This window comes from Idiomarina sp. HB, assembly GCF_048059115.1.
GTDB lineage: Bacteria > Pseudomonadota > Gammaproteobacteria > Enterobacterales > Alteromonadaceae > Idiomarina > Idiomarina abyssalis.
The window spans coordinates 1-114613 of sequence record NZ_JAYLVU010000003.1 but is presented as its reverse complement, the minus strand read 5'-3'; the positions used below and the strand labels follow the sequence as shown (position 1 = coordinate 114613).

The 114613-nt window shown below is 47.0% G+C and carries 117 protein-coding genes, 1 tRNA gene and 1 rRNA gene (1 of these 119 cut by a window edge); 75 read left to right on the top strand and 44 right to left on the bottom strand.

The features are described from left to right. The 5 genes in view from VBY75_RS09875 to VBY75_RS09855 are tightly spaced (at most 37 nt apart) and all read left to right on the top strand, a layout consistent with a single transcriptional unit that may run on beyond the window. Positions 1 to 1970, top strand: the 3' portion of a protein-coding gene (locus tag VBY75_RS09875; protein ID WP_278355858.1) for a PAS domain-containing hybrid sensor histidine kinase/response regulator. 1504 nt of this gene lie to the left of the window's left edge; only the last 1970 of its 3474 coding nucleotides appear in the window; its start codon lies beyond the left edge, outside the window; the stop codon is at positions 1968 to 1970. Beyond that, positions 1967 to 2968 carry a UDP-N-acetylmuramate dehydrogenase gene (gene murB / locus VBY75_RS09870; RefSeq protein WP_278355859.1) on the top strand — a complete coding sequence of 334 codons (1002 nt, stop codon included), beginning with the start codon at positions 1967 to 1969 and terminating at the stop codon, positions 2966 to 2968. The genes VBY75_RS09875 and murB overlap by 4 nt, the downstream gene beginning before the upstream one ends. After that, positions 2965 to 3960, top strand: a complete 996-nt coding sequence (gene birA / locus VBY75_RS09865; protein WP_278355860.1) for a bifunctional biotin--[acetyl-CoA-carboxylase] ligase/biotin operon repressor BirA — start codon at positions 2965 to 2967, stop codon at positions 3958 to 3960. Before murB ends, birA begins: the two co-directional genes overlap by 4 nt. Next, positions 3947 to 4735, top strand: coding sequence for a type III pantothenate kinase (locus VBY75_RS09860; protein WP_278355861.1), 789 nt, complete (start codon positions 3947 to 3949; stop codon positions 4733 to 4735). The genes birA and VBY75_RS09860 overlap by 14 nt, the downstream gene beginning before the upstream one ends. A 37-nt stretch (positions 4736 to 4772) precedes the next feature. Continuing rightward, positions 4773 to 5399 (top strand): tetratricopeptide repeat protein, encoded by a 627-nt coding sequence (locus VBY75_RS09855; protein WP_054489265.1) that lies wholly within the window; start codon positions 4773 to 4775, stop codon positions 5397 to 5399. A gap of 35 nt (positions 5400 to 5434) precedes the next feature. Here the strand turns inward: VBY75_RS09855 and nspC are convergent, their stop codons facing one another. The 9 genes from nspC to VBY75_RS09810 all read right to left on the bottom strand — a co-directional run bounded on the left by nspC (position 5435) and on the right by VBY75_RS09810 (position 18531). Then, the gene (gene nspC, locus VBY75_RS09850; protein WP_278355862.1) at positions 5435 to 6568 is read right to left on the bottom strand and encodes a carboxynorspermidine decarboxylase; all 1134 of its coding nucleotides are present in this window, start codon (positions 6566 to 6568) and stop codon (positions 5435 to 5437) included. Between the two features lie 15 nt (positions 6569 to 6583). Next, positions 6584 to 7783, bottom strand: coding sequence for a saccharopine dehydrogenase family protein (locus VBY75_RS09845; protein WP_054489261.1), 1200 nt, complete (start codon positions 7781 to 7783; stop codon positions 6584 to 6586). Between the two features lie 72 nt (positions 7784 to 7855). Continuing rightward, positions 7856 to 10012, bottom strand: coding sequence for a prolyl oligopeptidase family serine peptidase (locus VBY75_RS09840; RefSeq protein WP_278357937.1), 2157 nt, complete (start codon positions 10010 to 10012; stop codon positions 7856 to 7858). Between the two features lie 65 nt (positions 10013 to 10077). Then, on the bottom strand, positions 10078 to 11916 hold the full coding sequence (locus tag VBY75_RS09835; protein ID WP_278355864.1) for a GNAT family N-acetyltransferase: 1839 nt from the start codon (positions 11914 to 11916) through the stop codon (positions 10078 to 10080). A 1-nt stretch (position 11917) separates the two neighbouring features. Continuing rightward, a complete protein-coding gene (locus VBY75_RS09830; protein ID WP_222235677.1) occupies positions 11918 to 13336 on the bottom strand; it encodes a sodium-dependent transporter in 1419 nt (472 codons plus the stop codon). A 250-nt stretch (positions 13337 to 13586) separates the two neighbouring features. After that, positions 13587 to 14708: a cell division protein ZapE gene (gene zapE, locus VBY75_RS09825; protein WP_054489400.1), complete on the bottom strand. Its 1122-nt coding sequence runs from the start codon at positions 14706 to 14708 to the stop codon at positions 13587 to 13589. Positions 14709 to 14784: 76 nt separating this feature from the next. Beyond that, on the bottom strand, positions 14785 to 15636 hold the full coding sequence (gene trxA / locus VBY75_RS09820; RefSeq protein WP_278355865.1) for a thioredoxin: 852 nt from the start codon (positions 15634 to 15636) through the stop codon (positions 14785 to 14787). 82 nt (positions 15637 to 15718) lie between these two features. Then, positions 15719 to 17092, bottom strand: coding sequence for an aldehyde dehydrogenase family protein (locus VBY75_RS09815; protein ID WP_278355866.1), 1374 nt, complete (start codon positions 17090 to 17092; stop codon positions 15719 to 15721). Further along, positions 17089 to 18531 (bottom strand): NAD-dependent succinate-semialdehyde dehydrogenase, encoded by a 1443-nt coding sequence (locus tag VBY75_RS09810; protein ID WP_224798281.1) that lies wholly within the window; start codon positions 18529 to 18531, stop codon positions 17089 to 17091. The genes VBY75_RS09815 and VBY75_RS09810 overlap by 4 nt, the downstream gene beginning before the upstream one ends. A 344-nt stretch (positions 18532 to 18875) precedes the next feature. On the opposite strand from VBY75_RS09810, the gene VBY75_RS09805 reads away from it, so the two are divergent. Next, positions 18876 to 20654, top strand: a complete 1779-nt coding sequence (locus VBY75_RS09805; RefSeq protein ID WP_224798228.1) for a DEAD/DEAH box helicase — start codon at positions 18876 to 18878, stop codon at positions 20652 to 20654. Here the strand turns inward: VBY75_RS09805 and VBY75_RS09800 are convergent. Both VBY75_RS09800 and VBY75_RS09795 read right to left on the bottom strand, forming a co-directional pair. After that, positions 20651 to 21187, bottom strand: coding sequence for a lipocalin family protein (locus tag VBY75_RS09800; RefSeq protein ID WP_222235673.1), 537 nt, complete (start codon positions 21185 to 21187; stop codon positions 20651 to 20653). The two genes, VBY75_RS09805 and VBY75_RS09800, sit on opposite strands and share 4 nt — an antisense overlap. An 11-nt stretch (positions 21188 to 21198) precedes the next feature. Next, positions 21199 to 22755 (bottom strand): cryptochrome/photolyase family protein, encoded by a 1557-nt coding sequence (locus VBY75_RS09795; protein WP_416512261.1) that lies wholly within the window; start codon positions 22753 to 22755, stop codon positions 21199 to 21201. A 119-nt stretch (positions 22756 to 22874) separates the two neighbouring features. On the opposite strand from VBY75_RS09795, the gene VBY75_RS09790 reads away from it, so the two are divergent. After that, on the top strand, positions 22875 to 23651 hold the full coding sequence (locus VBY75_RS09790) for a glycosyltransferase (RefSeq protein WP_199495122.1): 777 nt from the start codon (positions 22875 to 22877) through the stop codon (positions 23649 to 23651). Between the two features lie 5 nt (positions 23652 to 23656). Continuing rightward, positions 23657 to 25642, top strand: a complete 1986-nt coding sequence (locus tag VBY75_RS09785; protein WP_416512259.1) for a 3-deoxy-D-manno-octulosonic acid kinase — start codon at positions 23657 to 23659, stop codon at positions 25640 to 25642. A gap of 71 nt (positions 25643 to 25713) precedes the next feature. On the opposite strand, the gene VBY75_RS09780 is transcribed toward VBY75_RS09785, so the two are convergent. The 4 genes from VBY75_RS09780 to mutY all read right to left on the bottom strand — a co-directional run bounded on the left by VBY75_RS09780 (position 25714) and on the right by mutY (position 29557). Continuing rightward, entirely contained in the window at positions 25714 to 26967 is a 1254-nt protein-coding gene (locus tag VBY75_RS09780) for a glutamate-5-semialdehyde dehydrogenase (RefSeq protein WP_222235669.1), read from the bottom strand. Then, a complete protein-coding gene (gene proB, locus VBY75_RS09775; protein ID WP_054489237.1) occupies positions 26964 to 28079 on the bottom strand; it encodes a glutamate 5-kinase in 1116 nt (371 codons plus the stop codon). Before proB ends, VBY75_RS09780 begins: the two co-directional genes overlap by 4 nt. 154 nt (positions 28080 to 28233) lie before the next feature. Further along, positions 28234 to 28506: an oxidative damage protection protein gene (locus VBY75_RS09770; protein WP_054489235.1), complete on the bottom strand. Its 273-nt coding sequence runs from the start codon at positions 28504 to 28506 to the stop codon at positions 28234 to 28236. Positions 28507 to 28513: 7 nt separating this feature from the next. Beyond that, complete coding sequence (gene mutY / locus VBY75_RS09765; RefSeq protein ID WP_199495120.1) at positions 28514 to 29557, bottom strand: A/G-specific adenine glycosylase; 1044 nt, start codon at positions 29555 to 29557, stop codon at positions 28514 to 28516. Between the two features lie 115 nt (positions 29558 to 29672). On the opposite strand from mutY, the gene VBY75_RS09760 reads away from it, so the two are divergent. Then, the gene (locus tag VBY75_RS09760; protein ID WP_416512255.1) at positions 29673 to 30764 is read left to right on the top strand and encodes an OmpA family protein; all 1092 of its coding nucleotides are present in this window, start codon (positions 29673 to 29675) and stop codon (positions 30762 to 30764) included. Positions 30765 to 30876: 112 nt separating this feature from the next. Next, the gene (gene trmB / locus VBY75_RS09755; protein ID WP_199495118.1) at positions 30877 to 31593 is read left to right on the top strand and encodes a tRNA (guanosine(46)-N7)-methyltransferase TrmB; all 717 of its coding nucleotides are present in this window, start codon (positions 30877 to 30879) and stop codon (positions 31591 to 31593) included. A 17-nt stretch (positions 31594 to 31610) separates the two neighbouring features. Here trmB and hemW read toward each other — a convergent pair whose 3' ends face one another. Together hemW and rdgB are read right to left on the bottom strand one after the other, a co-directional pair. Next, the gene (hemW, locus tag VBY75_RS09750) at positions 31611 to 32762 is read right to left on the bottom strand and encodes a radical SAM family heme chaperone HemW (protein WP_199495117.1); all 1152 of its coding nucleotides are present in this window, start codon (positions 32760 to 32762) and stop codon (positions 31611 to 31613) included. Continuing rightward, entirely contained in the window at positions 32759 to 33370 is a 612-nt protein-coding gene (gene rdgB, locus VBY75_RS09745) for an RdgB/HAM1 family non-canonical purine NTP pyrophosphatase (protein ID WP_199495116.1), read from the bottom strand. Before rdgB ends, hemW begins: the two co-directional genes overlap by 4 nt. Positions 33371 to 33501: 131 nt before the next feature. On the opposite strand from rdgB, the gene VBY75_RS09740 reads away from it, so the two are divergent. Further along, complete coding sequence (locus VBY75_RS09740) at positions 33502 to 35232, top strand: potassium/proton antiporter (RefSeq protein WP_416512251.1); 1731 nt, start codon at positions 33502 to 33504, stop codon at positions 35230 to 35232. On the opposite strand, the gene VBY75_RS09735 is transcribed toward VBY75_RS09740, so the two are convergent. The 4 genes from VBY75_RS09735 to VBY75_RS09720 are packed head-to-tail and all read right to left on the bottom strand — an operon-like array spanning position 35229 to position 37748. Further along, positions 35229 to 35654, bottom strand: coding sequence for a DUF4426 domain-containing protein (locus VBY75_RS09735; RefSeq protein ID WP_054489224.1), 426 nt, complete (start codon positions 35652 to 35654; stop codon positions 35229 to 35231). The two genes, VBY75_RS09740 and VBY75_RS09735, sit on opposite strands and share 4 nt — an antisense overlap. A gap of 23 nt (positions 35655 to 35677) precedes the next feature. Beyond that, positions 35678 to 36205: a YggT family protein gene (locus tag VBY75_RS09730; protein ID WP_278357939.1), complete on the bottom strand. Its 528-nt coding sequence runs from the start codon at positions 36203 to 36205 to the stop codon at positions 35678 to 35680. A gap of 8 nt (positions 36206 to 36213) precedes the next feature. Then, positions 36214 to 37038, bottom strand: a complete 825-nt coding sequence (gene proC, locus VBY75_RS09725) for a pyrroline-5-carboxylate reductase (protein WP_199495112.1) — start codon at positions 37036 to 37038, stop codon at positions 36214 to 36216. Continuing rightward, positions 37038 to 37748: a YggS family pyridoxal phosphate-dependent enzyme gene (locus tag VBY75_RS09720; protein ID WP_416512248.1), complete on the bottom strand. Its 711-nt coding sequence runs from the start codon at positions 37746 to 37748 to the stop codon at positions 37038 to 37040. Before VBY75_RS09720 ends, proC begins: the two co-directional genes overlap by 1 nt. A 36-nt stretch (positions 37749 to 37784) precedes the next feature. On the opposite strand from VBY75_RS09720, the gene VBY75_RS09715 reads away from it, so the two are divergent. Together VBY75_RS09715 and VBY75_RS09710 are read left to right on the top strand one after the other, a co-directional pair. Next, positions 37785 to 38819, top strand: a complete 1035-nt coding sequence (locus VBY75_RS09715) for a type IV pilus twitching motility protein PilT (protein ID WP_054489217.1) — start codon at positions 37785 to 37787, stop codon at positions 38817 to 38819. Then, positions 38819 to 39859 carry a phosphodiesterase gene (locus VBY75_RS09710; RefSeq protein WP_271331797.1) on the top strand — a complete coding sequence of 347 codons (1041 nt, stop codon included), beginning with the start codon at positions 38819 to 38821 and terminating at the stop codon, positions 39857 to 39859. The genes VBY75_RS09715 and VBY75_RS09710 overlap by 1 nt, the downstream gene beginning before the upstream one ends. Here the strand turns inward: VBY75_RS09710 and VBY75_RS09705 are convergent. Then, the gene (locus VBY75_RS09705; RefSeq protein ID WP_222235661.1) at positions 39837 to 41393 is read right to left on the bottom strand and encodes an amidase; all 1557 of its coding nucleotides are present in this window, start codon (positions 41391 to 41393) and stop codon (positions 39837 to 39839) included. The two genes, VBY75_RS09710 and VBY75_RS09705, sit on opposite strands and share 23 nt — an antisense overlap. 126 nt (positions 41394 to 41519) lie before the next feature. Between VBY75_RS09705 and tsaD the strand changes: the two genes are divergently transcribed. Continuing rightward, complete coding sequence (gene tsaD / locus VBY75_RS09700; RefSeq protein WP_278356598.1) at positions 41520 to 42554, top strand: tRNA (adenosine(37)-N6)-threonylcarbamoyltransferase complex transferase subunit TsaD; 1035 nt, start codon at positions 41520 to 41522, stop codon at positions 42552 to 42554. On the opposite strand, the gene plsY is transcribed toward tsaD, so the two are convergent. Further along, positions 42538 to 43128 (bottom strand): glycerol-3-phosphate 1-O-acyltransferase PlsY, encoded by a 591-nt coding sequence (plsY, locus tag VBY75_RS09695; RefSeq protein ID WP_222235660.1) that lies wholly within the window; start codon positions 43126 to 43128, stop codon positions 42538 to 42540. The two genes, tsaD and plsY, sit on opposite strands and share 17 nt — an antisense overlap. 97 nt (positions 43129 to 43225) lie before the next feature. Here plsY and folB point away from each other — a divergent pair, with 97 nt between their 5' ends. Both folB and folK read left to right on the top strand, forming a co-directional pair. After that, a complete protein-coding gene (gene folB / locus VBY75_RS09690; protein ID WP_126783000.1) occupies positions 43226 to 43609 on the top strand; it encodes a dihydroneopterin aldolase in 384 nt (127 codons plus the stop codon). A gap of 11 nt (positions 43610 to 43620) precedes the next feature. Then, the gene (gene folK, locus VBY75_RS09685; protein WP_222235659.1) at positions 43621 to 44130 is read left to right on the top strand and encodes a 2-amino-4-hydroxy-6-hydroxymethyldihydropteridine diphosphokinase; all 510 of its coding nucleotides are present in this window, start codon (positions 43621 to 43623) and stop codon (positions 44128 to 44130) included. Here the strand turns inward: folK and VBY75_RS09680 are convergent. Further along, entirely contained in the window at positions 44127 to 45239 is a 1113-nt protein-coding gene (locus VBY75_RS09680; RefSeq protein WP_222235658.1) for a multifunctional CCA tRNA nucleotidyl transferase/2'3'-cyclic phosphodiesterase/2'nucleotidase/phosphatase, read from the bottom strand. The two genes, folK and VBY75_RS09680, sit on opposite strands and share 4 nt — an antisense overlap. Before the next feature lie 109 nt (positions 45240 to 45348). Here VBY75_RS09680 and VBY75_RS09675 point away from each other — a divergent pair, with 109 nt between their 5' ends. The 4 genes from VBY75_RS09675 to VBY75_RS09660 all read left to right on the top strand — a co-directional run bounded on the left by VBY75_RS09675 (position 45349) and on the right by VBY75_RS09660 (position 49810). Next, entirely contained in the window at positions 45349 to 46779 is a 1431-nt protein-coding gene (locus VBY75_RS09675) for an ExeA family protein (RefSeq protein WP_416512243.1), read from the top strand. Between the two features lie 2 nt (positions 46780 to 46781). Further along, positions 46782 to 47489, top strand: coding sequence for a general secretion pathway protein GspB (locus VBY75_RS09670; protein WP_416512241.1), 708 nt, complete (start codon positions 46782 to 46784; stop codon positions 47487 to 47489). Between the two features lie 109 nt (positions 47490 to 47598). After that, positions 47599 to 49383 carry an acyl-CoA dehydrogenase C-terminal domain-containing protein gene (locus VBY75_RS09665; protein ID WP_416512239.1) on the top strand — a complete coding sequence of 595 codons (1785 nt, stop codon included), beginning with the start codon at positions 47599 to 47601 and terminating at the stop codon, positions 49381 to 49383. After that, entirely contained in the window at positions 49373 to 49810 is a 438-nt protein-coding gene (locus VBY75_RS09660) for a hypothetical protein (RefSeq protein WP_416512237.1), read from the top strand. The genes VBY75_RS09665 and VBY75_RS09660 overlap by 11 nt, the downstream gene beginning before the upstream one ends. Positions 49811 to 49860: 50 nt before the next feature. Here VBY75_RS09660 and putA read toward each other — a convergent pair whose 3' ends face one another. After that, entirely contained in the window at positions 49861 to 53028 is a 3168-nt protein-coding gene (putA, locus tag VBY75_RS09655) for a bifunctional proline dehydrogenase/L-glutamate gamma-semialdehyde dehydrogenase PutA (RefSeq protein WP_416512235.1), read from the bottom strand. Positions 53029 to 53253: 225 nt separating this feature from the next. Between putA and VBY75_RS09650 the strand changes: the two genes are divergently transcribed. Then, positions 53254 to 54753 carry an inorganic triphosphatase gene (locus tag VBY75_RS09650; protein ID WP_222235652.1) on the top strand — a complete coding sequence of 500 codons (1500 nt, stop codon included), beginning with the start codon at positions 53254 to 53256 and terminating at the stop codon, positions 54751 to 54753. A gap of 7 nt (positions 54754 to 54760) precedes the next feature. Then, positions 54761 to 57610 carry a bifunctional [glutamate--ammonia ligase]-adenylyl-L-tyrosine phosphorylase/[glutamate--ammonia-ligase] adenylyltransferase gene (gene glnE, locus VBY75_RS09645; protein ID WP_416512233.1) on the top strand — a complete coding sequence of 950 codons (2850 nt, stop codon included), beginning with the start codon at positions 54761 to 54763 and terminating at the stop codon, positions 57608 to 57610. On the opposite strand, the gene lpxL is transcribed toward glnE, so the two are convergent. Together lpxL and tolC are read right to left on the bottom strand one after the other, a co-directional pair. After that, the gene (gene lpxL / locus VBY75_RS09640) at positions 57601 to 58527 is read right to left on the bottom strand and encodes an LpxL/LpxP family Kdo(2)-lipid IV(A) lauroyl/palmitoleoyl acyltransferase (protein ID WP_416512231.1); all 927 of its coding nucleotides are present in this window, start codon (positions 58525 to 58527) and stop codon (positions 57601 to 57603) included. The two genes, glnE and lpxL, sit on opposite strands and share 10 nt — an antisense overlap. 99 nt (positions 58528 to 58626) lie before the next feature. Continuing rightward, a complete protein-coding gene (gene tolC, locus VBY75_RS09635) occupies positions 58627 to 60009 on the bottom strand; it encodes an outer membrane channel protein TolC (protein ID WP_199495030.1) in 1383 nt (460 codons plus the stop codon). A gap of 185 nt (positions 60010 to 60194) precedes the next feature. Between tolC and VBY75_RS09630 the strand changes: the two genes are divergently transcribed. The 6 genes from VBY75_RS09630 (at position 60195) to rraB (ending at position 66647) form a co-directional block, all read left to right on the top strand. Next, positions 60195 to 60806 carry an NUDIX domain-containing protein gene (locus tag VBY75_RS09630; protein ID WP_199495029.1) on the top strand — a complete coding sequence of 204 codons (612 nt, stop codon included), beginning with the start codon at positions 60195 to 60197 and terminating at the stop codon, positions 60804 to 60806. Between the two features lie 14 nt (positions 60807 to 60820). After that, a complete protein-coding gene (locus tag VBY75_RS09625; RefSeq protein ID WP_054489177.1) occupies positions 60821 to 61282 on the top strand; it encodes a DUF1249 domain-containing protein in 462 nt (153 codons plus the stop codon). Positions 61283 to 61348: 66 nt separating this feature from the next. Beyond that, entirely contained in the window at positions 61349 to 63241 is a 1893-nt protein-coding gene (parE, locus tag VBY75_RS09620; RefSeq protein WP_416512228.1) for a DNA topoisomerase IV subunit B, read from the top strand. A gap of 26 nt (positions 63242 to 63267) precedes the next feature. Further along, positions 63268 to 65514: a DNA topoisomerase IV subunit A gene (gene parC, locus VBY75_RS09615; protein ID WP_054489173.1), complete on the top strand. Its 2247-nt coding sequence runs from the start codon at positions 63268 to 63270 to the stop codon at positions 65512 to 65514. Positions 65515 to 65523: 9 nt separating this feature from the next. Beyond that, positions 65524 to 66264 carry a 1-acylglycerol-3-phosphate O-acyltransferase gene (locus VBY75_RS09610; protein WP_054489171.1) on the top strand — a complete coding sequence of 247 codons (741 nt, stop codon included), beginning with the start codon at positions 65524 to 65526 and terminating at the stop codon, positions 66262 to 66264. Next, entirely contained in the window at positions 66261 to 66647 is a 387-nt protein-coding gene (rraB, locus tag VBY75_RS09605) for a ribonuclease E inhibitor RraB (protein ID WP_054489169.1), read from the top strand. Before VBY75_RS09610 ends, rraB begins: the two co-directional genes overlap by 4 nt. 12 nt (positions 66648 to 66659) lie before the next feature. Here rraB and VBY75_RS09600 read toward each other — a convergent pair whose 3' ends face one another. The 4 genes from VBY75_RS09600 to pepA form a co-directional block, all read right to left on the bottom strand. Next, positions 66660 to 67097 carry a hemerythrin domain-containing protein gene (locus tag VBY75_RS09600; protein WP_416512225.1) on the bottom strand — a complete coding sequence of 146 codons (438 nt, stop codon included), beginning with the start codon at positions 67095 to 67097 and terminating at the stop codon, positions 66660 to 66662. Positions 67098 to 67215: 118 nt separating this feature from the next. Continuing rightward, positions 67216 to 70065: a valine--tRNA ligase gene (locus VBY75_RS09595; protein WP_416512223.1), complete on the bottom strand. Its 2850-nt coding sequence runs from the start codon at positions 70063 to 70065 to the stop codon at positions 67216 to 67218. Positions 70066 to 70072: 7 nt separating this feature from the next. Next, entirely contained in the window at positions 70073 to 70522 is a 450-nt protein-coding gene (locus VBY75_RS09590; protein ID WP_416512221.1) for a DNA polymerase III subunit chi, read from the bottom strand. 1 nt (position 70523) lies between these two features. Then, positions 70524 to 72029: a leucyl aminopeptidase gene (gene pepA, locus VBY75_RS09585; protein WP_199495024.1), complete on the bottom strand. Its 1506-nt coding sequence runs from the start codon at positions 72027 to 72029 to the stop codon at positions 70524 to 70526. A gap of 133 nt (positions 72030 to 72162) precedes the next feature. On the opposite strand from pepA, the gene lptF reads away from it, so the two are divergent. Both lptF and lptG read left to right on the top strand, forming a co-directional pair. After that, the gene (lptF, locus tag VBY75_RS09580; RefSeq protein ID WP_416512218.1) at positions 72163 to 73272 is read left to right on the top strand and encodes an LPS export ABC transporter permease LptF; all 1110 of its coding nucleotides are present in this window, start codon (positions 72163 to 72165) and stop codon (positions 73270 to 73272) included. Further along, complete coding sequence (gene lptG / locus VBY75_RS09575; protein ID WP_199496430.1) at positions 73272 to 74342, top strand: LPS export ABC transporter permease LptG; 1071 nt, start codon at positions 73272 to 73274, stop codon at positions 74340 to 74342. The genes lptF and lptG overlap by 1 nt, the downstream gene beginning before the upstream one ends. A gap of 17 nt (positions 74343 to 74359) precedes the next feature. On the opposite strand, the gene VBY75_RS09570 is transcribed toward lptG, so the two are convergent. Further along, complete coding sequence (locus tag VBY75_RS09570) at positions 74360 to 74869, bottom strand: RDD family protein (RefSeq protein ID WP_054489157.1); 510 nt, start codon at positions 74867 to 74869, stop codon at positions 74360 to 74362. 197 nt (positions 74870 to 75066) lie between these two features. Here VBY75_RS09570 and VBY75_RS09565 point away from each other — a divergent pair. Further along, positions 75067 to 75152: transfer RNA gene (locus VBY75_RS09565), tRNA-Leu, on the top strand. Positions 75153 to 75222: 70 nt separating this feature from the next. On the opposite strand, the gene VBY75_RS09560 is transcribed toward VBY75_RS09565, so the two are convergent. Continuing rightward, positions 75223 to 75810: a hypothetical protein gene (locus VBY75_RS09560; RefSeq protein WP_416512215.1), complete on the bottom strand. Its 588-nt coding sequence runs from the start codon at positions 75808 to 75810 to the stop codon at positions 75223 to 75225. A gap of 587 nt (positions 75811 to 76397) precedes the next feature. Here VBY75_RS09560 and rnr point away from each other — a divergent pair. From rnr to dnaB, 11 genes are all read left to right on the top strand, one after another. Further along, entirely contained in the window at positions 76398 to 78707 is a 2310-nt protein-coding gene (gene rnr / locus VBY75_RS09555) for a ribonuclease R (protein WP_199494390.1), read from the top strand. Further along, positions 78704 to 79450: a 23S rRNA (guanosine(2251)-2'-O)-methyltransferase RlmB gene (rlmB, locus tag VBY75_RS09550; protein WP_199494391.1), complete on the top strand. Its 747-nt coding sequence runs from the start codon at positions 78704 to 78706 to the stop codon at positions 79448 to 79450. The genes rnr and rlmB overlap by 4 nt, the downstream gene beginning before the upstream one ends. Beyond that, positions 79440 to 79871: a signaling protein gene (locus tag VBY75_RS09545; protein ID WP_199494392.1), complete on the top strand. Its 432-nt coding sequence runs from the start codon at positions 79440 to 79442 to the stop codon at positions 79869 to 79871. The genes rlmB and VBY75_RS09545 overlap by 11 nt, the downstream gene beginning before the upstream one ends. Positions 79872 to 80008: 137 nt before the next feature. Further along, a complete protein-coding gene (gene rpsF, locus VBY75_RS09540) occupies positions 80009 to 80359 on the top strand; it encodes a 30S ribosomal protein S6 (RefSeq protein WP_054489148.1) in 351 nt (116 codons plus the stop codon). Positions 80360 to 80383: 24 nt separating this feature from the next. After that, positions 80384 to 80683 (top strand): primosomal replication protein N, encoded by a 300-nt coding sequence (gene priB / locus VBY75_RS09535; RefSeq protein ID WP_011235167.1) that lies wholly within the window; start codon positions 80384 to 80386, stop codon positions 80681 to 80683. 10 nt (positions 80684 to 80693) lie between these two features. Continuing rightward, positions 80694 to 80921 (top strand): 30S ribosomal protein S18, encoded by a 228-nt coding sequence (gene rpsR / locus VBY75_RS09530; RefSeq protein WP_011235166.1) that lies wholly within the window; start codon positions 80694 to 80696, stop codon positions 80919 to 80921. 41 nt (positions 80922 to 80962) lie between these two features. Next, entirely contained in the window at positions 80963 to 81415 is a 453-nt protein-coding gene (gene rplI, locus VBY75_RS09525) for a 50S ribosomal protein L9 (protein WP_054489146.1), read from the top strand. A 134-nt stretch (positions 81416 to 81549) separates the two neighbouring features. After that, positions 81550 to 82074 (top strand): RNA polymerase sigma factor, encoded by a 525-nt coding sequence (locus VBY75_RS09520; RefSeq protein ID WP_222235647.1) that lies wholly within the window; start codon positions 81550 to 81552, stop codon positions 82072 to 82074. After that, positions 82067 to 82582: a hypothetical protein gene (locus VBY75_RS09515; RefSeq protein WP_287818112.1), complete on the top strand. Its 516-nt coding sequence runs from the start codon at positions 82067 to 82069 to the stop codon at positions 82580 to 82582. Before VBY75_RS09520 ends, VBY75_RS09515 begins: the two co-directional genes overlap by 8 nt. 13 nt (positions 82583 to 82595) lie before the next feature. Beyond that, positions 82596 to 83558 carry a DUF4097 family beta strand repeat-containing protein gene (locus VBY75_RS09510; protein WP_271331808.1) on the top strand — a complete coding sequence of 321 codons (963 nt, stop codon included), beginning with the start codon at positions 82596 to 82598 and terminating at the stop codon, positions 83556 to 83558. 95 nt (positions 83559 to 83653) lie between these two features. After that, on the top strand, positions 83654 to 85048 hold the full coding sequence (gene dnaB, locus VBY75_RS09505) for a replicative DNA helicase (RefSeq protein ID WP_199494396.1): 1395 nt from the start codon (positions 83654 to 83656) through the stop codon (positions 85046 to 85048). A 6-nt stretch (positions 85049 to 85054) separates the two neighbouring features. Here dnaB and VBY75_RS09500 read toward each other — a convergent pair whose 3' ends face one another. Genes VBY75_RS09500 through zur form a run of 4 tightly spaced genes read right to left on the bottom strand, consistent with a single transcriptional unit; the run spans position 85055 to position 88840 of the window. Continuing rightward, positions 85055 to 85525, bottom strand: coding sequence for a chemotaxis protein CheX (locus VBY75_RS09500; protein ID WP_199494397.1), 471 nt, complete (start codon positions 85523 to 85525; stop codon positions 85055 to 85057). Between the two features lie 3 nt (positions 85526 to 85528). Further along, the gene (locus VBY75_RS09495; protein ID WP_199494398.1) at positions 85529 to 86035 is read right to left on the bottom strand and encodes a DUF6702 family protein; all 507 of its coding nucleotides are present in this window, start codon (positions 86033 to 86035) and stop codon (positions 85529 to 85531) included. After that, entirely contained in the window at positions 86028 to 88358 is a 2331-nt protein-coding gene (locus VBY75_RS09490) for a M1 family metallopeptidase (RefSeq protein ID WP_199494399.1), read from the bottom strand. The genes VBY75_RS09495 and VBY75_RS09490 overlap by 8 nt, the downstream gene beginning before the upstream one ends. Positions 88359 to 88399: 41 nt before the next feature. Beyond that, positions 88400 to 88840: a zinc uptake transcriptional repressor Zur gene (gene zur, locus VBY75_RS09485; protein WP_054489128.1), complete on the bottom strand. Its 441-nt coding sequence runs from the start codon at positions 88838 to 88840 to the stop codon at positions 88400 to 88402. A gap of 157 nt (positions 88841 to 88997) precedes the next feature. Here zur and dusA point away from each other — a divergent pair, with 157 nt between their 5' ends. The 15 genes from dusA (at position 88998) to VBY75_RS09410 (ending at position 98571) form a co-directional block, all read left to right on the top strand. Beyond that, on the top strand, positions 88998 to 89996 hold the full coding sequence (gene dusA / locus VBY75_RS09480; protein WP_416512208.1) for a tRNA dihydrouridine(20/20a) synthase DusA: 999 nt from the start codon (positions 88998 to 89000) through the stop codon (positions 89994 to 89996). 173 nt (positions 89997 to 90169) lie between these two features. Then, the gene (locus VBY75_RS09475; RefSeq protein WP_054489123.1) at positions 90170 to 90427 is read left to right on the top strand and encodes a hypothetical protein; all 258 of its coding nucleotides are present in this window, start codon (positions 90170 to 90172) and stop codon (positions 90425 to 90427) included. Between the two features lie 183 nt (positions 90428 to 90610). Further along, on the top strand, positions 90611 to 91822 hold the full coding sequence (locus tag VBY75_RS09470; protein WP_404813281.1) for a dipeptidase: 1212 nt from the start codon (positions 90611 to 90613) through the stop codon (positions 91820 to 91822). 208 nt (positions 91823 to 92030) lie between these two features. Beyond that, positions 92031 to 92342, top strand: coding sequence for a 30S ribosomal protein S10 (gene rpsJ, locus VBY75_RS09465; protein WP_053954198.1), 312 nt, complete (start codon positions 92031 to 92033; stop codon positions 92340 to 92342). 38 nt (positions 92343 to 92380) lie between these two features. Next, positions 92381 to 93019, top strand: coding sequence for a 50S ribosomal protein L3 (gene rplC, locus VBY75_RS09460; protein ID WP_054489121.1), 639 nt, complete (start codon positions 92381 to 92383; stop codon positions 93017 to 93019). Between the two features lie 18 nt (positions 93020 to 93037). Next, positions 93038 to 93643, top strand: coding sequence for a 50S ribosomal protein L4 (gene rplD / locus VBY75_RS09455; RefSeq protein ID WP_054489119.1), 606 nt, complete (start codon positions 93038 to 93040; stop codon positions 93641 to 93643). Next, positions 93640 to 93942 (top strand): 50S ribosomal protein L23, encoded by a 303-nt coding sequence (rplW, locus tag VBY75_RS09450; RefSeq protein ID WP_054489117.1) that lies wholly within the window; start codon positions 93640 to 93642, stop codon positions 93940 to 93942. The genes rplD and rplW overlap by 4 nt, the downstream gene beginning before the upstream one ends. A 14-nt stretch (positions 93943 to 93956) precedes the next feature. Further along, positions 93957 to 94781 carry a 50S ribosomal protein L2 gene (gene rplB / locus VBY75_RS09445; protein WP_011235150.1) on the top strand — a complete coding sequence of 275 codons (825 nt, stop codon included), beginning with the start codon at positions 93957 to 93959 and terminating at the stop codon, positions 94779 to 94781. A 16-nt stretch (positions 94782 to 94797) separates the two neighbouring features. Continuing rightward, a complete protein-coding gene (rpsS, locus tag VBY75_RS09440; RefSeq protein WP_034822534.1) occupies positions 94798 to 95076 on the top strand; it encodes a 30S ribosomal protein S19 in 279 nt (92 codons plus the stop codon). 13 nt (positions 95077 to 95089) lie between these two features. Further along, entirely contained in the window at positions 95090 to 95422 is a 333-nt protein-coding gene (rplV, locus tag VBY75_RS09435) for a 50S ribosomal protein L22 (protein ID WP_054489115.1), read from the top strand. A 10-nt stretch (positions 95423 to 95432) separates the two neighbouring features. Then, complete coding sequence (rpsC, locus tag VBY75_RS09430; RefSeq protein ID WP_054489113.1) at positions 95433 to 96113, top strand: 30S ribosomal protein S3; 681 nt, start codon at positions 95433 to 95435, stop codon at positions 96111 to 96113. An 11-nt stretch (positions 96114 to 96124) separates the two neighbouring features. After that, positions 96125 to 96538, top strand: coding sequence for a 50S ribosomal protein L16 (gene rplP / locus VBY75_RS09425; protein ID WP_011235146.1), 414 nt, complete (start codon positions 96125 to 96127; stop codon positions 96536 to 96538). Beyond that, positions 96538 to 96729, top strand: coding sequence for a 50S ribosomal protein L29 (gene rpmC / locus VBY75_RS09420; protein WP_011235145.1), 192 nt, complete (start codon positions 96538 to 96540; stop codon positions 96727 to 96729). The genes rplP and rpmC overlap by 1 nt, the downstream gene beginning before the upstream one ends. After that, entirely contained in the window at positions 96729 to 96992 is a 264-nt protein-coding gene (gene rpsQ / locus VBY75_RS09415; protein WP_054489112.1) for a 30S ribosomal protein S17, read from the top strand. Before rpmC ends, rpsQ begins: the two co-directional genes overlap by 1 nt. Positions 96993 to 97161: 169 nt before the next feature. Then, positions 97162 to 98571 (top strand): carbohydrate porin, encoded by a 1410-nt coding sequence (locus VBY75_RS09410; protein ID WP_278356594.1) that lies wholly within the window; start codon positions 97162 to 97164, stop codon positions 98569 to 98571. A gap of 45 nt (positions 98572 to 98616) precedes the next feature. Here VBY75_RS09410 and VBY75_RS09405 read toward each other — a convergent pair whose 3' ends face one another. Genes VBY75_RS09405 through VBY75_RS09380 form a run of 6 tightly spaced genes read right to left on the bottom strand, consistent with a single transcriptional unit; the run spans position 98617 to position 104423 of the window. Then, entirely contained in the window at positions 98617 to 99009 is a 393-nt protein-coding gene (locus tag VBY75_RS09405) for a Na+/H+ antiporter subunit G (protein ID WP_054489109.1), read from the bottom strand. A gap of 12 nt (positions 99010 to 99021) precedes the next feature. Continuing rightward, on the bottom strand, positions 99022 to 99291 hold the full coding sequence (locus tag VBY75_RS09400) for a K+/H+ antiporter subunit F (RefSeq protein WP_054489107.1): 270 nt from the start codon (positions 99289 to 99291) through the stop codon (positions 99022 to 99024). Then, entirely contained in the window at positions 99285 to 99773 is a 489-nt protein-coding gene (locus tag VBY75_RS09395) for a Na+/H+ antiporter subunit E (RefSeq protein WP_224798154.1), read from the bottom strand. Before VBY75_RS09395 ends, VBY75_RS09400 begins: the two co-directional genes overlap by 7 nt. Before the next feature lie 5 nt (positions 99774 to 99778). Then, positions 99779 to 101293, bottom strand: a complete 1515-nt coding sequence (locus VBY75_RS09390) for a monovalent cation/H+ antiporter subunit D (protein ID WP_278356595.1) — start codon at positions 101291 to 101293, stop codon at positions 99779 to 99781. Continuing rightward, positions 101293 to 101634 carry a Na+/H+ antiporter subunit C gene (locus VBY75_RS09385; protein WP_054489101.1) on the bottom strand — a complete coding sequence of 114 codons (342 nt, stop codon included), beginning with the start codon at positions 101632 to 101634 and terminating at the stop codon, positions 101293 to 101295. Before VBY75_RS09385 ends, VBY75_RS09390 begins: the two co-directional genes overlap by 1 nt. Beyond that, on the bottom strand, positions 101634 to 104423 hold the full coding sequence (locus VBY75_RS09380) for a monovalent cation/H+ antiporter subunit A (protein WP_416512200.1): 2790 nt from the start codon (positions 104421 to 104423) through the stop codon (positions 101634 to 101636). The genes VBY75_RS09385 and VBY75_RS09380 overlap by 1 nt, the downstream gene beginning before the upstream one ends. 271 nt (positions 104424 to 104694) lie before the next feature. Between VBY75_RS09380 and rplN the strand changes: the two genes are divergently transcribed. The 17 genes from rplN (at position 104695) to rplQ (ending at position 113188) form a co-directional block, all read left to right on the top strand. Then, the gene (gene rplN / locus VBY75_RS09375; protein ID WP_006956444.1) at positions 104695 to 105063 is read left to right on the top strand and encodes a 50S ribosomal protein L14; all 369 of its coding nucleotides are present in this window, start codon (positions 104695 to 104697) and stop codon (positions 105061 to 105063) included. Positions 105064 to 105073: 10 nt separating this feature from the next. Continuing rightward, positions 105074 to 105388, top strand: coding sequence for a 50S ribosomal protein L24 (gene rplX / locus VBY75_RS09370; RefSeq protein WP_034822544.1), 315 nt, complete (start codon positions 105074 to 105076; stop codon positions 105386 to 105388). Between the two features lie 20 nt (positions 105389 to 105408). After that, positions 105409 to 105948, top strand: coding sequence for a 50S ribosomal protein L5 (gene rplE, locus VBY75_RS09365; RefSeq protein ID WP_054489097.1), 540 nt, complete (start codon positions 105409 to 105411; stop codon positions 105946 to 105948). An 11-nt stretch (positions 105949 to 105959) separates the two neighbouring features. Further along, the gene (gene rpsN / locus VBY75_RS09360) at positions 105960 to 106265 is read left to right on the top strand and encodes a 30S ribosomal protein S14 (protein ID WP_011235134.1); all 306 of its coding nucleotides are present in this window, start codon (positions 105960 to 105962) and stop codon (positions 106263 to 106265) included. Between the two features lie 26 nt (positions 106266 to 106291). Beyond that, positions 106292 to 106684, top strand: a complete 393-nt coding sequence (gene rpsH, locus VBY75_RS09355; protein ID WP_011235133.1) for a 30S ribosomal protein S8 — start codon at positions 106292 to 106294, stop codon at positions 106682 to 106684. Between the two features lie 14 nt (positions 106685 to 106698). Then, on the top strand, positions 106699 to 107232 hold the full coding sequence (gene rplF / locus VBY75_RS09350; RefSeq protein ID WP_054489095.1) for a 50S ribosomal protein L6: 534 nt from the start codon (positions 106699 to 106701) through the stop codon (positions 107230 to 107232). 9 nt (positions 107233 to 107241) lie between these two features. Continuing rightward, complete coding sequence (gene rplR, locus VBY75_RS09345; RefSeq protein ID WP_054489093.1) at positions 107242 to 107595, top strand: 50S ribosomal protein L18; 354 nt, start codon at positions 107242 to 107244, stop codon at positions 107593 to 107595. A 9-nt stretch (positions 107596 to 107604) separates the two neighbouring features. After that, positions 107605 to 108105 carry a 30S ribosomal protein S5 gene (rpsE, locus tag VBY75_RS09340; RefSeq protein WP_011235130.1) on the top strand — a complete coding sequence of 167 codons (501 nt, stop codon included), beginning with the start codon at positions 107605 to 107607 and terminating at the stop codon, positions 108103 to 108105. 6 nt (positions 108106 to 108111) lie between these two features. Further along, entirely contained in the window at positions 108112 to 108294 is a 183-nt protein-coding gene (gene rpmD, locus VBY75_RS09335; RefSeq protein WP_054489091.1) for a 50S ribosomal protein L30, read from the top strand. Positions 108295 to 108297: 3 nt separating this feature from the next. Then, a complete protein-coding gene (gene rplO / locus VBY75_RS09330) occupies positions 108298 to 108732 on the top strand; it encodes a 50S ribosomal protein L15 (protein ID WP_054489089.1) in 435 nt (144 codons plus the stop codon). Positions 108733 to 108737: 5 nt separating this feature from the next. After that, positions 108738 to 110066, top strand: a complete 1329-nt coding sequence (gene secY / locus VBY75_RS09325) for a preprotein translocase subunit SecY (protein WP_054489087.1) — start codon at positions 108738 to 108740, stop codon at positions 110064 to 110066. Positions 110067 to 110090: 24 nt separating this feature from the next. Then, positions 110091 to 110204, top strand: a complete 114-nt coding sequence (rpmJ, locus tag VBY75_RS09320; protein ID WP_006956433.1) for a 50S ribosomal protein L36 — start codon at positions 110091 to 110093, stop codon at positions 110202 to 110204. 120 nt (positions 110205 to 110324) lie between these two features. Continuing rightward, entirely contained in the window at positions 110325 to 110681 is a 357-nt protein-coding gene (gene rpsM / locus VBY75_RS09315) for a 30S ribosomal protein S13 (protein ID WP_011235126.1), read from the top strand. 12 nt (positions 110682 to 110693) lie between these two features. Further along, complete coding sequence (gene rpsK / locus VBY75_RS09310) at positions 110694 to 111083, top strand: 30S ribosomal protein S11 (protein WP_011235125.1); 390 nt, start codon at positions 110694 to 110696, stop codon at positions 111081 to 111083. Between the two features lie 28 nt (positions 111084 to 111111). After that, entirely contained in the window at positions 111112 to 111732 is a 621-nt protein-coding gene (gene rpsD / locus VBY75_RS09305) for a 30S ribosomal protein S4 (RefSeq protein ID WP_054489085.1), read from the top strand. Between the two features lie 25 nt (positions 111733 to 111757). Further along, positions 111758 to 112747, top strand: coding sequence for a DNA-directed RNA polymerase subunit alpha (locus VBY75_RS09300; RefSeq protein ID WP_054489083.1), 990 nt, complete (start codon positions 111758 to 111760; stop codon positions 112745 to 112747). A 39-nt stretch (positions 112748 to 112786) separates the two neighbouring features. Next, positions 112787 to 113188, top strand: coding sequence for a 50S ribosomal protein L17 (gene rplQ / locus VBY75_RS09295; RefSeq protein WP_034822551.1), 402 nt, complete (start codon positions 112787 to 112789; stop codon positions 113186 to 113188). 67 nt (positions 113189 to 113255) lie between these two features. On the opposite strand, the gene VBY75_RS09290 is transcribed toward rplQ, so the two are convergent. Continuing rightward, complete coding sequence (locus VBY75_RS09290; RefSeq protein ID WP_233399473.1) at positions 113256 to 113867, bottom strand: hypothetical protein; 612 nt, start codon at positions 113865 to 113867, stop codon at positions 113256 to 113258. Positions 113868 to 114543: 676 nt separating this feature from the next. Here VBY75_RS09290 and VBY75_RS09285 point away from each other — a divergent pair. Beyond that, positions 114544 to 114613: ribosomal RNA gene (locus tag VBY75_RS09285) — 16S ribosomal RNA — on the top strand; the annotation flags it as partial.

The window sequence follows — 114613 nt, the reverse complement described above, 5'->3', positions numbered from 1 at the left end:
AGTCAACGGCTTTTGTAAAGCCAAGAGCAGCTCTACCTGACTTACACTTAAACAAGAATGACAACGCGACCAACGCAGACATGTTGTTGCTGCTCAAAACTTTCCTTGGCGCAGAGCGTGCCCAGCAACTGATGCAGTACTATCAGCGTCCCGAAAATACGGAACTTAAGCTGGAAGAAATTGCAGAAAAGCCGTTTATTAGCTTTGTTGAAAGAGCCATTGCCGGTGTATTGGGTTCTGCAACAGCCCGTTCGTTAATTGATGCCGCCTTGAGGGATAAGCAGCTTAACCTGGAAGAGGTTGTTCACTTTTTTGATGACACGACTCAGGCACTACAAACGCAGCAGTCAATACTGTTCAGTTCACTTGAGAACCTGGCTCAGGGTATTAGTGTTGTCGATGCCGAGTTACGCTTGGTAGCCTGGAATAAGCGGTATCTGGATTTATTCGAATACCCTGAGGGCATGGTTAAGCCGGGCCAGCCGATTGCTACGCTCATTCGTTATAATGCAGAGCGCGGTGAATGTGGCCCGGGTGAGGTGGACGAGCTGGTTGATAAGCGTCTGCGTTATATGCAAATGGGCTCGGCGCACCGCTTTATTCGTCGCAGAGCGGACGGACGGGTTATAGAAATGGTAGGGAACCCGCTACCAACCGGCGGTTTTGTTACTAGCTTTACCGATATTACGTCACACGTTGAGACTCAGCAGGCGCTGGAAGATGCAAATATTGACCTTGAGCAGCGGGTTGATGTTCGTACGCAGGAAATTCGGGAAATTAACCAGGAGCTGACGGCTGAAATCGATCGGCGCCGTCAGGTAGAAGAAGAATTAAAAAAGGCGAAAGCAGAGGCTGAAGCTGCAAATGCTTCGAAAACACGCTTTCTGGCCCTGGCCAGTCATGATATTTTACAGCCGCTAAATGCAGCACGGTTATACCTCTCGGCAATTCAGGAAAAAGAACTCTCAGAGCGTAACTTGTCGTTAGTGGGTAAACTCGATACGGCGCTTGGCTCAACCGAGCATCTTTTGTCGACTTTACTGTCGATAGCGAAGATGGATCAGGGCGCGTTAAAGCCGCAGTTCCGGCATGTTCAGCTCAGCTCCGTTCTGGAGCCTCTGGTGGAAGAATACGCTGTACTTGCTGAACAGAGAAAGCTGGACTTTCGCGCTTTTTATAAAGACAGGCCTGTGTATACCGATCCGACGTATTTACGGCGTATCGTGCAGAACTTCTTATCTAATGCCATTAAATACACTCAGAAAGGCAGTGTATTATTAGGGGTTCGTAAGCGCGGAGACGAACTCCAAATTGCGGTGTGGGATACCGGTCCGGGTATTGCTGCGCAGCAACAGAACAAAGTATTTGATGCATTTTATCGAGTGCAAAACCAGACGGTAGACGGAGTCGGGTTAGGGTTAAGTGTTGCTCAACGTATGGGTGAGCAACTCAATTGCGATATTCAGGTTGAATCGGTTGAAGGCAAAGGTTCCTGTTTTTCGGTGCGAGTACCGTTAGGTAATGCCGCTCAAGTCATCAGCCGCCCTAAAAAACAACAGGAAGATGCGCTGTCTGACCGCCTGCAACTGATGGTTGTGGATGACGATAATGAAAATTTGAGTGCCTTAAGTGCTCTTTTGAGTAAGTGGGAGTGTGAAGCTCTGACTTTTAACAGTTATAGCAAAGCTTTGGCTTATGCCAAGGCACACCGTGGTGATAAAGCTCCTCAGGGGCTGCTGCTGGATTACCAACTCGGTGACGGCGACGGTTTAGCCTTAGCAGAAGAGTTACGTGACATTTGGCAGCAAAAGATACCGGCGGCGTTAGTCACTGCAATGCGCGATGACGCTGTGAAACAGGCCGCCAGAAAAAGCGGTCTGCAATTTTTACCAAAACCGGCTAAACCCGCCGCATTAAAAGCATTTTTGAAGTACATCAGCACCCGAAAGGCAGGAGGAGCCAGAAGTTGATAGAGCTTGCTGAGCGACATACTTTTAAGTTACCGGCCAAATGCCGGACTTTAATTGAACTGAACAGCAGCGACGAGGTTGAGCAGCTAGCTTTTGAAGAGCCTTATTACTTGCTGGGTGAAGGCAGCAACACCTTGTTTCTGGAAGACTTTCAGGGAACCGTTGTCTGTAACCGTTTGCTTGGTGTATGTATTGAAGAGCTGGAGACAAGCTTTTTAGTTACCGCGGCAGCCGGTGAAAACTGGCACAATTTTGTGACCGACTTACGCGGCCGAAACATTGATGGTATGGAAAATTTGGCATTGATACCCGGCTCAGTGGGAGCGGCTCCTGTTCAAAATATTGGGGCCTATGGTGTGGAAGTGGCGACATTTATTGAACAGGTAACAGCCTGGGATATTAGCGAAAAATGCTGGGTGAGTATGAGCACAGAGGACTGCCAGTTTGCTTACCGGGACAGTTTGTTTAAACAGCACCCCGGGCGCTGGCTGATAACATCCGTAACTTTTCGGTTACCTAAAGACTGGCGGCCTGTGACTCATTACTCTCCACTTAACCAGTTGAGTGATAATGCGAGTGCGCAAAGCATTTTCGACAAGGTTATAGAAGTACGCCAGAAAAAATTACCTGACCCCAAAGTCATTCCGAACGCAGGAAGTTTTTTTAAGAATCCTGTTGTTTCTAATGCGCTACTGGAAAGCTTATTGCAGAAATGGCCAGATATGGCCTACTTTCCCGCTGACGAGAGTCGTTCAAAAGTAGCCGCCGGCTGGCTGATTGAACACCTGGGTTTGAAGAGCTTAAACGAGGGCGATGCAGCGGTTAATCCGAATCAGGCACTGGTGTTAATTAACCGGGCAAGAGCGACTGGAGCAGATGTCAGCCAGTTGGCACAGAAAATTATGAAGCACGTAAAAGAAGCCAGTGGAATTGAACTGGAGCCGGAAGTTCGTCTGGTTGGCCAGCACGGGCTTGTGCAGTTGGCGGCAGAAAAATGAAACAATCAGAGCGCCTTGATCAACTGATTACCTTGTTAGCTAATGGTGAGTTTCACTCCGGGCAAGCTATTGGTGAGTCTCTGGGGATATCCCGGGCAGCGGTTAATCAGCATATTCATAAGCTGGAAGAGCTTGGTCTTGAGTTGTTTTCTGTCACAGGGCGTGGCTACAAACTGGCAAGGCCTATTGAGTTGCTGCGCTCACAAGCGATTGAAAAAGAAACACCGGCGCAATGGAAGAATAAACCAGAGTTTGAAGTACGCTCCGTGGTTGATTCCAGCAATGACCAGGTAAAAGAACTTGCTAAGTCAGGGACTTTGGACGCCGGCTTCTCCTTATTTGCAGAAGCTCAGACAGCCGGTCGTGGGCGGCGAGGCAAACAGTGGTACTCGCCTTTTGGCAGTAACCTCTACCTAAGTATTTACTGGCCTCTGGATGACGGTATTCATGGCGCTATGGGGTTAAGTTTAGCCGTTGGTGTTGCTTTGGCGGAATGCTTTACCAATTTGGGTATTGATGAGGTCAGTGTAAAATGGCCTAACGATGTTTATATTGCGGGTAAGAAAGTGACCGGAATTCTGGTTGATTTAGAAACCTCCCCAGAAGGTGCTGCGCACAGCATTATTGGTATTGGTATTAATTTAAGAATGCCGGACCATGTCGGAGAAAAAATTGATCAGGCGTGGACAGATTTAAACTCTGAGTTACCACAACCTGTTTCACGTAATAAGGTTGCGGCCGAGGTGCGGGCATCGGTGTTGTCTGCTTTGCAGCAGTATGGACAGAGCGGGCTTTCCGCGTTCCAGCAACGCTGGCAGCAGTACGACCGCTTTATCGATCAACCGGTAAAACTGATTATGGGGCAGAGGGTTTGCTTAGGAACCTGCCGTGGGATTGATGAGAACGGTGCTTTACTTGTAGAAGATGAGCAGGGCGTACGTCGCTATTTTGGTGGTGAAGTTTCATTGAGGGCGCAAGATGCTATTAATTGATGCCGGTAATACCCGCAGTAAATTTGCCTGGTGGGATACTGACACCGACGAGATTGAAATACTGGGTGCGATACCTCACCAAAGTTGGCTTAATGACTTGAGTCATTCGCTAAAAGAGCTATTGCTGGAAGTGATCAGCAACCAACAAATTCAGCACGAGCAAAAAGCCATAGGTTGCAGCGTTGCTGCGGTACAGGTGATGGACACCCTGAATAGCTCACTGGCGGAGCTTGGTATCAGTGTCGTCTGGCAAAAAACGAAAGCGGAACAGGCGGGAGTCATTAACGGCTATGGTGAACAAGCTGAGCGTCTGGGTTCTGATCGCTGGATGGCATTACTTGGCTGTCACGAGCAAATTCAAAAGAATGCCTTGATAGTAGATGCCGGTACTGCATTAACGATTGACTGGCTGAGAGCTGACGGCCGACATCTGGGAGGCTGGATAGTTCCCGGACGGCAGCTCATGCTAAATGCCCTTGGCCAGGGAACAGCGAATTTAAAAGGTATTACGGTAGATGACATTGAGCGTGACGGGCTTGCGGCCGGGAAAAATACCTTTGACGGTATTGCTCAGGGAACGGAAGCCGCGCTCACAGGCGCTATTGCACAGGCTATTCAGTTATCTCGGGAGCATTTCTCGCAAGAGTCTTTTGATGTCGTTGTTACCGGTGGTGATGGTGAGCATTTAATGCGAACCTTGTCTGGTAAATTTCGTCGTTATGACGATTTGTTGTTTAAGGGTTTGCGACTCTGTGCCGATAACCTAAACAGTTAAACCTTTAGGTAAATTCAGAGAGAGCACAGGCAACTTTATGAAAATAGTCATTCCAATGCTGATTGCTGTAGCCGGACTGACCGCAGTGCACAAAGCGCAGGCGCAGGACGTTGAGGCTGTGCAACTGTACTCAGACGCCGAACTTGTTGAGATGTTTGCAACCAACGCGCATCTTAAACGAGTACGCGATACCGACCGCTGCCAGCTGGCGCAGGATATTGAAGCTCAGGCAGAGCTCGAGCGTCGTCCAACGTATCAGTTCTTATATGGCGACATGATGGCCTGGGGCGTCTGTTATGACCGTGACCCTGAACTTGGCCTGCTTTATATGGAAAAAGCGGCTCAGCATGGCTTACTGGAAGCTCTGGAGCAGTTGGGGCGCTATTATCATGAAGGAGTTCTGGTTCAAAAGGATATTGACCGCGCCATTTTGTATCTTCGTGAAGCTGCTTCGTTAGGGAATTTGCCGGCGCAACGACGCTTTGCTGAGATCTTGCTAGCGGATAAAGGCAGCCCGTATGACTACGAAAAGGCCTATCATTGGTTACATAATGCGATAACAGCAAACCAGGGCACCTATCAGGATATTGAGCAAAAACTGGCAAAGCTGGCTGAGAGAATGCCACCTTCGGTCGTTGAAAAAGCAAAAAGGCCACTGGATTAGTGGCCTTTGTTTGAGTTGCGCAAGGTTACTTGTGCTTAAGACAAGCGGTTGCGGAAATCTTCGTAACTAAATTGCCGTACACAGTCAAACTGACCACTTTCCCGTAAAATACCAATAGCCGGATGCTGAACGCCGTTAAAGAAGGATGTCTTCACCATTGTGTAGTGCATCATGTCTTCAAAAACTAAACGGTCACCCACAGCCAGAGGCTGATCAAAACTGTACTCACCGATAACATCCCCGGCTAAGCAACTGTTGCCACCTAAGCGGTAATTGAAGGCTTTCTCGGCGGGTAAGCCTGCGCCGGTAATGACCGGGCGATAAGGCATTTCCAGCACGTCAGGCATGTGAGCCGTTGCTGAAATATCCAGTAAAGCGATTTGTCCCTGGTTCTCAACAATATCCACCACTTCGCAGACCAGCGGACCGGTTTGCCAGGCAACGGCAGAGCCGGGTTCCAGTATCACTTGCAGATCATAAGTTTCGCGCAGGCGCTTCAGCTGTTTTATCAGGTGATCAACATCGTAGCCCTGACGGGTCATGAGATGCCCACCGCCTAAGTTCAGCCACTTCATTTGTTTCAGCTGTTCGCCAAAACGACTTTCAACAGCATCAAGTGTGCGCTCAAGAGCAAACGAGTCGCACTCGCAGAGATTGTGCACATGCAAACCTTCCACTCCGGTTAAGTCCTGCTGCTGAAGCTCGCTGGCGCGAATCCCCAGACGTGAACCGGGAGCACTGGGATCATAAAGCTCGGTTTCTGCTTCCTGATGCTCCGGGTTAATACGAAGACCAATAGAAACACCGGCAGCTGCAGTTTGTTCACGGTATTTATGCCACTGAGAGACACTGTTGAATGACAAGTGATTGACCAACGGCAATAGCTCGTCGATGTCTTCTTGTTTATAAGCTGGCGCATAAGCGTGAACTTCGCGTGAAAACTCTTCCGCTGCCAGCTTTGCCTCCCAGACAGAGCTGGCTGTGCAGCCTTTTAGATACTGACGGATAAGCGGAAAGGCCGACCACATGGCATAGCCTTTCAGTGCCAGAATAATGTCAGCACCACTTTGCTCTTGCACCTTTTGCATCAGCTCCAGGTTCTTGCGAAGCAGTTTTTCATCCAGCACATAGCAGGGAGACGGAATTTCCGGCGATGTATATTGGCTCATGCGTTGTCTTCTCTGTTACTTCTCGAATGGCTTGTCGCATTCCTGAACCTGCCATGGCAGGCCATATTTATTAAGGCGCTCCATGAATTCATCCGGGTCAAACTGTTCCATATTCCAGACACCGGGTTCCATCCAATGACCCTGCAACATCATCGATGCGCCAATCATCGCCGGTACGCCAGTAGTGTAGGATACCGCCTGAGCGCCCACTTCTTTGTTAGTTTCGGCATGGTCACAGTTGTTGTAGATGAAAATGGTCTTTTCCTGACCGTCTTTCATTCCTGTCACATAAGTACCAATACAAGTTTTGCCGGTGTAACCTTCTGCCAGAGAGCCCGGGTTAGGTAGCACGGCTTTTAAAAACTCCAGAGGTACAATCTTTTTGCCTTCAAACTCTACCGGTTGGATAGAGGTCATGCCGACGTTTTCAAGTACGCGTAGGTGAGTCAGGTATTGATCGCCAAAGGTCATCCAGAAGCGTGCGCGTTTAATGGTCGGGAAATGCTTAACCAGCGACTCTAACTCTTCGTGGAACAGCAGGTAAGACGGGCGCACGCCAACATTGGGGTAGTCCAGATCTTTACGAACACTGATAGGATCCGTTTCGTGCCACTCGCCGTTTTCCCAGTACTTCCCTTTTTGGGTAATTTCGCGAATATTAATTTCCGGATTAAAGTTGGTGGCAAAGGCCTGACCGTGGTCACCACCGTTACAGTCAACAATGTCCAGGTAATGGACTTCATCAAAGTAATGTTTAGCGGCGTAGGCGGTAAAGACGTTGGTTACGCCCGGATCAAAACCGGCGCCCAACAACGCCATTAAGCCTTTTTCTTTAAAACGCTCCTGATAAGCCCACTGCCATGAGTATTCAAATTTGGCTTCGTCTTTTGGTTCGTAGTTTGCGGTATCAAGGTAGTGCACGCCGGTTTCCAGACAAGCGTCCATGATAGGTAAGTCCTGATACGGAAGTGCGACGTTGATAACCAGTGACGGGTTAATGCCACGGATGAGCTCAGCCACTTCTGCTGAATCATCGGCATCTACCTGATACACACCAACAACGCGGTCTTTACCCGCTTTTTCCTGCAACGCCTGACATTTTGACAGGGTACGGCTGGCCAGGTGAATCTCAGAGAATACTTCCGGCAGGCCCGCACATTTTTGTACGACTACGCCAGCAACACCGCCGGCACCAATAATTAGAACTTTAGACATGAATGCTATCCTTCACAGAAATCTTTTAACTAATAAAGTTGCTGCGAAAGATAGCATATTTTTATGGAATCATCATTCAGAAGCGTTGCTTTGTGCTGCCTCGGAATCCATACCTAAATGCTTATGTAAAAATGCCCAGTTTTCGGCATGTTCTTCAATGCGCATCCAGGTTGGTGTGCCGGCACCGTGTCCGGCCCGGGTTTCTACGTTTAATAATATTGGGTTGTCGCAGCTTTGGTCTCGCTGCAGTGCTGCTGCAAATTTATAACTGTGCCAGGGGACAACTCGGTTGTCGTGATCACCCGTAGTAATAAGGGTTGGCGGATAACAGGTACCACTCTCTGTATTGTGAACAGGGGAGTACTCGTACAATGTTTTAAAGTCTTCCTCGTTTTCGCTTAGACCAAACTCACTACTCCAGCCTCTGGCATTCGCGCTGGGAAGCTGATACCTCAGCATATCCAGCACGCCAACAGCCGGAAGAGCCGCAGCAAAGAGTTCAGGTCGCTGAACCATTGTTGCTCCTACCAGTAAGCCACCGTTACTGCGCCCCTGAATAGCCAGTTTGTCTTTATTCGTGTAGTTATTATTTATTAGCCATTCGGCCGCGGCAATAAAGTCATCAAATACATTTTGCTTGTTTTCTTTAGTGCCCTGCTGATGCCATTTTTCGCCGAACTCACCGCCACCTCGTAAGTTGGGAATGGCCAGTACGCCGCCCATTTCCAGCCAGACAACTCGAGTTGTATCGTAGCCGGGAGTGAGGGAAATATTGAAACCGCCGTAACCATATAACAGCGTCGGATTGTTACCATTCAGTTCCAGGTCTTTATGATGAACGAGGAACATAGGCACTTCGGTGCCATCAGCACTGTTATACACCACTTGCTCGGTTGTATATTGGTCTAAACTCGCTGGCACCTCGGTTTCATACCAAAGGGTTGTGCGCTGTTGTTCTGGTTGGTAACGATACACTTTGCCGGGCTCGGTAAAACCTTTAAACGTGAAGAATGTATCCGGCGCTTTGTGGCTGCCCTTAAAACCGTCAATTGAGCCAATACCCGGTAAAGCAAGCTCCTGCAGCATCGTTCCCTCGATATCAAAGATAGCCACCCGCGAGCGAGCCGACTGCAGGTAGTGAGCAAACAGCTGTCCACCTACGGCGCTGACCTCTTTTAAGGTATGAGTTTTAGGTGAGATAATTTCTGTCCAGTTTTCGGGAGCCGGTTGCGAAGGGTCAACTGCAATAACCTGGCCAGTTGGTGCGCCATTTGTGGTTTTAAAATAAAGCTTTCCGTTGTGACTGGTAACATATTGGTATTGCCCGTCCCACGCTGTGAACAAGCTCTTAAAGGGCGCTTCTTCCTGTGCTAAAGGTCGCACGTACACCGCGTTGGCATCATAGCCTTTGAATACATCAACGAGTAAGTACTGGCCGTCGTCAGATATTTTTGGATAAGGGTTCCAGCTTGGTTTTTTATCAAAAGCAAAAATGAGCTCATCTTCACTTTGTTTGGTTCCCAGTTTGTGGAAATAGACACTGACCGGCTTTGAGTCATCAAAGCTTCCGTCTTCTTGTTGCGGATAACGGCTGTAATAAAAACCACGCTCGTTAGGCAGCCATGCCACCTCACTAAATTTCACCCCTTTGATCAGGTCGCTGGTATCTTTTCCTGATTGAATATTACGGACTTTTATCTGTGTCCAGTCACTGCCCCCGTCAGATAGTGCGTATGCCACGTATTTTGCCTGTGGTGAAACACTAATGCGAGCCAGTGAAACGGTACCGTCGTCGCTAAATGTATTAGGGTTAATCAGTACATCCGGTGCGCTGCTTAGGTCGGTCATAGTATAGAGAACGGCTTGGTTTTGCAGCCCGTCGTTGGAGAAATAGAAGTAACGATCAGCATAGCGAAAGGGCGTACTCACTTTTTCGTAGTTCCAAAGCTCCGTCATTCTGTCTTTAATGTTCTGAAATTGAGAGTAGTCCTGAAGCGCCGGTGTTGATAGCTGGTTTTGCTCGTTAACCCAGTTCTCAACTTCTTGGTTGTTTTGTTCTAACCAACGATAAGGGTCTTCCACCAGAGTCCCGTGATAGTTATCTTGTTGTTCAACGGTTTTTGTTTCCGGGTAAGGGCCCTCAGGCTGTTCTTTCTCTTTTTCAAAAGAACTACAGGCGTTCAGTATCAGCACAGTAGAACAAGCAATAAAAACCGAATAACGAGTCATGGTAGAGATTCCTGATGAAGTTCTGTGTTGATGATAGAAAGTTGTAACGAAAACAACAAGTCACATTAGCGCAGTGCTCGTACGTCTTTACACAGTTTTTCGTTAGCTTGCCGCTGCGAAAGCCCGCCCCAGACTTGGCCGAGTTGTTTCAGTGTTATATCTGGCTTGCAGATCAACGATGTTAATGTGTGGTCGGGATGTTGCCAGTAAAGCCACTGTGCTAAGGCAAAATGCGCGGCATCGAAGGGAATTATATGGCGAGTATAGGCATCGATAATCAGGGCTCTTATTTCGCTAAGATTTTCGGTGGAAGCTAACGCAGCTATATCTTTAGACAGCCACTGTAACTGCTGCTGCCCCCACGCACTGAGGCGTTGAAACTGTTGCGAATTGTTGGTGCTAAGCGGGTATGCATAAATAGCAGCAGGGCGGGCGGAAACGGAATCAATACGGCTGCTTATACGCCATGGCGCGTAATTGTTATTTTGCCAAAACCTATCTAACTCTGATGACCAGGCAAAACTGGTTCCTAATACTTGAAAGTGATTATCTCCGGCCCATTTGGATATTTCAGAGAGTAATGCTGAAGCGTATTTGCGGCGACGCTTGTCGGCTGGCACTGCTATTCGGGCTACTCGTAACCAGGATAAATCGAAAGCCCATTCTTGTTGCAGGAAATAGCCGATAGCCTGAGGAAGTAAGTTACCTTTTGGACGGCGTCGCCCCTGTTTAATATCGTGTTTTAATGGTGCGTCAATAGGGCCTTCAGCCATTAACCAGGCAACGGCAGTAACTTTACCTTGCTCAAGGCTATACGCAACTTTATGCAGCGGCTCGGTTAGTAACAGGTTTAAGTCGTTAGGGCTGCTTTGGTAGTGAGCATTGAGCAAGAGCTGAAAGCACTGGTGTAAGAGGCTTTCTTCGAGTTCAGACGCGTGTTTTATAAAGGTGCCTGTCATGACTTCAGTTGAGAGAACCAAGGGGCGTTTTTCGTCTAACAAAAAAGTTTCTGTTAGCCATTGTTCTAGTGGGTCATTGACGGGCCAGCGCATGGGCTGAGTCAGTTGGTGAATAGCAACCCCGGCCAGGTTTTTCTTTGCCCAGTCTGTAAAGTGCACCGCAAAGCCACGGCCACAGCCTTCATATCCGGCTACTGTGGTGGCAAGCAGCCACGGTGTAAACTTTTGACAAAGCCTTTCAGTTGCCCAAAGCGGCAGACCGGCGGCTTCATCGATAACTAACTGCTTGCCGGGGGCGTCTGGTTGTTCAAGAAGCTTATCCCAGGCGACAAACCTAGCCTGAGGAGCTTGTTGCAGTAAAACTTTGGCGTTGGCTTTTCGTGGGGCGGTGACAATAACAGAGCTTTTATTCTTTGCATGGGCGAGAGCCTGCCCCAGTAAAGTGCTTTTACCCCGTCCACGCTCAGCCGTTATGATGTGAGTTGTCGGCTCACTCTTGGTGCCTGAACCGGTCTCGTTAACGAGTTTCGAAATGTCACTTTGTTCCGACGTGAGTTTAAGCTTGTTGCCTGCCGGTAAAGATTCAGTAGAGGTTTCAGGAGAAAGATCAGCGACAGTATTGCTCCAGTGCTTCAAAGCAAAATGCTCCATGCGCTGGCTCATGGCATTGGGCTTTTCAGGTAGCAGTATCGATAAGAGCCCGCCGGCGGTTACTGTCCCGCAAAGCGCCGCAATGGCGTCAGCATGCAAACTGTCGCGGCAATCTATAAAGACACGTTCAAATTCATGGCCAAGGTAGTCACGATAACGCGAGAGCGCAGCATCTGCCCGTTTATCCTTGTCGGATAAATAGATAGAAAGTCCGGAGCGAGCCTGACAATGTTGTTGCCAAAGGCTCGCATCATGCAGCAGTTCAAGTTTTCTGTAACCGCTGCGTTTAGACATGCTAGAAAATAGAAATTGCGAAGAACTTCGTGAGCACCGTATTAATAAATACTGCTGCCAATATCAGTGGAATAAAGGTGCAAATGGATAAACGCACGTATTTAGCCAGCAGTGTATTTGGGTACCCTGGGTTGCCTTCGGCAAGTTCAGCGTCCAGATTCTTGCGACGCCAGTGAAAGCTGACAAACAAGCAAATCAGCAGGCCGTTCAGTGGCAGAATGGTATCGTAGAAAACGTCATAGATAACATCAAAAACTGACTTAGGCGTGTCCGCGTAGAAAGTAAACTCAGTAAATGCCGGAACAAAACCAAAAGAAGTGGCGGCAATAAGGGTTAAAACGGTAACGGCAATACCCATAAACAACAGGGCTTTTTTACGGCTGATCTTGGCTTGCTCAATAACCGCTGCGGTCGGAACTTCAAGAATTGAAACCAATGAAGTAATGGCTGCAATAAAGGTCAGAAGAAAGAAGACCGTCGCAGCAATACTCGCTCCCACATAACCGACAACGCCTTCAAGCGCGATGAAGATTTGCGGGAAAAACGAGAAGATCATGCTAACCGATGAGTCACTTAATGCGTCCGGGTCCGTATTTGGGTTGATGGCAAATATTGCAGGCAGTGTCATTAAACCTGCCGTAAAGGCTACGGCGGTATCTGTTAATGCGACCAGTTTGCCTGAAGTAACAATGTCATCGCGACGGCTAAAGTAAGAGCCATAAGTAATTAAAATACCCATGCCCAGAGAAAGCGAGAAGAATGCCTGTGCTAAAGCGCCGTTTATCACTGAACCGTCAATTTTTGAAAAGTCAGGGACTAAATAAAACTCCAGTCCGAGTACGGCGTTGTCCAGCGAAAGAACAAAGATAACCAGCAGAATAAGCATAATGAACAATGCTGGCATAAGGAATTTGGCCGCTTTCTCGATACCCTGGCGAACCCCTCCAATCAAAATAACGTTAATAATGATAGTGACGGCGACAAGAAAGCCAACAAAACCGTAGTCGTTAACGAATTGAGAAAAATACTCCGGGTTGGCAAGCATATCGAGGTTACCCATGATGGAATGCCACAGGTAACCAAATATCCAGACAGTAATGACCATGTAGAAAACGGCAATCATGAATGGCGTAATCACCGCCAGTATGCCAGCAATGTGCCACCCTTTATTATTTGGTGATAAGGCCTTATAGGAGCCGAGAGGGCTTTTTTGTGCGCGACGGCCGAGGCCCATTTCGGCAAGCATGACCGGTATACAGATGAAAGCAACGAACAAGGCATAGATAATTAAAAATGCACCGCCACCGTTCTTGGTAGCCGCAACCGGGAAGCCAACCAGGTTGCCAATGCCGACAGCAGAACCTGCTGCCGCTAATATAAATCCAATCTTAGAGCTAAATTGATCGCGTTGTTCGCTCATTCTGAACCTTCTTTTCTCGTTATTGTTTTAACGCCTTGTAAGCGCTGCCGTTCAGCAAATTTCAGCAATCCTAGCAAGGTGGCAATTTAACGGCAAGCAGCTAATCAGTGATTGTGCGGCAGAATGCGGGAAATTAGGTTTAAAAACAAAATTTATTTTAACATCCATTACAATTGCAATATTGGAATTTGTTAAAAATAATATAACCTTTTTATAACTCAGTTTTAACACGCTGGTAAATACAGGGAATTTAGCTCTCTGGAACAGATTGGCGTCTTTTTACCAGCGTGTTTCCTTTCATTGAGTTTCCCCACTGCTGCATTTCAAATAGACGAGAAACGCACCGTCTGAAAGGAAACTCCAGCTGCTTTGCCTGATACAACTTATCGATATCGGTTTCTGCGGTCAGTATTAGCAGGCACTTGTTGTCGTAGCATTCGTCAACCAAAGCGATAAAACGACGCGCTTCATTATCCAGTTTGCTGACGCTATTGGTTTGATGCTCACGTTGATAAGTTTCTTCAACGCCGTGTACCAGGTCTTTATCGGGCAGATAAGAAAATGTGGGCACACCATGCACCGCAATTGCACTATATTGAGCGGCTAACTCCATGTAGTCGCGTTGGCTTCTGGGGCCTGAGCAAAGTGCCATAAACTCAAAGCCAATGACGTTATTGTTTCGCCATAAAGAGTGAATTGACCGGTTCATAACCGAAACAGAGGAGCATCGGAGAGTTTCCCCAAACTGCTTTTCTGCGACCGAACGCAACTGCTTTTGAGTCCCCTGTTTGAGGTAAAACGGCAGGTCTGTATTCTTAAGCCGCCGATAGTCGATGCCTAAGCCTAAATCCAGACATTCACATTCTTTATTCAGTAAGTCGATGGTAGGTTCAAAACGGTGACGTGCCAAACCACCTTTGTAAAGTTCTTTGGGCGGTGCGTTTGAAGTGGTTACCAAGGTAACGCCGTTATTGAACAGAGCTTCCCATAACCTGGCCAGGATCATTGCATCACCAATGTCTTCGACAAAAAATTCGTCAAGACAGATAACCGAATATTGCTGCGCCCAGGAACTTGCAATGGCTTCCATAGGGTCGGCTTCGCCTTGTCTTTGGTTAAGGGCTGTATGAATTTTTGCCATAAAGTGGTGATAGTGCAGACGTATGGCTTTGTCTTTCGGAAGGTATTGGTAAAACAAGTCCATTAAAAGCGTTTTCCCACGGCCTACAGGGCCAAACAGGTACAGGCTTTGTGGTTGATTACCTCGGGCAAGTGAGTCCAGCCGCTGTTGCAGTGCATTAACAGCACTGTGTTGGTGTTTATCGGACTGAAGTGACCCGGACTGAATACGCTGATGATAGATTTTCTGCATGGCGTTATTATCACGAAAAGCCAGGATAAAAAAAAGCCGGCTGAGGAAGCCGGCCAAAGTTGCTAGTGAACAGCCATTAATACATAGTGCTGTATAACTTCCTACGATAGGTCGCTGCCAGAGGATCACCATCCGGTAAGGAATTGATAATGTCGAGCGCGTATTTTTTCGCATCAGCAAAGTTCACATCTTTAGCTAACACGGTGAATACCAGCTCTAAGGCTTCTTCATCGCGGTGCGCTTCATGAAGTTTAAGAGCAAGCTGCAGCTTTAGAGATAAATCGTCGGGTTGCTTTTCGACCTGCTCCTGCAGAGCTCTCAGTTCCGGTGAGTCGGCGGCATCCTCGGCAAGTTCAAGTTTGCCTTTTATGCGCTGATAGTCGCTATCTTGTTCAACCATTGGAATTTTAGAGACCAGTTCTTTTGCCTGGTCGAGGCGGCCAGCATCAACGGCAGCTTCGGCCAGCAGTTTCAATGCCTGCATATTGCTGCTGTCGATATCGTAAGCTTGTTTCGCTAAGGTATAAGCTTTATTCGCATCACCTTCGCCCATTGCGGTTTGAGCTTGCTGAATCAAGTCGTCAGACGGACTGGGCAGGTGTTTATCCAGTATCTCACGAATTTCGCCTTCAGTTTTGACTCCGCCAAAACTGTCTACGGGCTGGCCATCTTTAAAAAAGGCGACTGTAGGCAGGCTTCGAATACCAAACTGCATTGCCAGCTCTTGCTGTTCATCACAGTTTATTTTGGCGAGGATAACCTGCTCACTGTATTGCGAGGCCAGCTTTTCCAGTACTGGCATGAGCTGTTTGCAGGGCTCGCACCAGTCTGCCCAAAAATCGATAATAATGAGTTTTTCTTTTGAACCTTCCAGTAGAACCTGCTGGAAGTTTTGCAAGTCAACGTTAACGATGTTGGATTCAGACATTAGCAGCGCACGCTCCTGTAGATATTTCATTTCACTAAACTGTTACTAGTGATATGCAGACGCGCCCGCTGAATTTCAATGCCTAGGGACTAAACCAGGATAAGATTTTGTCCTTAAACTTGCTGTAAGGCGGGTAGCGCAAGGCAACATCAAACCGAAAACTGCGCTTCATAACGGGCTTTAAATGGCTGAATGTGTCGAACCCAAACTTACCATGGTAGCGACCCATGCCACTGCGACCAACGCCGCCAAATGGCAGTTTGTCGTTAAGCATAAACATGAGCGTGTCGTTGTAGCACACGTTTCCGGCAGAAACTTTCTCGGTAAATAAAGAGAGTAACCGTTGAGTGTTACTAAAGACATAAAGCGCAAGCGGTTTAGGATGGCGATGGATTGTCTCAATCGCATCGGCTGCTGATTTAATGGTAATAACAGGAAGTATTGGGCCAAAAATTTCTTCCTGCATGAGGGCGCTGTTTTCTTTAACGCCATCGACTATGGTTGGTGCGATATAACGCTCCGCTTTATCAAAGTCGCCTCCAATAACGATGTTTTCCTGATCCAGCATTTGCGTGAGGCGTTGCCAATGCCCCTGGTGAATAATTCTGCCGTAACAGTCACTGTTCTGTGGGTCATCGCCGTAAAAGTTAACCAGCTCCTGATGCATAGCGCTAATGAGTTGTTCTTTTACGCTGTCTTCGACCAGCACGTAGTCAGGTGCAATACAGGTTTGACCGGCATTCAGGAATTTACCCCAGACAATGCGTCGGGCTGCTACCTGAATAGGTGCGTCGGCTAAAACTACCGCGGGACTTTTGCCGCCAAGCTCAAGTGTGACGGGTGTTAAATTTTCAGCTGCCGCTGCCATAATTGATTTAGCGGCATGTTCACCACCGGTATAAAAAATGTGGTCAAAAGGCAATGTTGTCAGCTGTTGCGACTCGATTGCCGCTCCGGTCACAATTTTTATGGCGGAGTTATCCAGGTAGTCGGGGAGTTGCCGGGACAGTAAATCCGCCGTTGCAGATGCATGCTCGGATGGTTTTATTAACGCGCAATTACCCGCAGCGATAGCTGCCACTAAAGGCGCAAAAAGGAGCTGTAAAGGGTAGTTCCAGGCGCCTAAAATTAATACGGTACCTAAAGGCTCCGGGACTAACTGACTTTTAGCAGGCCAGGCGAGTAATGGGTTGCCGACTTTACGGGCTTTGCTCCATTTCGGTAAGGCTTTTATTGTGTGTTTAATATCGCTTTGCAAAAACTGCAATTCAGTTAAGCGTGCTTCACTCGGGTGCTTGTTCAGGTCATTCTTTAATGCTTCCAGTAAAGGTTTTTCATTTTCATCCAGGAAGCGTTGAAGTTGTTTAAGCTGGTTTAAACGCCACGACAGCGGACGGGTGAGTCCGCTGTCGAAATGGCTTTTCAGCTGTTTAAATGTACTTTCGAATGGGTTCATCCAAGTCCGCCAAGAGTCACTGTTTTTAACTCAAGGTATTCGTCAATACCATATTTAGAACCTTCACGACCAACACCTGACTCTTTAATTCCGCCAAACGGATTGTAGGCGTGAGAAATTCCACCGGTATTAACACCAACCATGCCATATTCAAGCGCGTCGCTGACGCGGAAGATACGGGCGGTGTCTTTTGCTGCAAAGTAAGACGCCAGACCAAAAGGTGTGTTATTCGCTTTCTCGATACCTTCTTCTTCGCTTTCAAAGGTATTGATAGCCACCACCGGGCCAAAGATTTCCTCTTCACTGATGTCCATATCGTCAGTGACGCCAGTTAATACCGTCGGAGCGTAGAATAAATCACCGAGTTCGGTCATTACTGAACCGCCGGTTTCTATGGTTGCACCATCAGACTTGGCCGACAATACCAGCCGCTGAACCTTATCAACTGCATCCTGATCGATAAGTGGACCTAAGTCGACGCCTTCTTCAGTTCCGGGCCCCACTTTCAGACCTTTTACCTTGCTGACAACAGCATCTGTAAACTTCTCGGCGACAGACTTTTGCACCAGTATTCTATTGGCCGATACGCAGGTTTGCCCGCCGTTACGGAATTTGCAGGCAATGAGCTGCTCAGCTGCTTGTTCAATATCGGCGTCATCAAAGACGATGAAAGGGGCATTACCTCCAAGCTCTAATGACAGTTTGGTTACGTGCTCTGAACATTGTTGCATTAAAATTTTGCCAACCCCGGTTGAGCCGGTAAATGACAACTTGCGAACCTTAGGAGAGGTAGCCAAACGTTTGCCGACTGTTTTTGCGTCGCTGGTTGGAATGATATTAATGACACCATCGGGAATACCCACTTCACTGGCTAGCTGTGCCAGGGCTAAACTGGATAAAGGCGTTAGCTGGGGCGGCTTAACTACGATAGTGCAGCCTGCTGCCAATGCCGGTGCTATTTTGCGAGTGATCATGGCATTCGGGAAGTTCCATGGAGTAATGGCCGCACAGACACCCACTGGCTCTTTAGTGACCATGACGCGCTTACTGCTGTCAGCATTAGGCAATATATCGCCATCGATGCGTTCAGCCTCACCGGCAAACCAATCGACAAAGCTGGCTCCGTATTCTACCTCACCAACGGCTTCGGCGACGGGCTTACCTTGCTCAGCACTCATTAATTCGCCCAGTGCTTGCTTGTTTTCCATCATGGCTTCGTACCACTTACGCAGAAGAACTGCACGCTCGCGAGCGGTTTTCTTACGCCAGCTTTTCAAAGCCGTTTCAGCAACATTGATAGCGCGTTGCGTTAAATCCTCGTCGGCGTCAGCAACTTCGGCTAACACGTCGCCGGTTGCCGGGTTGGTAACTGAGAAACGTTTGTCTGTAGGAACCCAGTGACCTTCGATAAAGCAATCTTTCTTAGTCAACGATGACATAGAATGTGCTGACATAGTGCCTCCAAATTTGAAAAAACTCTCTAATAATGTAGGCAATATAAAGAGAAATGGTTCAACTTTTTCGATGATTTTGACAGAAATTGATGTGTTTGGTGAAAAAAAACTCAAATACATTGCGTTCCTGGTAAAAAAACGTATAATCCGCCGTTCCTCAAGGAACACCGCATAACTGATGAGGCAGCGGTCACCCTTGATTCGTGGGGTTGCAGCGCCTGATTCCAGTCCAGACAGTTTAGAGACTGAATACTGATTCCTGTTGCCGGGCCATAACCCCTTTTTTGTTGTGTTTGCCAATGGGCAAACGGGAATAAAGTGAGACAAATATGTCAAATACCCAAACGGGCGTGTCGTTTAACGACATGGCCTTACCTAGTGCTGTGCTTGAACAATTAAACGCAATGCAGTTTTTAACCCCTACTCCTATACAGCTGCAGGCTATTCCTGCGTTGCTTGAAGGTCAGGATGTATTGGGTGAAGCCCAGACAGGTACCGGTAAAACTGCCGCTTTTGGTCTACCAGCGTTGGCAAAAATAGACGCATCAGTTAAGCAAACTCAGGTATTAGTAGTAACACCAACTCGTGAGCTGGCTATTCAGGTTGCTGAAGCGCTTGAAGGCTTTGCTGCAAAAATGCGTGGTGTTGGCGTTGCAACGGTATACGGTGGAGCGCCATTTGGACCGCAGGTCAAAGCTCTGAAGCAGGGCACCGCCATTGTTGTTGGTACCCCGGGTCGTCTTATCGACTTACTGAATAAAAACGTTCTGCAGCTGGACGGTTTGAAAGTTGGTGTTCTGGATGAAGCTGATGAAATGCTTAATATGGGTTTCATTGAAGACATCGAAACCATTTTAAAAGCTGTACCGAATACGGCGCAACGCGCATTATTCTCAGCGACTATGCCAAATGCAATTCGTAAACTGGCAAAAACGTTCCTGAAAGATCCGCTGAACATTCAGATTGAAGCTATTGCTCGCGAGAAGGCGACCATTAAGCAGAAAGCCTGGAAAGTTCAGGGCATGACTAAAATGACTGCTCTGACTCGGTTGTTAGAAGTGACTCCGTATCAGCGCGCATTGATATTCGTACGTACCCGTCAGGATACAATGGACGTGGCTGAATTATTGCAACGCAACGGCTTTAAAGCGGCGCCATTAAGCGGTGATTTGAACCAGGCTCAGCGTGAGCAGACCGTCAGTCAGTTGCGTAGTGGACACATCGAAATTCTGGTAGGAACCGACGTTGTTGCTCGTGGCTTAGATGTTCCTGAAATTACGCACGTTATTAACTATGACTTACCGAGCGACACTGAATCTTATGTTCACCGTATTGGACGTACTGGTCGTGCGGGCCGTACAGGTGAAGCGATTTTGTTCTTCCGTGCAAAAGAGCGTCATTTGTTGCGTCACTATGAGCGCTTAACCAATGCTCCGGTTGAGTTCTTTGAAGTACCAAACGCTAACGAACTGAGCAAGTACCGCCAGCAACAGTTACTGGAAAAGCTACAAGCGTCTTTGGCAGCGGAAACGGCAAGTGCTGATAAGCCTAAGCTAGAGAAATTGTTAGGGCAGTGGCTGGAACAGTCTGAATTGAGTGCTGAAGAAATTGCATTAGCGCTTCTGGCTCAACAGAACGAGCAGCGCCCATTGTTCCTGAAAGAAGACCGTCCTGTACGCGAAATGCGCAGTGAACGTTCAGGTCGCAATGAGCGTAGTGATCGTGGCGACAAACGCAAGCCTCGTGCAGAGCGTGCGACAAGTCGTGCCGCCGATGTGGATTTTGAAACTTACAAAATTCAGGTTGGCCGCGAACATGGTGCTCGCCCTGGTGACATCGTTGGGGCTATTGCTAACGAAGCCTCAATGGACAGCAAGTACATTGGTCAAATTCAGTTGTTTGATAATCATTCTTTAGTGCAGCTACCTAAGGGTATGCCAAAAGATATTATGCATGTACTGAAAAAAGCCCGTGTGCGTCAGCAGCCAATGGGTCTTGAGTTAAGCGATGAGCAAGTAAAACGTGCGCCACGCCCACCGCGTGACCGTGATGCTCGCGGCGGACCTAAGCGCAACTCCGGTAAGGGTGCTGCGCGCCGCTTTAATTAATTAGCGTCTTGAAATTCGGCCGGATGATCAACCATGATCATCTGGTCGATATCGTATCCCCATTCATGAGCTTTAGCTAAGGCATAGTCAATATCATCCTGAGCAACATCAGGAGTTCGCGACAATAACCAAAAGTATTCGTGTGAGTCACTGGTTACTATTGCCAACTGATAGTTGTCATCCAGCCAACTGACATAGTACCCACCGTAGAATGGCCAGAAAAAAGTCACTTTGTAAGCTGCTTCCATGTTTTCAACGGGTTTAGCCAGACCAATAGCTGTCTGCCACTCTTCGTTTTCAACATGATAACCGCGATTTGTAACCTCTAAGGTACCATCACCGTTTAGGCGATACTCTGCCGTAACGCTTTGCAGACCTTCTTCAAAGCTGTGTGGCATACGGACAATTTCGTACCACTTGCCTAAGTAACGTTTTGCCTCAAAGTCTTCGACAACATTGGCTACCGGTGTTGGCTGCGTGTTACAGGCACTCAGCAGAACTGTTAAAAGTAGCGGGATTATCCATTTGTTCATTGTGCTTCCTTTTATAACTCGTTGATATTATCTAAGTAAATTTCGGCCTGTTTCAGTAGCGCCTGCTGTTCTTCGTTGGTTTTCTTACCCCAGACCTGATACATCATGCGCATTCTGTGATTATCTTTAAACTGTTCTTTGTGACGCTCAATAAAATGCCAGTACAGGCTGTTAAAAGGGCAGGCTTTATCTCCACTTTTTTTCTTTGGGTCATAATAGCACTCTTTACAATAGTGCCCCATTTTCTGCATATAGTTAGCACTGGCAATATAAGGCTTTGTGGCAATCAGACCGTTGTCAGCATACTGACTCATACCTCTGGTATTAGGCATCTCTACCCATTCAATAGCATCAATGTAAATACCAAGGTACCAGTCATCCAGAGCGTCTGGTGACACACCCGCCAACAAAGCAAAGTTTCCGGTTATCATTAACCGCTGTATATGGTGTGCATACGCATATTCTAAGGATTGCTCAATAGAGTGATGCAGGCAATTCATTTTGGTGTCACCAGTCCAGTAAAAATGAGGCAAAGGTCTATTATGATCCAGGGCGTTAAGGTTTTTGTAGTCAGGCATATGCGCCCAGTAAATCCCCCGGACGAATTCACGCCAGCCGATAATTTGCCGGCAAAAGCCTTCAATCTGAGCGATTGATATACTTTCTTGATTCTCAGACCAGGTATTAACAGCTGCTTTTACAACTTCTAGTGGATGTAACATTTTCGTGTTTAAAGAGAACGAGAGCCTGGAGTGATACAAACTCCAGTGAGCTTCCTTAAGTGTGTCTGCTGTTGCCATGGTGTCCTGATAACGACCAAAATTAGGCAGCCCAAACTGACAAAAATGTTCAAGTAACTGTTTTGATTGTTGAGGGTTTACCGGCCATATTAATTGGTTTGGGGAAGCTTTGCCCATTGTCTGAATATGGCACTTTTGCAGCAAAGTATCGATATCTGAGACATCATTAGAAAATACCAGGGGAGGTTCTACACCTTGATTGGCAGGAATCTTTTTCTGGTTTTCCTTATCGTAATTCCAGCGACCGCCGACCGGGCGACCGTTCTCCATCAAAATATCGTATTGCTGGCGCACCTTTCTGTAAAAGGTTTCCATTAAGTAGTTTTTGCTATCGGGAAAATATTCTTTTAATGAATCACGCGTAGTGAGGAAATGCTCAGTATCATACCAGTTTAACTTGATGTTTCTGGCGCCGGCCCAGCTTCTAAGTTGGTGATCGAGCCGATACTCGTCGGGTTGCTGACATTCCAGGACCGCTCCCTTGTTTTGAGCGATAATATATTCAAGGTTTTGTGTCAGACTTTGCTGGTTGTCGCTGTCATCCAGTTTAATATAGTGTACGCGATGCCCAGCCGAGTCTAATGCATTAGCAAAGGCGCGCATTGCACTAAAAAAAGCCAACACTTTTTGTCGATGATGAACGACGTAGTCAGTCTCCTGTTTTAGCTCCATCATGACATAAAGTACACCTTGCTCCTTTTGTCGGAACCAGGAGTGCCTGACATTGAGTTGGTCGCCGAGTATTAACCGAACGGTGTGAGTGGTCATAGTCACTTAAGTTTAAATGTTCAGTCAGTCAATACGCAGGCTCTGAGGATTCAGATCGGCGTACCTAAATGAGCTAAAATATGGCATGATGCGCGGTAGTTTAAGATCCAGGAGTGATTATGAATCAGGTTACAGAGAGCGGAAACTCTTCAGAGCAAAACACAGTTAATGTAATTTGTATTAAATGGGGTAAAAAGTATGGCTCAGATTACGTCAATACTTTGCACTCTATGGTCAGCCGACATCTCAGTCGGCCATTCCGTTTTGTTTGTTTTACAGACGATTTTGAAGGCATTAATGACGACATTGAAGTAAAGGCGATTCCTAAAATCGGCTTTAAAGACTTTGATGAACAGCTTCCCTGGACTAAAGGACACGGTTGGCTAAAGCTGACTTGTTTCGCAAACCCTTTGTATGATCTTGAAGGGCCTACACTGTTTCTGGACCTGGATATTATTATTGTCGGCAGTCTTGATGAATTCTTTGAACCTGAAGGTGACTTTATGGTGATCAAAGAATGGGATAAATCCGACGCTACAGGCAATACCTCGGTATTCCGGTTTAATATTGGTGCACATGAAGACGCCTTAGAGCATTTGAAGAAAGACCCTGATGCAGCTACCGCCGATGTGCGAAATGAACAAGAGTACATTACGCACTTTGTCGATCGTCAGAACAAGCTGAAATACTGGCCGGAAAAGTGGTGTCGTAGCTTCAAACGTCATTGTCTGCGCCCGTTCCCGTTAAGCTTTTTCCAGGAGCCCCGTATACCTGAAGAAGCAAAAGTTATTATCTTTCATGGCAAGCCACACCCGGATGATGCATTAGAAGGCCGAAGTGGTAAGTGGTACCGGAAAGTCCTGCCGACTAAGTGGATTGCCGAGTATTGGCGTTAAAAAATATGAGACTGTGGCTCTATGGAATGCTATTGCGGCTGGTCACTCCAGCCGTTTTTGTCTGGTTGTGGCTGCGTGGCAAGAAGGATGCCCGTTACCGTCAGAACTGGTCAGAAAGGCTTGCATTAGGCGCTGTTGATAAAAAGCTGCAGGGGTGCCTAGTTATCCACAGTGTTTCTGTTGGAGAAACCTTAGCGGCTAAGCGACTAATAGAGCAGCTGTTGCATCAACAGCCCGGGCAAAAAGTGCTGATTACTTGTATGACACCAACCGCCAGGACACTCATTCAGCAGCATTTTGGCGAGTCTGTCAGCTGTCGTTATTGGCCAATTGATACTCCGGGTTCAGCGAAGCGCTTCGTGCGTAAGCTGAAACCTAAAGCTGTATGGATAATGGAGACAGAGCTTTGGCCGCAGATGCTGAACCATTTTTCCAAAGCTAATGTACCTGTAAGTTTATTGAATGCCCGGCTTTCGGCGCGCTCCGCCAAGGGTTATCGGCGTTTCCATTGGCTTATGAAGGCTGTATGGAAACAACTGACTCTGGTGTCGGTTCAGAATAAAGAAACTGCGCGTCGAATGAAAGTTTTGGGGGTAGCGCCGAGTCGACTTTTTGTCGACGGAAATCTTAAATACGATATCCAACTTTCCGGCAAGGATACTGATAAAGCTTACCCGTGGAAGCAGAGTTGCTCTGGAAGGAGCGTCTGGTTGGCGAGTAGCAGTCACCCCGGGGAGCATGAAGTTCTTCTTAAAGCACATAAGCTGGTTCAGGCAGAACAACCTGATGCCTGTCTTATTATTGCGCCAAGGCACCCTGAGCAATTTGAAAAAGTTGCGGAACTGACTCGGCAGTCGGGACTAAAGTTGGCTCGACGCAGCGAGCTTAATGAGATACCACAGGACTGTGATGTCTTTCTCGCTGACAGTATGGGCGAAATGATGCTGTGGGGGCAGTTAGCTTCTATGAGCTTTGTCGGCGGAAGTATCATTGAGCGCGGAGGGCACAACCCCCTTGAAGTTATTGCTTCTGGCTCCAATGTTATGTCTGGGCGGCATGTATTTAATTTCCCACAGGTTTACGCTGAGCTGTCTAAAGTCGGCGCTGTGCGATGGGTAAAAAATGCCGAAGAAATTAAACAGGCTGTGAGTTTGATACAGCAGACAGCGGTCATGAAAGCGCAACATGAAGCTGCTAAAAGCGTTTTACAAACGCATCAGGGTGCTACGTTAAGAGTCTTAAAGCGAGCACTGGAATATATTCTGACAGGAAGCGGTATGATAAAAACAGAGCAGACTCCCCGAGGGCTCATTCGCTATGACAGCGATATTATAGAAACGATAGAAGATAAGCATTTTTCAGCCCAATATTGGCAGCAACAAAAGGCGATTGCCGGGAATTCGACGGGGCGTGCAACTGTCTGGTTTATCCAACAAGGCGATCTGGGACTTTTGTTGCGACACTATTACCGTGGTGGTTTGGTTGGAAAAATTAATAAAGACCGTTTTTTACGCGAGCCAGCGGAGAAAAGCCGGGCAATACACGAGTTTGATTTGCTCTGTAAACTCCGTGATATTGGCTTGCCGGTTCCTCGCCCTGTGGCGGCGAGAATGGAAAAGACCGGCGTATTTAGTTATAAAGCTGATATTTTAGTTGAAGTGATTCCCGGCGCAGTTGATGTTTACCGGCTATTGCGTGAGAAACAGCTTTCAGCAGAGCTTTGGCAAAAGCTCGGAAGTGCTATTAAGCAATTGCACGATACTGGTGTTTATCACTCGGATTTGAATTGTCACAACCTTATGCTGGATGACAACGACAAAGCCTGGATTGTGGACTTTGATAAGTGTGATTTCCGTGAGAGCGGGGAGTGGAAGGAAGCGAATATTCAGCGTTTGCTGCGCTCCCTGCGCAAAGAAAAAGAAAAGAACGAGACTTTTTACTGGAAGGAGTCTCGTGACTGGCCTGAGTTATTAACGGGTTATCGCCGTTAAGCTTCAAGCCATAAAAAAAGCCCCGACTCACTTCAATGAGCCGGGGCTTTTTTATGCGTTAAAGCACTGAATTAGTCGCGAACTTGACCGTTACCGGTTACCACGAATTTTTCAGTTGTTAGTGCTTCAAGACCCATTGGTCCATAAGCGTGCAGCTTACTGGTAGAAATACCAATTTCGGCACCTAAACCTAACTGACCGCCGTCTGAGAAGCGAGATGAGACATTCGCCATGGTAACGGCTGAATCTACTTCACGAATGAAACGCTTAGCGGTTTCATCGTTTTCAGTAATAATCACTTCTGTATGACCACTACCAAACTCCTGAATATGCTCAATAGCACCTTCGTAGTTATCAACGGTTTTAACCGCAATTTCCAGAGCAAGGTATTCTTCGCCAAAGGCATCGTCTGCAATCTCATCAGCGCCGTCAAAGTAGCTTACTGAACGTTTATCGGCGTGGATTGTTACGTTTTTCTCAGCCAGGGCTTTAGCAGCCATAGGTAAGAATTTATCAGCAACATCTTGATGAACCAGTAAGCCTTCAAGCGCGTTACAAACGCCGGTACGCTGGGTTTTACCATTAAGTAAAATAGCCAGGGCTTTATCAAGGTCGGCGTCTTTATCAACGTAAAGATGGCAAACGCCTTTGTAGTGTTGAATCACCGGGATCTTACTGGTGTCACTAACAAAGTGAATCAGACCTTCGCCGCCACGAGGGATAACCAGGTCAATATAATCTTTTTGTTGCAGCAACTCGGTCATCAGTTCACGATCAGGTGTTGGTACTACCGTGATGACGTCTTTTGGCAAGTTGCTGGCTTCTAAAGCTTCGTGCAGTGCTTCAGCAATGGCTTTACTGCTCTCAATTGCTTCACGGCCACAACGTAATATAACGGCGTTGCCAGATTTGAAGCACAGGGCACCGGCATCGGCGGTCACATTTGGACGCGCTTCATAAATCATGCAGATAACACCGAGTGGAATGCGCATTTTTTCAATTTTCATTCCGTTAGGGCGCTCATCCAGCACGTAGCTGTCGCCGACCGGATCTTTTAATGCAATGATTTCCTCAATGGCGGAAGCCATGCCTTCAACACGTTCCGGTGTCAATTCCAGGCGATCCATCATGGCATCGCTCAGGCCTTTCTCTTTACCGGTGGCCAGGTCTTTCTTATTGACTTCAATAATCTTGTCCTGGCGTGCGCGAATTGCGTCTGCCATTTTCTGTAGCACACGGTTTTTATCTGCTTCAGATAAGGTTGCTACAGCGCGTGCTGCTTTTGCAGCGCGCTGTGAAATTTCTTTTGCTAATTGCTGGCTCATGCGTCCTCCAAAATCATTAGATCGTCACGGTGAATGACTTCTGTAATTGGGCTATAGCCAAATTTTTCAGCTATGTCTTCTGTTTGCTGCCCTTTAATGTGCATAAGTTCATGCGCGCTGTACTGACAAATACCCTTTGCAATAGCGTCAGTATCATTAGCGCTACGAACCAGCACGGCGTCACCGCGATCAAAATCGCCTTGTACATCAACAATGCCTGAACTCAATAGCGAGGCACCGTTCTCAATTAATGCTTTTTCAGCACCTTCATCAACCAATATTTCACCTTGAGCAACCAAGGTATGTCTTAACCAATGCTTTTTGTTGCTAATTGGATCAGATTGGCGACGGAATAATGTGCCGGGGATGTCACCTTGTAACAACGATTCAAAGGTTTCGCCTTTGCGACCGTTGACTATGTAGGTATCAATACCATGGGAAGTGGCTTTCTCAGCGGCTTCAACTTTGGTCCGCATACCACCAGTACCTACAGAACTCACAGAACCACCGGCAAGTGAGTAAATACTTTCGTCAATTTGTTCAACCACCGGTATTTTCTTGGCATCCGGGTTCAGGTTTGGATCGGAATCGTATAAGCCGTCGATGTCTGAACAAATAAACAGAGCGTCGGCATCAACTAACGTGGCTACCATGGCTGACAAGTTGTCGTTGTCGCCTACTTTCATTTCGTCGGTAGCCAGAGCATCGTTTTCGTTTACCACAGGTAAAATGTTGTGCTCTAACAATCTGTTTAAGGTGTTTTTAATGCTCACGTAGCGAGCGCGGTCGCGTAAGTCACTGTGTGTCATTAACAACTGGGCGCAGGGGGAATCAAAGAAGCGCGACCAGTAGCCCATCATTTCATTCTGACCGACGGCTGACATTGCTTTGCGTACGGCTACAGGAACTTTCTTGTGTTCAAAGTTAATATGCTTGCGTCCGGCAGCGACACTGCCCGATGACACTAAGACAACTTCTTGTCCGCGTTCGCGGCATTCGTTAATAAAACGAGCGATGGGTAAAAGGTATTTGGTACTAACCCCAGTTTCATCTGGCGCGATGAGCGCACTCCCCACTTTCAGTACGGCTCTTCGCCAGGATGGCGCTTTCATAGAGACTCCCTTTTGTTGAATTCGTTAGTAGTCTAACAGATTGGCTGTCTAAGCTCCAGTGAGGCTCATAAGCCATACCTATTGTCAATATATTAGACAATAATTTAGATTGACAAGAAAAAAGAGCATTCTTTAAAAAAGATTACTGAGACAATTACTTCTCGGGAGGAGTATAGCCCTCTATTTGGGGATCTTTGCCTTCAAATAAAAAGGCCGTCATTTGGGCTTCAAGAAATTCGCGATCAGATGGATCCATCATATTTAGTCGCTTTTCATTAATCAGCATGGTCTGTTTCTTTTGCCATTCAGCCCAGGCTTCTTTTGATATGTTATTAAAAATTCGTTCGCCCAGTTCACCGGGGTAAAGCTGAAAGTCCAGTCCCTCGGCTTCTTTCTGATAATGCTGGCAAAATACGGTACGACTCATGTTGTACTCACTTATTGGTCATTAATTGTTTCATCAGTCTAACGGTTGGTGCAGCAAAGCCCAAGTCCTTATCGGTGTCAGGTTCTACCCAGAGGTGCTGGTTATCGTTAAGCTGAGTTTCAGCGGGAACGACGTCTATCAGCAGAGGGTAGCAATCCAGATGAAAATGGCTGAAGGTGTGCCTGAAACCGTGCAACTGTTGGCGGCTATGCTCAGTTAACCCGTACTGCCTGATCACTGAGGGCACTTCTGTTTCTTCTGAGCTTTGAGGGAAACACCACAGTCCTCCCCAAATACCTGTTTGCGGTCTTTTCTCCAATAACAAGTGGCCCTGGTGGCGGAAAAGCAGCATATGCGTTGCCTTGACTGGCTTGGCTTTTTTCGGCTTCTTACCCGGGTACTGTGTCATTGTATTCTTTGCTTTGGCTAAACAAGTATTGTTGACGGGACATTGCTCGCAGAGTGTCTTAGTTCGGGTGCATATCATTGCACCGATATCCATCATGGCTTGATTATAGGCACCAGAGTCACTCTCAGGAGTAAGCTCTTCGCTGAGTTGCCAGAGCTCTTTTAATACACTGGTTTTACCCGGCCAACCTGCGACAGCAAAGTGGCGGGCTAAGACACGTTTAACATTGCCATCTAAAATTGGAGCGTACTCACCATGCCCAAGTGAACGAATAGCGCCTGCTGTCGAACGACCAATACCGGGTAATTCTTCAAGCTCATGAACTTTTTTAGGAAACTTACCGTTAAAACGGGTGCAAATGATTTTTGCGGTTTTATGAAGGTTACGGGCGCGGGCATAGTAGCCTAAACCTGTCCATAAGTTCAGTACTCGGTCTTGCGGAGCCTCGGCTAATGCTTGAACTGTGGGAAATGTCTCCATAAAACGTTCGAAGTACGGAATAACGGTGGTGACCTGGGTTTGTTGGAGCATGATTTCTGAAACCCAGACACGGTATGGGGTGACATTTTTCTGCCAGGGAAGATGCTTGCGACCATGCTGTTGAAACCAGCGAAGGACTTGAGAGCTGAATGTTTGAGTCAACTGTAAATCTCTGCAAATAAAAATGACTAATTTCAAGAATGTACTATTCTTTATGACATACACAGTGTCTCATATTCCGAGCATGATTGTTATTGCAATTAAAAGGAGCTTTGCAATGAAAACCTTAAACCTAATTACTTTATCTTTGCTTACCGCCGGGTTAACTGCTCCGGTTTTTGCACAGCAGACTGAGGTTGAGCAAAACGACTTTTATCTGGGTGCGCGTTTGGGCGTCTTTTCTGCTGATGATGATCGCGTTGCGGTCAAAAATCAGCAGTTATTTTTTGTTGATGACGGTTTCAAAACCATCACCTCAGGTATTGAAGCTGGCATGATGTTTACAGAGGCATGGGAAGCCCGTATCTATTACGATTACATGGAAGCTGACTTAGTTGGCGGTGGCGATGGCTATGGCGACAGCTATGGTGTTGATGCGCTGTATCACTTTAATAACAGCTTTTATGCCGGTTTAGGTGTCAATAATACTGAAATTGGTGATGTAACCGATGTCGCAGCTCGCCTAACTCTCGGTCACCGTAGCTTTATTAACGATAATCTTGCGTGGCGGATTGAAGGTGGAGCCCAGCGTGGTTGGGAAGAAGACTACACCGAAATGTTTGCAAACATTGGTTTGCAGTGGTTCTTCGGCGGACGTGATACAAGCCCTGAGCCAAGACCTCGTCCTGAGCCACAGCCAGAACCTCAACAAGCAGCACCTGAGCCAGAATCAGAGCCTGTAGATTCAGACGGTGACGGCGTTGTTGATTCTAAAGACAATTGCGCAAATACGCCTAAGAACTACTCAGTGGATGAGAACGGCTGCATTTTATACGAGAGCGAGACTATCACTGAAGAATTACTTGTTGAGTTTGACCTGAATTCATCTGAGATTCGTAGTGGCGAACGGAATGATATCGATGAAATGGCGGAGTTCATGAAAGAGCATCCACAACTCGATATTACTATTCATGGACACACCGACAGCACCGGTGAGGCTGAGTACAACCAGTGGTTGTCTGAGCGTCGTGCAGAAGCTGTTGCTAACGCGTTGGTTGAAAAGCACGGTATCGCCAGAAGCCGAGTCGACTTTAAAGGACATGGTGAATCTCAGCCTAAAGTTCGTGAAAACAGCGCGGCTGATCGTCAAACAAACCGTCGTATTGAAGCAACATTGAAAGTTGTTAACCGTGTACCTAAAACACGTTAATACCAATTGTATTGATTGCTTGAAATAGCGATAATAGCTCTACTGTAAACAGGCCTGATTTTTCAGGCCTGTTTTTTTGGTATTAGCTAAGTCACTAATTGTCAGGAAAGTCATGAGCCAGTTTAAAAGTGCCGAAGAAGCCGCAGCGGCGGGTAAGTATGTCAGAACAGTTCGGAGTTTCGTTAAAAGAGAAGGAAGGCTAACGAAAGGGCAGGCAACTGCAATTGAGCGCCTTTGGCCGACTCTTGGCTTAACGCTGGATAGTGGTCGGTTGGATCTTGCCCAGGTTTTTCATCGAAAGGCCCCTGTAACTCTAGAAATCGGCTTTGGTATGGGGCACTCACTGGTTGAAATGGCTGCTAATGCCCCCGAGCGCGACTTCATTGGTATCGAAGTTCATGAGCCTGGTGTTGGTGCCTGTCTTATGGCTGTCGAAGAAGCGGGGATAGACAACCTTCGGGTATTTCACGAAGATGCCGTTGAGGTGTTGAAACAGTGTATTCCGGACAAAAGCCTAAACTGCGTTCAGATTTTCTTCCCTGATCCCTGGCATAAAAAGCGTCACCATAAACGTCGTATAGTGCAACCAGAGTTTTTGAGCTTATTAACTCAGAAACTAGAGTCTGGTGGGATTATTCACCTGGCAACAGACTGGGAAAATTACGCGGAGCACATGCTGGAGGTGTTAAATGAAGCCTCTGATTTAAGCAATTTATCAGCTTCAGGAGATTACGTGCCAAGACCAGAAAGTCGACCCAAAACCAAGTTTGAACGCCGGGGCGAAGGTAAAGGGCATGGCGTCTGGGATTTACAGTTCCAGGTTAAGTAATGGTATACGCTTCTGGGTTAATCCAGAAGCGTATCTAAAACTGAGTTCAGAAAGCGGTGGCCTTGCTGTGTTAAACACCAGTGCTGTGTGTTTTCAGTTACCAAGTCCAGAGATTTTGCCTTACGCAAGTGTTCTGACGCTAAGTCGGCGGAAAGTCCGGTAGTCTGTTCAAAGTTATGTTTGCTGACTGGTTCCAGTAAGCGGAACTGATTCATAAAGAACTCAAACATACGGTCGTCAATTGCAACTTCTTTTAACTGATAACGCAGAGCTTTAGTCAGGTCTAAATAACCTTTAGGGTGCTTTATCTTTTCACAGCGCAGAATTTTATTTTGCTGTGGAAGTGTGACTTTGCTGTGAGCTCCGCAGCCAATGCCTAAGTAATCGCCATACTGCCAATAGTTTTTATTGTGGCGGCTTTGGTGACTCGGTTTTGCATAAGCACTCACCTCGTACTGATGATAACCGGCCGCTTCCAAAAGCTTATGACCCTGTTGGTAAATTTCCCATAAGGTGTCATCGTCAGGCAACTCAGGCGGCTGGCTTGCGAACAGGGTATTAGGTTCAATAGTTAACTGATACCAGGAAATATGTGGAGGGTTCAGCGCGATGACCTGACGCAAGTCATCTAATGCCATCTCTACGGTTTGGTCCGGCAGTCCATGCATAAGGTCAAGGTTAAAGCTGGCGAGCGGTAACTGACTTGCGTGTCTGGCTGCTTCTTTTGCCTGCTGCGGGTTATGAATACGCCCCAGACGCTGCAGTTGGTGCTTCTGCAGACTTTGAATGCCAATAGACAATCGATTTATGCCGGCAGCAACGAACGCGGAGAATTTTTCGGTCTCAAAAGTACCCGGGTTGGCTTCCATGGTTACTTCGCAGTCAGAACTCAGGGTTACTGTTGCCCGCACACCGTCCATTAATTGTTGTATTGCTGCAGCCGAGAGTACACTGGGTGTGCCTCCGCCAATAAAAATAGACCGAATTTCTCGTTCCTGTACCCACTCAAGGTCGGCCCTTAGATCTTCCAGCAGACGGCCGACATAACTTGCTTCGGGCACATCGCCCGTTAGCTTATGTGAGTTGAAGTCGCAGTAAGGGCATTTCTGAATACACCATGGAATGTGTATATACAGAGATAACGGCGGAAGCGTCAGTGGGTAAGTCATTTAGTGAGCTGCTCAAGCAGTTGTTTCAGAGCCTGACCACGATGGCTGAGCGCTTGTTTTTCTGTTTTATCAAGTTGTGCGGCTGAAGCATTTTTTTCTTCAACCCAAAAAACGGGGTCGTAGCCGAAACCATATTCACCGACTGGCTTTGTTAATATGCGTCCGTCCCAGCGGCCCTGGCAGATAATTGGCGTTGGGTCTTCTGCACTTTGCATATAGACCAATACGCAATGAAAGCTAGCCTGTCGCTGACGCTCTTCAACACCCTCTAAAGCCTGTAATAATTTATTGATATTATCGGAGTCTGTCGCATTGGAGCCGGCATAACGAGCAGAATAAACACCCGGTGCGCCGTTTAACGCTGCAACGGCAAGACCTGAATCGTCGGCAATAGCGGGTAGCCCGGTTTGTTGACACGCATGCCGCGCTTTAATAATGGCGTTTTCGACAAATGTGGTGCCAGTTTCGTCAGCTTCAGTGAAGTCCCAGTCGGACTGTGGGCGGACCTGCCAGTCGGCAGTAGCCTTCGTTTGACTTAACATATGACGTAACTCGGCAACTTTACCTGCATTACCGGTAGCCAGTACCAAAGTTTTTTGTGGCTTCATAAAACGGACCTGTACACTCATTATTAAGAGGCACAGGATAAAGGGTTTTAACGGGATTTGAAATCTTACATTAGCGTCTAAGTTAAACCTGTTATGATAAATAGGCAGAGACAGAGATAAGGAGATTCTATTTGGATTCGACTAACACCTTGATTTTACTGTGTGGCTTGTTGTTGGTTGTCAGCATTTTAGCCGCTGTGGCCTCCAATCGACTGGGAGCCCCTGTACTACTGACTTTTTTGTTAGTTGGCATGCTTGCCGGTGAACAAGGAGTGTTGGGAGTCGAGTTTAACAATCCGGATATCGCCTTTTTTATAGGCTCTGCTGCTCTGGTCATTATCCTTTTTGACGGGGGGATGCGAACTCACCCAGAACGCTTTCGGGTCGCCTTGTGGCCTGCCATTAGCCTGGCAACAATAGGTGTTGCCTTAACCTGTACCTTAGTTGCCTCCCTCGCTGTTTATTGGTTTTCTTTGCCCTGGCCTGCAGCTTTGCTTATGGGGGCGATACTGAGCTCAACTGACGCGGCAGCGGTGTTTGGTATATTTCAATCCAGAGGACTACAAATTAAAGAGCGGGTTGCCTCAACACTTGAAATAGAGTCGGGCAGTAACGATCCAATGGCGGTCATTCTGACTTTAACGATGACCGGCGCCGTAGCCAGTGGCAGTTTTCCAGATTGGTATTGGATAGGTCTTGATATTGTCTGGCAGTTAATTGGCGGTCTGACAATAGGTTGGTTAGGTGGGCGGCTATTCATTATTGCCGCTCGAAAACTGCCGTTAAGCTTTAGCTTTTTCCCCTTATTGGCCGTAGCCTGTGCTATCTCCATTTACGCATTAACGGCGAAACTGCACGCCAGCGGCTTTCTGGCTGTTTATTTAATGGGGTTTGTTATTGGTAACGCCCGGTTGCCTCAGTTGGTTCATATTCTGCAGGTGCAGGACGGGCTGGCGTGGCTCAGCCAGATAGCGATGTTCCTCATTCTCGGATTACTTGTTGTTCCTTCTTACTTAGTCGCTAACGCACCGGTCGCAATTGGTATTGCCTTTACTCTAATATTTATTGCTCGTCCGTTGGCGGTGGTGGTGAGTTTATTGCCCTTTAGCTTTCCTTGGCGAGAGCAGGTGTTTATTAGTTGGGTGGGGTTAAGAGGAGCCGTCCCCATTATTTTGGCTTTATTCCCATGGCTGAGTGGCGTACCAAATCAGGAGCTTTACTTCGATATTGCTTTTGTTGTGGTAATGATTTCATTGATTATTCAGGGCTGGAGTATTGCGCCGGTAGCGCGCTGGCTGGGGCTGGAAGTGCCGTTAAAAGCAAAACCGCAGCAACGTATGCCACTATCATCTGTGCCCAGTAAAGAGGCGCTGGAGGTCTGGCTTTATCGCATTGATAAAAACTCACCTGCCTGTGACCATACCTGGAAAGAGCTGAAGTTAACTGCGCCTGCCACTTTCGTTGGGTTGATCCGCGACGGCGAATGGTTGCAGCCGGAAACCCAGCCCATGGTTGAAGAAGGTGACGGTTTGCTGGTGGCTGCTACGGTGAAAGATATTGACGAGGTCAGTCGAATTCTTGCATCAGGTGGTAAAGGCTTAAAGGTATCAGAAAAAGACTTCTTTGGTGACTTCACGTTACGTGGCGATCTGACGCTGGCCGATGTCGGTAGCTTCTACCCTGTGGGGGAACTTAACGAAGGTTTATTGAGCACGACGATATCCGACTATTTCTTGCTGAAATTCCACCGGCGAGTGGTTATTGGCGACACCATACGTTTAGGTGATGTTATTCTGACCGTACGAAAAGTCAGTGACAAAGGCGATATCCAGTCAATTGGTGTCAAGCCGGTAAAAGGCTAGTCGTTTAACCAAAACTCCTGGTTAAATTTAAGCGTTTGCTGGTCACCAACTTCAATAGTAAAGCGCAGGGTTTCGGCATTGGTGTAATTAAACTGTGCCAGATAGTAACTGGCATCGCCTTCTGTTACCTGCTGAAACTCGAGTTCCTGTATTTGGCCCAGCGGGTTAATAACTTGCCCGGTAACGCCAGGGGTTTGTGCTTTTTGAGTTTGTTTGTCGAGCACGGCAATATTAAGTACACCTTTTGAGGCGCTTCGGGTTAAGTCATATTGCGTTGCTACTGCCGGAGCTAATAAGGTGGAGGAAAAAGCGCTGTAGTGAACATCCCATTGACCAAGAGTCTTTTTTTGCTCAGCCATAAGGCTGGCAGAGAGCAGCATGGACATAGCTATTACTGTCTTAACAAAGAATGTTTTACTCATCACTTTATCCTCCACCAGTAACGTTAAACGCCAATTAATATTCGTAAAAACTGCAGGGCAATAATAACAACCAGTACCGATAAATCTAAGCCACCAATTGGCGGAATAACTTTACGTAAAGGTGCTAACAGAGGCTCTGTAATTTGATGCAGCATGGCTTCTACCGGGTTATACCCCTGTGAGAACCAACTGAGTATGGCGCGGATTATCAATACCCAGAACAGCATCGACAGCAGGCTGCTAATGGTTGTTAGTATGCCCTGAATGACAATAACCAGTGGACCCACAGCCAGACCATTTAGCCAGACCAAAGCTGCCACTTTCAACATGCCTAGCGCTAGCGCAAATATTAAACTGGCAGTATCCAGCTTACCTATCATTGGCATGAAGCTACGAAGCGGTCCGACAACGGGCTGTGTTGCTTTATACACAAATTGGCTGACCGGGTTATAAAAGTCTGCCTGGGTTAACTGCATCCAGAGTCGCAACAGCACAATGATCAGATACAGATCAATTAGGGTGGCGACTAAAAATGTGAGGGCGTTATTCATAGTGACTCCTAGAAGAGTTTCGCCATTTCCTGATTACGGTTTACCGCTGCTTTTACGGCTTTTTCCGAAATGCCGTGTAAGTCAGAGTCCTGGTAGGCTTCAACACCCTTAGCTGTTGAGCCGCCTTTACTGGTGACTTGTTTACGCAAGTCTTCCAATGATAACTCACTTTCTTTAGCCATTTGCGCGGCGCCCAAACAGGTTTGCTGAACCATTGCGCGAGCTTTCTCTGCATCAAAGCCAAGCTCGGTTGCGGCTTTCGCCAGGCTGTCCATAAACTCGAAAAAGTAAGCTGGTCCGCTTCCGGCAACAGCACCGAGAATATCGAGCTGATCTTCATCACTAACCCAGAGGGTTTCACCTACACCGTTAAATGCTTCTGTGACAAAGTTTTTATCGGCATCGTCCACTGAGTTGTCTGTGACTAACCCCGACATGCCCTGGCCAACCAATGATGGCGTATTGGGCATAACGCGGATAATACGGATGTTTTCGCCTAAATACTCGCGATATTTCGGAATACGAATACCCGCAGCAATGGTAATAATTAGTTTGTCGGTCAGGTTGTGGACATTTTCACGTAAGTGAGCACAAACTTCTGCCATTAACTGAGGCTTAACGGACAATACGATAGCATCAGCATTATTCACAACTTCCAGATTGTCATTGCTGGTATTAACGCCCAGCTCCGACTTCATTTTCTCTAATTTGGCATCGCTGGGGTTACTGACCCAGACTTTGTCAGCAGGGTAACCGCTTTTACACATACCACCGACAATGCTTTGTGTCATGTTACCTGCGCCGATAAAGGCAATATTGCGAATGTCGTTCATTAGGACTCCCGTTCTCCAAAAATTGCTGTTCCAATACGTACCATGTTAGCACCCTCAAGCACTGCTTGTCGCATATCGCCCGACATCCCCATGGATAAGGTATCAATTTGCTCGCCACAGGTTTGTTGCAGTTGCTCATAAAGGCGAAACATGTGCTGAAAACTTTGCTTGCGTTGCTCTTCCGTTGTTCCTGCTTTGAGTATGGTCATTAAGCCGCGTAATTTAAGCTTTGAGCAACTCATCACATACTCAGCTAATTCTTTAACTTGCTCTGGCGCCAGACCCGACTTGTTGCCATCGTCGTCAATATTCACCTGTAGTAAAATGTTGAGTTGCTCGAGACTGTCTGGGCGCTGTTCATTCAGGCGGCGAGCTATTTTTTTCCGCTCCACGCTGTGTACCCAGTCAAAGTTCTGAGCAATATCTTTTGTCTTATTGGACTGAATCGGTCCAATAAAGTGCCACTGGACCGGGTCGGGTATGTGTTCTTTTAGCTGGGTGATTTTATCAACCGCTTCCTGAACGTAGTTTTCGCCGAAATGCATTTGTCCGGCGGCAATTGCGGCTTTTATTGCATCCAAAGAGTGTTTTTTACTCACGGCTAGCAGTTTCACTGACTGCCCATGTTGCGACTCTTCGGCTAAAATCCGCAATTGCTGACGTATTTCCGCAAGATTATTTGTTATCTTTTCTGATACCTTAGTTGTCATTGCCACCGTCATCTCACTGATTCAGGAATAAGATATATGAATGTTAACGAATTACTGGCCTTTAGTGTGAAACAAAATGCCTCGGACTTACATCTGTCTTCCGGCAGTGTTCCTATGATTAGAGTGGATGGGGACATTCGGCCATTAAATCAACCCGAGCACCAGCCCGACGAGCTGAAAGATATGTTGTTTGAGGTGATGAGCAAAGGTCAGTGGCAGGAGTTTGAAGAAAAATTTGAGTGTGACTTTTCGTTCGAGCTTGAAGGCATTGCGCGTTTCCGGGCGAATGTATTCACACAACGAAAAGGTATTGCGGCAGCGTTTCGTATGATCCCCAGTGAAGTCACCACACTGGAACAACTGGACGCTCCTGAAATATTTAAAGACATTGTCAGTGCCAACCGTGGTTTAGTTTTGGTGACCGGGCCAACGGGTTCCGGTAAATCAACGACCTTAGCGGCTATGGTCAATTATTTAAACCAAACCAGGTCGTTACATATTTTGACTATCGAAGATCCGATAGAGTTTGTTCACGACAACCAGAAAAGTCTGGTCAGTCAGCGCGAGGTACACCGGGATACGCGAAGTTTCAGTGCGGCGCTTCGCTCTGCATTGCGTGAAGATCCTGACGTTATCCTGGTAGGGGAAATGCGCGATTTGGAAACCATTCGTTTAGCCATGACAGCCGCTGAAACAGGACACTTGGTATTAGGTACTTTGCATACAACGTCGGCGCCAAAAACCATTGACCGTATAATTGATGTGTTCCCGGGGGATGATAAGCCCATGATCCGCTCTATGCTGTCGGAGTCTTTACGTGCAGTAATTTCACAGAGTCTGCTGAAGCGTGTTGGCGGTGGTCGCGTCGCTGCCCATGAAATTATGCTGTCGTCACCCGCTATCAAGAACCTTATTCGTGAGGATAAAGTGGCGCAAATGTACTCGTCCATACAAACAGGGGCAGAGCGTGGCATGCAAACATTGGATCAGGCGCTCAAGAAATTGGTTGCACGTGGCGATATAGAAGCAAGTGAGGCGCGCCGCTGCGCGGTGAATAAAGAGGATTTCTGATGCAAATACGGAGTGTTTGGCTGTTTTTATTGCTGGCCTTTGCGTCCAGTGTGTCGGCACAACAATCGACACGAGTGGCTTTTGGTTGCTGCATTGACCATACCAGTCGACAGGAAATCTGGGATGCCGTTAACCATGCACAGCCTGAAGTGTTTGTTTTTCTGGGCGACACGGTTGATGTCGATGCTGATGATATGGATGACCTACTCGATGCCTACGAGGTTTTTAACCGTTACCGGGGGCCGAGGGTTTTACGCCGCAACTCGGCAGTAATGTCTGTGTGGAATCGCAATGATTACAGCCTGGGTGGCAACAGTGGCAAGAATAACCCGAATCGCTATGCCGTCCGAAATCACTTTTTGACCTTTTGGCGTGAGCCAGCAACTTCAGAACGACTTTTTCAGACGCACGGTATTGCTAAAAGCGTGATTTTTGGTAATGAACCGCAACGTGTTCAAGTCATTGTGCTCGATGGGCGCTGGAATAGAGATCCACTCACTACCGTAGGTTGGATGGAGCGCCAAACGCGCCGTTTTAATTCTGACTTAGGCCCTTATCAGGCAAATAATACCGGAGCCTTACTGGGTGACAAACAATGGCAGTGGCTTGCTGAACAGTTACAAAAGCCAGCTGAGGTGCGTATTATTATGAGTGCGACACCGGTACTGGCTCCAGCAAACGGCTATGACAGTTGGGCGCTCTATAAACGTGAACAAAAACGCTTAAAAGAATTGTTAACTGAGCTGAAGCCCTCTGGTTTACTCTTGGCCAGCGGCGATAGGTTTTTTGGTGAATTTGCAAAGTCTGACGAGTTTCTTTCTTACCCACTATGGCAGGTAACTCCGGGTACTATTAACTTTGACGGTGATACCCCTTACCAGTCAAGTTATCGCGACGGAAAGGCTTTTACGGAAAGCCGTTATGGTCAAATTGAAGTGATATGGAAAGAGCAGCCGGAATTGGTATTAACGCTTAGAGACATTGATGGCCGGCCGCTCGATAGTCGTAAACTTAACCTTAGTCAGTTGCAACCAGATTAGGAGCTACACGGTGTTGTGTGGCTTGTTCGTAAGCAAAAGCCGCTTCTATCAGTATTGCTTCAGAACGTGCTGCTCCAAAAAAGCTCATTCCAACGGGTAGAGCCGGTTCGTCACCTATTTGAATGTAACCCATCGGCACGGTTATGTGCGGGTACCCGGCGACTGCCGCTGGTGAACTGGCCGAGCCTGAATAATTGTCTCCGAGAACATGGTCAATTTTCCACGCCGGACTGGTTGTTGGAGCAATGAGTACATCAAGGTTGTTTTCGCTAAGCATGGTATCAATACCTTCTTTACCGGCCAGCTTTTTGCTGTTAGCCAGGGCCTGCTGATAAGCCGCTTCATCTTCCTGCGCATTGGCCATTTCAAAAAGCTCCTGACCAAATAATAAAAGCTCTTGTTCAGCCAGTTCATTATTGGCTTCTATCATATCGCCGAGGTTGCGGTAAGGAAGCTGGGTCTCGGCAAGGTACGAAGCCATGTCATTCTTAAATTCATACAGGAGTACTGTGAACTCGTCACCGCCATATTCGCCATAGGTTGGCATTTCGACATCAACAAGTTGCGCACCCTGAGCTTTCAGAATCTCAAGCTGTTGTTCAAATTGTTTGTCCAGTAGCTCGTTGTATCCCATTAAATTACGAACCACGCCAATGCGTTTGCCTTGTAGCCCGTCTGTTTTTAAATGAGAAGCAAAGGTTGTTTCACTGCTGTAGCCGGCAGGGTCGCTGGAGTCATGTGCTTTCATTACATCGAGCATCAAGGTAGCGCCGGTGACAGTGCGTGCCATTGGACCTGCGGTATCCTGACTGTGTGCGATAGGAATAATGCCGTCGCGACTGATAAGTCCCAGTGTTGGTTTTATGGTGACAATGCCGTTAACAGCTGCAGGGCAGACTAACGAACCATCGGTTTCCGTACCGACCGATAGAGCAACGAAATCTGCCGCGACTGAAGTAGCGGAACCGGCACTTGAACCACAAGTTGAGCGGGTTCTGTCATAAGGGTTTACGGCCTGACCGCCTATGGCGCTCCAGCCTGAACTTGAACGCGTTGAACGAAAGTTAGCCCACTCACTTAAGTTGGCTTTGCCCAGAATAATCGCACCGGCATTTCTCAGTTGTTGCACTAAAAATGCGTCATCTTCCGGATAATTTTCTGCAAACAGAAGCGAGCCTCCGGTGTTTGGCATGCCGTCGGCGGTATCAATGTTGTCTTTCAGAAGAACCGGTATACCATGCAGCGGACCGCGAGCTTTTCCCTGCTGGCGCTCTTTATCCAGCCGTTTGGCATCAGCTAATGCGTTTTCATTCAGGCTATTTACCGCTCTTAGTTCGGGACCCTGCTGATTGTTTTGGTGGATGCGTTGCAGGTAATACTGTGTGAGCTGTTCGGCAGTTAATTGACCTTCGTTCATGGCTTGCTGAAGCTCAGTTACAGAAGCATCCTGCCAGGTAAATTCGGTGTGATCTGCAGGTGATGTCTGGCAGGCTGTTAAGGCCAGAATAAACAGAAGTGAAACCAGTTGTCTCATGCTTAAACCCTTATTGTTTTTGTGTTTTCATAAAGTGGCATAACTTTGGTCGTAAGGCGAGTCATGCGAATAAAAATCAGGTAAAATGGCAGCAATTGTCGATAAAGAACTGAAGTGGTTAGCGTTATGCGGGTATTGGGTATTGAAACCTCCTGTGATGAAACAGGGGTTGCGGTGTATGACACTGAAAAAGGGTTACTGGCACACCAGCTGTATTCTCAGGTTAAATTGCATGCGGACTACGGGGGTGTGGTGCCCGAACTTGCCTCTCGTGACCATGTGCGTAAAACGTTGCCGTTAATTAAGGCAGCGCTTAAAGAAGCCGGTATTACGCATCAGCAATTGGATGGTGTGGCCTATACTATGGGGCCGGGGTTAGTCGGGGCTCTGTTAGTTGGCTCTTGCATTGGCCGTAGTTTAGCTTTCGGCTGGAACTTGCCTGCAGTGGGTGTTCACCATATGGAAGGGCATCTGCTGGCTCCTATGCTGGAAGAGAACCAACCCGAATTCCCGTTTGTTGCTTTGCTCGTGTCTGGTGGTCACACTCAATTGGTGCAGGTAAAAGGCATAGGCGATTACCATTTGCTGGGTGAATCCGTCGATGACGCAGCTGGCGAAGCTTTCGATAAAACCGCTAAACTGATGGGGCTGGATTATCCGGGGGGGCCGCGACTGGCCGCTCTGGCAGAACAAGGTAACAGTGACCGGTTTACTTTCCCCAGACCAATGACAGACAGACCAGGCCTTAATTTTTCTTTCAGTGGTTTAAAAACTTCCGCAGCTAATACTCTGGCCGCTAATGATAATGACGAGCAGACCCTGGCTGATATTGCACGGGCATTTGAAGATGCGGTGGTTGATACCTTGGTGATCAAATGTCGCCGGGCATTAAAAGAAACTGGCTACAAGCGTTTAGTCGTTGCTGGTGGTGTCAGTGCCAATAAACACTTACGCGCCAAACTTGAGGCTTTGTTGCAAAAGCAAAATGGGCAGGTGTTTTATCCCCGTACTGAGTTTTGCACCGACAATGGTGCGATGATTGCTTTAGCTGGCGCACTGCGTTTACAAGCGGGAGAACGTGAGTCACTGGCAGTAAAAACACATCCAAGGTGGCCAATGACAGACTTGAAACCCATGGCGAAGGTTAGCGACGCCGTTTAAAGGCTTTCTCCTTACCGGAGGATAAGCGTAAAATGTTGGCCTGGTGACGCCAGAGGATCAATAGTGAAATCATAATAACCGGCACCGTGTATTGGGGTTTTATCCAATAAGCATAAAACGGTGCCAGACAAACGGTTACCAGAGCAGCCAGGGATGATACCCGGCTTATACGGAAAACCAATAACCAGGTCACAATAAGCAATAAGGCCATTTCCCAGGCCACAGGAAACATTGCCCCTAAGGCGGTCGCTACGGCTTTGCCGCCACGAAAGTGAAAGTAAAGCGGGAAGATATGACCAAGGCAGGCAGCAACGGCAATTAAGCCAAGGAAAAATGGTTCAATGCCGAGAAAGTAAGACCCCCATACCGGAACCATACCCTTTAAAACATCAAACCAAAGAGTTAATAATGCGGGAATTTTTCCGCCCACCCGGTAAACATTGGTTGCTCCAGGGTTACCAGAGCCTTCTTTGCGTGGGTCAGGCAGCCCCCATAGCCGGCAGATAACCACAGCGCTACTGATAGAGCCCAGAAGGTAGGCTGAAAGTATCATCAGTAAAGTAAGCGCTGTCATGGGGTACGAATCCCTCGTTGGTTAAGGTAGACTGCGATTAAAAGTCAATGCCCATAGAATAAGCGGTTTTTTGGGCAATTACCACGGGTTAACACAAATGGAACAAGCAGATATTGATGTCGTCAGTATTGAGGGTCTAACCATAGAAACCATTATTGGCGTTTACGACTGGGAAAAAGAAAAAAAACAGCAGTTAGTGCTGGATATTCAAATGAGCTGGGACAACCAGCGCGCAGCGACCACTGATGATATTGACGACGCTTTAGACTACGCTCTGGTCAGCGAACGGGTTTCGGCCTGGGTGGCAGAGAAGCCGAGACAGTTAATTGAAACCGTTGCTGAAGGGGTTGCTACCTTAATTCTGAATGAGTTTGGTGTTCAGAATGTTGAAGTGCGCGTAGCTAAGCCCGGGGCAGTGCCCAATGCGAAAAATGTTGCGGTTACGGTTCGACGAAGCGTGTTTGATAGTCCGTTTGGGTAAGAGGTAAGGTTGTGGCGCAAGTTTTTCTCGGGGTAGGCTCTAATACGGATCGTGAAAAATACATTCGTGCCGGCTTAGAAGCAATTGCCGAAAGCTTTGGCTGGCGTCAGCGTTCACGAATTTTTCGCAGTGAATCGGTTGGATTTTCCGGCAGTGATTTTTACAACCTGGTGGTAGAGGTGGAAACAAGCCGATCTGTTACCGAGGTTTTAGCCGAGTGTAAGCGCATTGAACAGCAAAATGGACGAGTGCCTGAAAGTGCCAAGTACAGTCCACGGACGCTGGATATTGACGTGCTGCTTTATGATGATGTAATACGAGCGCAACAGCCGCAATTACCACGTGCTGAGATCCTTGAAAACGCTTTTGTTCTATGGCCGTTAGCTGAAATTGCCGGCGATCTCCTGCATCCTGTTTTGGAAGTCAGTTATCAGCAGCTGTGGGAACAGTATCAGGAGTCCAATAAGCAGGCGCCGCAGCAGTTAGAGCCTCTTGAAAATACTGGCTGGCTGGAGGGTTAAACCAGCGCCTCTGCAAGTATTTGCTCGCGCTGTTCACGCAGTGCATTGCCCAGAGCTTTACCGGTGAGTCCCTGCTGCTGCAAAGCCTGAGAACTAAGTGCTGACGCTTTCTCGGCAGCTAAGCGCAGTTTTTGGTGCTGCTTATCAATAGTTGTCTTTTGTTCTGACCGACTAAACTCGGCTTCCCTTAATTGAAGTAACTGCCCGAGTTTCTCCGGGCGTCGCCAGTAGTCAATTTGTTTTAAAGTGGCCGAAAGCGACTCTGCCTCAGGAAGCTTAGCCTGGGTTATAAAGAGCTCATTATTCCTGGCAAGGGTCGCGGCATCGCGATAGTGGTTTGGAATAGCCAGTCGGCGACAAAACTGCTTGATATCATCGGGTGTCTTTTGCTCTACAAATAAACAGGCAAAACGCAGTATTGCCGAGTCTGAATAAGCTGAAGTCCTGTTGAGTCTTTGCAGCTGGCTATCACCGGCCGTGATACCCGGTAAAACCTGGGGCAGTGCGTCGATACTTTTAAGTAAGTTTAAGAAGACGGAAGGTGTTTCGCTTAACAGTGCTTTTTCCCATTCTCTCCAGACTCTCTCGGGAACTAAGTGACTGAGCTCTTCGCTCTCCGACATCTGTTGCAGTAGCTGCTGGGTTTCTGCAGCCACACTAAACCCTAAATGTGCAAAACGAGCCGCGAACCGCGCAACTCTCAAAACTCGTAGAGGATCTTCTGTAAAAGCTTCTGACACATGTCGCAGTTTACGGGCTTCAAGATCCTGTACACCTTTGTAAGGATCAATAATTGTTCCGTCTTCGCTTTCAGCAATGGCATTAATGGTTAAGTCACGACGAGCAAGGTCCTGCTCAAGAGTAACCTCTGGCGAGGCATAAACGGTAAATTCAGTGTGACCTCTGCCTGACTTTCGCTCGGTACGGGCTAACGCATATTCTTCATGCGTATCCGGATGCAAAAACACCGGGAAGTCTTTACCTACTTGCTGAAAACCCTGGTTCAGCAGCTCTTCTGAGCGGGCGCCAACAACCACCCAGTCGCGTTCATGCACGGGTAATTTAAGGAGTTTGTCGCGTATTGCACCACCGACTAAATAGACTTCCACTGTTCACCTCAACTTTGTTTGGCATGATCATGTCGAATCACTGGTCGATGTGCAAGCAAGTCGTTACACTGTTGGACAAATAATAACATCAGCACAGTAGCGGACCGATATGTATCAAAACTATTTTGGTCTTCAGGCAGAGCCTTTTTCTATTGCCCCAGACCCAAACTACCTTTACCTGAGTGAACGGCATCAGGAGGCTTTAGCGCACCTTACGCAAGGGCTGCAGGGTAGTGGTGGCTTTATTTTACTGACCGGTGAAGTGGGCACAGGAAAAACCACGGTGTCACGGGCGTTGCTGGAACAACTACCTGAGTCGACTGAAACCGCCTTTATTTTGAATCCGATGCTGAATGAGGACGAACTGCTTGCCAGTTTGTGCGATGAGTTTGGTATCCGTTATCAAAAGCGCTCCGCCACTCGTAAAACTTTGACTGACAAACTCAGCCAGTTTTTCCTGAAAGCCAATGATGAAGGTCGTCAGTGTGTGGTGCTTATTGATGAAGCTCAGCATTTGCGCCCGCAAGTGCTGGAACAGTTGCGGTTGTTAACCAATTTAGAAACTCATGATCGGAAATTATTGCGGGTGATTTTAATTGGTCAGCCAGAGCTTCAGGATTTATTGCGCAGGCAGGAGCTGCGTCAACTGGCACAGCGTATTACCGCCCGTTATCATATTTTGCCGCTGACAGAAGCCGATACTCAACGTTATATTGCATATCGACTTCAGGTGGCAGGAGCGAACCGGCCACTTTTCAGTGCAGCTGCGGCGCGTAAAGCGCATCAAATGACTCAGGGGATTCCCCGTTTATTAAACCTGTATTGCGACCGGGCACTACTGGCGGCCTATACGGAATCAAGTGCAGAAGTTTTACCACGGCACTTACAACAAGCACATGCCGAGCTCAATGGTCCGGCCGACAGAAGAAGCGGTGTTAAGCACCAGTCACCCTTCTGGCGTTGGGCTGGCGCACTTATCTTATTCGTGGCCAGTGCTATAGGAAGCTATAGCCTGGTCAGAGAAACGGCCCCTGAGCCGGACAGGACAACCACCATGCAGTATAAGGCAGCGCAAGAGCTGGCCAGTGTATGGGGTTTACCAGAGCCTCCGTTAGACACCGATTTTTGCAAGTGGGTAGAACAATATGACCTTGCTTGCCTGGAGTTACGGCAAAGCCTGCAACAGTTGCGCAGTATTAATTACCCGGCCTTACTTTATAAACGCGACAAAATGGCGAATCTGGTTACCGATGGTACGGCTATAGACACTAACGGCTGGAATGGTGCCTTTTTAATTTTGTACCAGAAACCGCTGGCAGAAAGTCCAGATGAAAAAGAACAGTGGGTGCGTGAACAAGTGCGCGAACATGTAAGTTCAGAATGGCAAAAAAAGTCATCTGAGGAGCAGTTTAAAGCGTTGCAAAAGAGCCAGGGACTTCGTGTGACCGGCAAGTTGGATGAAGCAACGATGGCATGGCTGGCCTCAAGAGCTTCAGATTTTGGGCCCAGATTGAATAAAAGAGCGAGTAAAGAGAGTTAGTCATGTCCTCCTTATTAAAAGCATTAAAGCAACAGCAGTCGCCGCTATTAAAGCAACGGTCAATATTAGACGCGTCTTTAATGGCTACCGACAATAGTACCCGACGTTGGGGGTGGCTAATATGGCCCGCAATAATTGTTGCAGGGGGAGTGCTGGGGGCAGGAACCGCTCAGTGGCTCGCGAAAGAACCAGAGCCTGAAACTGTTGCGGCGGAGCGCTTTAGTTGGGGGGAAACAGAAACCGTTGAAGCGATAAGCTGGGATGCTGAACCGCAAGAGGAAACAGTAGAGGTTGCTAAGAGCTCAGAGTTGCCAGAGCCAGCTTCCACGGGCGCGTCTCAGCCCGAACAAACAGAACCACAGCGTGAAGCTCTCGATTTATCTGCCGTGTCGCCCGACTTGTTAGAGCGTTTTGAAGCCGCAGTGAATGATACCGGTAGTAACAATAATGATAATGCCGATACAAGCGTTATTCCGCCACTAGGTGAGCTTTCGCGTTCATTTCAGCGACAGGTGCCAGCCTTTAGCTACGATAGCCATATGTACCGTTCCAGTGCGTCCCAGCGATGGATTGAACTCAATGGCCAGCGACTATACGAGGGCGATGCGCTGAATCAATTGACTATTCTGAGAATAGAGCCGCAGAAAGTGGTGTTGGTGATGGATTCACAAGCATTCTCACAAGCCGCTTTAGAAGACTGGCAACCGTAGAAATTATTGACATCCCGCAAAGGGATTCATACTCTTGTGCGATAAAGTTTAAACAGGCGTTTGAATTATTTGTTTGAATGCCCCTGTGATTCATACAAGAGGTAATGATATGGCTGACTACAGAGCTCCCCGCGACGATATGGACTTTGTCCTGCACGATGTATTCCGAGTTGCCGACGACTGGCAGCAAACCCCTGAACTTGCCGACATGATGGATGTTGAAACTGCCGGTGCTATTTTGGATGAAGGTGCCAAGGTTGCTGAAAACTTAGTAGCGCCGCTGGCCCGTGAAGCCGACGAGGAAGGCGTTAAATTTGAAGATGGGGTAGTAACAACTCCTAAAGGCTACAAAGAGAACTTTCGCCAGTTAGCTGAAGGCGGCTGGGTTGGCGTAACAGCTAACCCGGACTTTGGCGGCATGGGGTTACCTAAGTCTTTGTCGGCTCAATACGAAGAAATGCTTTGTAGCGCCGATATCGCCTTTTCTCTTTACCCGGGCTTAACCTCCGGCGCTATTATGGCAATTAACTCGCATGGTAGTGACGAACTGAAGAATCATTATCTACCGCGCATGGTTTCAGGTGAGTGGACCGGCACTATGTGCCTGACAGAATCTCATGCCGGAACAGATTTAGGTATTATTCGCAGTAAAGCGATACCAGCTGAGGACGGCAGTTTTTCTATCAGCGGTACTAAGATATTTATCACCGGTGGCGAACACGATTTAGCGGAGAATATCGTTCATTTAGTGTTGGCCAAATTACCTGATGCTCCGGCAGGTACAAAAGGCATTTCGTTGTTTGTGGTGCCTAAGTTTTTGTCTGATGAACAAGGCAACCTGACCGAGCGTAACGCTGTTAGCTGTGGCTCAATAGAACACAAGATGGGTATTCATGGGTCAGCCACCTGCGTCATGAATTTTGACGGCGCAAAAGGCTGGCTGGTCGGTGAACCTCATCGCGGGCTGCCTGCTATGTTCACCATGATGAACTACGAGCGTCTGGGAGTTGGCATTCAAGGGCTGGGAGCTGCAGAGCGTTCGTACCAGAATGCTTTGGAATACGCTAAAGATCGCATTCAGGGACGTGGCGCTAAAGCAACTCGCAACGACCAGGCCGAAGCCGATTCAATTTTAGTGCACGGCGATGTGCGCCGTATGCTGCTGACCATGAAGTCGCTTACTGAAGGCGGCCGCGCGTTCTCAACCTGGGTGGGTCAGCAGCTCGACCGCTCGAAATACGCCGAAGATGAGCAGGTTAGACAAAAAGCAGACGCGATGGTTGCGTTATTGACACCTGTCGCTAAAGCCTTTTTAACTGACACCGGACTGGAGTGCACGGTTCACGGGCAGCAGGTTTTTGGTGGTCATGGTTACGTGCGGGAGTGGGGTCAGGAGCAGTTGGTTCGTGATACTCGTATAGCGCAAATTTATGAGGGCACAAACGGTATTCAGGCACTGGACTTATTGGGTCGTAAAGTGTTTGGTTCGCAAGGCAAACTATTGCAGCCGTTTAATGAAGAAATTCAAGGTTTTCTGGATGAAACGGCGACCGGCAGTGAATGGATCAAGCAGCGTGAGCAATTGCAGCAGGCGCTGAATATACTGAATGGTGTCAGCGAGGAAGTACTGCAAAAGGCCGCGGGCGATGAAAACCTTGTTAACAGCGTAGCGGTTGAGTATCTGCATCTGGTGGGTTATGTTTCTTACGCTTACTTGTGGTTGAAGATGGCGATAGCAGCTGAGCCACTGGTAAACGAGAAACCCTATTTGGCAACCAAAACAAAAACGGCCCGCTTCTATTTTGCGCGTATTCTGCCACGTATTCATAGCCTGGCTTTAGCGATAAAAGACGGCAGTGAGAGCCTTTACTTACATAGTGACGATGACTTCTAAAAACGAAAAATCACAAGAAACAGCACTGACGTTTTATCGTGACAGTCGCCGGCCCCAAGCCTGGGGCGGCTTCTTTTTGGCGATATGGATGGCAATTTATATTGGCGATGCAGTTCCCTTGTGGATTATCATCACCGGGGCACTGCTGACTATGGCGATTGTTACGGCAATTGTCGTTAAGTTCAGACCATTGCAGCCGGCTGCGTTTTATCGTGACCTTGAATTGACGGAAAAGCGCCTGATTTTGCCTCCCAGAACTTATCGGCTGGAGAAACCACCGGTATTACACCTATACGAGAAAGACCTGGCCGGGTTGAGTTTTGCTGATGAAAAAGGACGTCGGCAGGAAATTATTATCGTTTTTAATGATAGCCTCAGGCAGCAGTTGGATGACTACCAAATAGAATTGAAAAATTACGAAGAGTAAAATAAAAAGCCAGCGATTCCTCGCTGGCTTTTTTGTACCTTACTTTGCTTTTAATCGTCTAAAGACAATAACGTTGCGTTACCACCAACAGCAGTAATGTTATCACTGCGTGTTTTCTCGGTAATGAAGCGAGTAAGGTAGTGTGGACCACCAGCTTTTGGCCCGGTACCTGACATGCCGCGACCACCGAATGGTTGCACGCCGACAATTGCGCCTATCTGGTTACGGTTAATGTAGACGTTACCCACATCGATTCGGCTTGCAACATCGTATGCAAAGGTTTCGTTCCGGCTGTGAATGCCAAAGGTTAAACCGAAGCCGGTGTTGTTGATGCTGTCAATAACCTCATCAATTTCGCTGGTTTTATAGCGTATCACGTGCAGTATTGGGCCAAAGTTTTCTTTTACCAGTTGGCTAATACTGTCAATTTCTATCGCCGTAGGTGCGACAAAGGTGCCACCCATAGCATAATCAGGCAGAGGTGCGCGCGCAATTAAGCGTCCCGCCTGCTGGATGTCAGAAATGTGCTGTTCCAGGTTGGTTTTGGCGATACCATCAATAACCGGACCGACATCGGTTTCATGCAGTAATGGGTCGCCAACCTGCAATTCTTCCATAGCACCGCGTAGCAAGTCGATAATACGATCAGCCACGTCGTCCTGCACAAAGAGAACGCGCAGAGCTGAACAGCGTTGTCCGGCGCTCTGGAAGGCGCTGGCAACTACGTCGGTGACAACCTGCTCTGGCAGAGCGGTTGAGTCAACCATCATGGCGTTCTGTCCACCGGTTTCCGCAACCAGAGGGACGATTGGGCCTGTTCGTGCCGCTAATGCACGGTTAATTGCCTGAGCTGTATAGGTTGAGCCGGTGAAGCAAACACCGCCAATATCTTCCTGGCTGGTTAAGTAGCTGCCGACCTCGGCACCACTACCTGGCATAAAGTGCAATACGTTGCCCGGAATACCTGCTTCTAAAGCTAACTGCACCGCGCGGTAGGCAATTAAACCAGTCTGCTCTGCTGGTTTGGCAATAACTGAGTTACCGGTAACTAACGCTGCCGCAACCTGACCGACGAAAATTGCTAACGGGAAGTTCCATGGGCTGATACAGATAAAGGTGCCTCGACCTTCAACGAACAGCTCGTTGTCTTCGCCTGTTGGTCCTGGCAGCTGAATGGGTTTACCCATTAGCTCACGGGCTTGGTTGGCGTAATAGCGACAGAAGTCTACGGCTTCGCGAACTTCGTCGATACCATCCTGTAAGCCTTTGCCCGCTTCGACTGAACATAAAGCGATCAGTTCGTTACGGTTAGCTTCCATTAGATCCGCGAATTTTTCCAGGCATTGTGCACGCTCTTCGGTCGGCACGTCGCGCCAGGATTTGTAGGCGGCGTTGGCGCTTTGTAGCGCTTTCTCGGAAAGCTTTTTATCGCCCCAGTAAATGCGGCCAGCCTGTTTAGCTGTTTCCTGAGGGCTGGTAATACTGACATGGTGGTCGGTTTCAACGGTTTTTCCATCAACGATGGGACCGCCTTGCCACTGTTTGTCGCGGTACTGTTGAACCGCTGCAATAAAATCATCTGCTTGTGAGTGAATATTCATATTCAATCCTAACGAATTTGTGCGATCCCCATACATTTGAGGGGGAAGTGGAATTTTGCTGTTTGCGTACTTTTCGTAACCTGAAGCCGTTTTCATGGGGTGTTCAACCAGCTCATTGACTGGCGTATCTGAATCTAACAGTTTGTGAACAAACGACGAGTTAGCACCGTTTTCTAACAGACGACGAACTAAATACGGCAGCAAATCTTTGTGCGGGCCAACTGGCGCATAAATGCGAACAACCATGCCCGGATTCTGCTCCATTATGGTGTCGTATAAGCTGTCACCCATGCCGTGTAAGCGTTGATATTCAATGCGCCGCTTATGAGTTTCGTTCATCTGTTCAATGGCCACAAAGGTTTGCGCATTGTGAGTAGCAAACTGCGGATAAATAGCTCCGTCGGTATCGTCACTTAACAAATAGCGTGCGCAGGCCAGATAAGAAATATCACTATGAGACTTGCGGGTAAATACAGGGTAGCCGAGCAGACCGTTTTCCTGAGTCCACTTAATTTCGTTATCCCAATAGGCGCCTTTAACGAGGCGTACCGGTATTTCGTCGCCACACTCTTTGGCCAGAGCTGTTATCCAACATAAAGTTGGCAGGGCACGTTTTGAATAGGCCTGGACCACCAGACCAAACCGAGGCCAGCCTTTGCAAACACCGCTGCGATAGACTTTTTCAAATAACTCCAGTGACAGCTCATGGCGGTCGGCCTCTTCGGCATCAATGGTCACACCAACATCAGCTTCTTTTGCCAGCTTAACCAGGTCAGTTAAGGTGGTGGCAAGCTCAGTCAGTACGCGTTCGTGGTTGGCCGATTCATAGCGGGGGTGCAATGCCGACAACTTGATTGAAATGGTCGGTCGTGGTGCATCCGGGTTATTAAATTCTTCTTTGGTAATGGTCTTAATTGAGTTGACGTACTGCTGCTTGTAGTAGTTCGCATCTTTCATCGTTAATGCGGCTTCACCAAGCATGTCGTAAGCGTGAGTATAACCTTTGTCGCGGTTGTCGCGACTTTCTTTCAGGGCTTCCTCAATGCTGCGTCCCAGCACAAACTGCTTACCCATAATTTGCATGGCGGTGTACGTCGCCTTGCGAATGACCGGCTTGCCGAGCTTACGGATAAGGCGTCGAAAAGCACCGCGTGGTGTTTCCATTGGCTTGCCGGTGGGGTTCGTTACACTGTTTGTCAGTGCCAGACCCCAGGTACCGGAATTGACTAACCATGAGGCGCTCTGGCCCATGTGCTTTTGCCAGTCGCCGCCGGAAAGTTTGTCCTGAATTAATGCGTCTGCTGTATAACCATCGGGTATACGTAATAGTGCCTCGGCAAGACACATTAAAATGATACCTTCTTTAGTATCCAGGCTGTACTCTTGCAAAAAGGCGTCAACAACGCCGTTATCTGCCCGTTCCCTCACTTGCTCAACTAATTTAGCTGCGCGCTCGGTAACTGCGCTAACCGTTTCATCATCGGCAGGAACCAGCGGCAGTAGCTCACGCATATATTGATCTTCGTCAACAATATAATTGTCAGTAATTGCCTGCTGTAAGGACTTTAAGTCCTCAGCCTGATGCTGTTTGGATAGCACCTCACTCGCTTTGAACATAGCATCTCCTGTATAGCCAGGCCGAAGCTCGGCGTGCTTCCCCAACGTTGGGAATCAGCGCAAGTATAAGCTTATTATTGCGCTGGTAAAGACCCTTTATGGTCGGATCTCACGTTGCAACTTTTCACCCTTAGTGTCAAGTGAACTAAATGCCCGTGTTTGTTGACCGTTAGCCGCCAAGCCAGTACCTTTAATCTAACTTATTAAACGCATCGGAATCGATTTATGTCACAAGAAGTTGAGCTCAAATTACTGATTGCTCCGGAACAACGAGAAAAAGCACTCGAAGTCTGCCAGTCGTTGGCGGATGCTAATCAGGCTAAGCCCAATAAAGAGCAGTTTGAACTTACAAACGCTTACTTTGACACATCCGATTTGCGTTTACGTCAGTTCGATATTGGATTACGGATACGTAGCTATAAAGATCATAAAGAGCAAACAATCAAATTGGCTGGCCGGGTTATGGGCGGCATGCATCAAAGGCCCGAGTACAATGTTAATGTTGACAAGGACAAGCCTGACTTAACCTTATTTGACAACGAAATATGGCCGGATGACTTCCCGGTGTACGATATTCAGCGCGACTTAGATACCTTGTTTGTTACTGACTTTATGCGCACTCAATGGCGACTTCCCAGTGGTGAAGGTGTTATCGAGATGGTTTTTGATGATGGCTATATTGAGTCCGGGGAGCAACGTGAGCCGATAGCTGAAATTGAGCTTGAAGTGCAAAAGGGCTCTTTAACTGAGGCCTATCGACTGGCAAATGAACTGGTTAAAAAAGCGGGTGCGAGAGTAGGCTCGCTCAGTAAAGCTGCAAGAGGTTACTTATTAGCAGGGAAAAGCCTGCTTGAACCATTTACGCAGATGCATTACGTACCGCTAAAGTCGGAATATAATGTCGGTCAGGCATTATATCGGTCGTTAGAATCCGGGCTACGTCATTGGCAGCACAATGAAGCCTGTCTGGAGTTTCAGCCCAGTGTAAGAGCCGTACAGGGCATGGCAGATGGTATTCAAATGGTGCAGGTTGTACTGGAACAGTTGATTGAAAATGGTGTAGGAGAGCGCCGGCTACTGACCAATATCTCGCAAATAATGTCGAAGCTGCAGTGGTTAAAACGTTTTGAAGGGCTGGATGAACTAACCGCTGAAGATGGCGCTTATCATCGTGCGCTTAAGCGCTATAACAAGCTTTATGAGTCGCTGCTTAATAGCCAGGAGGATGTGATAAGGCTGACGGAAGTTTCGGAGCTGGTTCACTCAGTCAGCTATCAGAGAACGCTACTGGAACTGTCTGAATTTCTTTTCAAAGAAGAAATGACCGAAGAGTTAGAGCAGCCAGTTTTGCCCTGGAGCAGCCAGCTATTGAAAAGTGACTGGCAACTTGTGCAGACCGCTTTTTCAGAGCACGAAAGATTAAATGAAGAAGGCTATCTGAAATTGCTGACACCCCTGCAAAACAGCTTGCTTATGGGGACGTGCTTCGGTCATTTGTTTGATCCTGACTTAAGGGAAAAATTCCGTTTGCCGTGGCAAGATTTAGCAAGAGGCATCCGCGAAATTACGGCCCTGCATATTTTGCATGAGCGTATCAAAGAACGTGACGACGAAATTGATGAAAAGTTAATGGAATGGCAAAAGGTGCAGCGAGAATCCTTGTTGAAAGCGCTGGAGTATTCGCGAAAAGCAGCTCTGAAACGTGAACCCTATTGGATGAATTAAGGTAGCTATGCTGACTCCCGGCAAAGAATTACTTAAAGAGAGTGAGGCCGCCTGGCAACGCTACCAGGATGTTGCTTCCGGTTCCCTGTTAAACAATGAACAGCAGCAACTGCTAAGGTCTTTATTTGCTGTAAGCCCATTCATAGGCCGCGTAGCAGAAAGTTATCCCGAGCAATTGGTCACTGAGCTTTTTGTTGCTAGTAAGACAGCCATTCAGCTGCCCGACGTGAGCGGCTATGAAGCGCATATTGCAGAGGCGTTAGAACCTTTAAATAGTGAAGAGGACGCCAAAAAGTGCCTTCGGCAATTGCGTCATTGCTGGATGGCAAAGCTGGCCGCCGCTGATATTTTACAGCAACTTTCTCTAAAAGAGTCTCTGGCTCACTATAGTGCTATTGCTGACGCCGCAATCAGCGAAAGCTTAAGTTGGCTGTTCGAGCGTTATATTAACCGTCATGGGAAGCCGCTTGATGACGAAGGCAACCTCCTGCCGCTGTTGATTATTGGTATGGGAAAACTGGGCGGAAGGGAATTAAACTTTTCGTCGGATATCGATCTTATTTTTGCGTTCCCTGAGCAAGGTGAGACTCAGGGGCCGGGCCGTAAATTAGAGCATGGTGTTTTTTATAAACGATTGGCGCAGTCGCTTATTGGTTTACTCGATGAAACGACCGCTGACGGCCAGGTTTTCCGGGTTGATATGCGGCTTCGGCCTTTTGGCCAGTCGGGTCCTTTAGTGACCAGTGTTAACGCGTTAGAGCATTATTATCAGGAGCAAGGGCGTGACTGGGAGCGTTACGCTATGGTAAAAGCCCGGATGATAGGCGCAGATGAACAATACCAGCAGGCCTTTCAACAATTAATACGACCTTTCGTTTATCGTCGCTACATTGATTTCGGTGCCATTGAAGCCCTGCGTAAAATGAAGCTTCTTATTACGCAGGAAACTCGGCGCCAGGGCGTGAAAAATAATATAAAGCTGGGCGCCGGTGGCATCAGAGAAGTCGAGTTTATTGTTCAGGCGCATCAGCTTATTCGCGGGGGGCAGGAAAAATCCCTGCAGACACGCTCGGTTTATAAAGCGATGAATGAACTGACTGAGTTAGACTTAATTGATCGGAAGCAAGCCAGTCAGTTATTAGATGACTATGAATATTTGCGCGTTATAGAGCATCGTCTGCAGCAAATAGATGACCAACAAACTCAGCAATTACCGTCAGATGAGCTGGGTCGAGCGCGCTTATGCGCTATGTTAGATGAGCCGAATTGGCAAGAGCTGCAGGATAAAATTGATCAATGTATGGCCCGCATTCATAGTGAATTTCGGCAGGTGGTTGGGGCTGAGTCCGAAGATGACGAAGATGAGCAGAGCTTGCAGGTTTTATGGCAGGACATGCTGGATGATGATGCGGCGATAGAGATTCTGGAAAGTGAAGGGGTCAACGAGCCACAGGCTTTATGGACACAAATTAAAAACTTCCGTCAGGAGAGCCGTCGCCGCAGTTCCGGCCCCCGGGGACGAGCAGCTTTAGCTCGCTTAATGCCCATGATGCTGCGCCACGCAATTCAACATCAACATCCGGAACGTTTGCTGGAAAGGCTGTTATCCATCATTAAAGCCGTGATGAGTCGTACGGCCTATATCGAGCTGCTTGCGGAAAACCCCGGTGCACGCGAACAACTGTGCAAACTTTGCATGGCAAGCCCATGGATTTCGGAGCAGCTGGCATTACACCCGATACTTTTAGATGAGCTTATCGATCCCCAGCAACTCTATAGTTTGCCCGAATCGAAGGATTATGCGTCGGTGTTGCGGGAGTATTTGCTGAGGATCCCCGAGCAGGACTTAGAAACGCAGATGGACGCTTTACGGCAAGCCAAACAAGCGTTGCAGTTAAAAATAGCGGCGGCCGATATTAGTGGTGTTCTTGAACTGATGAATGTCAGTGACCACTTAAGCGCGCTGGCTGAAGCTATTATCGCTGAGGTGGTCGGTCTCGCATGGCATCACCTGACACAAAAGCATGGCAAGCCAGAGGGCACCAGTGTCGACAACACAGGCTTTGCCGTGCTCGGCTATGGAAAGCTCGGTGGTCAGGAATTAGGGTATGGCTCTGATCTCGATCTCGTTTTTGTTACAGACGCCAATTATCAGGGCCAGACCGATGGTCAACGACCTATAGAAGTTCAGCAATTTTACTTGCGTCTTGCGCAACGGATCTTGCACTTATTTACTACTCGGACTGTGGCTGGCATTTTGTACGATGTTGATTTGCGCTTAAGGCCTTCAGGCCAGGCGGGACTACTGGTGACTCAGGTAAGCTCATTTGCGCGTTACCTGAGGGACGATGCCTGGACCTGGGAATTACAGGCATTGGTTCGGGCCAGACCGGTATTTGGTGTTCCGGCATTGCGTGAAACCGTTATGGATATACGACGCAGTATTTTGTCTCAGCCCAGAAACGAGCAGGAATTGCGTAAAAGCATTGTGGAGATGCGAGAGAAAATGCGTGAGCATTTAGCACAACGCAACAGCAGCATGTTTGACCTAAAACAGGACGCGGGTGGCATTGCGGACATTGAGTTTATAACGCAGTACATCGTACTACGGCACGCACATAATCACCCGGAGTTATGTCAATACAGTGATAACGTCAGACTTCTGACTGAGGCCCAACAACTGCATTTGTTATCTGAGGTGAATGCGCAAAATTTGATTAACGCTTTTCAGATTTTCCGTTGCGAGAGTCATGCTTTGGCATTACAAGGCGAGCAGTTGCTGGAAGAGCACAACCTGGATGCTGAGCGTCAGGCTGTACTCGACTGCTGGAATCAATTGCTGGAAGATCAACGGTAGTAGCTTGGCATATCAGGGTCGGGGCGCGTTTTAAAGCGCCGATGAACCCAGAGGTATTGCTCCGGAGCTTTTAGTATTGCTTGTTCGGCTAACTGATTAACCCGCTCTGCATCGGCTTTATCGTCGCCGCTGGGAAAGTTCTCAAGCGGTGATTCGTAATAAAGATCGTACCCACTGCCGTCATCACGTCTGACACAGCGGCTGACCAATACCTTGCAATTAGGGTTACGTGCAAAAAGCATGGTGCCTAAAGTGGTGGAGGTGTCTGGTACCTCGAAAAACTTAACGAACTCAACACGGCGCCGGCCATAATCTTGGTCCGGCAGATAGCCAGCGATGTCACCCTGAGTCAGCGCACTCATCATGGCTTTAACATCGCGACGTTGGATCATGTATTTGTTTGAGCGCCCACGTCCGCGAGTCTGCAAAAACTCCATCACCGCATTATTGTGGGGACGATACAAGCCAACGGCTGGTTCGACAAAGCCATGCAGTCGCGCATGGACTTCCAGACTAAGGAAGTGAAAAAGCAATAACAGAATACCACTGCCGTCTTCCTGAGCTTTGCGAAGGTGTTCCTCACCGTGAATGTGCAGCTTTCGTTTAATTCGCCAGTTTGGCCACCACCAGGCCATGCCAATTTCAAAATAAGCGATACCGGTGTTTTTCATATTCTCGGTCAGTAACGCTTCAATTTTTTCATCGCTATAGTCAGGGAAACACAGCTTCAAGTTGGTTCGGGCAATGTTGACCCGGCGCGGCATAAGCTTCTTAAACAGCAAGCCTAACCCCCGACCCATAGCAAGTTGCAGGCGGTATGGCAGCCACGAAACACTGTAAAGGACAAAGACACCAAGCCAGGTTAGCCAAAACTTAGGATGCAGAAAGTAGAACTTAAATTTGGGAGGTTCGATCACAACAGATGCCGCTAATTATTCTTCAATTATCGCGGATAGTAACATAAAACATTTGAAATAAGGCACCACCTATAAGCGGCGGTGCCCTGGTCTGCTCTGTTAGTCAGCCGCAGTGCCTTCTACATTTTCAGAAAGGCTACTGTTTATCGCTAACAGGTCTTGTTCTTGTAACTGTCCTGCAGCTTGTTCAAGGCGTAGAATTTGACGGATATAACCATAACGAGCTTCAGATAAATTACGTTTTGCATTATAGAGGTTACGGGTGCTATCCAGTACATCAACGATAGTACGAGTACCGACTTCAAAACCGGCTTCAGTCGCTTTCAACGCACTCTCTGCAGACACAACAGACTGCTGAAACGCATTAATGCTGGCAATAGACGCTGAAACCTCGTAGTAGGCATTACGTACCTCGCGTTCAATATTCCGGCGAGTCTGAACCATTTGTTGGCTGCTGGCCACATAGTTGTCGCGAGCCTGAGCAACTTCCGCTGATGTACGGAAACCTGAGAAAATAGGTACGCTGACATTCAAACCAATAGAGCGGCTGTCCAGACGAGGTAAATCTGTTGTCTGTTGACCATTCTGATTCGAAATTGTGCGCTCTGTGTCCGATGTAGAATAGCTGGCCTGAAGTGAGACTGTAGGATAATGACCACCCTGGCGCAGCTTAATTTGCTGCTCAGCAATGTCTACCTGAACTTTACTTTCCAATAGGCTAAGGTTGCCATTTTCAGCTTTTTTCACCCACTGACGAACATCTTCTGGTGCCGGATCGCTCGGTGAAAAAGTTTCGGTATCTAAAGCTGCCAATGTTTGCGGGTATTGGCCGGTAATTTCGCGAATGTCTTCTAAGGCAATTTCAACCGCATTGCGAGCCTGAATCTCACGTGCGACAGCGCTGTCGTATTGAGCCTGTGCTTCGTGAACATCGGTAATAGCGGTTAAGCCGACTGAAAAGCGTTGCTTGGTTTGTTCAAGCTGGCGCTCGATAGCCTTCTTTTCGGCTTCTGCGAAAGATAAGTCATCACGGGCCTGAAGAGCCTGGAAGTACGCATTAACAACACGTAACATCAGGTCTTGTTGGGCGTTGCTGTAGGCAACTTCCGCCTGATAGGCTTGCTTCTCTGCAATGTCGGCGTTTCTCCAGACAGTCCAGTCAAAAATACTCTGGTTCAGCGTAATGCCGGCTTGCCAGCCACTGCTGTCGCTATCGAAAACTTGAATGCCTGACTCAAAAACTAGCGGGGATTCGCTTGTTGAGTCACTGTAACCAGCTTCTCCCGAAACCTGAGGCAGGAATCCTGACTTGGCAATATCAATACCTTTTTGTGCGGCATCACGCTCTGCTGCGGCACGTAATAAGGTCGGATCATTATCAACTGCTAAGCGATAAATTTGAGCCAAATCTTCAGCATTTGACGTAAAAGTGACTGTGGTCAATGCCAGACCGACAGCTGCCGACAAAAGATGCTTTTTCATGGTAGTCAGTTTCCTGTTACTTGACATGCAATGTTCAATAATTGCGCATAGTTTACATACAGCGCTGAATGATTACCAGTGTAAATGATTTGCGCAAATACTTTAAGAAAAACATGGTTTCAGAATTCGCTCAAGTGTAACAGAATGTTTGTTTTCAGTTACTCTCAATAATAGGACTCGTTAGTATGGCAATTCGTTTTCACCGAGATGATGTGAAAGTAAAGGAAAAGACACCGCTTTATCAAGGTTTTTTGTCAGTTTATCGCTATTCTTTACAACACCGTTTGTTTTCTGGTGACTGGAGTCCGGTCATTGACCGGGAATTAATGGAACGGGGACATGCGGTTGTTGTTATACCTTATGACCCGGTAACCGATGAGTTGGTGGTTGTTGAGCAGTTCCGCGTAGGCGCACTTGAGGACGAAAATGGACCTTGGTTGTTTGAGTTTGTCGCCGGGATGTTTGATGCCGACGAGAGCGCTGAAGAAGTGGCAACTCGTGAACTGGAAGAAGAAGCTGGTTTAACAGCCAAACGTTTAATTTACGCTACCAGTTATTACTCCAGCCCGGGTGGTACCGATGAAAAGTTAACGATTTATATTGCGGAAGTTGATAGTAAATCGGCTGCCGACTTTGGTGGTCTCCCTGAAGAAGACGAAGATATACGCGTGCATGTGATACCAAGGGATAAAGTTATCGCTATGCTTGAACGTGAAGAAATCAACAACGCAGCCAGTGTAATTGGGTTACAATGGTTGCAGTTACACCATGATAAGGTGTTCTCTGATCTGGAGTAAACTGAGGTTTTATTATGCTACAGCGCTATGTTGTCGACGTGGCTGAACTGCACCGACTGAACGAACTTAACTACGCAGGGTTGTTGCCTCTGCTGTCCCAGCTTGAGTCTCAGGCTCAGGTTACGATTTATGCCGGGGAGCATTTAGCGTTCAGTTTGCGCAACGTGAGTGAAGCGCGCTATACCTCAGACATTGAAATTGAACAGTTGAAGCCAGACTGGGCAGACTACCTGCATGCTAAAATGACGGTGCGGTTATATCATGATGTGCGTATGGCTGAGATTATATCCAGTCAGGGCGTTACTCGTTTAGCCGCACGTTATCAGCAGCCTAACCGTGAAATGCGGCACCAGGATGAAAAGCATCAGGTGAATCAATTTTTGGCCGACTGGTTAACCTTGTGTCGTAAGCAGGGCCATATTCAGCCTAAGCTGAGCGAAACTGCTCAGAAATTTATGCCGTACTACTTCAAATAGACGCCAGTTAGCGGTAAATTGAAGCACACTTTTCGTGGATCGAGCCAATAATAAAAACAGGGACTCATGACAGACTATAAATCCGACTCCATTGAGGTGCTGAACGGACTGGAACCGGTTCAGCGCCGCCCCGGTATGTACACTGACACCTCTCGGCCTAATCATTTGGGCCAGGAGGTTATAGATAATAGTGTCGATGAAGCTCTGGCGGGGCATGCCAAAACGTTACTTGTTGTTCTGCATCAGGACCAGTCGCTGGAAACCACCGACGATGGTCGGGGGATGCCGGTGGATATTCATCCGGAAGAAGGTGTTCCGGGTGTTGAACTGATCATGAGTAAACTGCATGCCGGCGGTAAGTTCTCGAATAAAAACTATCAGTTTTCCGGTGGTTTGCATGGTGTTGGTATCTCGGTGGTTAACGCCTTATCCAAGCGTGTTGAACTGACCATTAAGCGCGATGGTCAAGTTTATGAAATGGCCTACGAAAACGGCGATAAAGTCAGTGAGCTGGAAGTAACCGGCACGGTGGGGAAAAGAAACACCGGTACGCGAGTTCACTTTTGGCCGGACCCTCAATATTTCGATTCTGCAAAATTCTCTGTTACCAAGTTAAAGCACATACTGCGCGCTAAAGCTGTGCTATGTCCCGGTCTGACAATTACCTTCCGTAATAAAATTGATGACACGGAAGATACCTGGTTTTATCAGGATGGCTTAACGGATTATTTGGTTGAGGCGGTTAAGGATGTACCGACCTTACCGGAAGAACCCTTCGATGGTAGTTTTAGCTCGCAAACAGAAGGTGTTGACTGGGCTGTTACCTGGCTGCCGGAAGGTGGCGAAGGGGTCTCTGAAAGTTACGTTAACTTAATTCCGACCACGCTGGGCGGTACCCATGTCAACGGACTACGCCAGGGGCTCCTGGAGGCTATGCGTGAGTTTTGTGAGTTCCGTAACCTGTTACCCAGAGGGGTCAAGTTAACTCCGGAAGACGTATGGGAACGTTGTAGCTATATTTTGTCGACCAAAATGCAGGACCCTCAGTTTGCAGGGCAAACAAAAGAGCGCTTGTCCTCGCGGCAGTCCGCCAGCTTTGTCTCTGGCGTGGTAAAAGACTCTTTTAGCCTTTGGCTGAATGAGCATACCGATCAAGCTGAACTTTTAGCCGATGTCTGCATTAGCAACGCGCAAAGACGACTAAAAGCCAGTAAAAAAGTTGTTCGTAAAAAAGTAACGCAGGGCCCGGCGCTTCCCGGAAAGCTCACAGATTGTTCTAGTCAGGAGCCCGGCAGAAGTGAATTGTTTTTAGTGGAAGGGGACTCGGCAGGAGGCTCTGCGAAGCAAGCTCGAGATCGTGAGTTTCAGGCGGTTATGCCGCTTCGCGGTAAAATTCTGAATACCTGGGAAGTTGACCCGGAACAAATTCTGGCGTCGCAGGAAATTCACGACATTTCGGTTGCGGTAGGCGTTGACCCAAACAGTGTCGATTTAGACAAATTGCGTTATGGGAAAATTTGTATTTTAGCGGATGCCGACTCAGACGGTTTGCACATCGCAACCTTGCTTTGTGCACTGTTTGTGAAGCACTTCAGACCATTAGTGGAAAACGGCCATATTTTTGTTGCGATGCCACCACTTTATCGCGTAGATGTCGGCAAAGATGTCTATTACGCATTGGATGAAGGTGAAAAGCAGGGCATTTTAGATCGCATCGAGGCTGAAAAGCGCAAAGGTAAAGTGAATGTTCAGCGTTTTAAAGGTTTGGGTGAGATGAACCCGTTAACCTTACGTGAAACCACTATGGATCCAAATACCCGCCGACTGGTTCAGTTGACCATTGACGATGGCGAACTAATGGAAGAGCTGATGGATATGCTTTTAGCGAAAAAACGAGCTGCAGACCGCCGTACCTGGTTGGAAAGCAAAGGTAACATGGCCGACTTGGCTGAACTGTAAGCACTTGTGAGCAAGGAGAAGTCAGAATGTCGACGGAAGTTACAGAAACCCGCCCACTGAGTCGCTTTACGGAAGAAGCCTACCTGAATTATTCCATGTACGTGATCATGGACAGGGCACTACCGAATATCGGTGATGGTTTAAAACCGGTACAGCGACGCATTGTATACGCAATGTCAGAGCTTGGACTCTCGGCACTTGCTAAATATAAAAAATCAGCCCGTACTGTGGGTGATGTTCTTGGTAAATTTCACCCTCATGGTGACAGTGCATGTTATGAAGCTATGGTGCTCATGGCTCAGCCTTTCACCTACCGTCACCCGCTGGTCGACGGTCAGGGTAACTGGGGTTCACCGGATGACCCTAAATCCTTCGCAGCTATGCGTTATACCGAGGCCAGACTGTCTAAATTTAGTGAAGTCTTACTCAGCGAGCTGGGTCAGGGGACGGTCGACTGGATACCGAACTTTGATGGCACGATGAAAGAGCCTCAGGTGCTGCCTGCGCGTTTACCCCATATTTTATTAAATGGTGTAACCGGCATTGCTGTCGGTATGGCCACGGACATTCCTCCTCACAATGCTCGTGAAGTGGCTAATGCCTGCGCAATGTTACTGGAAAAGCCGGGTAGTCAGCTTGAAGATATTATGGAAGTGCTGAAGGGGCCGGATTACCCGACCGATGCTGAAATTATTACGCCAACGGATGACATCACTAAGCTTTATGAAACGGGGCGCGGTAGTATTAAAATGCGTGCCTGCTACAGTGTTGAAGATGGTGAAATTGTTATTACGGCCTTACCGCACCAGGCATCCGGGGCAAGAGTATTAGAGCAAATAGCGCATCAAATGCAGGCCAAGAAACTGCCTTTAGTTTCGGACTTGCGTGATGAGTCAGACCATGAAAACCCGACCCGTTTAGTTGTGGTTCCTCGCTCAAATCGGGTGGATACAGAACAGTTAATGAATCACCTGTTCGCCACAACAGATCTGGAAAAGCAGTACCGGGTTAACCTGAATATTCTGGGCTTAGATGGCCGGCCGAAAGTGAAGCCGCTGGTTGGCATTCTTAAAGAGTGGCTGGAGTTTCGTCAGACAACAGTAACGCGACGTTTGCAGCATCGCTTAGATAAAGTGCTGGCGCGCCTGCATATTTTAGAAGGCTTACTTATTGCTTATCTCAATATTGATGAAGTTATTGAGATTATCCGTACTGAAGATAAACCGAAAGACGAGTTAATGAGTCGCTTTGGGTTATCGGATAAACAAGCTGAAGCTATTCTGGAGCTGAAGTTACGCCACTTAGCAAAATTAGAAGAAATGAAGCTGACCGGCGAGCAAGATGAACTTAATAAAGAGCGCGAAAAGCTGCAGACTTTACTGGGTTCAGATCGTCGTTTGAAAACACTGATCAAGAAAGAGTTGCTAGCTGATGCGGAAACTTATGGTGACGAGCGCCGTTCGCCAATTGTTGAGCGCTCTGAAGCTAAAGCGTTAAGCGAGCGTGATTTAACGCCAGCCGAAGCGGTAACTGTTGTGTTATCGAAGAAAGGCTGGGTGCGCTCTGCTAAAGGTCATGATATCGAGGGTGAGAAGCTCAGTTATAAATCCGGTGACAGCTATCTGGCGTCGGCTGAAGGTAAGAGTAATCAGCCTGTGGTGTTCCTTGATACTTCAGGGAAAAGCTTCTCCTGTGAAGCGCACCTGTTGCCATCAGCAAGGAGCCAGGGTGAGCCTCTGACCGGACGTTTCAGTTTAGTCGCGGGTGAAAACGTTGAACACGTTCTAATGGCCAAAGACGAAAGCCATTTACTATTGGCATCCGACGCTGGTTATGGGTTTGTTTGTCAGTTCAGCGATTTAGTCAGCCGTAATAAAAACGGTAAAGCTATTATCACATTACCGACCGGCGCTAAGATACTGCCGCCTAATAAAGTGAATGATTTGCAGGAAGACAAAGTTGTTGTTATTTCCAACGAAGGCCGGATGTTGGTCTTCCCTGTTGCAGACTTGCCTCAACTGAGTAAAGGAAAAGGCAACAAGTTAATTAGTATTCCTGCTTTGCGTGCGCAGTCTCGCGAAGAGTATGTGGTTGCATTGGCTACTGCGGCACCGGACAAAGCTATTACTTTGATTGCCGGTAAGCGTAAGCTGACTCTGAAACCTGCAGATTTAGAGCATTACTATGGAGAACGCGGACGGCGTGGTAATAAACTACCGCGCGGATTACAACGTGTTGATGAAATAGTGGTTGAGCAAGACAAGGATAATTGAGGAGTTTGAATGTTAGCCTTGTTGCGGTGGGTATTTCTTGGTGGATTTGTTGTATTGTTCGGTGTGGTCGGTTGCTTATTTTGTATCATCCGCCCCTTTCATCGTAATAATACTTACAGGTTCGCTCATATTTTTGGGTGGGCAATACGAGTTTTAGGCATGCGAATTGAAGTGAGTCGTCACCCGGACATTGAAAAGGGTGGCCCTTACGTCTTTGTCTGTAACCATCAGAACAGTTGGGAAATATTCACCATTGCAGCAATGCTGCCCAAAAATACCGTTACTGTGGGCAAGAAAAGCCTGCGCTGGATACCGTTCTTCGGGTGGCTTTATTGGTTAGCAGGAAATATTCTGATTGACAGAAAAAACGCCGGAAAAGCTCATGGCACCATAGGACAAACGGCGGATGCTATAAAGCAACGAGACATTTCGGTATGGATGTTTCCGGAAGGAACCCGAAGTTACGGAAGAGGGCTGTTACCCTTTAAGAATGGGGCTTTTCATACTGCGTTTCGGGCTCAGGTTGACGTGGTTCCGGTATGTGTCTCTGAGTTACATGGCAAGGTAAAGATGAACCGCTGGAACAATGGTGTGCTGAAAGTTGCTTTTCTGGAGCCGGTACGAATTGCAAACTACCAGCGTGAAAACTTACGTGAGCTGAGTGGGCACTGCCATCAGCTAATGGATGATAAAATTAAGCAGTTGAACACAAGTATTGAACGAGAACAGGCGGAAAAGGATAAATCATGAGCCGAGATCTTAATGATCTACTTAAGCAAAGTGAAGAAACCGTACAGGCTTTGATAGCTGACGGTGCGGAGACAGATCTCCTGTATGAAATTGAGCATCACCTGGCCAGCCAGGACTTTACTAAGTTGGAAAAAGCGGCTGTAGAGCTTGTTAAGCAAGGCTACCATGTGGACGATGCCGATGAGTTTGAAGACGAACGCGGTAAGCGTTGGTTTGCGTTTATGGCGGTCACAGATGCTGAGCTCGATAGCGATATTCTAAACCGGCAGGTGAGAGAAATAGCTGCTATAGCCGATGACTGTGAGGTTGAATACGATGGCTGGGGCACCTTGATTGAAGATGATGAACTTGAAGGTGAAGAGTTCGACGATGGAGAGGAATAACCTCTCCTGATTTTACAAACCTTTTTCTTTCATCATATTGCGGTAGTCACTTCCTAAGCCGGATTTTTCGGACTCACTTAATACCTTTCCTGCGCGCTGGAAAAATCCCTGCTCTTCATCTTTCAGATGATGTAAGACTTTATGTTTTAAATTTTTAAAGTGTTGAAGCCAGGCTGGCGACGACATTTCCGTTTGTTCTAAGGTTTCAATCAGTTCGTCAATTTCATGGTGCTCAGCGATACCATGTCGCGACATTTCTATTGTGTCATCGTCTTTGATAAGAGGGTTATAAAAGTATCGTTCCTCAGCGGCAGCGTGTTGTTCCAACTGGAGCTTTAGTTGCTGATAGTATTGTTCACGCTCCGGCGCTTCTCCGGCCGTTTCCAATAGCAGTTCAAGCAATTTACGTTGTTTATCGTGATCAACTCTCAGTTCTTCGAAAATAGTCATGACTCTCTCCCTTTGTCTCGTTATTTTTCACTACGAGAGCCCTCTTAAAATAGATTATTTTTCAAAAAAAAACCCGAAGCAGAGACTCGGGCTTTTAGCGATACACTTTTAATGAAGATTAAAGCGCTTTAATTTTCTCTTGCTGCTCTTGCAGTTGCTTGAGCGTAGTTTCTGCTTCAGCGAGCTTCTCACGTTCTTTAGCAATGACAGCTTCTGGTGCTTTACTGACAAAGTTATCGTTGCCCAACTTACCGTTCAGACGCTGCCACTCTTTGTTCGCTTTCTCGATAGATTTTTGCAGTCGCTGTAGCTCTGCTTCTTTATCAATTAAACCGGCCATTGGAATATGCAGCTTCAACGTATCAACCAGTGCGGTCATACTGGCTGGTGCATCATCATCGCTTTCAATAAACTCAATAGACTCCAGCTTTGCCAGGCTACTGAGGAAGCTTTGGTTATTCTCAATACGGCCTCTGGCCATTGAATCAGCATTTGAAAGCAGCAGAGGCAAAGGCTTATTCGGTGATAAATCCATTTCGCCACGAATATTTCGAATAGCTAAAATAACGCGCTTCAGCCACTCCATGTCCTGCATTGCCTGATGGCTGACGTTGTCCTCAACCTGCGGGAACGGCTGCAGCATAATGGTATCATCCGTATTACCAACCAGCGGTTTCACCCGTTGCCAGATAGTTTCAGTAATGTACGGCATAACCGGATGCAGTAAGCGCAGTAACTGTTCTAAAACATTCACCAGTGTGTGGCGAGTACCGCGTTGTTGTACATCCGTACCATTTTGGAGAACCGGCTTAGTAAGCTCCAGATACCAGTCACAAAACTGGTTCCAGGTAAACTCGTATGCAATAGCGGCTGCCTGATCAAAACGATAGGTATCTAAAGCCTGACGGAAGTCTTTTACTGTGCTGTTAAAGCGGGCAATAATCCACTCATCAGCCAGTGACAGGGTCATATCGTCGTTTTCAAGACCACAGTCATTCTCTTCGGTACTCATTAACACATACCGGCTGGCGTTCCACAGTTTGTTGCAGAAGTTGCGATAACCCTCCAGACGCTTCATGTCCCAGTTGATATCGCGCCCAGTCGATGCAAGTGCTGTTAATGTAAAGCGCAGTGCATCGGTTCCGTGGGCGGTAATGCCTTCAGGAAACTCTTTGCGGGTGCGTTTTTCAATTTTCTCACGCATTTTCGGCTGCATCATATTGGCTGTGCGTTTAGCCACCAGCTCGTCAGCGCTAATGCCGTCAATCATGTCCAGCGGATCTAACACGTTACCTTTAGACTTAGACATTTTCTGGCCTTCTTCGTCGCGAATAAGACCAGTCACATAGACCTTCTTGAACGGAACTTGCGGCTGGCCTTCTTCGTCTTTCATAAAGTGCATGGTCATCATGATCATGCGGGCAACCCAGAAGAAAATGATGTCAAAACCAGTCACCAACACATCGGTAGGGTGGAAGGTTTTTAAGTCCTCGGTATTTTTTGGCCAACCCAAGGTAGAGAAGGTCCATAACGCGGAAGAGAACCAGGTATCCAATACGTCTTCGTCCTGCTGAAGAGGCGTATCGCCTAAGTTGTGCTTTTCCCGCACTTCTTCTTCGGTGCGACCGACATAGACATTGCCCTGTTCGTCGTACCATGCCGGAATACGGTGCCCCCACCATAATTGACGCGAAATACACCAGTCCTGAATATCGCGCATCCAGCTGAAATACATGTTCTCGTATTGCTTAGGTACAAATTCAATGCGTCCGTCTTCAACCGCTTCGGTTGCTTGTTTGGCCATAGGTTCAACGCGAACATACCATTGGTCGGTTAAATGCGGTTCAATAGGAACGCCACCGCGGTCGCCGTATGGTATTTTGTTGGTGTGTTTTTCAATTTTTTCCAGTAAGCCAAGTTCGTCAAATTCAGCAATAAGTTGCTTACGGGCCTCAAAGCGTTCTTTACCAGCGTATTGCTCAGGTAAAGCCCCATCAAACCCGTTCAGCTCTTCAAGCGCTTCACCCGTACTGGTGTAAAGGCCTGCTTTTGCCATGACGTGCGCAGTGTCATCAAAAATAGAAATCATCCCAGTTTGATGACGCTTGCCAATTTCGTAGTCATTAAAATCATGCGCAGGAGTTACCTTTACGCAACCTGTACCGAATTCGCTGTCAACGTGGTGGTCGGCAACAATAGGAATACGACGGTTAACAATAGGTAACTCGAGGTGTTTCCCAACCAAATGAGCAAAGCGCTCGTCGTCGGGATGCACAGCAACACAGACATCGCCTAACATGGTTTCCGGGCGGGTGGTCGCGACCACTAAATGGTCTTTGCCGTCTTCGGTTTTCTCGCCATCGGCCAGCGGGTAACGTAAATACCAGATAGAACCTTGTTGCTCTTTATTCTCGACTTCTAAATCAGAAATAGCGGTTTGCAGTGCCGGGTCCCAGTTGACCAGGCGTTTACCACGGTAAATCAAGTTATCTTCGTGCAGTTTTACGAAGACTTCACGTACCGCATCAGAAAGGCCTTCGTCCATAGTGAAGCGTTCACGATCCCAGTCAACAGAGTCGCCCAGACGGCGCATTTGCTGAGTGATGGTGCCGCCTGACTGTTCTTTCCACTCCCAAATTTTATCAATAAAAGCGTCACGACCAAGTTCCTGGCGAGTCTGTCCTTGAGCGGCTAACTGGCGTTCAACGACCATCTGCGTGGCAATACCAGCGTGGTCAGAACCTACTTGCCATAATGTATTACGGCTGTTCATTCTCTGGTAGCGGGTGAGCGTATCCATAATGGTGTGTTGGAAGGCGTGACCCATGTGCAGACTGCCGGTAACGTTGGGCGGCGGAATCATAATAGAGTAGGGGGCGCCTTTACCTGAAGGCTTGAAGTAGCCTTTGTCTTCCCATTGTTGGTAGAGGTCTTGTTCTATCGCTGCAGGGGAGTATGTTTTATCCATATTAACCTTACTTCTGTTCGGATGTCAGGGGCTCGGTATGCATTTGGCAACCTCTGGCCCTGTAATGTTTGTATCGCTCGCGAGCTACTTTTTTGCCATTGTCATCGGCTGGAACTGTGTCATAAAGTTTCTGGCTCTGTTGAGCTTGTACCGGAATGTCTTCAGCCAGGTTAAACAGGGCGTAACCGGGTCGGCTTTTAATGTCGCCAGACTCCGGCCAACAAAGTTCTACCGGCGCTCCGGTAGCCGGACCTTCCCCAAGCAAATTATGCGGAATAAAGGCATCACTTGGTTGTTGCCATAACAGTTCGTCCAGCGCTTCCGCCTGTTGTTGATTGCGGGCCCAAACCCGCAACCTTTTATGCTTTCTGTATAGCTCCGCTATCTTATCGCAAATTAACCGATTTTGCTCGCCTTCAGCTTCGTCAGGCATTAAGAAAAAAGTGGCTGAGGGCATCTTACTCTGCGACCTCTGCGCTGCACCGGTTAATTAAAAACTGCGTTAATAATGGCACCGGGCGGCCTGTTGAGCCTTTGTCTTTACCACCTTGCCAGGCCGTACCGGCAATATCCATGTGCGCCCAATTGTATTTCTTTGTATAGCGCGATAAGAAACAAGCGGCGGTAATGGTACCGGCTTCGCGACCACCAATGTTAGCCATATCTGCAAAAGGGCTGTCCAGCATTGACTGATATTCATCCCATAGCGGCATGCGCCAGGCTTTGTCACCACTTTGTTGGGCAGCATTTAGAATTTCGTGAGCTAGCGGGTTGTGCTGGCTGAGCACGGCAGAAGCGTGACTGCCTAACGCAATAACACAAGCACCGGTCAGCGTGGCTAAATCAATCACGGACTCTGGCTCGAAGCGTTCGATGTACGTCAGGGTATCGCAAAGTACCAGTCGGCCTTCTGCGTCGGTATTCAGTACTTCGACTGTTTGGCCGCTCATGGTGGTTAGAATGTCACCCGGGCGGTATGCTTTGCCATCTGGCATGTTTTCACAACCTGCCACAGCGCCAATAACGTTTATGGGAAGTTGCAGTTCAGCAAGAGCCTGCATAGCTCCTAAAACGCCGGCAGCACCGCCCATGTCGTATTTCATTTCATCCATATTGGCGGATGGTTTAATGGAAATACCGCCCGAATCAAATGTCAGGCCTTTACCGACCAAAACTATGGGGGGCTGGTCATCGGGTGCGCCGTTGTAATGCATTAAAGTTAGTACTGACTCATGTTCTGAACCACGGCCAACGGCTAAGTATGCGTTCATACCCAGCTTTTCCATTTCGGCTTCTTCAACGGTGCTAACCGTTAAATTGTCGTAATTTTCAGCCATTAATTTGGCTTGATCGGCTAAATAACGAGGTGTACAAATGTTAGGTGGCATATTTGCTACGTTGCGGCAAATATCCATACCCGTAGCTACGGCTAACGCGTGTTGCACAGCTTGTTCGCCCAAAGCCAGCTCTTTTCGGCTTGGAACATTAAAGACCAATTTACGCAACGGGCGTCGAGGTTCTTCTTTTTTACTCTTAAGCTCGTTAAAGTTGTACAATGTTGCCCGCGCAGCTTCTACGGCCTGACGAACCTTCCAGTAAGTATCGCGACCTTTAACGTGCAGCTCACTAAGAAAGCAGACCGCTTCCATTGAGCCGGTTTCGTTCAACGTGTTCATAGTGCGGGCTATAATTTGGCGATACTGGCGCTCATCAAGTTCGCGCTCTTTACCGCAGCCGACCAGTAATACCCGTTCGGCAAGAATATTGGGGACATGATGTAACAGCAGAACCTGACCTGATTTACCTTCAAGGTCTCCGCGGCGCAATAAGTTGCTTAAATAACCATCACTGACTTTGTCTAATTGTTCGGCAACGCCAGACAGACGACGAGGTTCAAACACGCCAACAACGATGCAAGCAGAACGTTGTTTTTCCGGATTACCACTTTTGACGCTGAACTCCATGACAGTGCTCCTGTTTCAGGTGGCTTCAATGCCTGCTATAGTTTCACTATAAAGACACTTTGTTGTTAAAATAACAAGTTTACTTAAAAATCACAGCTATTCCAGTAAAAACCTAAGTTATGAGTGAACGCCAGTGCGCATATTCCGCTATTTGATCAGTGAAACATTGAAGTCGCAGCTTGCTGTGCTTTTTATCCTGATGACGATTTTTGTCAGTCAGAAGTTTGTCCGTGTTCTGTCGGATGCATCAGAAGGGGATATTCCCGGCGCAATTATTTTTCAGCTTCTGTCGCTGAACCTCCCTGCATTAGTGTCTCTGATTCTGCCTCTTAGTTTGTTTTTGGGTATTTTACTGGCTCATGGACGTATCTATGCTGACAACGAAATGACGGTTCTGCACGCCTGTGGGGTAAGTGAGTGGTATGTAACCCGGGTGACTTTGGTGCTGTCATTAGTTTTAGCTTTGATAACAGCTTCTTTCACTTTATGGTTAGTGCCCTGGTCACTCGATCAGGAACAAAAGCTGGAAGACAGAGCTCGTTCAGAAAGTGGCTTAACGGCTTTAATGCCGGGACGCTTCCAACAAGCAAGTAACCGCAAAGCAGTCATATTCGTGCAAAGTGTCGCTGATAATGGCGACCTTGAGGAAGTTTTTGTGGCGCAGCATACGCACAGTCAGGGCGAGTTACAGTCGGGTAGTGTGGTTATGGCAAAGACCGGTAAAGTAATCAGTGAAACAACGGGGTCGCAATGGCTTGAACTGGGTGAGGGAAAACGCTACGCCGGTGACAACGACAGTTATCAGATGATGTCGTTTGACAGTTACCAGCTTCAAATTAAGGAGCAACAGGCCAGTGAGCAATTACGAAAACTCGAAGCCTATCCCACTGTGGAGTTAATGTCGCAAACTGAACCGGCTGCGGTTGCTGAACTGCAGTGGCGTATTGCGATTCCTCTGGCTATGCCGTTATTGACACTTATTGCTGTACCGTTAAGCCGTGTGAACCCTCGTCAGGGTAAGTTTGGACGAATGGCCCCGGCTTTACTCATTTATTTAGGCTATTTCCTATTGCTTATGGCAGCTAAGTCGGCCATACGTGACGGCGTCATTCCTCCAGTTATCGGGTTATGGTGGATACACTTCATATTACTGGTGTTTGGCTTAGTGTTGATAGGTAAAGGCAGACCTGTTGGCTTGAGATTATTGGCAAATCTACGCTTCGGCGCGGCTCGGGGGCAGTGATGTTTAGTATTCTAGATAAGTACATTGGTCTTGCCGTACTACGAACCTCGCTGTTAAGTCTTGCTGTATTAACCGGTTTGTCGTCTTTAATTCGCTTTGTCGAGCAACTGAAATCGGTTGGTCGTGGCGACTACAACGTTATGGATGCTGCACTTTTCGTCTTTTACAGCTTGCCCAGAGATGTTGAAACCTTCTTTCCAATGGCCGCTTTACTCGGTGGTCTCATTGGTGTGGGTATGTTGGCGAGCAGCTCTGAGCTTGTGGTTATGATGGCGGCAGGACGTTCCCGCTTGAATATTATTGGTGCGGTAATGAAATCAGCCATTATTATGATGGTTGCAGTAATGGCGATAGGCGAATGGATAGCACCACCCATGGAATCTCAGGGGCGCGCTATCCGCTCACAGGCTATTTCAGGGGGCAGCTTAATTTCGGCACAACAGGGTGTCTGGGCAAAAGACGGTTCTGACTTTATCAATATTGGTGAAGTTGAGGACACCGGACGTCTGAACGATGTTCTGATTTATGACTTTAATGATAATAGGGAATTGCAACAGGTAACCTACGCCCGAACAGCTAATTTTAGCGGCGACAAATGGCGTATGCAGGAGGTGACGGTTACGCAAATGACGGAAAACCGTATGCTACGCGATGAAAAAGCTAATATGGCCTGGCAATCAAGCTTGACGCCCGATAAGCTCGGGGTCGTGACCATTAAACCAGAATCACTTTCTATTAGCGGGCTACTGGATTACCTGACGTACCTGGAAAGCAACCAACAGTCTGCGGAACGTTATGAACTTGCTTTATGGCGTAAGCTTTTTGCTCCAATAACTGTGGCTGTTATGTTGTTGGTCGCTCTGTCGTTTATCTTTGGACCTCTGCGTTCGACAACGATGGGCGCAAGGGTCTTGTTAGGTGTTATCACCGGCTTCGGATTTCATGTGAGTAATGAGATTTTTGGGCCTCTGGCACAGGTTTACCAAATTCCGGCTATTTTAGGAGCATTACTACCGAGTATGTTGTTTGCGGGGATTGCGGTCTACTTTATGCGTGGGCGCACGGCCTGACAACAGGCCGACCACACTTAAAGTTCGTTCCAGTAAAAAAGTTGGTTCGCTTCTTTCGAAAGGGTGACAACCTCTGTTGCTGCGGCGTAATCCTGCCAGGCTCTTCGGTTTTTAAAGTCAACAAGAACCCAAAGATTCCCGAGACCTCCGCAGCAGGTCAGCAACCTTATGAATACCTGGCGGTTGGTTAAGCGTGAGCCGTCACGGTTTTGCAGTTTTAAACGCCAGGCGCGCATGCCTAGTGTTTGTCCTGAACGTTTCCAGAACCAGCCAAAAAATACCGCAACAACAGTAATAAGATATAAGCTGTACCATGGCCCCTGAGCCAGCCAGGCGGCGTGATCCATATCGTCCGATAGCACCAGCCAGTTGAAAGAGGTTAGTAGCGCGGCAAAAAGTAACGCTAACGCAGACGCCAGCATAATAATTGCTGCAGCAACTAAAAGGTCATAAACCCAGGCTGCCAGTCGTCTGGTAAAGCCAGCACTGGGAAAGCTGGCGTGTAGTCTTTGTGCTTCAGAACTCATGCGGAACTCATTTAAATTAAATGTATCTGGATCATATCATGAGCTAAGCTGACTGACAGCTGTCTCAGTTGTACAAGGAAGCAACAGTTAGTCATATTCTCGGTGATTTTCATGAATTATTGCTTGATTAGCGATGCTTGACGGGTATAATCCCGTCCCGTTACTTAATTACGTAACGCATTCACCTTAAATGGCATGGCGCTGTGGTGGAATTGGTAGACACGCCTGATTCAAAATCAGGTTCCTTCTGGGAGTGACGGTTCAAGTCCGTCCAGCGCCACCAAGTTTTCCCCTCGTAATTCGTATTAAAAAAATGCCAGAAGCGCACAGGCACTTCTGACATATAAGCGATTTCAGTCAATGACCTCATGATGATTTATCGCTGAAATAATCTCAGCAAAAGTTGAGGGCAAGTGATAAACGTTCACTGACTCACCTGTTAACTCAGCTATTCTAAGTGATGACACTACACCACAGACTTCTCCATTGTTAATTACGAGAAGAAAGTCACGCCCGCTGGCTTTGAGAGTCGCCGCAGCGTCTCCTACTTTAGCCTTTGTTAAGCTTTCTAGTTTAACTTGTGGTAATGCGAGAAGAGGTAACATCAACTCTTTTACCGCCAACTCTCTCCACCCAATTTGGTTGACCGTACTTAGTTGGGTCGCTTTGCGTCCGTGAAGTTCGCGAAGCGCCAGTAAACCTGTCATTTCACCATTTTGGTTTTTTATGCAGGCATAACGACGGTTGGCATTCCGGAGTTTCTGTTCGGCGTCGCTGACCAATGTGTTCTCCGTTATTTCCAGAGGAGACACTTTAGTGAAATCGTCAACAGCATGCATGGCGCTATCGTGCCAGCTAATGACTGGCTGATGATCATAGTTGTGGTGTATTGCAATTTTATCGGCTGCAGAAGACCATTGAATTTCTTTAAACTCACTCATGACAAACTCCTTTAAAAATTAGAAAGTACAGAATTCTTAAAGGTGAGTGGGTGGTCCTCTAACGAGGTGCCAATTCCATTGGGTAAGTTTCGATTCAGTTATTCTCAAAGAGATTGGAGCAAGCGCTAAAACGTTTTGAAAAACTCTTGAGGCAGAATCGATTGATTTATCGAGTTCGGGGTCTTCAGCCTGAACCTCAGAAATTGACGATGTCAGATCGACAACGAAAACGGTGTCAGAGTGTTGCTGAGTCGTTAGTTGGCTCTTGCTGCTACCAGATAAAGCGTAGCTGCATGCACTAAAAGCGATGAGTAATAAACACAACAGTACCTGAGAGCTCCATCTTTGGAGCAAGCTGAATTCAGTTGTTGCTGCTGCGTTTTTTAGCATTTTCTGATCTTAGTAAATGTTTCAGCTATCAAATTAGAGTATATCGAACGATTCGACAACTCATTCTTTATCTATTAGAGGGGGTATGGGTACGTTTTGTTCAAAATACAAGCGAAGCACTGACATTATCCTTTTCAGCACGTATACTGTCCGCATCGGTCGTCCTTAACCGTGCAACCATACATATATAGGATTCTATGTCAGATAATCAGCAGAACAACAATACGCCAGACTACGAAGTCGAAATTCCAAGCCGCGAACAGTTATTGGAACTTGTTACTTCCAATAATAAACCTGTTCATTTTGACGAGTTTATTCGCCATTTCAACCTGGATGACGAACGTCAGGCTGTTGGCTTAAAACGTCGGTTGCGGGCAATGGAGCGCGACGGGCAGCTTATTTACAGTAAAGCAAATGCTTATGGTCTGCCTGAGCGTATGGACTTGATTAAAGGTCGTATCATTGGTCATAAAGACGGTTTTGGTTTCTGCCAGACTGAAGACGGCGGAAAAGATCTCTTTATTCCGCATCACCAAATGTATTCTGTATTACACGGCGACCGAGTACTCGTTCAGCCTAGTGGTAAAGACAGTCGGGGTCGCACCGAAGGGCGTATTGTACGTGTTACGGAGCCAAGAGACAGTAACATTGTTGGCCGCTACTTCATTGAACACGGTTTAGGTATTGTAGTGCCGGACGATGGTCGCATTAGTCAGGATATCCTCATTCCGGATGCGGATAAAAGTGGTGCTCGTCACGGTCAGTTAGTTGTTGTAGAGATAACTCGTCGGCCAAGTCGTCGAACCAGCCCCATAGGCCGGGTGACCGAGGTTCTGGGTGAACATATGGCGCCTGGCATGGAAATTCAGGTGGCTATTCGCGAGCACGATATTCCCACTGAATGGCCATCAGAAGTTGATGAAGAATTAAAAAAATACAGTGAAGAGGTTCCGGCAGAAGCTTATGAAGGACGTAAAGACCTACGTGAACTTCCGCTTATTACTATTGATGGTGAAGACTCTCGCGACTTTGATGACGCGGTTTGCTGTGTGCCTGAAGAGAAAGGTTGGCGTTTATGGGTCGCTATAGCCGATGTTTCCTATTATGTACGGCCCGATACGGTGCTTGATAAAGCCGCGACTGATAGAGGGAATTCGGTTTATTTCCCCAGTAACGTTATTCCTATGTTACCGGAGAAGCTTTCAAACGGCTTATGTTCATTGAACCCCGATGTTGACCGTCTGTGTATGGTTGCAGAGATGGAACTGGGGCCTCGTGGGAAACTGAAATCGACTCAATTCTACCCGGCAGTAATGAAAAGTCATGCTCGTCTGACTTACAACAAAGTTAAGAAGTTGCTTGATGGCGACGAAGAGCTGCAACAACAGTATCAGCATGTGATGGACAACGTTCAGGAGCTTGAACGTCTTTACAATGCGTTAAGTGCTGCCCGCAAACGCCGTTCGGCTATCGAATTCGATACGCAGGAAACCCGCTTCATTTTTAACGCTGAGCGTAAAATTGAAAGTATCGAGCCTGTTAAACGTCATGTTGCTCATAAAATTATTGAAGAGTGCATGATCATGGCTAACGTGGCATCCGCCCAGCTTATTGAGTCTGACAAAGAAATTGGCGCGTTATTCCGTGTGCATGAGACTCCGGCGGATGAACGTCTGAACAACTTCCGCAGTTTTCTTGGTGAACTCGGCCTGAATCTCGAAGGTGGTGATGAGCCCTCTCCGAGGGACTACGCGACACTGCTTGAACAAGTTAAAGATCGTCAGGATCACGAACTTATTGAGACTATGTTGCTGCGTTCAATGCAACAGGCCGTTTATCAGCCTGAGAATAAAGGCCATTTCGGTCTGGCATTGAAATCTTATGCACACTTTACTTCACCTATTCGTCGTTATCCCGATCTGATTTTGCATCGTGCGATAAAAGCTATTCTGCGCAAAAATGAAGGCGAAGGTAAAGGGCTTGTCGGAGCCTGGGCTTATTCGGAAAAACAGCTGGATGAACTGGGCGTGCATACCTCAATGACAGAACGTCGGGCAGATGATGCCACTCGTCAGGTAGATGAGTGGTTAAAATGCGAGTTCATGCTCGACCATATTGGTATGGAGTTTGAAGGTGTTATTTCATCTGTTACTAACTTTGGTTTATTTGTTCGTCTTAGTGATTACCAAATTGACGGGCTTATTCATATTAGTAACCTCGACAATGACTATTACCATTTTGATCAGCAAAAAGGGATGTTAGTTGGCGAGAACAGCCACAGCGTATTCCGTCTGGGTGATAACGTTAAAGTGAAAGTTAAAGACGTAAACCTCGATGACCGGAAAATTGATTTAACCTTACTGGAAGCGACGAGCCCGGGTGGCAAAAAGCGCAGTATGCCGGCAAAAGGTTCTGGAAAGGGTAAACGTAAGGGTCAACCCAGAGGCAAGGGTGGTCAACGGAAAAACACAAACCGCGGTGGCGGTAAAGGACGTAGTAAGTCATGAGCCAAAAAGTGACTGTGTTTGGCCTGCACGCAGTGCGGGCTATATTAAAAAACCACCCGGATCGTTTGGTTGAGCTCTATGTTTCTAAAGAGCGCCAGGACGATTCTGTGCGTGACATTGTAAACCAATGTCATGCGACGGGTGTACGTCCTCAATGGGTGCCTAAACAAGCTCTGGAAAAAAGGGCCGAAGGCGGCAATCACCAGGGGGTTGTTGCAACGGTTCAGTCTCCACCCACCTTAACGGAGCAAGATCTTCCGGGGTTATTGGAGCAAAGCCAAACCGCAGCGTTGTTTCTGGTGCTTGATGGCGTAACTGACCCGCATAATTTAGGGGCCTGTTTGCGTACTGCAGATGCCGCTGGCGTAACCGCTGTTATTGTCCCTAAGGATAAATCGGCACAGATTACGCCAACGGTACGTAAAGTCGCTTCTGGTGCGGCAGAAAACGTGCCTATGGTTGTTGTTACAAACTTAGCGCGGGCTCTGCGCGATATTCAGGAGCTGGGCGTCTGGGTATATGGTACGGCAGGGGAGGCGACTCAGTCAGTCTATGATGTCGATTACCGCGGACCGGTGGCTTTGGTGATGGGCGCTGAAGGAAAAGGAATGCGCCGTTTGACCCGCGAAACCTGTGACGATTTAGTATCTATTCCTTTATCTGGCAGTGTCAGTAGTCTGAATGTTTCAGTAGCCAGTGGTGTGTGTCTATTTGAGGTAGTCAGGCAGCGCAATGGATCTTAAACGTCGCCTTTTGCCTATTGCTATTGCTTTAGGCATGGTTGCTGTGCTCTTTGTAAGCTGGACGCCTAACTGGGAATCTCCCACCTGGTTGCGCTCAGAAAAGCCTTACGTTGCTTTTCATTTCGAACTGCAGGATAACGCTGAAAAGTCCGTGGAAAATTTGGCTTTTGATATCAGTAATCGCCTGGAAGTCAGACACGAATGGCACAGGGTCGAGGACAATAACGCTGAGTGGCAGGTGAATCTGGCTTTTCAGAACCAACAGGACGCGATACAAATTGATGCCACTGTAAGACGTCAGGAAAAGATTGTTGATCATATTGTTGTACGCGGAGAAAGCGCCGTGGCTAATGAGTTAGCCGACCGCATTGTTGCCCTGCTCAGTTCCCGTATCGAAAAGGCTCATAAAAACGCCGATTAATTTGCAATCGGCGTTCATTTTAGTTAGTATCGCGCGGCTTAAATCAGCCATATTTTAATTTTATTGAATGTGTTCCTTGCTTCTATGTTAGTGCGGCTGAGCTAAACTGAGGCTATACGAACCAAAAGGAAACTGTAATGCGTCATTACGAAATCGTATTTATGGTCCACCCGGACCAAAGCGAGCAAGTACCTGGCATGATCGAGCGCTACAGCGAAACGATCAAGCAAGGTGGTGGTCAAATCCATCGTTTAGAAGACTGGGGCCGTCGTCAATTGGCTTACCCAATCAACAAACTGCATAAAGCACACTATGTTCTGTTGAACATTGAAGCGTCTGCAGAAGTTGTGGAAGAGCTGGAAACTGCATTCCGTTTCAACGATGCAGTCTTACGCAACATGATCATGCGTAAGAAAGAAGCTATTACAGAGCCTTCGCCGCTGACTAAGCCGAAGGAAGATCGTAAAGGTGACAGTGAAGCAGCGTAAGCTTGCTGACTTTCTATAACCCTTATGAATCGACTGCATTTAACCGGAACACTTGGCAAAGTACCTAAGCTGGAAACCAGCCCTTCAGGTATTGAGCATTTACAATTAGTGATTGAACATCGGTCTATGCAACCGGAAGCTGGTATGAATCGTCAATCTTATGTGCGTATTCAGGTCGTTTTAAGTGGTGAAGGTTTACAACACTGGTTAGAAAAATTGACGGTGGGTTGTGAAGTTTTAGCAGAAGGTTTTCTGCACCGTCACGAGGATAGCAATGGCTCACCTCGTTTGGTACTTCATGCTCAGCATCTCGAATTGATTTAAGGAGACCATCATGGCTCGTTTTTTTCGTCGCCGCAAATTCTGCCGCTTTAAAGCAGATGGCGTAAAAGAAATTGATTATAAAGATATCGCTACGCTTAAGAACTACATTACTGAAACTGGTAAAATCGTTCCTAGCCGTATTACTGGAACATCCGCTAAGTATCAGCGTCAGTTAGCGCGCGCTATCAAGCGTGCTCGTTATTTGTCACTGCTGCCTTATACTGATTCACATCAGTAAGCTAGCACCGGTTCGATTACCAAAAGTAGAGGTAGCGAGAAATGAATGTCATTTTGTTAGATAAAATTGCTAACTTGGGAAGCCTTGGCGATCAAGTCAGTGTAAAATCAGGTTATGCACGTAACTTTCTTTTCCCACAAGGAAAAGCAGTACCGGCAACGAAAAGCAACGTTGAACTGTTTGAACAACGTCGTGCTGAGTATGAAGCTAAATTAGCTGATCACTTAGCTGCTGCCGAAGCCCGTGCTGAAAAAGTTAATGCTTTAGATACAGTTACTATTGCCTCTAAAGCAGGTGATGAAGGCAAATTATTTGGTTCTATCGGTACTCGTGACATCGCTGATGCAGTAACAGCTGCAGGCGTTGAAGTGAAGAAGAGCGAAGTATTAATGCCGCACGGTACACTGCGTGAAGTTGGTGAGTTCGATATCGAATTACATTTACACGCTGATGTATTTGCGAACATCAAATTGAAAATTGTAGCGGCTGAGTAAGTCACTATAGTTTTTAGAAAAAGCTGCCTTATGGCAGCTTTTTTTTTGGAAAATTTTCATTCGTGTAAACCTTTCCTGTGTAAGTGTCGTCTAAACTCACAAAGCAATTATAAAGTGGTATCAGGGAGATAACCTTGCAACGTGAACCAGCCAGTGATGACGTGCTATTAGCGGCGCAAGGTGACGTGGACGCTTTTCAGCGACTGTATTACCGACATATAAAGCAAGTGTATGGATTAGTGCTTAGACTCTGTGCTGATAAGGCACTAGCAGATGACTTAGTTCAGGAAGTTTTTGTGCAACTCTGGCAAAAATTAGGCTCTTTTCGGGGCGAATCAAAATTTAGTAGTTGGTTGTATCGAGTAACAACCAATATCTGCCTAACCGAAATACGTAAACAAAAGCGATGGTTTTCAAGGTTTACCTCTGACAGCAAAGAGACTTCAGAACCAATAAATGAAGGTAACCTCGATGTGAGCCAACTGGATAAACTGATTTTAAAATTACCGGAACAGACTCGGCAGGTCTTTGTTTTACATGCTTTGCAAGGTGAGTCCCATCAACAAATTGCCGACTGGCTGGGAATTGCGCCAGGCACCAGTAAAGCGCAGTTTCACCGGGCTCGTAAACGTTTAGAGGAGTGGCTACAAGATGAGTGATAACAAACAGGCTCAAAACCTTGAAGACCAACTCGAACAGATTAAAAAGGAGGGTATTGAGCCTCCTCAAGACTTCTGGCCGGTGATTGAGAACCGACTGAGTCACTCCGAGCCTCTGGCAAAAAAAGGGCGGGGTTTTTGGTCTGGTGCGGTAGCCGCCAGTATTGTTATTGCTACCTTCATGGCAGGATGGCAGCTTAGTGTGCCGAAGTCATCGGATAATCCCGTGACCGGGTACTATTTATTGGCGGAAAAAATGAATGCAGAGCAACAGGCACAAATATATAGCATGCGTGTTGGCTATGAAACGGCAGGTTACCGACAGATGAATGGTAATACTGAGGAGAATTTAACCCAGCTGGCTTTTGCCAGAGAAGAAATTACAGAGTCCCTGCGCAAAACTCCCGGAGACCCGAATTTATTGGAATTATTGCGTTGGGTTAATGAACAGGAATTAGAGTTACTTAGTCAATCTTATACGTTGACCAAGACCGTACAAGAAATCTAACCAGGAGTTAAAAATGAAAAAAATATTAACCATAGTTGGTTTATCGCTACTTATGTTCGGTTCTGCTATAGCGGCTCAGGAAAAGGTGGATGAAACGCTGGCTGTTTCACCAGCGGCAAGGGTCTCTATTGATAATATGAGAGGGAAGGTTGAGCTTATAGTAAATGACAAAGATGAAATTCGGGTTGTGGGAAAACTCGATGAAAAAGCGGAAGACTTTGTTTTTGAACAGAGGGGGACAGGGGTTCACATTAACGTAAAAGTACCTGAACAAAGAGGCTTTAACTTGTCTTCAGACGACTCTGAAGGTTCAGATCTCAAAATATACCTGCCTTCATCTATGGATATTAGTGTCAATGGTGTCTCCATGGATGTCTCTGCAAATGACTTTGATGGCGGCCTGGAAATCCGCTTGGTTAGTGGTGACATAGAGGTCAGTAGCATCAAAAACCGGGTGCTTTTAAAGACTGTCAGCGGTGATATCGATGCTGAAGAACTTGAAGGAGAGGTTCGCTTCGAAACCGTTAGTGGCGACATTATGGACATTAACAATGGTTCAGAGTCAGCGACTTATCAGTCAGTAAGCGGTGATATTACCAGCCAGTCAGATTCTGTTACGGAACTTACAGTGCAGTCAGTTTCAGGCGATATTGATGTTAAAGCCGGTGTACTGCGCAAAGGGAAAGTGACAACAGTCAGTGGCGACGCCATACTGACCGCCGGCTTGCACAGTACTGCTCGCATAGAGTCCAGTTCGGTAAGTGGTGACTTAACCTTTAAGTGGATGGGCGATATTCATTCCAGCTTTAATATTAAGTCTAATGCGGGTGGTGAAATTACCAACCGACTAACTGATGATAAAGCTAATGAAGCAGAGTGGGGACCATCGTCCAGACTCGAGTTCTCTGTCGGTGATGCAAGTGCGGATGTTTCGGCGACAACCGTTAGCGGTGAAATTACACTCGATAAAAATTAAATACTTCAGTTAAGCCTTGCTGTGCTTTCTAAATAAGAGGGGATTTTGTATAGTAATCCCCTCTTATTATTTCCCTTGGCGAGACAACTTTCCTCATGGCAGAGAAGTCAAAAAAACGCGACGCATCCATAGAAGCTTTAAGATCAGCTCCACATTCAATTGAAGCCGAGCAGTCCGTTCTTGGTGGACTCATGCTGGACAATGATGCCTGGGATAATGTCGCCGGCAGTGTCATCGCAGAAGACTTCTATCACCGCTCGCATCGACTCATTTTCAAAGCAATGCACGAGCTTGCGCAGCGTAGTCAGCCAATGGACTTAGTTACCGTCTCTGAGACCCTGGAAAGCTCTGGTGAATTAGAACAGGTTGGCGGGTTCGCATACTTGGGAGAGATTGCAAAAAATACACCAAGTGCCGCTAATATACTCGCCTACGCAAATATTGTCCGCGAGCGAGCGGTATTGCGCGAGATGATAGGTGCAGCAAATGAAATTGCTGAGTCCGGCTATGATACACAAGGGCGCAGCAGCGCAGAGCTTTTAGACTTAGCCGAATCTAAAGTCTTTCAGATAGCAGAGAAACGTGTCAGCTCAAGTGAAGGGCCGCAAGGCATTAACCTGATTTTGCAGCGCACGGTTAGCCGTATTGAGCAATTAAGTAAACTGAAAAACAATAATGGCGTAACCGGTGTGTCGACCGGCTTTACCGACTTAGATCAGATGACTGCCGGGTTACAACCTTCCGATTTGGTGATAGTTGCAGCACGTCCGTCTATGGGTAAGACAACCTTTGCCATGAACCTGGCTGAGAATATTGCACTTAATGACGACCGCCCGGTGTTGGTCTTTAGTTTAGAGATGCCAGCCGAGCAGCTGATGATGCGTATGCTGGCATCGCTAAGCCGGGTTGACCAGAATAAGGTGCGTACGGGTAAACTTGAAGATGATGACTGGGCGCGCATTGCGTCGGTCATGAATATGCTAAATGACAAAAACAATATTTACATAGACGACTCTTCAGGCCTAACGCCTACCGAAGTCCGTTCCCGCGCCCGCCGCATTCATAGAGAGCACAAAGGTATTTCTATGATTATGGTCGATTACCTTCAGCTCATGACAGTGCCGGGCATGTCGGAGAACCGGACACTGGAAATCGCCGAGATCTCGCGCTCTCTAAAGTCGCTGGCGAAAGAACTGGAAGTGCCGGTTGTCGCGCTATCGCAGCTTAACCGTTCCCTGGAGCAACGCTCGGACAAGCGTCCGGTTAACTCAGACTTACGTGAATCAGGCTCTATTGAGCAGGATGCGGATGTTATTATGTTTATTTATCGGGATGAGGTTTATCATCCCGACTCAGCGGAGCAAGGCCTGGCGGAAATTATTATTGGTAAGCAGCGTAACGGGCCTATTGGTAAGGTAGAGCTGAAGTTCCATGGCCAATTATCGAGGTTCGATAACTATGCCCGCAACATTAGCGACGACCGTTACTAATCGTCGCTAGTTAATTTTGTCGAAGCAGATTTCAATATAAGCTTTTCCGGCGACATGATTGAACGGCATAATCAGTTTTGAACCTTCTGATTTGTGCGAAATGGTATGGTCCTTTCCGGATACTACTATCGGTGTTGCCATATCAAAATCATAGCCTTTTTCACCTAAAGTTTTTTTTGCGCCACCAGTGACCATATTGGTGATTTCACCGACCATGTCACACACATCTTCATTAATTGAGTCCGGCAGCTCGCCTAACATCTTGTTCATTATTTCACAGGCTAAGTTCTCTTCAAAAGATATGGAAAATGAGCCTTTAATTTGCGGTCCAACCATACCGATGATGCCCGATACATCCCCACGAGCGTACTCATCTTTTTTAAGCTGCGCCTTACCGGGTTTCAATTCCATTTGAGCCATCATCGACAAGACATTTTGCAGTGCTTGAAGAAATGGATTTACGAACTCGGCATTCATTGTTTATTCCTTTATATCTTGCTGACACTTAATGGTGTCAGATGTGTTTTCAATGGTTAAAATTAGACTACGATTACCATAGTCATCAACAACATTGATAGTATTTACCTGTGCTGAAAAATTGTTCATCAAAAGCGTATTGGATAATGTCCACCTGCACAGGTTATCACGCTTAGGGACTTCCTGATAAATCCAAATTTTCTGATAGTCTGCTTCAAAACCTACCCAGCTTGGTTTAACGGCTTCTCCCTGAGAGTCAGTGAGTTGAAATTCTTCATTTACCCAGTTACGAATTTGCTTTTCCGCATCTTCTTGCTCAAGTCTGAAGGCTTTACCCAGCCGCTTTTTCAGCGCCTGCTGTACGTCGTGCAAAGTATATTGATGCACAATTTCAATAGCATCGGTGTTCTTGTTGGTGCTAATTTCGGTCAACCCAAAAAAGTACCGATGCGCTGATACCGAGGGTATCAGCGCAAAAGTCAGAACAATAGCAGCAACGAATTTAATCATCGTTACCTGACTCCAACTCCTGGTTATAGTCTTCCATCATGCTCTTATTACGGTCATCTCGTTTGAAAAGCTCAATTCGTGATGGTACAGCACGAGCCGGCCAATAATTATTATCGGTGTCTACGTCTGCTGTTTCCCAGTTAGGGTCAACAATGACCTGAGTAAGCGTTTTATCACGGATTAATAACTTACTGACGCTCTCTGGTGAACGTCGCCAAACTTCAGCAGGAATACGAACATGCTCTTTAGTACCGTCTTCATAGTGAAGGTCTAGCAAGATAGGCATAACTAAGCCGCCTTTGTTAGCAAAGTCGAGCACATAGAAATTACTGCCGTTTTCCAGCATTTGTTTCTGTTCGTCATTGAGTCCTTCAATGAGTTTTCTGTATTCGTTACGGTCTGCATTAGTTACCGTAAACTCATCGTTTTCATTATAGAAGTCGGCAAGCTGTGGTTGTTGATGAATTTTGTAATTAACATCGGCGTTGCGCTTGGTGGTTAAAGACTCAGGCTCTGCATCATGTTGTTTTTCAGCCCAGGCCTTTTCAACTTCCGGATCCTGAGTATTAATCGTTAACTGGTTAACTTGTTCTAATGAAATATCGACATGGTCAGTCGAATAGAACCAGCCGCGCCAGAACCAATCCAAGTCGACCCCTGAAGCATCTTCTAAGGTTCTGAATAAATCTTCTGGTGTCGGGCGTTTAAATTTCCAACGCTGCGCGTATTCGCGAAATGCGAAATCAAACAGGTCGCGACCGACAATAGTTTCACGCAGTATATTTAGAGCGGTAGCTGGCTTCCCATAGGCGTTATTACCGAACTGCAGGATAGACTCTGAGTTGGTCATAATGGGCATCTGGTTACTACTGGCCATGTAACGGGTAATGTTACGCGGCTCACCACGCCATGAAGGGTAATCTTTTTCCCATTTTTGTTCAGCCAGGAATTGCAAATACGTGTTTATTCCTTCGTCCATCCAAGTCCATTGACGCTCATCCGTATTGACTATCATCGGGAAGTAAATATGACCAATCTCGTGAATAATGACCGAAATAAGGCCGTATTTCGTGCGTTTGGAGTAGTACTTCTCACCCGAGTCTTCGTCAACGTATGGACGAGGGCCATTGAAGGTTATCATTGGGTACTCCATACCACCGACAGGCCCATTGACTGAAATTGCTACCGGGTAGGGGTAGTCAAAGCTATAGTCATTGTAATGCTCAATGGTGTGGATAATAGAAGCCGTTGAGTAACGCTCCCATAAAGGGTTGCCTTCTTCGGGGTAGAAGGACATAGCCAGTACATCAGTGTCGTTTTTCTTGTAGCCCTGAGCGTCCCAGATAAATTTGCGTGAGGAAGCCCAGGCAAAATCACGAACTTTCTCAGCTTCAAAAATCCAGGTTTTGGTTTCGCTGGTCCCTTCTTTTTGGTTCTCCAGAGCTTCTTCTTCGGTAACAATTTTTATTGGTTCGTCGGCGTTACGTGCAGCTTCCAGACGCTGGCGTTGGATGGACGTCAGAACATCTTCCGGGTTCTGTAAAACACCGGTAGAGGCAACAATGTGATCCGCCGGAACCGTAATTTCTACACGGTAGTCACCGAACTCCAAAGCAAACTCCCCATTGCCGACAAACTGTTTGTTCTGCCAACCTTCAGCGTCATAATACGCTGCCATACGAGGGAACCACTGTGCCATTTCGTACAAGTAGTTGCCGTCTTCTTCAAAGTATTCGTAGCCGCCGCGACCGCCCAGCACCTCAGCTTCAATGATGTTGAATTGCCAGTTGATATTAAATGTGACGCTATCACCACTTTTTAGCGGCTCACTGAGATCAAGCCGTAACATGGTGTCGTTAACATAATGCGCAAGCGGTTCACCATTTTCTTTACTGATTTCAGTAAGCTCATAGCCAGCAGGAAAGCTTTCCTGAGTTAACATACTTTCCATACGGGAAAAACTAACACGCTCTAAACTTCCTGTGGCCCGGCTTTGTGGCCCGATAGAGTCCTTTTTGAATCGGTTTTGATCAAGCTGAACCCACAAGTAACGCAGGGTGTCTGGTGAGTTATTGGTGTAAGTAATGGTGCTTTTAGCGGTAATACGTTGATTCTCGTCATCTAACGCGACCTGGATCTTATAATCGGCTTCTTGTTGCCAGTATGCGTGGCCGGGCGCTCCGGACGCTGTCCGGTAGATATTTGGACTGCGAAATTTGTCGTCGTTCAGTTGACGGAACTTATCCTCGAATGCCTGGGCTGTTGCCGCTTGGTTTACGGTAAAGCAAACCGCTGCAGCCGCTATAAGATGACTGAGTTTCATTGTGCTACCTATTGTTATTTATTATTTATGGGTACAACTATTCAATGGCACTTAGCGCACAAGCCATGTGCCTCTATAGTTTGGTTTTGAACTTTAAAGCCTTGATCTTCCGCCTGGTGCTTTAACTCGTCATAAACACCCTCAGACTGAATTTCCTGAACGTCTCCGCAGGATTCACAAATGAGCATTTGCACAGGATGCTGATGATCAAAATGTGAGCAAAGAACAAAGCTGTTTGATGATGTGATTTTATGAACGAAGCCTTGCTCTTGTAGAAAGTCTAAAGCGCGATAAATAGTAGGAGGTTTTGCGTTTGGCATGACCTCACGCAGTTGATCGAGTAAATCGTAGGCTCCGACAGCTCCTGAGTGCTCAGCGAGTATTGCAAAAACTTCGCGCCGGGCATTTGTGAGTCGGGCACCGCGTTGCTGGCAGAGCTTCTCTGCTTTATGTATCAATCGTTGTGCTTCTTGAGCTGTCATTGTCTACTACTATTTAAGATCGTTCTGGTCATTGTAGAGAGTTTTACAGGCAAGGAAAAGGGTTTTACGGAAGAGGCTGCTTAGTCGCCTATTCTGAGTTAAAATGTCAGGCAATTACTCGAAATTTATTGACTAACTTTTTAACCGGGTGGATGTTTTGGCTGTACCATATTCTTACAAGCTCTCAGTAGCGCCTATGCTGGACTGGACCGATCGTCACTGTCGGTACTTCCATCGTTTACTAACATCAACCACACTTCTTTATACTGAAATGGTGACGACTGGCGCTATTATTCATGGCCAACAGGATTTTTTAGCATTCAACTCAGAGGAACACCCCGTTGCGCTTCAATTGGGAGGCTCTGAGCCTGACGCAATGGCTCACTGTGCCGCTTTAGCCCAAGAGCGGGGCTATGATGAAGTTAACATTAATGTTGGTTGTCCTTCTGACCGGGTTCAGAATGGAAGTTTTGGTGCATGTTTAATGGCGGAACCTAAAAAAGTAGCTGATTGTGTGAGAGCGATGAAAGCGGTTACCGATATTCCCATAACGGTAAAGACCCGACTCGGAATAGACCATCAGGACTCCGATGACTTCCTTTATCAGCTAACTGATGCCGTAGTCGCAGCAGGTGCCGACCAATTGACTTTGCATGCGCGCAAAGCTTGGTTACAAGGCCTGAGTCCTAAAGAAAATAGAGATATTCCCGAGTTGCAATATGAGCGTGTTTACCGGGCACAACAGCGGTATCCCGGTATTCCTGTTTCGATTAATGGCGGAGTTGCAACTATTGAGGACGTTAAAGAGCATTTAGCTCAAGTTCAAGGTGTGATGATAGGGCGCGCGGCTTATCAGAACCCCTGGTTGTTGACTGAGTTGGATTCGTTGACGGGTGTTGAGCGGTCAGAGTTGTCCCGGGAAGCGATTGTTACCGCAATGATACCTTATATCGATAACCATATCCGTCAGGGTGGCCGAGCATGGCACGTGGCCAGACATATGCTGGGACTCTTTCAGGGAATGGCCGGGGGGAAGCGTTGGCGACAGTATCTTAGTGTGAAAGGTCCGAGGGCGACTTGTGCAGAGCAATTGCTTTACGGTGCCTTGGCGTTTCGGGATGACCACAGTCAACATGTTTCGTCACTAACCTCATAAATACACTAAAAATTAGTGAAAAACACTAACCTGCTGAAGGTAAGGTTTTTACTGTTAGTTTACTAAATCCATATAAAACAATATCTTAAATAAAATTAAAAAGCTGGCACAACCTTTGAATTAGTTAGTGCGACTTAACTAACGCACTGTCATTTATTCAAAGGAGAAAAATTATGAAAGCGTTAATCGTAAGTGTTGTCAGTGGTGTTATGTTGTTCAGCGCATCGGCTTCAGCTGCCGATGATAATAGAGATTCTATCGCTGCTGAGATACAAGCTCAGATTGCTGAAATATCAGAGCAAGGTATGGAAACTATCAAGCAGTCAGTTTCTGATTCTATTCAGGAGTGGGGCCTTGAATTGTTTTCCAGTCTGCAGTTGACTGAAACTCAAAGTAAAGCGTCCGAAGAAAAAAGTCAGCAGACTCAGTAGGGAGCTCCCATGATTTTATTAGATCAATGGTGGCTCATTTGGTTGACCGCGCCGGTATTAGGAACGTTAGTCGTCGGCGCTGTCATAAGTTTCAGCGCATCCCTAATGCGGCACAGCTAGACTTTTGGTACTCTGCGTATATCTCGTTATAACAATAAAAGAGGAATACGTATGTTTAAGTCTCTGATAGCCGCGTCCGTGCTGGCCGTAATAACTGGCTGCGCAACAGCCGCACAGCCCACAGAAGGTAACGCTGAACAAGCAAAGTATACAGCGAGTGATAAAGCTGAAAGGCTGGCAAAAGAGTACCTTCTGGTTGATACACATATTGATGTGCCTTACCGAATTCACGATAAATGGGAAGATGTAACAGAAGCGACTGCCGAAGGCGATTTTGACTACCCTCGCGCTGTTGAAGGCGGCCTGGATGCGCCTTTCATGTCAATTTATATTCCAGCTTCTTATGAGCAAAGCGGTGGCAGTGTTCAACTGGCTCACGAACTTATTGATGGCATGGAAGCTCTGGTTGCACGAGCCCCTGATAAGTTTGCCATGGCTTATAGTACGGATGACATCCGTAGTAATAAAGAGCAAGGGCTAATGTCTATTGCTCTGGGGATGGAGAATGGGACACCAATTGAAGGTGACCTTGATAACTTGCACATGTTTTATGAGCGTGGCATTCGCTACATTACTCTGGCTCACTCATTATCTAATCACATTTCTGATTCCTCTTATGACATTCGCCGCCAGTGGGATGGTTTAAGCCCCTTTGGTAAGGAACTGGTCAAAGAAATGAACAAAGTTGGCGTTATGGTTGATGTTTCTCACATCTCCGATGAGGCGTTCTACCAGGCCGTCGAAATTAGTGACGTGCCAGTCATAGCTTCGCATTCGTCGCTGCGCTCATACACCCCCGGTTTCGAGCGTAATATGAGCGATGACATGCTAAAAGCTTTAGCGGAAAATGAAGGTGTTATCCAGATTAACTTTGGTTCATCGTTTTTGGCTGAGCAGGCAAACCGTTACCGCGATATGATGAAAAAGCGTATTAATGCTGTAAAAGAGCAGTATGGTGAAGACAGCGATGAAGCCAAACGTCGCATTAAAGACATAGAGGCAAATAATCCGTACCCGTTTGCGACATTAGATACAGTTCTGGACCATATCGACCACGTGCGCGACTTAATTGGCGTTGAGCATATAGGTATTGGCTCAGATTATGACGGTGTCGGTGATTCATTACCGGTCGGCTTAAAAGATGTATCTACCTATCCAAACCTTGTTCAGGGCTTAATGGACAGAGGGTACTCAGATAAAGAAATTGAAATGATTCTGGGTGGTAATTTAATGCGTGTTTGGGAACAAGTGGAAGACTACGCCGAAACACATTAAGGGCTTGACACCCGGCCGTGAATCGGTATAATTCGCGGCCACGTCTTTTGAGTTTATCGGCTTTGGCCGTGTAAAAGGCGTTCGACAACAGTCCCGATTGGGGACTGAACGGTTGACGTAGAATGTCGCACCCCCGGTATGTGCCAGGGAGGTTGCGATTTTCTGTGCTCTTTTTTAAATGCTCTTTTATTGAGGCTTTGATTTATTTATGGCTAATCAAAGAATTCGGATTCGTTTGAAAGCGTTCGATCACCGTCTGATCGACCAGTCGACTGCAGAGATTGTTGAAACTGCAAAACGCACTGGTGCTCAGGTACGTGGCCCTATCCCACTGCCAACTCGGAAAGAACGCTTCACCGTGCTGACTTCTCCACACGTGAATAAAGACGCGCGTGACCAGTACGAAATCCGCACCCACAAGCGTCTGATTGATATCATGGACCCTACTGACAAAACGGTTGACGCGCTTATGCGTTTAGATTTGGCAGCTGGCGTTGATGTACAGATCAGCTTGGGTTAAGTGGGCAGTAATAGGATTACACACGAGAGGTTTTAACAATGGCTATAGGTCTAGTCGGTCGTAAAGTAGGAATGACGCGTGTCTTCCAGGAAGACGGCGCTTCTGTTCCTGTTACTGTGATCGAAGTGCTGGCGAACCGTGTGACTCAGGTTAAATCTGATGACACTGACGGTTACCGTGCCCTTCAAGTGACCACAGGCGAGAAGAAAGCGAGCCGTGTAACCAAGCCTTTAGCAGGTCATTTTGCTAAAGCTGGTACAGAGGCAGGTCGTGGTCTTTGGGAATTCCGCCTGAAAAACGGCGAAGGCGAAGATTACGCGGTTGGTTCTGAACTGACTGTTGATATTTTCGCAGAAGTTAAGAAAGTAGACGTTACTGGTACTTCTAAAGGTAAAGGCTTTGCCGGTACTGTGAAGCGCTGGAACTTCAGCATGCAGGACGCTACTCATGGTAACTCATTGTCCCACCGTGCACCGGGTTCAATCGGTCAAAACCAGTCGCCTGGTAAAGTATTCAAAGGCAAGAAAATGGCTGGTCAGATGGGTAATGAGCGAGTCACTACGCAGTCACTTGAATTAGTTCGAGTTGATGCAGAACGCAGTTTGTTGTTGATCAAAGGTGCGGTCCCGGGTGCAACCGGTAGTGATGTGATCGTTAAACCAGCGGTCAAGGCGTAACGTCTGAGGAGAATAGTGATGGAATTAACATTGAAAGACGCAAAAGGCGCTCTTGAGGTTTCCGAAGCTACCTTTGGACGTGAGTTTAATGAAGCCCTTGTCCATCAAGTAGTTGTAGCTTACGCTGCAGGTGCTCGTCAGGGCACTAAAGCTCAGAAAACTCGTTCTGAAGTAGCCGGTGGTGGTAAGAAGCCTTGGCGTCAAAAAGGTACTGGTCGTGCCCGTGCAGGTACAATCCGTAGTCCTATCTGGCGTTCTGGTGGTGCGACTTTTGCAGCTAAGCCGCAAAATCACAGCCAGAAAGTTAACAAAAAAATGTATCGCGGTGCGATTAAAAGCATTTTGTCGGAATTGATTCGTCAGGAACGTTTGATTGTTGTTGAGAAGTTTGGTGTTGAAGAACCAAAAACAAAACAGCTGGCAGCGAAACTGAAAGAAATGGATCTGAACGACGTTTTGATCGTGACTAAAGAAGTTGATGAGAACTTATTCTTAGCTTCTCGCAACTTGCATAAAGTCGACGTGCGTGATGTTCAGGGTATCGACCCTGTCAGTCTGATTGCTTTCGAGAAAGTGCTGATGACTGCAGACGCCGTCAAGCAGCTTGAGGAGGTGTTATCATGATGCGCGAAGAACGTTTGCTTAAAGTGATTTTAGCACCTCACGTTTCGGAAAAATCGACTATGACTGCTGAAGGCAACAACACGGTTGTTTTCAAAGTAGCAGTTGATGCGACGAAATCCGAAATTAAAGCGGCTGTCGAAAAACTGTTTGAAGTTGAAGTCAAAAACGTACGTACAGTAAACGTAAAGGGTAAAACCAAGCGTACTGGGTTCCGTTTTGGAAAACGCAGTAACTGGAAAAAAGCGTATGTTGCCTTGAATGAAGGTGCTGACATTGACTTCTCTGGCGGCGCTGAGTAACAGGAGGAATAAACATGGCTGTAGTTAAAAGTAAGCCTACGTCTCCGGGTCAACGCCACGTCGTTAAAGTCGTCGGTCAGGACCTGTACAAAGGCAAGCCTTACGCACCATTGCTGGAAAAAAACAGCAAGTCTGGTGGTCGTAACAATAACGGTCGTATCACGGTTCGTCACATTGGCGGTGGACATAAACACCACTACCGTGTAATCGACTTTAAACGTAATAAAGATGGTATCCCTGCAAAGGTTGAGCGTATTGAATACGATCCTAACCGTTCAGCGAATATCGCTTTAGTTTTGTATGCTGACGGTGAACGCCGTTACATTCTGGCTCCGAAAAACCTATCTGTAGGCGATCGTATCCAGTCTGGTGTTGATGCACCGATTAAACCTGGTAACAGTCTGCCAATGCGCAACATCCCTGTGGGTAGTGTTGTTCACGCAGTAGAGTTACAGCCAGGTAAAGGCGCACAGATGGCTCGTTCAGCGGGTGCTTATTGCCAGATTCTTGCTCGTGACGGTGCTTATGTTACCGTTCGTTTGCGTTCAGGTGAGATGCGTCGCGTTCAGTCTGAAGGTCGTGCAACTATCGGTGAAGTAGGTAACGCAGAACATATGCTGCGTCAATTGGGTAAAGCCGGTGCAAACCGCTGGCGTGGTATTCGTCCTACCGTTCGTGGTGTGGCGATGAACCCAGTTGATCACCCTCACGGTGGTGGTGAAGGCCGTACCTCTGGTGGACGTCATCCTGTGACTCCATGGGGCACGCCGACCAAGGGCTACAAAACCCGTAAAAACAAGCGTACTGATAAGTTCATCGTACGCCGTCGCAACAAATAAGAGTTGAGGATAAAACATGCCACGTTCTCTTAAAAAAGGTCCATTTATTGACCTTCACCTGCTAAATAAGGTGGAGAAAGCGTTGGAAGCCGGGGATAAAAAGCCAATTAAAACTTGGTCCCGTCGTTCAATGATCATCCCAGATATGATCGGCCTGACAATCGCTGTTCACAACGGTCGTCAGCACGTTCCTGTCTACGTGACAGATGAAATGATCGGTCATAAATTAGGCGAATTCGCGCCAACCCGTACTTATCGCGGCCATGCTGCTGATAAGAAAGCGAAGAAACGGTAAGAGGTAGAGAGTGATGGAAGCAATTGCTAAACACCAATTTGCCCGCGTTTCAGCGCAGAAGGGCCGTTTGGTCGCAGACCAAATCCGTGGACTTCCAGTAGAAAAAGCACTGGATATCCTGGCATACAGCCCCAAAGCATCTGCTGTCTTAATCAAGAAAGTACTTGAGTCAGCAATCGCGAACGCGGAACATAACGAAGGTGCGGATATCGATGAGTTAAAAGTAGCCCGGGTCTTTTTAGACGAAGGTCCTACTATGAAGCGCATCAAGCCACGGGCGAAAGGCCGTGCCGATCGTATCTTTAAGCGCACCAGCCACATTACTGTGGTCGTGTCAGATAGCTAGGAGATAAATTATGGGTCAGAAAGTACATCCTAATGGTATTCGCCTAGGTATCTCCAGACCATGGAATGCAACCTGGTATGCGAATACAAATGAGTTCGCTGATAACCTGCACAGTGATTTTCAGGTACGTAAGTTCCTGACAAAAGAACTGCGCAACGCATCAGTCTCTCGTATCGTTATCGATCGTCCAGCTAAGAGCGTTCGTGTGACTATTCACACAGCACGCCCTGGTGTGGTTATCGGTAAGAAAGGCGAAGACGTAGAAAAGCTGCGTAAGCAAGTTTCTAAATTGACAGGTGCTCCTGCGCAAATCAACATCTCAGAAGTTCGTAAGCCTGAGTTGGATTCGCAGCTAGTAGCTGACAATATTGCTGGTCAGTTGGAACGTCGTGTCATGTTCCGTCGTGCTATGAAACGTGCTGTACAAAACGCCATTCGCTTGGGTGCCAAAGGTATCAAAGTTGAAGTGAGTGGTCGTTTAGGCGGCGCAGAAATTGCACGTACTGAGTGGTATCGTGAAGGCCGTGTACCGCTGCACACATTACGTGCAGACATCGACTACTCGACCTCAGAAGCGAACACCACTTACGGTATCATCGGTGTTAAGGTCTGGATTTTCCGTGGTGAAGTTCTTGGTGGACTTCCAACTGAAGAAAAGCCAGCTCCTAAGCGCGGCAAGAACCGTAAGTAAGGAGAGACGATATGTTACAACCTAAGCGTACAAAATTCCGTAAGGTTCACACAGGCCGCAACCGTGGTCTGGCGCAGTCTGGTAACAAAGTCAGCTTCGGTACTTTTGGTTTAAAAGCTACTGATCGTGGTCGTATGACCGCGCGTCAAATCGAAGCAGGCCGTCGTGCAATGACTCGTCACGTTAAGCGTCAAGGTAAAATCTGGATCCGCGTATTTCCTGATAAGCCTATTACCAAAAAGCCTTTAGAAGTTCGTATGGGTAAAGGTAAAGGTAACGTCGAATACTGGGTTGCTCAGATTCAACCAGGTCGCGTTCTGTATGAAATGGACGGTGTTCCTGAAGAGTTGGCACGTGAAGCGTTCCGCCTGGCGGCGCGTAAACTGCCTTTCAAAACCACTTTTGTGACTCGGACGGTAATGTGATGAAAGCAAGTGAACTGAAAGATAAAACCGTTGAGCAGCTGCAGGAAGAATTGCTAGGCTTGCGTCGTGAGCAGTTCAATCTGCGTATGCAGGCGGCAACTGGTCAGCTGAATCAGACTCACATGATGAAACAAGTGCGTCGTGATATCGCACGTGTTAAAACCATCTTAAATGAGAAGGCAGGTGCGTAATGACTGATGAAAAACGTGTTCGTACTCTGCAAGGCAAAGTTGTCAGCGATAAGATGGATAAAACCATCACTGTAGCTGTTGAACGCCGTGTAAAGCACCCGGTATACGGGAAGTACATCACGCGTACAACTAAAGTACATGCGCATGACGAAGAAAACCAGTGTAAAGCTGGCGACACCGTGATTGTTCGCGAAAGTCGTCCGCTGTCTAAGAATAAATCTTGGACTCTGGAAGAAATCGTAGAGCGTGCTACTGTTGTCTAAACGCAGATAACGAAGTAAAAAATACAAAGGCCTCCCTTGCGGAGGCCTTTTTTTTGATCTAAACCTTAATAGGTTGAGTACAAATATCTGAAATTAAATAATTTATTTTTATTAAAGAATTAATAATAAAAGCGCATATCAGTGCGTAATACTCAGAGGGAGTCAACCTATGTCAAAGAGCTTATTTTTTGCAGCTACGGTACTTGCAGCAAGTCCGGTGGTTGCCGCTCCACAGGAAAGTAACTCTGTCGAACAAGAGATACAAGCGCTTAAAGAGCGGTTGGCTCAATTGGAAAAGCGTTTAGCAGAAAAAGAAGAAAGTGAGAAAGAAGAAGAAGTTGTTGTTGTCAAAGAACAAGATATTGAGGAAGAAACAACAGCTGATAAAAGTGATGGCAAGCGCAGAGTTGTCTATGACTCAGGTGTTCACGCTCGTTTAGATGAGTTGGAAAAAAGAACGGAAGAAAACGAAAATTGGCCAATAAAGGTTCATGGTGCGGTCCGTTTTCAGTATGAATACAATAATTACGATTCTGATAATGAAGACAGAATGGGTGATTTAGATTTCGATATTTTCCGGCTGAATTTTGATGGCGAAATGGGTGGAGTGATTTTATCTGCCGAATACCGTTGGTTCAATTATCAAGATGTCGTTAAACATGCCTGGTTTGGTTATGATTTTACTGACAAGCTTCAAGGCCAGGTTGGTGTCGTAAAAATACCTTTCGGTAATATGCCGTATAATTCCCACAGTTACTTTTTTAACACTACCTTTTATGTCGGTTTAGAAGATGAGCACGATAATGGACTTCGGTTTAAGTATCGGGGGGACGAGTGGGATTTTGATTTAGCTTATCTTAAGTCTGATGAGCAAGGTGGTATCGATGGCTCAACCTCTGACAGAACTGCTCGCTATAATTACGATACAGTAGGTATTAGGCTGCCAGGACAGGGTGCCTATGATGAACCTGGACTGCCTATTGGAGAAAGTAATAGCTATGCATTCCGTACGGCTCGTAAGTTTAATTTCAGTGATGACGAAAACTTAGAGCTCGGTGTATCGGTTCAGGGGGGGAACTTATATTCAGGAACTGCAGGAGAAGGCTTTACCGCAGCACAAGAATACGAAAACCAAAATGTTGGTAATCGTTTAGCATGGGCTGCTCACGGGGTTTATAATAACGGGCCATGGAATGTCCAGCTGCAGTATTCTGACTATGACTATGACTTGAAATTAGAAAACAGAGGCGTCTATATGGCTGCCTATGCTTATTACGACGCTATCCCAACCGAAGCTAAGCTTTATACCGCTAACGTGGCTTACACCTTACCTGTTGATATTGGTCCTATTACTAGCTTTACCTTTTATAATGACCACAGTTTAATGACGGATAAAATGGGTTATCAGGACGATACCTGGATGAATGTGTTGGGTGTCGCTGTAGCAGCCGGCGGGGGCTTTTACACTTACGTTGATTACGTAAAAGCGAAAAACCAACCCTTTATTGGAGGTAATACAGCGACAGACGGTGGGGAAGTCAATGACCGTTTCAATATTAACTTCGGGTATTATTTCTAAAAAGCCTTAAGCCTGTATAGAAAAAATTGAAGACATGGTTCCCTGTTAGGGTTCCATGTCTTTTTCTTTGGGCAGTATATGTTCGTAAGAATCACCTTCCTGACGGAAATCTCTTGTGCGATTGAACATTTTTAGTTCCGTATGCAGAGCTGCTTTTGCCATAATATGTGCGCTGATAGGAGCCGTCAAAAACAAGAAAATGGCGATTAAAAGCTCATTAAAATTTGGTGTTCCCTGAGCTGCCGTAATGATGATAGTGGCAATAACAATACCGCCAATACCAATTGTCGTGTTCTTTGTTGGAGCGTGAAGTCTGGTAAAAAAGTCAGGTAATATAGCCAGACCGAGTGAGCCAATAAAAGCAAAGCAAGCGCCTAAAAGAATAAAAAAAGCAGCTAACCATTGCGACCATTCGGGTAATTGATTTAGTGCGTCCATAATTGTCTACCTTTATTCTATTAAGTCGCCGCGCAGTAAAAACTTACCAGCGGCGATGGTGCCAACAAAGCCAAACATGGCAATAAGCAGGGCGGCTTCAAAGTAGGTTTGGGTGTTCTGATACATTCCCAGCAGAAGTAATAAAGCCAGGGAGTTAATATAAATGGTATCTAATGCCAATATCCGGTCCGGTAAATCAGGGCCTTTAACCAGCCGCCAAAAGTTTAGCAACACCGATAAACTGAATAGCAAGAAGGCAATTTGCAGTACTGTCGTTAACATTTAAAAATCTCCTTCAGGCGTCGCTCGTAACGATTTCTAATGGTGTTTATGACTTCTTCGGGGTTTTCCTCAGAGAATGCATGAATAAGAATCCCTTTACGTCCGCGAGTTATTTCGCAAGAAACAGTACCAGGCGTTAATGTGATTGTGCTGGCAAGAATAGTAACGGGTAGTTCCTCTTTCATATCCAGTGGAAAGACGAAAAGTGCCGGTTTTATTGAGCGAGGTTTTCCTATTATCATTCCTGCGATTTTAAAATTGGCGACGACAATGTCATTTAAAAGAATAAAGAAATAAACCAACGCTAAATCTGGGCGCTTAATGGTTGCGAATTTAGGCCATGCTGAGCGAAAAAGAAATGGAACAAACCACGCAAATATGGCGCCCAGCAATACGACTCCGGGAGCAATAGAATTAAACAGTAGTATCCAGACAGCCAGTAAAAATACTGACAGCCAAGGTGTCGGGAAAAGTTTTTTCATGACGATTATTTCTCCCCTTCAGTTAGTACGCGTGATGGATACTGTTGTATATCATAAAGCTGCTCCGCGACATCAGTAGTGTAACTACGAATAGGGTTGGCAAAAATTGTCATGGTCAGTGACAGCGCAAGCAGCATGATGACTGCAGCGCGTTTGCCTAAAGGAGCCGATTGCTCATTAGGTTTGCCTGATAGCGTGTGCCAAAGCATCTTACTTCCCGCTCTGGTTACAGAAATAAGCATAATAAGGGTGGCGCCTAATACAGCCCCCCACAGCCAAAAGTTTGTTCCATTCGGACTGGCCGACTCTAATATAAAGAGCTTTCCAACAAAGCCGGACAGCGGTGGTAATCCGATAATTGCAATTGCTGCGACCAGGAACATGACAGAATAGGTTGAGTGATTTGCCATTTTCTTACCAGAGACAATGCGAGAGGCTGTTTTACCACGCTCAAATGCAATGAGATCAGCCAATAAGAACAACGCACCAGTAATAAAGGTCGAGTGTATTAAATAAAACAGCATTGCGCCGGTGGTGGCTATGTCATTTAAGCTGTATGTCGCTATAAGCGTGCCTATAGAAATGACGACCAAATAGGCGACTAATAACCTCAGGTCGCGTGCGCCAAGAATACCAATGGCTCCGGCCAACATGGTAATAAGACCCATAACCCATAACCAGTCATGGGCAATAAAAGCCAGTTCGTTTGCTTCGGGACCAAAAATAAGAGTGTAAACCCGAACGATAGCGTAGACCCCGACCTTCGTCATTATCGCAAACAACGCAGCTACCACTCCGGTGGTTGTAGAGTATGCCTGAGGCAACCAGAAATGCAGAGGTAAGATAGCTGCTTTTATTCCGAAAACGATTAATAGCATCATACCGCCGGCTTTCGCTAAAGCGGCTTGATCACCGGTTAACTGTTGAATTTGTGTGGCAAGGTCAGCCATATTCAGCGTACCAGTCACACCATACAACGTACCTATGCCTATTAAGAAAAGCGCAGAACCTAACAGGTTAAGCAGGACATAATGCAATGTGGTGCGTAAACGGAATTTTCCTCCTCCATGCATAAGTAATGCATACGAAGAAATTAAAAGCACCTCAAAAAATACGAATAAGTTGAAAATATCGCCCGTGGCAAAAGCCCCCATTATGCCCATAATCTGAAATTGGAATAGGGCCTGGAAATGGGAGCCGAGATTATCCTCAGCGTAGCAGCCATAAATCAGAACGGGCAGGGCTAATATCGCGGTTATCAGCATCATCAATGCACTGAGTTTGTCTACCATCAGGACAATGCCAAACGGCGCCGACCAGTTTCCCAGAGCATAAACAATCATTTGGTCCTGGTTAACCTGAATGAGTAACGCGATGCTTAGTACGAGCGTCAATATACTTGCCAGAAGACCAATAGCTCTTCTTTTGGGTTGAGGTCTATCTCCCCAAGGCAGAAGTTGTAAGAGTGCTGCAAAAAGCGGCACTAAAATCGGAAGTATCGCCAAATGTTGTTGCCACATTAGCGGTTGCCCTCCGTGCTGTTATCCTGCTGATTAACTTCGTCCGTTCCAATTTCTCCACGGGCGCGTACGGCTAAGATGATCGAATAAGCTGTCATTGCAAAACCGATAACAATAGCGGTAAGAACCAGAGCTTGAGGCAACGGATCTGCATAAGTTTCCTGGGTACCATAAATTGGTGCCCCGTCTATTGTGAGTCGTCCGGTGGAAAAGAGAAATAAATTAACAGCGTAAGACAGCATAGTGATGCCCACGACCACAGGAAAAGAGCGGCCGCGTAAAATAAGGAAAACGCTGCATGCGGTCAAAACGCCAACGGTAACAGAGTATAAAGTTTCCATTAATGTCCCTCATGCGTTGGGCGATGACGCGTCGTCATCTTGCCAAAGTTACTTAAAATCATCATGGTTGCGCCGACAACAGTCAGGAAAACGCCCAAATCGAACAGTAAGGCTGTTGCAAATTCAAACTTACCAACCAACGGCCATTCTAAGTAGGTGAACCATGATGTCAGGAAGGGTTTATTAAACACCCAGCTACCAATACCCGTTAATGCCGCGGTCATTACACCAAATGACATAAGTGACTGGTAATTAACATTGAACCTTTCTTTTACCCAATCAACACCATTTGCGATGTATTGCAGGATCATGGCGGATGCGACAATAAGCCCGGCGATAAAGCCGCCACCGGGTAAGTTATGTCCTCTAAGGAAGATGTAGGCTGCAACGATCATCGCTATAGGCAGAATGATATTAGCTACCGTAGTTAACATCAGTGGGTGTTTGATACGATGCCAGGGGCGGCCATCGATATCGCTGGATGGCATAAAGGGCTTCAGTTTGTTTAAGAGTTTATGAATGCCGGCTGCTGCTATAGCCAGCACGGTAATTTCACCTAATGTATCGAAGCCACGGAAATCTACCAAAATAACATTAACCACGTTTGTTCCACCGCCACCGGATTTGGCATTGGCAAGGAAAAAGTCGGAAATGCTTTCAAACGGTGAGGTAAGAATGGCGAAGTTAAGTGTCGCGACAATACCACCAATAAAGCTGGCAATAATAATGTCTCTAAAAACGCGGTGTCCTGAGGAAGCCCGACTGGTTTTTTGTGGCATAAAGAATAGCGCCAGTATCATCAAAATAATGCTAACTACTTCCACGACTAACTGAGTCATTGCTAAATCGGGCGCCGAAAAATGCGCAAACGCCAGTGATACAACCAGGCCAACGACCGATAACATGCTTAGCATGACAAAACGGTTGCGGTGTAATGTTGCTGTTGCAAATGCCGCTCCAATAAGGACCAGAGCACCCACCATACTAACCATATCAACGGGCAGTTGCGGTTTGCCCCCGGTGACGACACTTAAATCACTTAATGACGGCAATAAGACAACAATGACACTGATAAGCACAAACGCAATATAACGCTGCAGCGAACCTGTATCTAACCGCTCATAGAAGTTTGCTGCGGCGTCCGACACTTTTTGAATAATGTGCTCAAAGTTGTGTTTCGCGTCCTGTCCGTCAAACTGTCGGTTGAAAGTAAATAGCTGGTCTCGCGCAAGGTAAATAAGGATTCCGCCGACAACCGCTACAGCACTCATGAGTAAAGGTATATTGAATCCGTGCCATAAAGACAATTTAACCTGAACAGGGGCGGCAGTAACTGCGGCTGCAGCCTGATCAAGTATGCCCGAAACCATTGTCATCGGAGCCAGCCCGATAGCGATACACAGTAAAGCCAGAACAACGACCGGAGCCGACATCATCCTTGGTGGGTCATGAGGCTTCTTTGGTAACTCTTTGTATTCACCGTTAAAGAAAACGTCATGGATAAAACGAATAGAGTAGGCTACGGAAAGCATCGCTCCGACTGTCGCCAGGATTGGAATAAACCAGGACAATCCGCCAAATAGGTGTTGTTGGAGTGCCTGATCAAGGAAGAGCTCTTTCGACATAAAGCCATTGAAAGGCGGAATGCCTGCCATAGAGGCAGCAACAATCATGGCCAATGTTGCGGTAATTGGCATCAGGCTCATTAAGCCTTGTAATTTGCGCATGTCACGCGTGCCTGATTCATGGTCAATAATACCGGCGGTCATGAATAGACCGGCTTTAAAACAAGCGTGATTAATAATGTGGAATAAGGCGGCTATGACAGCACCCTGCGTGCCAATGCCGAGTAACATACAAATGAGACCGAGATGACTCACGGTAGAGAATGCCAGTAGTCCTTTTAAGTCATGTTTTAGCAGCGCAAAGTAAGCACCTACTAACATGGTGATTAAGCCGGTTAAAGTTACTAGGGTAAACCAGAGCTCAGTCTCAGCTAATACCGGGTGAAAACGTGCCAGTAAAAAGATACCTGCCTTTACCATGGTAGCTGAGTGTAAGTATGCACTGACCGGAGTTGGGGCCGCCATAGCGTGTGGCAGCCAGAACTGAAAAGGGAACTGCGCTGACTTAGTGAAGGCGCCAAGTAAAACCAATATTAAAGCGGGGACATAATAGGCATGAGCCTTTATTTGTTCCGCCGCCGCAAAAATATCATCTAACTGATAACTGCCGGCGATATTGCCAATAATAAGCAAACCCGCCAATAAAGCGAGTCCGCCGGCTCCGGTCGTTGCCAGTGCCATTCGCGCACCGCGTCGGGCATCACTACTATGGAACCAGTAACCAATCAGTAGAAAGGAAGAAATACTGGTCAGTTCCCAAAACACCCACATTAATAAGATGTTGTCGGCCATAACGATGCCAAGCATCGATGACATGAATAACAATAAGCACGCATAAAAACGAGCTTCATCGTCTTCGCGACTTAAATAATAGTGGGCGTATGTAATAATGAGTACGCCAATTCCTAAGATAAGCCCGACAAAGAGCAGAGAGAGTCCATCGAGCCGAACAGCAAAGTCCAGACCGATGCCGGGAAGCCACTCAACCATTTGTTTGGGGACATCACCAGCTAACGTTGTAGGTGCGTATTGAAATAAAACAATTAAGCACAGAACAGGAACCAGTAATGTAACTCCGGTTTTTACCGGTCGTGAAGCACGTTTAACCAATAGTGGTAAGAGCGCACCAAAAAATGGGGCAAAAATAATGAATAACAGATTCATACCATCGAAGTCCCAAGTCAGCTTGTGCTCTTTATATAAGGTGGATGTCGTAGAGCAACTTAAAGTATTGAATTTACCATTGGTTTTGCCGCAATCCAACTAAACTAAACCGTTATAGTCGTTAGTTCACCGTACACCTACGAAAAATTCTGAGATTACCCTACCACTCCTAAATTTTATCTGTTACAATTCGCGGCCCTTTTTATAAGGGAAAAACCAAAGGCAGCACGACCCGAGAGGGTCTGTTTTTTTAACTAAGCGGGGCACTGAAATGATCCAAATGCAAACTACCCTGGACGTTGCCGATAACTCCGGCGCGCGCAGCGTACAATGTATTAAGGTTCTAGGTGGTTCGCACCGTCGCTACGCAAACATCGGCGATATCATCAAAGTTACTGTTAAGGAAGCAATTCCTCGCGGTAAGGTGAAGAAAGGCGATGTAGTGAATGCGGTGGTCGTTCGCACCAGAAAAGGCGTCCGTCGACAAGACGGGTCGGTCATCCGTTTTGACCGCAACGCGGCTGTGTTGTTGAATAACAACCAACAGCCCATTGGCACTCGTATTTTCGGGCCGGTAACTCGTGAACTGCGTTCAGAGCAGTTTATGAAGATTATCTCGCTGGCACCAGAAGTACTATAAGGAGTCAATTATGGCGGCAAAAATTAAACGTGATGACGAAGTAGTCGTCCTGGCAGGTAAGGACAAGGGCAAGCAAGGCAAAGTCCTGAAAGTTCTTACTGATAAAGATCGCGTGATCGTGGAAGGCGTCAACGTAGTCAAGAAACATCAGAAGCCAAATCCGGCTTTAGGTGAATCTGGCGGCATCGTTGAACAAGAAGCAGCCATCCACATTTCGAACGTAGCGATCCTTAACCCAGAGACAGGTAAAGCAGATCGTGTTGGATTTCGTATTGAAGATGGCAAGAAAGTTCGCTTCTTCAAATCGAACAACGCAATCATTTAATTCAAACTTGGAGTTTTACGATGGCGAAACTGCATGATTTTTATAGAGAATCGGTAGTTCCTGGACTGATGAAAGAGTTCAGCTACAACAGCGTCATGCAAGTCCCTCGGATTGAAAAAATCACCCTTAACATGGGTGTTGGTGAAGCTCTGGCTGACAAAAAAGTACTTGATAACGCAGTGGCGGACCTAGAGGCTATCTCTGGTCAAAAGCCAATTCGTACTGTGGCACGCAAGTCTGTCGCCGGTTTCAAAGTCCGTGAAGGCTTCCCGATTGGCTGTAAAGTAACTCTGCGCGGCGAGCGCATGTGGGACTTTTTGCAACGCTTAATTTCGATTGCAATCCCACGTATCCGTGACTTCCGTGGCCTGAACCCTAAATCGTTCGATGGTCGTGGTAATTACAGCATGGGTGTTCGTGAGCAGATCATCTTTCCGGAAGTCGACTATGACAAAGTCGACAAGGTACGTGGTCTGGATATCACCATTACCACTAATGCTGGCACAGATGACGAAGCTCGTGCTTTGCTAGCTGCCTTTAACTTCCCGTTCAGAAAGTAAGGTGTAGAGTTATGGCAAAACAGTCAATGAAAGCGCGTGACGTGAAGCGAGCTAAAATCGCTTCAAAATACGCAGAAAAACGCAACGCACTGAAAACGGTCATTAATGACCCTAAAGCATCAGACGAAGAGCGTTGGGAAGCCGTACTTAAGTTGCAACAGCTCCCACGTGATGCCAGTCCGACGCGTCAACGTAACCGTTGTCGTATAACTGGTCGTCCTCATGGTTTCCTTCGTAAATTCGGTATGAGCCGAATCAAGGTCCGTGAGATGGCGATGCGCGGTGAAATTCCTGGCTTGAAAAAAGCTAGCTGGTAAGCCACGAATCACGGGAGAAAGCAAATATGAGCATGCAAGATCCAATTGCGGATATGTTCACACGCATTCGCAACGCTCAAGGTGCTAACAAAGTAACGGTTAAAATGCCGTCTTCTAAGCAGAAAGTGGCGATTGCTCAAGTTCTGAAAGAAGAAGGTTTTATTACTGGTTACAGTGCCGAGAGTACTGTTAAACCTGAGCTTGAAGTCGAATTGAAATATTTCGAAGGCAAGCCAGTAATTGAAACAATCGAGCGCGTTAGTCGCCCCGGTCTGCGTATCTATAAGAAACGCAACGAGCTGCCTAACGTAATGGGTGGCCTTGGCATCGCAGTAGTTTCGACGTCTAAAGGCCTGATGACTGATCGTGCCGCTCGCCAAGCTGGTCTTGGTGGCGAAATTATCGGTTACGTAGCGTAATTAGGAGGTAGGAAATGTCACGTGTTGCTAAAGCACCCATTGAAATTCCTGCTGGCGTTGAAGTTACGCTAAATGGCCAGGAAGTCACGATTAAAGGTGCCCAGGGCTCACTGAGTCGTGTTGTAAACGATGCAGTTGAACTAGTGAAAGAAGACAGTGAGTTACGTACTAACGCCCGTGAAGGTGTTGCTAACTCAACTGCTCAAGCTGGTACGGCTCGTGCATTGTTGCAAAACATGGTGGTCGGAGTCACTAAAGGATTCGAACGTAAGTTACAGTTGATGGGTGTTGGTTACCGTGCGCAAGCACAAGGTAAAAAACTGAACCTGACGCTAGGCTTTTCGCATCCTGTGGAGTTCGAAATTCCAGAAGGAATTACAATCGATACTCCGACTCAGACTGAAGTCGTCGTTAAAGGTGCAGATAAGCAGTTAGTTGGTCAAGTTGCCGCTAACATTCGCGCATACCGTAAGCCAGAGCCTTATAAAGGCAAAGGCGTTCGTTATGCTGACGAGCAAGTGCGCCGTAAAGAAGCCAAGAAAAAGTAGGGTAATACGATGGACAATAAAGCAGCTCGCTTACGTCGTGCTACTCGCGCACGTAAACAAATTAAAGAGTTGGGTGCAAATCGCCTGGTCGTTCACCGTACACCACGGCATATTTACGCACAGTTGATCGCACCTAACGGTTCTGAAGTGCTGGCAGCCGCATCGACTGCAGAGAAAAGTGTTCGCGAAGGGCTTAAATCTACAGGTAATGTAGATGCAGCCAAAGTCGTGGGCAAAACTATCGCTGAACGAGCGATTGAAAAAGGCGTTAAAAGCGTTTCTTTCGATCGTAGTGGTTTTAAATACCACGGTCGCGTAGCCGCATTAGCGGACGCAGCTCGTGAAGCCGGACTTCAGTTCTAGGAGACGAACATGGCAAATGTAGAAGCTCAAACCGGTGAACTGATAGAAAAGTTGATCACAGTTAATCGTGTAGCAAAGGTTGTTAAAGGTGGTCGTATCTTTAGCTTCACTGCACTGACTGTGGTTGGCGACGGTAAAGGTAAAGTCGGTTTTGGTTATGGTAAAGCGCGTGAAGTACCCGCTGCTATTCAAAAAGCAATGGAAAAAGCACGTCGCAATATGGTTACCGTTCAGCTGAAAGGCGACACTTTACAGCACCCTGTTAAAGGGCGTCATTCAGGTTCACAGGTATACATGCAACCTGCTTCAGAAGGTACGGGTATCATCGCTGGTGGTGCAATGCGTGCGGTTCTGGAAGTTTCAGGTGTACATAACGTGCTGTCAAAAGCATACGGTTCAACCAACCCAATCAACGTTGTTCGCGCGACTATCAAAGCGTTGAACGGCATGAAATCGCCGGAGCAAGTTGCGGCGAAGCGTGGATTGCGCGTTGACGAAATACTGGGGTAGTGAACAATGGCGAATAAGACAATCAAAGTAACACAGACGCGTAGCTCTATCGGCCGTTTGCCGAAGCATAAAGCTACACTACGTGGCTTGGGTCTCCGCCGCATTGGTCACACAGTAGAGTTGGAAGACACTGCTGCAGTCCGCGGTATGGTGAACCGAGTTAATTACATGGTTAAGGTGGAGGGATAAGCGATGGAACTTAATACTCTTGCTCCCGCACCTGGTGCAAAAAGCAGCAAAAAGCGCGTTGGACGCGGTATTGGTTCAGGTCTTGGAAAGACTGGTGGACGTGGCCACAAAGGGCAGAAATCTCGCTCTGGTGGTACTGTTAAGCCAGGTTTCGAGGGCGGACAAATGCCAATTCAACGTCGTCTGCCAAAATTTGGTTTTACTTCTCGCAAAGCAATGGTTACTGCGGAAGTAAACTTGGCAGAGATCGCGAAGGTTGACGGTGATACCGTTGAACTGGCGACTTTGAAAGCAGCAGGTCTCGTTCGTAAGAACGTACTACACGCTAAAGTCATCAAATCTGGTGAGTTAAGTCGTGCTGTGACTGTAAAAGGTCTGAAAGTCACCAAAGGCGCTCGCGAAGCTATTGAAGCTGCTGGCGGCAAAATCGAAGGATAGAGCAAATGGCTAAACCAGGATTGGAATCAAATCGAGCGCAAGGTGGCTTGTCGGAACTTAAGCGTCGCCTGTTGTTTGTGTTAGGAGCGATTATCGTTTTCCGAGCGGGCTCCTTTGTGCCTATTCCTGGTATTGATGCCGCTGTATTAGCTCAGCTATTCGAGCAGCAGAAAGATACCATCGTTGCTATGTTTAACATGTTCAGCGGTGGTGCCTTGGAGCGCGCTTCAGTATTTGCATTAGGTATTATGCCGTATATTTCGGCTTCGATTATTATGCAGTTGGCAAGTGTGGTTCATCCACGCCTGGCCGAGCTTAAGAAAGAAGGTGAATCTGGTCGTCGTAAGATAAACCAGTATACGCGGTGGGGTACTTTAATACTGGCTACGTTCCAGTCGATTGGTATAGCTACTGGCTTACCAAACTTAATGCCAGGACTCGTAATAGACCCTGGTTTCGGCTTCTATTTCACTGCTATTGTGAGCTTAGTCACAGGGACAATGTTCCTTATGTGGCTAGGTGAACAAATTACTGAGCGTGGTATAGGCAACGGTATCTCTATCCTGATCTTTGTGGGTATTGTTGCAGGATTACCTTCCGCTATCGGCCAAACTGCCGAACAAGCGCGTCAAGGTGACTTGCACTTGTTATTGTTATTGTTAATTGGTGTTGTGGTTATTGCAGTAACCTACTTCGTTGTTTTTGTTGAACGTGGTCAACGTCGTATCGTCGTTAACTACGCCAAGCGTCAACAGGGTCGTAAGGTATTCGCTGCACAAAGCACTCACTTGCCATTGAAAGTGAATATGGCAGGTGTTATTCCACCAATTTTCGCGTCGAGTATTATTTTATTTCCGGGTACCATTGCCACTTGGTTTGGCTCTGGTGAAGGTGCGGTTGCAGACTTTTTGCAGCAAGTATCAATGACATTGTCTCCCGGTCAGCCGTTATATGTGTTATTGTACGCGGCTGCGATAATCTTCTTCTGTTTCTTCTATACAGCGTTGGTATTTAACCCTCGCGAAACAGCGGATAACTTGAAGAAGTCAGGTGCGTTTATCCCGGGTATACGCCCAGGTGAGCAAACCTCGAGATATATCGATAAAGTAATGACGCGCTTGACATTAGCAGGCGCACTGTACATTACCTTTGTCTGTTTGGTTCCGGAGTTCATGATGATTGCATGGAATGTGCAATTCTACTTCGGCGGTACATCATTATTGATTATCGTTGTTGTTATCATGGACTTTATGGCACAGGTTCAGACTCATATGATGTCGCATCAATATGACTCTGTCCTGAAAAAAGCCAATCTCAAAGGCTACGGCCGGTAAGATTGGGTAGAACGGAGAGTAGCAATGAAAGTTCGTGCTTCCGTGAAGAAAATCTGTCGTAACTGCAAAATCATCAAGCGTAACGGTGTAGTTCGCGTTATTTGCACTGATGCTAAGCATAAACAACGACAAGGTTGATTCGAAGGAAAGGCTAGCGGCTTAACAGCCGCGGCCTTTGAAGTATTTGCAATTCGGCAATCGGTTGAGTATCCTAACGGGCTTTTCAACTGAAGCCTACAAATTAAAGGAGACGTGTTAGTGGCCCGTATCGCTGGCATTAACGTTCCTGACAATAAGCATGCAGTCATTGCCTTGACTGCAATCTACGGTGTTGGCCGTACTCGTTCACAGCAGATTCTTGCTGCAACGGGTATTGCTGAAGACACTAAGATTGGTTCATTGTCAGAAGACAAACTGGACGCGCTTCGTGACGCAGTATCAAAGTTCGCAGTAGAAGGCGATCTGCGTCGTGAAGTATCTATGAACATTAAACGTTTGATGGACCTCGGGTGTTTCCGTGGACTTCGTCATCGTCGTAGCTTACCTCTACGTGGGCAGCGCACTAAAACAAATGCGCGCACTCGTAAAGGTCCGCGCAAACCAATTAAGAAATAGGGGGATTGAGTAATGGCTAAAACACCAACTCGCTCTCGAAAGCGCGTTAAAAAGCAGGTCGCCGATGGCATGGCTCACGTACATGCATCTTTCAACAACACCATTATTACCATTACTGATCGCCAGGGTAACGCATTAGCGTGGGCTACCGCAGGTGGATCGGGCTTCCGTGGTTCACGGAAATCAACGCCGTTCGCAGCACAGGTTGCAGCAGAACGAGCAGGTGAAATGGCGAAGGAATACGGACTGAAAAACCTGGAAGTATTTGTGAATGGTCCAGGCCCAGGTCGTGAATCATCGATTCGTGCCCTGAACGCCGTTGGTTACAAAATCACAAATATTACCGATGTGACACCGATTCCTCACAACGGTTGTCGTCCGCCTAAGAAACGTCGCGTTTAAGGCGTGAATCGATAGTTGGAGAAAGATCATGGCAAGATATTTGGGTCCTAAGCTCAAGCTGAGCCGTCGCGAAGGAACAGATTTGTTCCTGAAAAGCGGCGTTCGCGCAATCGATTCTAAATGTAAGATCGAGACTGCACCAGGACAACACGGCGCGCGTCGCGGCCGTTTGTCAGACTACGGTGTTCAGTTGCGTGAGAAACAGAAAGTTCGTCGTATGTACGGCGTTCTGGAAAAGCAATTTCGTAACTACTACAAAGAAGCTGCACGACTGAAAGGCAATACCGGTGAGAACCTGTTGCAGTTGCTGGAACAGCGCTTGGATAACGTAGTGTATCGCATGGGTTTTGCGTCAACACGCGCAGAAGCTCGTCAGCTGGTCAGTCACAAAGCAGTTGTTGTGAATGGTCAGGTAGTGAACATTCCATCGTTCAAGGTTCGTCCTGAAGATGTCGTTTCTGTTCGCGAAAAAGCGAAAAAGCAGGCACGTATCGGAGCAGCACTGGAGCTTGCAGAACAACGCGAGAAGCCAGTCTGGATAGAAGTAGACAACAGCAAATTGGAAGGTGAATTTAAACGTCTTCCAGAACGTAGCGACTTGTCTGCTGAAATTAACGAACAGTTGATCGTAGAGCTTTACTCTAAGTAAAGCTTAAGCATAGAGAGAGGACACAATGCAGGGTTCTGTTACCGAATTCCTAAAGCCGAGGTTAGTCGACATCGAGCAAATCAGCCCGACTCATGCCAAGGTGACACTGGAGCCTCTGGAACGCGGCTTTGGTTATACACTGGGTAATGCGTTACGTCGCATTTTACTGTCGTCAATGCCAGGCTGTGCAGTGACTGAGGTTGAAATCGATGGCGTGCTGCACGAATACAGCAGCAAAGAGGGCGTTCAGGAAGATGTCATTGAAGTTTTGTTAAACCTGAAAGGGCTGGCTGTCAGCATTGAAGGTAAAGATGAAGCGACTCTGACTTTGAATAAATCCGGAGCAGGTCCTGTAACAGCAGGCGATTTCACGCACGATGGTGATGTTGAAATCGTTAATCCTGAGCACGTTATCTGTCATTTGACAGGCGACTATGAACTCGTTATGCGAGTTAAAGTTGAACGTGGTCGCGGTTACGTGCCTGCGGCATCACGTCAGTCCGCTGATGATGATGAACGTCCAATCGGTCGTCTACTTGTCGACGCGTCGTTCAGCCCGGTTGAGCGCATTGCATATTCTGTAGATGCGGCACGTGTTGAGCAGCGCACCGACTTAGATAAGCTGGTTATCGAAATGGAAACCAATGGTACATTGGATCCAGAAGAAGCAATCCGCCGTGCAGCAACAATTTTAGCTGAGCAGCTGGATGCCTTCGTTGAACTTCGTGATATCAGCGAACCGGAAGAGAAAGAAGAGAAACCGGAGTTTGATCCGATTCTTCTTCGTCCGGTAGACGACTTGGAATTGACTGTTCGATCTGCGAACTGCTTAAAAGCAGAAGCGATTCAGTACATTGGTGACTTAGTACAACGGACTGAGGTCGAGTTGTTAAAAACTCCGAACTTAGGTAAAAAGTCGTTGACTGAAATCAAAGACGTGTTGGCTTCACGTGGTTTGTCTCTTGGCATGCGCCTTGAGAACTGGCCACCAGCTAGCTTAATTGATAACGACTAAGGTCACCTTAGTAATAGATTTACTGAGAAGGGTATAGGTATGCGCCATCGTAAGAGTGGTCGTCAACTAAATCGAAACAGCAGCCATCGTCAGGCAATGTTCCGCAACATGGCAAGCTCTTTGGTGCGTCATGAGATCATCAAGACGACTTTGCCAAAAGCAAAAGAGTTACGTCGCGTTGTTGAGCCGTTGATCACAATGGCAAAACAAGACAGCGTAGCAAATCGTCGTCTGGCGTTCGCACGCACACGTGACAAAGAAGTTGTTGGCAAGCTGTTTAATGAGTTAGGTCCGCGTTATGAAGAACGCCCAGGTGGTTACACTCGTATTATGAAGTGTGGCTTCCGTACAGGTGATAACGCACCAATGGCTTACATTGAATTAGTTGGTCGCCCAGAAGTAGAAGAAGTTGAAGAAGTAGCGGAAGAAGTTACTGAGTAAACTGATTCAGAAAGTTAAAAAGCCGACTGTACGCAGTCGGCTTTTTTGTTTTTGGAATTGCGATTTTTTAGTTTAGCTTCTCGTCAAAGATTTTCGCTAACGTCTCCTTTTCTAAATACCCTTCATTAACCAGCCACTCAAGTTCTTTACGGCTTACTCCCGACTGCTTTGCTTCTAAAGTAAGCAATCTCCACTCTTCCTTATTCAAACTGTAGTTCTGCTTTTCTTTATCAGTGCCGACAAAGAAGTCTTTTAACACAGAGACTAGTGCCGTAGCTGTGTCTGGCAGTGCTTTAATAGATTCGGTTATTGAGGAGAGTATAGAGTTAGGTGCTTCCTTTGCCGCAGTTCGCAAAACGGATTCGGTGAAGTCTGGGTGTGATGCCACTGCTTTTCGTATAATTATGTCTGCTTGCCCAGGTTCTCGTTTGAGAGCAATACTAATGATGTCGTCGATATAAGCCGGTTCGGTTTGAATAGCCGATTCGACGATAGCGTCACACAAGTCAGGGTAGCGCTGAATAGCTATGTCGACCACGCTGTAGGTAACAGCGGGTTCCGCCTGCATCGCAGCAACGACAATGGCTTTAACTCGATTTTCCCTCGCATCAAATGCTGCATCAACAATATAGCTGGCGTGCTCAGGGTAATGGTTAATTAAAATGCGGACTGTGCGCATAATCGAAAAATTTTTGTTTAGGTGGTTATCAATGATATTTCGGTAGGTACTTTTTAAATCGGACTCTGAACTTGTTGTGTTGCTATCAAGAGTGATAGCACTGCTCGTTCGTATTGCGCTCGGATTTAGAGTTGCCACAAGTAAACAGGTAAACGTAATTAATTTCCAGCGCATATAATCGAAGCCCCTAAATTGAGTCCATTTATTATTTGAGACTTTAATATAACAACAGTTCAAATAAAGCACAAAAAAACAACAAAATAGATTTAAAATCGTTCAATAATAAGGGGCTTTAAAGTGGTTAGTTTGTTTTTTAGTCAGTTGATGTTTGAGATCAAAAAAAGATCTTGAAAGGCTCAGAGAGATCACTATAATTCGCCGCCGTTGTCATGAGTTATCCGGAAGGGATTCAGGCAACGGCGTTTTGTTTCAACCGGGCTGAAAAAAGCCGCTAAAAAGTGGTTGACGAAACGACTGGGAAGTGTAGAATACGCTCCCTGCTTCGAAAGAAGCAACGCTCTTTAACAATTATATCAAGCCAAGCAAACTGTGTGGGCACTTGCAGAAGTAAGCAAACAGAAATATTTGTATTGCAACTTTTGAATGAGTGTTCAGCAAGGTTTCATTATGAAGCTAAGCAAAAACGCGTAATTCATTGAGTTGATTGAACTACTTTTAATTGAAGAGTTTGATCATGGCTCAGATTGAACGCTGGCGGCAGGCCTAACACATGCAAGTCGAGCGGT

Coding starts and splice junctions, on each gene's coding strand:
- birA (WP_278355860.1), top strand. CDS start 2,965: ATGAAACAATCAGAGCGCCTTGATCAACTGATTACCTTGTTAGCTAAT.
- VBY75_RS09860 (WP_278355861.1), top strand. CDS start 3,947: ATGCTATTAATTGATGCCGGTAATACCCGCAGTAAATTTGCCTGGTGG.
- VBY75_RS09855 (WP_054489265.1), top strand. CDS start 4,773: ATGAAAATAGTCATTCCAATGCTGATTGCTGTAGCCGGACTGACCGCA.
- nspC (WP_278355862.1), bottom strand. CDS start 6,568: ATGAGCCAATATACATCGCCGGAAATTCCGTCTCCCTGCTATGTGCTG.
- VBY75_RS09845 (WP_054489261.1), bottom strand. CDS start 7,783: ATGTCTAAAGTTCTAATTATTGGTGCCGGCGGTGTTGCTGGCGTAGTC.
- VBY75_RS09840 (WP_278357937.1), bottom strand. CDS start 10,012: ATGACTCGTTATTCGGTTTTTATTGCTTGTTCTACTGTGCTGATACTG.
- VBY75_RS09835 (WP_278355864.1), bottom strand. CDS start 11,916: ATGTCTAAACGCAGCGGTTACAGAAAACTTGAACTGCTGCATGATGCG.
- VBY75_RS09830 (WP_222235677.1), bottom strand. CDS start 13,336: ATGAGCGAACAACGCGATCAATTTAGCTCTAAGATTGGATTTATATTA.
- zapE (WP_054489400.1), bottom strand. CDS start 14,708: ATGCAGAAAATCTATCATCAGCGTATTCAGTCCGGGTCACTTCAGTCC.
- trxA (WP_278355865.1), bottom strand. CDS start 15,636: ATGTCTGAATCCAACATCGTTAACGTTGACTTGCAAAACTTCCAGCAG.
- VBY75_RS09815 (WP_278355866.1), bottom strand. CDS start 17,092: ATGAACCCATTCGAAAGTACATTTAAACAGCTGAAAAGCCATTTCGAC.
- VBY75_RS09810 (WP_224798281.1), bottom strand. CDS start 18,531: ATGTCATCGTTGACTAAGAAAGATTGCTTTATCGAAGGTCACTGGGTT.
- VBY75_RS09805 (WP_224798228.1), top strand. CDS start 18,876: ATGTCAAATACCCAAACGGGCGTGTCGTTTAACGACATGGCCTTACCT.
- VBY75_RS09800 (WP_222235673.1), bottom strand. CDS start 21,187: ATGAACAAATGGATAATCCCGCTACTTTTAACAGTTCTGCTGAGTGCC.
- VBY75_RS09795 (WP_416512261.1), bottom strand. CDS start 22,755: ATGACCACTCACACCGTTCGGTTAATACTCGGCGACCAACTCAATGTC.
- VBY75_RS09790 (WP_199495122.1), top strand. CDS start 22,875: ATGAATCAGGTTACAGAGAGCGGAAACTCTTCAGAGCAAAACACAGTT.
- VBY75_RS09785 (WP_416512259.1), top strand. CDS start 23,657: ATGAGACTGTGGCTCTATGGAATGCTATTGCGGCTGGTCACTCCAGCC.
- VBY75_RS09780 (WP_222235669.1), bottom strand. CDS start 26,967: ATGAGCCAGCAATTAGCAAAAGAAATTTCACAGCGCGCTGCAAAAGCA.
- proB (WP_054489237.1), bottom strand. CDS start 28,079: ATGAAAGCGCCATCCTGGCGAAGAGCCGTACTGAAAGTGGGGAGTGCG.
- VBY75_RS09770 (WP_054489235.1), bottom strand. CDS start 28,506: ATGAGTCGTACCGTATTTTGCCAGCATTATCAGAAAGAAGCCGAGGGA.
- VBY75_RS09760 (WP_416512255.1), top strand. CDS start 29,673: ATGAAAACCTTAAACCTAATTACTTTATCTTTGCTTACCGCCGGGTTA.
- trmB (WP_199495118.1), top strand. CDS start 30,877: ATGAGCCAGTTTAAAAGTGCCGAAGAAGCCGCAGCGGCGGGTAAGTAT.
- hemW (WP_199495117.1), bottom strand. CDS start 32,762: ATGACTTACCCACTGACGCTTCCGCCGTTATCTCTGTATATACACATT.
- rdgB (WP_199495116.1), bottom strand. CDS start 33,370: ATGAAGCCACAAAAAACTTTGGTACTGGCTACCGGTAATGCAGGTAAA.
- VBY75_RS09735 (WP_054489224.1), bottom strand. CDS start 35,654: ATGAGTAAAACATTCTTTGTTAAGACAGTAATAGCTATGTCCATGCTG.
- VBY75_RS09730 (WP_278357939.1), bottom strand. CDS start 36,205: ATGAATAACGCCCTCACATTTTTAGTCGCCACCCTAATTGATCTGTAT.
- proC (WP_199495112.1), bottom strand. CDS start 37,038: ATGAACGACATTCGCAATATTGCCTTTATCGGCGCAGGTAACATGACA.
- VBY75_RS09720 (WP_416512248.1), bottom strand. CDS start 37,748: ATGACAACTAAGGTATCAGAAAAGATAACAAATAATCTTGCGGAAATA.
- VBY75_RS09715 (WP_054489217.1), top strand. CDS start 37,785: ATGAATGTTAACGAATTACTGGCCTTTAGTGTGAAACAAAATGCCTCG.
- VBY75_RS09710 (WP_271331797.1), top strand. CDS start 38,819: ATGCAAATACGGAGTGTTTGGCTGTTTTTATTGCTGGCCTTTGCGTCC.
- VBY75_RS09705 (WP_222235661.1), bottom strand. CDS start 41,393: ATGAGACAACTGGTTTCACTTCTGTTTATTCTGGCCTTAACAGCCTGC.
- tsaD (WP_278356598.1), top strand. CDS start 41,520: ATGCGGGTATTGGGTATTGAAACCTCCTGTGATGAAACAGGGGTTGCG.
- plsY (WP_222235660.1), bottom strand. CDS start 43,128: ATGACAGCGCTTACTTTACTGATGATACTTTCAGCCTACCTTCTGGGC.
- folB (WP_126783000.1), top strand. CDS start 43,226: ATGGAACAAGCAGATATTGATGTCGTCAGTATTGAGGGTCTAACCATA.
- VBY75_RS09675 (WP_416512243.1), top strand. CDS start 45,349: ATGTATCAAAACTATTTTGGTCTTCAGGCAGAGCCTTTTTCTATTGCC.
- VBY75_RS09670 (WP_416512241.1), top strand. CDS start 46,782: ATGTCCTCCTTATTAAAAGCATTAAAGCAACAGCAGTCGCCGCTATTA.
- VBY75_RS09665 (WP_416512239.1), top strand. CDS start 47,599: ATGGCTGACTACAGAGCTCCCCGCGACGATATGGACTTTGTCCTGCAC.
- VBY75_RS09660 (WP_416512237.1), top strand. CDS start 49,373: ATGACTTCTAAAAACGAAAAATCACAAGAAACAGCACTGACGTTTTAT.
- putA (WP_416512235.1), bottom strand. CDS start 53,028: ATGTTCAAAGCGAGTGAGGTGCTATCCAAACAGCATCAGGCTGAGGAC.
- VBY75_RS09650 (WP_222235652.1), top strand. CDS start 53,254: ATGTCACAAGAAGTTGAGCTCAAATTACTGATTGCTCCGGAACAACGA.
- glnE (WP_416512233.1), top strand. CDS start 54,761: ATGCTGACTCCCGGCAAAGAATTACTTAAAGAGAGTGAGGCCGCCTGG.
- tolC (WP_199495030.1), bottom strand. CDS start 60,009: ATGAAAAAGCATCTTTTGTCGGCAGCTGTCGGTCTGGCATTGACCACA.
- VBY75_RS09630 (WP_199495029.1), top strand. CDS start 60,195: ATGGCAATTCGTTTTCACCGAGATGATGTGAAAGTAAAGGAAAAGACA.
- VBY75_RS09625 (WP_054489177.1), top strand. CDS start 60,821: ATGCTACAGCGCTATGTTGTCGACGTGGCTGAACTGCACCGACTGAAC.
- parE (WP_416512228.1), top strand. CDS start 61,349: ATGACAGACTATAAATCCGACTCCATTGAGGTGCTGAACGGACTGGAA.
- parC (WP_054489173.1), top strand. CDS start 63,268: ATGTCGACGGAAGTTACAGAAACCCGCCCACTGAGTCGCTTTACGGAA.
- VBY75_RS09610 (WP_054489171.1), top strand. CDS start 65,524: ATGTTAGCCTTGTTGCGGTGGGTATTTCTTGGTGGATTTGTTGTATTG.
- rraB (WP_054489169.1), top strand. CDS start 66,261: ATGAGCCGAGATCTTAATGATCTACTTAAGCAAAGTGAAGAAACCGTA.
- VBY75_RS09600 (WP_416512225.1), bottom strand. CDS start 67,097: ATGACTATTTTCGAAGAACTGAGAGTTGATCACGATAAACAACGTAAA.
- VBY75_RS09595 (WP_416512223.1), bottom strand. CDS start 70,065: ATGGATAAAACATACTCCCCTGCAGCGATAGAACAAGACCTCTACCAA.
- VBY75_RS09590 (WP_416512221.1), bottom strand. CDS start 70,522: ATGCCCTCAGCCACTTTTTTCTTAATGCCTGACGAAGCTGAAGGCGAG.
- pepA (WP_199495024.1), bottom strand. CDS start 72,029: ATGGAGTTCAGCGTCAAAAGTGGTAATCCGGAAAAACAACGTTCTGCT.
- lptG (WP_199496430.1), top strand. CDS start 73,272: ATGTTTAGTATTCTAGATAAGTACATTGGTCTTGCCGTACTACGAACC.
- VBY75_RS09570 (WP_054489157.1), bottom strand. CDS start 74,869: ATGAGTTCTGAAGCACAAAGACTACACGCCAGCTTTCCCAGTGCTGGC.
- VBY75_RS09560 (WP_416512215.1), bottom strand. CDS start 75,810: ATGAGTGAGTTTAAAGAAATTCAATGGTCTTCTGCAGCCGATAAAATT.
- rnr (WP_199494390.1), top strand. CDS start 76,398: ATGTCAGATAATCAGCAGAACAACAATACGCCAGACTACGAAGTCGAA.
- rlmB (WP_199494391.1), top strand. CDS start 78,704: ATGAGCCAAAAAGTGACTGTGTTTGGCCTGCACGCAGTGCGGGCTATA.
- VBY75_RS09545 (WP_199494392.1), top strand. CDS start 79,440: ATGGATCTTAAACGTCGCCTTTTGCCTATTGCTATTGCTTTAGGCATG.
- rpsF (WP_054489148.1), top strand. CDS start 80,009: ATGCGTCATTACGAAATCGTATTTATGGTCCACCCGGACCAAAGCGAG.
- priB (WP_011235167.1), top strand. CDS start 80,384: ATGAATCGACTGCATTTAACCGGAACACTTGGCAAAGTACCTAAGCTG.
- rpsR (WP_011235166.1), top strand. CDS start 80,694: ATGGCTCGTTTTTTTCGTCGCCGCAAATTCTGCCGCTTTAAAGCAGAT.
- rplI (WP_054489146.1), top strand. CDS start 80,963: ATGAATGTCATTTTGTTAGATAAAATTGCTAACTTGGGAAGCCTTGGC.
- VBY75_RS09515 (WP_287818112.1), top strand. CDS start 82,067: ATGAGTGATAACAAACAGGCTCAAAACCTTGAAGACCAACTCGAACAG.
- VBY75_RS09510 (WP_271331808.1), top strand. CDS start 82,596: ATGAAAAAAATATTAACCATAGTTGGTTTATCGCTACTTATGTTCGGT.
- dnaB (WP_199494396.1), top strand. CDS start 83,654: ATGGCAGAGAAGTCAAAAAAACGCGACGCATCCATAGAAGCTTTAAGA.
- VBY75_RS09500 (WP_199494397.1), bottom strand. CDS start 85,525: ATGAATGCCGAGTTCGTAAATCCATTTCTTCAAGCACTGCAAAATGTC.
- VBY75_RS09495 (WP_199494398.1), bottom strand. CDS start 86,035: ATGATTAAATTCGTTGCTGCTATTGTTCTGACTTTTGCGCTGATACCC.
- VBY75_RS09490 (WP_199494399.1), bottom strand. CDS start 88,358: ATGAAACTCAGTCATCTTATAGCGGCTGCAGCGGTTTGCTTTACCGTA.
- zur (WP_054489128.1), bottom strand. CDS start 88,840: ATGACAGCTCAAGAAGCACAACGATTGATACATAAAGCAGAGAAGCTC.
- VBY75_RS09475 (WP_054489123.1), top strand. CDS start 90,170: ATGAAAGCGTTAATCGTAAGTGTTGTCAGTGGTGTTATGTTGTTCAGC.
- rpsJ (WP_053954198.1), top strand. CDS start 92,031: ATGGCTAATCAAAGAATTCGGATTCGTTTGAAAGCGTTCGATCACCGT.
- rplC (WP_054489121.1), top strand. CDS start 92,381: ATGGCTATAGGTCTAGTCGGTCGTAAAGTAGGAATGACGCGTGTCTTC.
- rplD (WP_054489119.1), top strand. CDS start 93,038: ATGGAATTAACATTGAAAGACGCAAAAGGCGCTCTTGAGGTTTCCGAA.
- rplW (WP_054489117.1), top strand. CDS start 93,640: ATGATGCGCGAAGAACGTTTGCTTAAAGTGATTTTAGCACCTCACGTT.
- rplB (WP_011235150.1), top strand. CDS start 93,957: ATGGCTGTAGTTAAAAGTAAGCCTACGTCTCCGGGTCAACGCCACGTC.
- rpsS (WP_034822534.1), top strand. CDS start 94,798: ATGCCACGTTCTCTTAAAAAAGGTCCATTTATTGACCTTCACCTGCTA.
- rplV (WP_054489115.1), top strand. CDS start 95,090: ATGGAAGCAATTGCTAAACACCAATTTGCCCGCGTTTCAGCGCAGAAG.
- rpsC (WP_054489113.1), top strand. CDS start 95,433: ATGGGTCAGAAAGTACATCCTAATGGTATTCGCCTAGGTATCTCCAGA.
- rplP (WP_011235146.1), top strand. CDS start 96,125: ATGTTACAACCTAAGCGTACAAAATTCCGTAAGGTTCACACAGGCCGC.
- rpmC (WP_011235145.1), top strand. CDS start 96,538: ATGAAAGCAAGTGAACTGAAAGATAAAACCGTTGAGCAGCTGCAGGAA.
- rpsQ (WP_054489112.1), top strand. CDS start 96,729: ATGACTGATGAAAAACGTGTTCGTACTCTGCAAGGCAAAGTTGTCAGC.
- VBY75_RS09410 (WP_278356594.1), top strand. CDS start 97,162: ATGTCAAAGAGCTTATTTTTTGCAGCTACGGTACTTGCAGCAAGTCCG.
- VBY75_RS09405 (WP_054489109.1), bottom strand. CDS start 99,009: ATGGACGCACTAAATCAATTACCCGAATGGTCGCAATGGTTAGCTGCT.
- VBY75_RS09400 (WP_054489107.1), bottom strand. CDS start 99,291: ATGTTAACGACAGTACTGCAAATTGCCTTCTTGCTATTCAGTTTATCG.
- VBY75_RS09395 (WP_224798154.1), bottom strand. CDS start 99,773: ATGAAAAAACTTTTCCCGACACCTTGGCTGTCAGTATTTTTACTGGCT.
- VBY75_RS09390 (WP_278356595.1), bottom strand. CDS start 101,293: ATGTGGCAACAACATTTGGCGATACTTCCGATTTTAGTGCCGCTTTTT.
- VBY75_RS09385 (WP_054489101.1), bottom strand. CDS start 101,634: ATGGAAACTTTATACTCTGTTACCGTTGGCGTTTTGACCGCATGCAGC.
- VBY75_RS09380 (WP_416512200.1), bottom strand. CDS start 104,423: ATGAATCTGTTATTCATTATTTTTGCCCCATTTTTTGGTGCGCTCTTA.
- rplN (WP_006956444.1), top strand. CDS start 104,695: ATGATCCAAATGCAAACTACCCTGGACGTTGCCGATAACTCCGGCGCG.
- rplX (WP_034822544.1), top strand. CDS start 105,074: ATGGCGGCAAAAATTAAACGTGATGACGAAGTAGTCGTCCTGGCAGGT.
- rplE (WP_054489097.1), top strand. CDS start 105,409: ATGGCGAAACTGCATGATTTTTATAGAGAATCGGTAGTTCCTGGACTG.
- rpsN (WP_011235134.1), top strand. CDS start 105,960: ATGGCAAAACAGTCAATGAAAGCGCGTGACGTGAAGCGAGCTAAAATC.
- rpsH (WP_011235133.1), top strand. CDS start 106,292: ATGAGCATGCAAGATCCAATTGCGGATATGTTCACACGCATTCGCAAC.
- rplF (WP_054489095.1), top strand. CDS start 106,699: ATGTCACGTGTTGCTAAAGCACCCATTGAAATTCCTGCTGGCGTTGAA.
- rplR (WP_054489093.1), top strand. CDS start 107,242: ATGGACAATAAAGCAGCTCGCTTACGTCGTGCTACTCGCGCACGTAAA.
- rpsE (WP_011235130.1), top strand. CDS start 107,605: ATGGCAAATGTAGAAGCTCAAACCGGTGAACTGATAGAAAAGTTGATC.
- rpmD (WP_054489091.1), top strand. CDS start 108,112: ATGGCGAATAAGACAATCAAAGTAACACAGACGCGTAGCTCTATCGGC.
- rplO (WP_054489089.1), top strand. CDS start 108,298: ATGGAACTTAATACTCTTGCTCCCGCACCTGGTGCAAAAAGCAGCAAA.
- secY (WP_054489087.1), top strand. CDS start 108,738: ATGGCTAAACCAGGATTGGAATCAAATCGAGCGCAAGGTGGCTTGTCG.
- rpmJ (WP_006956433.1), top strand. CDS start 110,091: ATGAAAGTTCGTGCTTCCGTGAAGAAAATCTGTCGTAACTGCAAAATC.
- rpsK (WP_011235125.1), top strand. CDS start 110,694: ATGGCTAAAACACCAACTCGCTCTCGAAAGCGCGTTAAAAAGCAGGTC.
- rpsD (WP_054489085.1), top strand. CDS start 111,112: ATGGCAAGATATTTGGGTCCTAAGCTCAAGCTGAGCCGTCGCGAAGGA.
- VBY75_RS09300 (WP_054489083.1), top strand. CDS start 111,758: ATGCAGGGTTCTGTTACCGAATTCCTAAAGCCGAGGTTAGTCGACATC.
- rplQ (WP_034822551.1), top strand. CDS start 112,787: ATGCGCCATCGTAAGAGTGGTCGTCAACTAAATCGAAACAGCAGCCAT.
- VBY75_RS09290 (WP_233399473.1), bottom strand. CDS start 113,867: ATGCGCACAGTCCGCATTTTAATTAACCATTACCCTGAGCACGCCAGC.